Consider the following 113,122-nt stretch of genomic DNA (forward strand, 5'->3'; position numbering starts at 1 on the left):
CCATCACTACACCACCTCGCCGTTCTCGGAAAAGGTGCGGCTGATCCTCGGCGCGAAGAAGCTGCCGTGGAAGTCGGTCTTCATCCCGCCGATCATGCCCAAGCCCGACGTGGAAACGCTCACCGGCGGCTACCGCAAGACGCCGTTCCTGCAGATCGGCGCCGACATGTACTGCGACAGCGCGCTCATCGCCGACGTGCTCGAACATCTGCAGCCCGAGCCCACGCTCTACCCCGAGCCGGAGAAAGGCCTGTCGCGCATCCTCGCGCAGTGGGCCGACACCACGCTGTTCTGGGCCGCGATGGCCTGGAACCTGCAGCCCAGGGGCGCGGCAGAAGTGTTCGCCAAGGCGCCGCCCGAGGCCGCCAAGGCCTTCGGCGAAGACCGCGGCAAGATGAGCGCCGGCAACATGACCCGCCTGCGCCCGGCCGATGCCACCAGCGCCTACAAGTCGTACCTGCGCCGGCTGTCGGACATGCTCGACGACAAGCCGTTCCTGCTGGGCGAAGTGCCCAGCATTGCCGACTTCTCGGCCTACCACCCGCTCTGGTACACGCGCCGCGTCGAGTCGGTGCGAACCATCCTCGACCTCACGCCCGCGGTGGTCGACTGGATGGACCGCATGGCCGCCATCGGCCACGGCGCGCCGGAGAAGTTCACGAGCGACGAGGCCATTGCCACCGCCAAGGCCGCCACGCCGCACACGCTGCTGACCGACAGCACCTTCCAGGACGACCACGGCATTCCGCTGGGCAGCGCCGTGACCATCCGCGCCGAGAGCTTCGGCCTCGAAGAGACGCCTGGCACGCTGGTCGCGGCCACGCGCACGCACTACACGCTGGAGCGCACCGGCGAGCGTGTGGGAACGGTGCACGTGCACTTTCCGCGCATCGGCTATGTGCTGAAGAAGGCGGACGCCTGAGCCTGCATGGCGGGCACCTTCGTGACTGCGCCCACGCGCATTCCGTATTTCAATAACGCCTTCGACGTCAGAGACATTCAACAAAAGAAGGACACCGGCAAATGATTCAGGACTTCAAGGGCAAGACCGCCGTTCTCACCGGCGCGGGCTCGGGCTTCGGGCTGGAGTGCGCGCGCATCGGCGCGGCGCGCGGCATGAACCTCGTGCTGGTCGACGTGCAGCAGGACGCCCTCGACAAGGCCAAGGCCGAGATGGAAGCCGCCGGCGTGCAGGTGATGGCGCGCAAGGTCGACGTGTCCGACGCGGCGCAGATGGAAGCGCTGGCCGCCGCCGTGAAGGAACGCTTCGGCGCGCCGCACTTCGTGTTCAACAACGCGGGCGTGGGCGCCGGCGGCCTGGTGTGGGAGAACACCGTGGCCGACTGGGAATGGGTGCTGGGCGTCGACCTGTGGGGCGTGATCCACGGCGTGCGCCTGTTCACGCCGATGATGCTCGAGGCCGCCGCCAAGGACCCGTCCTACCGCGGCCACATCACCAACACCGCGAGCATGGCCGGCCTGCTCACGCCGCCCAACATGGGCATCTACAACGCCGCCAAGGCGGCCGTCGTGAGCCTCACGGAGACGATGTACCAGGACCTGAACCTCGTCACCGACCAGATCGGCGCGAGCCTGCTGTGCCCGTACTTCGTGCCCACCGGCATCACGAGCAGCGAACGCAACCGCCCCAACGCGCCGAAGGACAGCGAACTCACCAAGAGCCAGCTCATCGGCCAGGCCATGAGCAACAAGGCGGTGAGCAGCGGCAAGATCACGGCGGCCGAAGTGGCGGCCAGGGTTTTCGAGGCCATCAGCGACAACCAGTTCTACGTGTTCAGCCATCCGAAGGCGCTGGGCAACGTGCGCAGCCGCATGGAGAACATCGTGTCGGTGACGAACCCGGCCGACCCGTTCCTCGAACGGCCGGAAATCGGGCAGAAGCTGCGCGAGCAACTGCGCTCGGCCTGATTCTTCACGTCTCTTCAGGCCTCGTCACGCCTCTTCAGGCCGCCGCCTGCAGCTCGCGCACCAGCGTCTCGACGCGGGCGAGCGCGGCGGCGACGGACCGGTCGAGCAGGTCGCCGTGGTCTTCGGCGTGCTCTATACCCACGCTGTGCGTTTCGGTGAGCCCCAGGAGCGCCAGCGGGGCTGTGATGCCGGGCGTCAGCAAGTCCATTCCCGACTGGAACCCGCCGGGCCCGTAGCCGCTGCTGCCGCATGAGGTCAGCAGCACCGTGCGGCGACGGCGTTCGGCCAGCAGCGGCACGTAGGGGTTGTCGCGGCTGCGGTCGAAGTCGAAGGTGGCGCCGATGCGCACGATGTTGTCGATCCACGACTTCAGCGGCGCCGGCATTCCGAAGTTGTACATCGGCACGCCGATCACGAGCAGGTCGGCGCGGCGCACTTCGGCGATCAGCGTGTCGCTCTCCGCGAGTACTGCATGCATCCACGGCTCGCGCTCGGCGGCCGGGGTGTAGCCGGCGGCGATCCATTCGCCGGTGACGTGGCACGGCGGCGTGGCGCCGATGTCGCGGTAGATCACCTCATCGTGTGGCCGTGCCGCGCGCCAGGCCGATACGAAATGCCGGCTGAGCCGGCGCGAGTGCGAGCCGTGCGCATGCGTGCCAGAAAAACCGGGGCGGGCGCTGGCGTCGATGTGGAGCAGGGTGGTCATGGTCGGGTCCTCGTTGTTGCCTGGTGGGATGAAACTGGTTCAGCTGTCGGCTTGACAGGGTTCTCAATCTATCCAAGCATCCGAGGCCCAACAAACGATGATTTCTTTGCGCTGCTGAAAAATAAATTCATCCATGAGCAACCTGCGCCAACTCCCGCCGCTGGCGTCGCTGCGTGCCTTCGAGGCGGCAGCGCGGCATTGCAGCGCCAAGCTCGCAGCCAGCGAGTTGTCGGTCACGCCGACCGCCATCAGCCATCAGGTGCGTCAACTGGAAGACTCCCTCGGCGTCGCGCTCTTCATCCGTCAACCGAGGCAACTGGCGCTCACGCCGCAGGGGCGCGAACTGCAGGCGGTGCTGAGCGAATCGTTCAATGCAATTGCCACTGCAGTGGCACGGCTGCGGGCACCTCCGCAGCGCCAGGCCATCACGCTGTCGGCCACGCCGGCCGTTGCGGCTCGCTGGCTGCTGCCGAGAGTCGGCGCCCTGCGTGCGCTGCATCCGAAGCTGGACCTGCGCATCCACGCATCGCACGAAGCGGTGGCGCTCGACGGCGTTACCGCCGACATCGCCATCCGCTACGGACGCGGCCAGTGGCCGGGCATGGTGGCCGAGAAGCTGTTCGACAACGTGTTTGCGCCAGCGTGCAGCCCTGTGCTCAAGCTGAAGAAGCGGAGCGACCTGGTGCGGCACACGCTGCTGCACTTCGCGCTGCCCGGCAGCAGGAGCCAGCCGGGCACGTGGACGGAATGGCAGCAGGAGGCGCAGGTGGCCGGTCTCGACGTATCTGCGGGGCCGGTGTTCTCGGACGAAACGCACACCGTGTCGGCCGCGCTGCAGGGCCAGGGCGTGGCGCTGATGAGCCTGGCGCTGATCGCGGACGAACTGCGCGCAGGCAACCTGGTGAAGCCCTTCGGCCCGGAACTGCCGGGGCTGCCGTTCCATCTGGTGTGCCCCGAGGCGCGGCGATCGGAGCCCGCCGTGGCGGCGGTATTCGACTGGGTGAAGGGGCTGCAGCCGCTGGATGGAAGCGGGGCATGAGGAAAAGCACAAAACGCGACACATGGCGCGCGCACCTCGGAAGAATGCACACAGCATGGCTGGGCCAGCCAAAGAAAAACCCGCCTGAGCGGGTTGAAGGGTAGCCCTGGAGGAGGGAGGAAAGAGCGGGCTACCGGCGGTGATTGTTTCGGCCGAAACTTATGCGGCGCTTAAAGCGGCATACCCGAGCGAACAAGAGCTCACGGCGTCGCAAGCCGCAAAGCCCTACGCCCGGCGCAGGCGCTGTCGCGGAGCCCTTTCAAGGCAGGCGATTAGAATCGCCGCTCCCTTGGGGAGTAGCCGGCTTCCGGACTTCGGAAGCGTTCACGTCAACATACTCGGTTCGCACCTTGCGACCGTGGCGTGAGCAGCCGAAAGGTTGGCGAGACCAGCGGTGCATGGACGCGGCTTTGGCCGGCGGGTTCGTGCGCCGCGGCGTCTTGAACCGGCCTTGCTTGCTACTTCCAAAATGAACATTGCCTCCACGATCCTTCTTGCATTCGCCATGTCGACGGATGCTTTCGCCGCTGCTGTCGGCAAGGGCGCAGCACTGCGCAAACCCTCCTGGCGCGAAGCCTTGCGCACGGGTCTCATCTTCGGCGTCATCGAGGCGATAACGCCCGTCATCGGCTGGGCTGCCGGCCTGGCCGCCGCCAGTTACGTCGAACGTTGGGACCACTGGATCGCGGTCACGCTGCTCAGCGTGCTGGGCCTGCGAATGATCTGGGAGGGCTGCGGCACGCCCGACGCGGTGGACGACAAGCCCAGCCGCAACTCCTTCTGGACCCTGGCCATCACCGGTTTCGCGACCAGCATCGACGCGATGGCCGTGGGCGTCGGGCTGGCCTTCATCAACGTCAACATCGCCTGGACCGCGCTCGCCATCGGCCTCGCCACGCTGACCATGGTGACGCTTGGCGTGATGGTGGGGCGCGTGCTGGGCGCCGTCGTCGGCAAGCGCGCGGAGATCGTCGGCGGCGTGCTGCTGATCGGGATCGGCTTCTTCATCCTCTATGAGCATCTGAACGGGCTGGCCTGAAGCCGGGCATCGGTTGATACCGATGTAAACACACGACGGAGGTATTGCGTGAAAATGTGAATAAATCACGAATTCCGGCCATTTCGGATCACGTGTCCGAGCTGCTCAGGACAAGCCCCGAGCGAATCCTGAGTACCTTAAGACTACGATCCGGGGAATTAGACAAGGATCTCCATGGAGACGTACCCGACCCTTCGCCAGGCCACAGGCGTTGCCCGCATTCTCAGCAAGCGCTCGTCCTGCACCATCGTCGTCTACCGGCAAGCGGAAGGGAAATTCGTGGCAGCGCATTCGACCGATCGGGTGGAGGGGAGCATCGAAGGCGTGTACCGCGACGGGTATGTGGTTCCAACGCTCCTGAGCAAGCCCGAGCGTTGAAGGGCGCCAGCCTCGCTATCGCTGAGACGCCGATACGCCCTGCATCAGCAGCGACAGGGCTTTCCGCAGGTTGGTTGCCGATGCCGTCTCTCCCTTGTCAAAGCCAAGCCGAACGACAACGAGGTCGTGCGAAGGAATGATGAACACCAGCTGGCCGCCCGCCCCGAGCATGTAATAGGCAGAGGTCGGAACCGGCCAGGCGCCCGTGCCGTTGATCCAGAAGAAGCCGCCATAGATGGGGCGCTTGTCGGCCGCCCACGTCGAGGCGACGGTGCTCACGAACTTGACGAACCCCTCGGGCAGGAGGCGCTCGCCGTTCCATACCCCATCCTGCAGGTACAGATTGCCCAGGCGTGCCCAGTCGCGCGCCGACATGTAGTCGTAGCCCTGTGCCAGGAAGTTTCCGTAGGGGTCGGTCTCCAGTGTCATCGTGCGAATGCCGATCTTGTCGAACAAGGCTCTTTGCGGAAAAGAGAGGTACTGCTCGCCGCGCTTCTCCACTGCAAGTCGGATCAGGTAGTTGGCCAGCACCGGATCGGTGTTGCGATAGCGGCCGATGGTGTTTGGCGGCCATTGCTGGGGGCGGGTGGCTGCGTAGTTGAACGCGTTGATGCGCCCCGTGTAGAAATATTTGTGGTCGGTGTAAGTCCCGTTGGGATCGAAGTCCGGGTCGTCCGGAGCCTTGATGCGCAGTCCGCTCGACATGTGAAGGATGTCGGCGATCCGGATCTCCTGGCGCTTGTCCCCCGCGGACTGCCATTCCGGGATCGGGGCGGGTTGGTCGAGCCGGTATTCGCCCTGCTTGATCAGCATGCCGAGCAGGGTGGCCGTGACGCTCTTTCCCATCGACCACGACTCGAGCGGCGTCGTCGCCGTGATGCCCGGCATGTAGCGTTCGCCGATGATCTGCCCCTTGTGCGTGACCACGAAGCCTGCCGTGTAGGCCTCCGGCAGCTCGAAGGCCGCGTCGAGCGCCTGGTTGATCTTCGTCCTGTCCAGCCCGGCCTCCGGCGCTGCGTCACTCAGTGCGTTGCCCATGGGCCAGGGCTGGGTGCCCGGATCGGGCAGTGTGCTGGTGACGGTCACAGGCGTGAAGTAGACATCGTCCTTGCCGGGTGGCAGCGTGATGCAACCTTGCGAGCCGTAGTAGCGGGCCACCAGCGTCGGGCCATTGGGAATGGCGATGCGCACCTCTTTCTTGTCGCGGTCGACCAACGGCCTGCCGACCTTGCGCCGCTGGTCGTAGGGGCCGGTGAAGTAGCCCACGCTCTCCGCCGCCAGGTTGGGGTCGAGGCCGGTGATGAACACGGCGGAGCACATCGCCTTGGCATACCCGGAGGTGTTGTGCTCCAGCGGATCGCCCGGCGGCGGCACGTAGGGAGTGTCCAGTTCGTAGGCCCGGGCCCGGGCGATGAGCGCTGCGGGTGCCGGCAATTCGGGCGCCGTGCCCGTGGGGTTGCTCGTGCCTGCGGCGGGTGCCGATCCGATGAGCCCGATTCCGCCGCCTCCGCCTCCACCTCCACCACCGCCGCCCCCGCACGAGGTCAGCGCAAGCAGGAAAAAAGCGCCAGTCGCCATGGCGCCGGAGATGCGGGCGGTCCTCTTCATTGGCTCTCCTCACATTTTTGTTATATGAAAGTCTGCCCTAGAGTGGGGCGGATGGCAAATCCATGTTCGGCATTGCCTCGGCTTGCCAAGGAGCCTGGCCCGATGCCTGAATCGCGTCCGGAGAAACCACGGCCCGAAGTCTAAAATCTTCGACGCACGAGAAGTCGGGGAGAAATCGGGATATGGAAGGCCCCGATACTGTCGCCGGAGACTCCCGCTGCACACGCCTCGGCAGCTTGAACAAGACCAATAATGAATCCCTCGGGCCCTTCGAAACTGCGCTTCGGTTTGCACACACGCCTCAGCCTCGGGGTGGCGGCGGTGGTTCTCACCGCCACGTTCACCATCGCGACCTGCGCGCTGCATTTCGTCAAATCCAGCCTGCGCGCCTCCATCGCCGGCGAGCAGCTGGCCAGGGTGTCCGCCGTCGCGGACGCGATCGACCAGAAACTGAGCAGCCGCCGCATCCTGCTGCAGACTTTCGGCGACAGCGTGGTGGCCCAGGACTTCAAGGACGCCGAGCCGCTGCAGGCCTTTCTGGAGAAGCACGCGGCGCTCAAGCAGGCCTTCGACAACGTCGCCTTCATCGACATGGAAGGCAACCTGGTCGCCAACCAGAGCGGCGCGGTGCCCATCGGCAGCGTGAACATCAGGGACCGCGCCTATTTCCAGCAGACGGTGGCGTCCAAGGCCGGCATCATTTCGCAGCCCTACCGCAACCGGCTGAACGGCCTGGCGCAGGTGGCGATCACCGCGCCGGTGCTCGACGGTGCAGGGCAGGTGCGGTACGTCATTTCCGGGGCGATCAACCTCAAGGACCGCAACGTGCTGGGCGCGCTCGCCGAGGTCAAGATCGGCAAGACGGGCTACCTGTTCATCACGACCACCGACGGCATCGTGATCGACCATCCGCGCACGTCGCGCATCCTGAACCATGTGCAGGCCGAAGGCGGAGCCGGGCCGCAGGTGCTGCGCGCGATCGCTGGCTTCGAGGGCACGAGCGAAGGCGTCGACGAGCGCGGCGTGCCCGGCCTCTACGCCTTCGACCGCACCGAGCAGACGAACTGGATCGTCGGCTCGATGTACCCCAGCGCCGAGGCTTTCGCCCGTGTCGACGCCATCGAGCGTGCCGCGTGGATCGGTGCCGTGCTGCTGGCGCTGACCGCGGGCGCGCTGGCGCTGGGCGTGGTGCGCCGGCAACTGCGGCCTTTGGCCGAGCTGCACCATCACATGCAGGTGGCACAGCAGTCGCCCCACGAGATCGAGGCGCCGATGCAGTACGCGCACGACGAAATCGGTGATCTCGCCCGCACCTTCGACGAGCTGATGAAGCAGCGCCGCGCCACCGAGCAGAGCCTGGCGCACAGCGAGGCGCAGGTTCGCACCATTGCCGACAACATTCCCGCGATGGTCTCGCACATCGATGCGTCGCTGCGCTACACCTTCGTCAATGCGCACGTGCGCGCGCTTCACAACAACGCGCCGCTGGTCGGGCGCGCGATGCCCGAGGTACGTGGCCAGCGCGACTTCGCACTGGTGGAGCCGCACATCGCGCGCGCGCTGGCCGGCGAGGCCGTGATCATCGAGAAGCCGGGCGATCCAGCGCTGGGCATCGGCAATCGCACTTTCAAGGCGCACTACATTCCCGACATCGATGCCGACGGCGTGGTGCGCGGCGTGTTCTCCATGACCTTCGACATCACGGAGGAAGTGACCATCCACAAGGCGCTGACCGAGCAGGAAAAGCGGCTGCGCGACGTGACGGACAGCATCCCCGCGCTGGTCGGCTACTTCGACCGCAACCAGAACTGCCTGTTCGGCAACATCCGGGCGCGGCAGATGGCAGGCGTGGGCGACGGCTCGCTGGTGGGCACGACGCTGCGCACCGCGCTTGGCGACGCCATGTACGCGCAACACAAGCCCTACCTGCCGGTGATGTTCTCCGGCAAGAAGGTGCGCTTTTCGGTGCGTGCGCCCACGCGCGGCAAGGAAGGCTTCTTCCAGGTCAACCTCATTCCCGACAAGAACCTGCGCGGCGAGGTGGTGGGCTTCTATCTCATGAGCTTCAACATCACGGCGCTGAAGGAAGCCGAGCTGCGCCAGGCCGAGAGCGAACTGCGGCTGCGTGCCATCACCGACAGCATGCCGGCGCTGATCACCTACATCGACCGCGAGGAAAAAATCACCTTCGCCAACGCCACCAGCCGCGAGTGGCTCGGCCTCGACCCGACGCAGGTGCTGGGGCGCCACATGCAGGACATCTCCGGGCGCGAGGTGTATCTCTCGCGCAAGCCGATGATCGAGCGCGCGCTGGCGGGCGAGAAGGTGGAGTTCGAGGCGCGCACCCAGCGCAAGGGCTTCGAGCGCATCACCCAGGTGATCTATGTGCCCGACGTGCGGTCCGACGGCCTGACGCACGGCATCTTCTCGCTGGCGCTGGACATCACCGCGCTGAAGGTGGTGGAGCACAAGCTCATCGAGCTGGCGCGGCTCGACACGCTCACCAGCCTGCCGAACCGGCTGGCCTTCAACGAATACCTGCCGGACGCGGTGCTGCGCGGGCGCTTCACCGGCAACTCGCTCGCGCTGATGTTCCTCGACATCGACCACTTCAAGGCCATCAACGACACGCTCGGCCACGCAGTGGGCGACGCCGTGCTGGTCGAATATGCGCGGCGCCTGCAGGGCAGCGTGCGCGGCACCGACATGGTGGCCCGGCTCGCGGGGGACGAATTCGTGCTGGTGCTCGAGAACCTCGGCGGCCAGGAGGCGGTGGCCATCGTCGCGGCCAAGATCACGGATCGCATCGGCAAGCGGCCCTTCGAGGTGGACGGCCGGCAGATCGACGTCACGACCAGCATCGGCATCGCGTTCCACCGGGCCGCCGATTCACTGGTGACGGCAGAAGAGCTGCTGGCGCGCGCCGATGCGGCGCTCTACAACGCGAAGGCGGCGGGGCGCAACCGCTTCGAGTTCTTCATGTCCATCAAGAACTTGCCCGACACGACGGCCGAGGCCCACTGAGGCAAGAAGAGCGCAGCGCCGCGGGCCCAGGCATCAGGGCAGCGGCGGCGCCACCGCGCGGTTCCTGCCCAGCGACTTCGCGGCGTAGAGCGCCTTGTCCGCACGGCGCAGTGCGCTGGCCACGCTTTCCTCGTCGCGCAGCATCTGCGAGACACCGCAACTGATGGTGATGTGGCCCACCGGATCGATGAACGCATCGCCCACCAGCCGCACCAGCTCCGTGGCCGCCTGCATTGCCTCGGCCGCATTGGCGCCCGGCAGCATCAGCACGAACTCTTCGCCGCCCAGCCGCGCTGCTATATCTGACTTGCGCAGCCGGGTCTTCATGAGCCCGGCCACCGCCTTCAGCACGAGATCGCCGGTGGCGTGGCCGAAGCGGTCGTTGACCGACTTGAAGTGGTCGATGTCGATCATCACGATGCCGAGCGGCGCGGTGTCGGGGTTCGACACGGCCAGCACCTGCTGCAGCCGTTCTTCCATGCCGTGGCGGTTGAGCAGGCCGGTCAGGGCGTCGAAGCGCGCCTGCCGGTCGAGCTCGGCGTTGGCGGTTTCCAGCGCGGCGGTGCGCTCCTTCACGCGCTGCTCCAGTTCGGCGTTGGCGCTGACCAGCTTGGCCGTCATGCCCGCGAGCGCCAGCGATAGCTGCTTGACCTCCGAGCTGCCCGCATTGGTGGGGATGCCGGTGTCGAGCCGGCCGGCGCCGATGTCGCGTGCCACCGACGCGATCTGCCGCAACGGCCGAGTGAGCCGCTGCGCCAGCAACCAGCCAAGCACGAAGGCCAGGCCGGCACAGAGCAGGCCCAGCATCAGCGCCTTCCTGACGCCGTCGCGCGCCGCGGCGCGCGCCACGTCGGCGGGCTCGCGCGCCACGACGGTCCAGCCGAGGTCGATCTTGCCGTCGGTCGCCCCGACCGACGAGGTGGCCATCAGGAACTCGCCGCCCGTCGATTCGCGCGCGAACTTCACCCCGGAGCCCCCCGTGGCGGACGGCTGCACGCCGAGGTCGGCCGAGCGGTCGAAGCCGGCGTCCGACGCGTAGATCACATGGTCTTTCGCGTCCAGCACGAACACCTCGAGGCGGCGCGCCAGGGCGTCGTCCGGGAAGAGCGACTCCACCACGCTGCGGGTCCATTCCCAGCTGCCGTGCATGCCCAGCACGCCGATCAGCTGCCCGTCGCGCCGGATGGGCGCCGCGAAGTCGACGAAGCGCTGCGGACCGCCGTCGCTGCCCTTGGGCAGCAGCGCCGCAAGCAGCTTGGCGGCGTGCACGTCGCCCACGTGCGTGCCGAGCAGGCCTTCCTGGAACCACGGCCGCTCGGCCACGTTAGCGCCGAGCAGCAGCTTGCCGGTGGACGCCTGCACCACGCCGTCGGGCGACACCACGCCGATCCACGCGCTGTAGGGCGTGAGCGCCTGGGTGCGCGAGATGGTCTGGATCACGCGCTCGGCGCCCAGGCCGTCCTTCCAGAGCGTGCTCGAGTCGGCGAGCAATTCGATCTCGCGCGTGCGCGAGGTGAGGCCGTCCGCGAGCGCCTTGGATGCGTTCCGCGCGATGGTGCGCAGCACGGCCGATTCGTCGGCCTCGCTCTTGCGCGCGAACATCGATCCCAGCACCAGCGAGAGCGTGACGGCCAGCACCGCCGCGAGCCCGCCGAAGCCCAGCGCCACCTGCGTGCGAAAGCTGCGAAACCAGCTTTTGCGGCGTGCCGGGGAGGGCGTGTCGTGGTTGTCGTCGTTCGCGGAATGGGCTGTGTACATCGATGGATGGTGTGCGGTTGTGGCTGCCCGTGCTCAGGGCACGGCGAATACGTGGTTCTCGTGGCGGTCTTCGCCCAGGGCGAACCAGGTTCGTCCCTTGAGGCTGAAGCCGTGCTTTTCGTAGAAGCGGCAGGCACTCCGAGCCGTCCTGCCGGCCGCGTCCTGCGCCAAAGCGGCAAAGCCCGACGGCGTGAACGCGTCGAGCACATGGCGCCCCAGCAGGTCGTTCACGCCATCGGTGGCGTAGGTGTCGAGCCAGACCTGGATGGCCAAGGCCGCCAGCGCGTGCGCGTCGGTCGCAACGGCGGGGCGGACTTGGAGGGAAAAGGGCATTGCGCAGTAGATACGGGGCTTTGGTGTCCCTGGATTCTGCCTTTCCCGCGATTCCTGCGGATTCCCGCCAGTAGAAGGATCAGGCGGTTTGCGAAGCGCAATCGTGCAGTGTGTGGCGCGGTTCGCGCCGGTCCAGCGCGCGGCTCCACAGCGCGATGGCCAGGCCCGCGAGCGTGAGCAGCGCCGCCACCCAGCCCAGTGCTCGCAGCCCGGGGCCGTGCGCGATCACCACGCCGCCGACCCACGCGCCGAGCGCATTGCCCAGGTTGAAGGCCGCGATGTTCAGGCTCGACGCCAGGTTCTGGCCGGCACCCGAGGCCTTTTCGAGCACCCGCAACTGCATGGGCGCCACCGTGGCGAACGAAGCCACGCCCAGCAGGCCGACGAAGGCCACCGCCATCCATGGCGTGCCGATGACCCACTGCATGACGCCCAGCACCACCGCCAGCACCGCCAGCGTGCCCAGCACGGCCGGCATCGTCGCGCGGTCGGCCAGCTTGCCGCCCAGGATGTTGCCGACGGCCAGCCCGCCGCCGAACACCAGCAGCACCGGCGACACCGCCGATTCCGACAGCCCCGTGACCTGCGTCAGCAGCGGCTGGATATAGGTGAAGACGGCCAGCACGCCGGCGAAGCCCAGCACCGTCATCGCAAGGCCCAGCAGCACTTGCGGGCGCACCAGCACCGCCAGTTCCTCGCGCAGCGGGGCGATCGGCGCGTCGGTGCGGCTGCGCGGCACGAACACGGCGAGCACCGCGAAGGCCAGCACGCCCAGCGCGGCGACCGCCCAGAACGCGGCGCGCCAGCCCAGGTGCAGGCCCAGCCATGCACCAGCCGGCACGCCCAGCAGCGTGGCGGCGGTCAGGCCGGTGAACATGATCGCGATGGCCGACGCCCGGCGCTCGGGCGCCACCAGTCCGGTGGCCACCACCGAGCCGACGCCGAAGAAAGTGCCGTGCGCCAGCGAGGTGATCACGCGCGCGGCCATCAGCATTTCGTAGTTGGGCGCGAGCGCGCAGGCCAGGTTGCCGAGCGTGAAGATCGCCATCAGCGCGAGCAGCACCGTCTTGCGGGGCAGCTTGCGCGTGGCGATGGTGAGCACGGGAGCGCCGACCGCGACCCCGAGCGCGTAGCCCGAGATCAGCAGGCCGGCGGCCGTGATGGAAACATGCAGGTCCGTCGACACCTGCAGCAGCAGGCCCATGATGACGAACTCGGTGGTGCCTATTCCGAAGGCACCGGCGGTGAGGGCGAGCAGAGCGATTGGCATGACGCCCTGTACTGTGGAGACAAACAGGCTCGATGACTAGAATGCCGCGAGTACAAGCATTTATGATTTGAAGTCACAAAACGGAGCTCCGCCATGCCGCGCATCGACGTCAACCGCTCCGGCGAAATGGAAGCTTTCGTCCAGGTGGTGGAGTCGGGCGGTTTTTCGGCAGCGGCGCGCCTGCTGGGCATGACACCCTCCGCCGTGAGCAAGCTGATCTCGCGCATGGAGCTGCGCCTGGGCATACAGCTGGTGCACCGCTCCACCCGCAAGCTGCAGCTTACGCCAGAGGGCTCGGAGTTCTACGAGCGCAGCCTGCGCGTGCTGGCCGACATGGACGAGGCCGAACGCTGCGCCGCGGCCGGCGCCGCCCCGCGTGGACGGGTGAGCATCAATGCGAGCGTGTCATTCGGGCAGCACAAGCTGGTGCCGCTGGTGCCGCGCCTGTTGGAGATGCATCCGCAGATCTCGCTCGACATCGCGCTGACCGACCGCATCGTCGACCTGATGGACGAGCGCGCCGACATCGCCATCCGATGGGGGCAATTGCCGTCTTCAGACCTGGTGGCGCGGCGGCTCGGCGAGACCAGCCAGTCGATCGTGGCTGCGCCGTCGTATCTTGCGAAGTACGGCACACCACGCACGCCGCAGGAGCTGGAAGCGCACAACCGGCTGGGCTGGAGCTTCCGCCGCAACTCGCCCGATTGGCCGCTGCGCGTGGGCGGGCGAACGCAGTGGCTGCCGGTGGCCGGCCCGGTGCGCGCGGGCGACGGCGAGACCTTGCGGCAGTTGGCCATCGCAGGGGCGGGCGTGGCGCGGCTGTCGCTGTATCACATACAGCACGACATCGACGCGGGCCGGCTGGTGCCGCTGCTGGAGGAGTTCAATCCCTGCGAGGTGGAGCCGATCCACGCGGTGTACATCGGCAAGGCCGGCACGCTGCCGGCCCGGGTGCGCGCGGTGCTGGATTTTCTGGTCGCGTGCTCCGGCGTGGGCGGCGGGCGCTACACGCTCAAGCGGACCGCGCCGACGCCGGGGAATTCGGCCGACACCTGATCGCCGCGCCGGCAGGGCAGCACGCCGACCCACGAGCCCGTGGTGACGACCGTGCCGGCCGGCACGGTATGGCCGTGGCGCGTGAGGTGGCGCAGCCAGATGGGCAGCAGCCACGTGGGGTCGCCCAGCGGGTGCGTGCCGGTGCGCAGCACCGTGTCCGCATTGCCGACCCTGGTCTCGCAGCGCTGCGAAGACCAATCGAGCGCGGCATACGGCTTCCATTCGCCGATCACCAGCGCGCCGTGCACCTGCGAGTCGGCCAGGCGCAGCAGGGCGGGCGTGGAGGGCAGGTCTTGCCAGCGGGCATCGACGATCTCGACCGACACGGCCATGGCATCGACGACCGATGCGGCGTTGCCGTGGTCGAGCGCCGCCGCCTGCGCGGGCGTGACGTCCTGGCCGAGCCGCAGTGCGATCTCCGCCTCGATGCCGGGCGTGTGGAACACCAGGTCGCTGAAGTCCGCCGGGCTCGGGCGAACGCCGGCGGGCGTCAGCGGCGCATGCGTGAGCGTCGCGCTGCGCGAGCCGCCGCCCGACTTCCAGGTGCCGGGCACGGCAGCAGCGCCGAACCAGCCGAGCGCGGCGGCCACGGCGTCCTGCACTTCATAGGCCTGGTTGGCGGTTTCGAGCGTGTCGAGCCAGGGCGTGGCGTCGAGGGTGCGGTTGCCGCGGCGCGCGGCGACGAGGGCGTCGGTAAGGGCGGTCTGGGATGGGTTCATCTGCCCGATCTTCCCAGCTTCAGGTCTCGACATGGACATTGCCGTCCTTCACCACCTTGGCCCACTTCGCGATTTCCGTGCTGATGAACTGCTTGAATTTGTCCTGCGAGCCGCCGCCGTCTTCGGCGCCGTAGGTGTCCAGCCGTTCCTGCACGTCGGGCATCGCCAGCACGGTGTTGACGTCGCGGTTCACCTTCTGCGCGATGGAGGCCGGCAGCTTGCCCGGCCCCGCAAGCCCGTACCAGGTCGTCGCCTCGAAGCCCTGGAAGCCTTGCTCCTGCATGGTCGGGACGTTCAGGTGGCCCTTGGCGCGCTTGGTGCGGGTCTGCGCGACGGCGATCACGCGGCCGTTCTTCACGTGCGGCGTGGCGGCCGTCATGGTCTCGAAGCTGTACTGGATCTGCCCGCCCATCAGGTCCGCCAGCAGCGGGCCGCTGCCCTTGTACGGCACGTGCAGCGCATCGACGCCGCCCTGCAGCTTGAACATTTCCAGCGCCAGGTGCTGCGCCGAGCCCGCGCCGGCCGAGCCGAAGCTGAGGGTGCCCGGCGCGGCCCTGCAGGCGGCCACAATGTCCTTCACGCTCAGCGCCTTCTGCCCCGGGTTGGCGATCAGCAGGTTGGGCGTGACGCCCACCAGCACGATCGGCACGAAGTCGCGCTCCACGTTGTAGCGCAGCTTGGGCTGCAGGCTGGGCGCCAGCGCATGGCTGTTGATGTGCGCCATGAGCAGCGTGCTGCCGTCGGCCGGCTGCTGCGCCACGTAGTCGGCCGCCAGCACGCCGGCCACGCCGCCCTTGTTCTCCACGATGACCTGCTGGCCCCACATGATGGTGAGCTTCTGCGCGACCACGCGGGCGAGGGCGTCGGTGCCGCCGCCCGGCGGAAAGCCGACCACGATGCGCACCGGCCCCGAAGGCCACTCCTGCGCGAAGAGCCGGGGCACGCCGAGCGTGGCGGCGGCCGCACCGGCGGCCTGGATGAGGGAACGTCTTTGCATCTTCTTTGTCTCCGTCGTAGGTAGGAATCCGATGCGCGCCGGGGGGCGCTGTTGCCGGTGCAGCACCGGCAGTGCTGCGTGCCTATGCGGCTTTCTGCAGCGCGGCCGGTGCCGTGTGGTTCGCGAAGTGGTCCATGGCCGCGTGCACGCCGCTGCCGGCCAGCTTGATGCCCGCGAGCTTCATGCCCATCTCGACGCCCGCGACCATGGCCACCAGCGTCAGGTCGTTGCTGTCACCCAGGTGGCCCATGCGGAACATGCGGCCCTTGAGCTTGCCCAGGCCGGTGCCCAGCGAAAGGTCGAAGCGCTGGTGGATCAGCCGCCGCAGCGCGTCTGCATCGACGCCCTCGGGCGTGATCACGCCGGTGAGCACCGGCGAGTAGACGGCCGGGTCGGCGCACTGGATCGGCAGGCCCCATGCATTGACGGCAGCGCGCACGCCCGCGGCCCAGCGCTGGTGGCGCGCGAACACGTTGTCCAGGCCTTCGCCGAGGATCATGTCCAGCGACTCCGACAGCCCGTACAGCAGGTTGGTGTTGGGCGTGTAGGGCCAGTAGCCGTCCTTGTTCATCTCGACGATCTCGTCCCAGGCCCAGAAGGCCTTGGGCAGCTTCGCGGTCTTCGAGACCTCTAGCGCGCGCGGCGACAGCGCGTTGAAGCTGATGCCCGGCGGCAGCATCAGGCCCTTCTGCGAGCCGCTCACGCACACGTCCACGCCCCATTCGTCGTGGCGGTAGTCCGCGCTGGCCAGGCCCGAGATGCTGTCGACCATCAGCAATGCCGGATGGCCCGCCGCGTCGATGGCCTTGCGCACCGAGGCGATGTCGGAGGTGACACCGGTGGAGGTCTCGTTGTGCACCACGCACACGGCCTTGATCTTCTTCTCGGTGTCCTTGCGCAGGCGCGCCTCGATCAGCTCGGCCTGCACGCCGCGGCGCCAGCTCGGCGCGCTGGGCAGTTGCGCGTCGGTGCCCGACCACGCGAGGAACTCGGTCGACAGGCCCAGGCGCGTGGCCATCTTCTGCCACAGCGAGGCGAAGTGGCCGGTTTCGTACATTAGCACGTGGTCGCCCGGGCTCAGCGTGTTGGCGAGCGCGGCCTCCCATGCGCCGGTGCCGGAGGCGGGGTAGATGGCGACCGGGTGCTTCGTCTTGAAGACCTGCCTGATGCCACCCAGCACCTTCAGGCCGAGCGTGCCGAACTCCGGCCCGCGATGGTCGATGGTGGGCAGGCTCATGGCCCGCAGGATGCGGTCGGGCACGGGGCTGGGGCCGGGAATCTGGAGGAAGTGGCGGCCGGTGGGATGGATGTCGAGTTGCAGCATGGACTGTCCTTTCGTTTTTCAGTTTTGCATTCAAAATACATTTTTGTGCGATGGTTTACCCTGATGCATCTTGGTTGTTGGGGCAATTTTTTGCATTCAAAATGCATTCAAAGGGAAAAACCATGACAGCGGAAATCATCGAAATCTCGCGCCTGGCGTTGCACGACCAGGTGGCCTCGCGGCTGCGGACCATGCTGGTGGAGGGCTACATCGCGCCCGGCGCCAAGCTCAACGAACGCGAGCTGTGCCTGCAGCTGAACGTCTCGCGCACGCCGCTGCGCGAGGCCATCAAGCTGCTCGCGGCCGAAGGGCTGGTCGACCTGCTGCCCAACCGCGGCGCGGTGGCGGTGAAGCTCACCGAGGCCGACGTGCTCAACACCTTCGAGGTGCTGGCCATGCTCGAGGGCATGTCGGGCGAGCTGGCCGCCAAGCGAATCACCGACGACGAACTGGCCGAGGTGCGCGCGCTGCACTACGAAATGATGGCCTGCTTCGCGCGGCGCGACCTGTCGGGCTACTACCGCCTGAACGCGCGCATCCACACCGCCATCAACGACGCGGCGGCCAACCCGGTGCTGTCGAACACCTACCGCTCCATCAACGCCCGCGTGCAGTCGCTGCGCTTTCGCACCAACCAGAACGAGGCCAAGTGGAAGCACGCCGTGCAGGAGCACGAGCAGATGATCGACGCGCTGGCCGCGCGCGACGCCGCCGCCATGCGCCAAGTGCTCGTGTCGCATGTGCTGCGCAAGCGCGACACCGTGCTCGAGCTGCTGCGCGCCGGCGAAATCTATCCCTCGGCCAAGTCGAGCTGACCTGAGAACCACCATGCGCATCGATCCCGCCAGCCACATGCAGCCAGCCGGAACCGTTCTTCCGCCCAACGACACCTGCGAGCTGCTCGCGCGCCGGCTGCGTGCCGACACGCAGGGCGAGGTGCTGTTCGACGACGGCTCGCGCGGCCGCTACGCCACCGACGCGTCGATCTACCAGATCACGCCCGTGGGCGCCTTCGTGCCCACGAACGAACGCGACATCGCTACCGCCATCGACATCGCGCGCGACCTGAAGGTGCCGGTGCTCGCGCGCGGCGGCGGCACCAGCCAGTGCGGGCAGACCACGGGGGCGGCGCTGGTCATCGACAACAGCAAGCACTTCCGGCGCGTGCTCGACGTGAACGTGGAAGAGGGCACGGCCACGGTCGAGCCCGGCCTCGTGCTCGACCACCTGAATGCGCAGCTCAAGCCGCACGGCCTGTGGTACCCGGTGGACGTATCGACCAGCGCGCAGGCCACGCTGGGCGGCATGGCAGGCAACAACTCCTGCGGCTCGCGCTCCATCGCCTACGGCAACATGGTGCACAACGTGCTGGGCGCCAGCGCGTGGCTGTCGAACGGCGAACTGGTCGACTTCGGCCCCGTGGGTTCGCTGGGCGTGCGCGCGGCGGGCATCGCGCAGTTCGTGCGCGGGCTGGCCAGGCAGCAGCGCGAGCAGATCGCCGAGCACTGGCCCAAGGTGATGCGCCGCGTGGCGGGCTACAACCTCGACATCTTCGACAACCAGAGCGAGCGACCGTACACGGCGGACGGCAGCGTGAACCTGGCGCACCTGCTGATCGGCTCCGAGGGCACGCTGGCCTATACCCGCAGCCTGAAGCTCAAGCTCGCGCCGCTGCCGCGCGCCAAGGTGCTGGGCATCGTCAACTTCCCGACCTTCCACGCGGCGATGGATGCGGCGCAGCACATCGTGAAGCTGGGGCCGACGGCGGTGGAGCTGGTCGACCGAACCATGATCGAGCTGAGCCTGGGGAACCCGGCCTTCAAGCCCACGGTGGAAACCGCGCTCATCGGCAAGCCGGCGGCCATCCTGCTGGTGGAGTTCTCGGGTGCAGAAAAGGCCGCGCTGCTGGCGCAACTGAAGCGGCTGGTAGAACTGATGGGCGACCTCGGCCTGCCCGGCAGCGTGGTCGAGATGCCCGACGACGCGCGGCAGAAGAACCTGTGGGAGGTGCGCAAGGCAGGCCTCAACATCATGATGAGCCTCAAGGGCGACGGCAAGCCGGTGAGCTTCATCGAAGACTGCGCCGTGCCGCTGGAGCACCTGGCCGAATACACCGATGCGCTGACCGAAGTGTTCGCGAAGTACGGCAGCCGTGGCACCTGGTACGCGCACGCATCGGTCGGCACGCTGCATGTGCGGCCCATCCTGGATATGCGCGTGGACGGCGCCGCCAAGATGCGCGCCATTGCAGAAGAAGCGAGCGCGCTGGTGCGCAAGTACAAGGGCGCCTTCAGCGGCGAGCACGGCGACGGACTGTGCCGCGGCGAGTGGATCGAATGGCAGTTCGGCCCGGCCATCAACGAAGCCTTCCGCGCCATCAAGCGCAAGCTCGACCCGCTGGACCTGTTCAACCCCGGCAAGATCATCGACACGCCGCGCATGGACGACGGCTCGCTGTTCCGCTTTGCGCCGCCCACCGCACCCAAGCCGTACCGCCGCATCGAACTCAAGCCGGTGCTCGACTGGTCGGCATGGAACGTCAACGCCGACCCGGTGACCGAGGTGACCACTGCCCCCGGCACCGGCGGCGACAGCACCGGCGGCCTCGCCAAGGCCGTGGAGATGTGCAACAACAACGGCCACTGCCGGAAGTTCGACGCCGGCACCATGTGCCCGAGCTACCGTGCGACGCGCGACGAGCAGCACCTGACACGCGGCCGCGCCAACACGCTGCGCCTGGCGCTATCGGGCCAGCTCGGCCCCGATGCCTTCACCAGCGAGGCCATGCACGAGACCATGGACCTGTGCGTCGGCTGCAAGGGCTGCAGGCGCGACTGCCCCACGGGCGTGGACATGGCGAAGATGAAGATCGAGTTCCTCGATCACTACAAGAAGCGCCACGGCCACACGCTGAAAGACAAGCTCGTGGCCAGGTTGCCCGACTACGCCCACAAGGCCAGCCGCCTGCCGTGGCTGCTGAACCTGCGCAACAGCGTGCCCGGCGCCGCTTGGATCGGCGAGAAGCTTCTGGGCTTTTCAGCGAAGCGCTCGCTGCCCGCCTGGCGCAGCGACACCTTCTGGCGCGCGAAGGACAACGAGCCCGGCCTGTTCGCCGATCGCGACGCGGTGCTGGCCGTCGCACGGCGCGGCGGCAAGGCGGCGGTGCTGTTCGTCGACACCTTCAACGGCACCTTCGAGAGCGAGAACGCATTCGCGGCGGCGCGCGTGCTGCAGGCGGCCGGCTACCTGCTGCACACCGTCGAGAAGCACGGCGGCCACCATTGCTGCGGCCGCACCTTCCTGGCGAGCGGCATGGTCGAAGAGGCCAAGGCGAAGGCCGGGGCGCTGATCGATGCGCTGGTGCCGCTGGCGCGGGCTGGCGTGCCCATCGTCGGACTGGAACCATCGTGCCTGCTCACCCTGCGAGACGAAACGCTGGTGATGGGCTTCGGCGAGAAGGCCGAGCTGGTGGCAAAGCATGCGCTGCTGTTCGAGGAATTCATCGCGCGGGAAGTGAAGCTCGGCCGCTTCGAACTGGCCCTGCGACCGGCCGAGACGCCGATCCTGCTGCACGGCCACTGCCACCAGAAAGCCTTCGGCGCGGTGAGCCCGGTGATGGAGGTGCTGAAGCTGATTCCCGGCGCGCAGACCGAGCTGATCGAAAGCTCGTGCTGCGGCATGGCCGGCAGCTTCGGCTACGAGGCCAGCCACTTCGATGTCTCGATGCAGATGGCGGAAGCGAGCCTGCTGCCCGCCATCCGCGCCAGGCCCGACGCGGTCGTCGTGGCCGACGGCACCAGCTGCCGCCATCAGATAGAAGACGGCGCCCGGCGCGAGGCGGTGCACGTGGCCGTGCTGCTGGAGCGGCACCTGTTGCACAGCGACCCTGTCGCTGGCACGGCCTGAGGGGAGCCCCCGGCAGCAGGATCTGGCAGGCTGCCGCAAAATGCGCGGCACCCCCTTTGCTGCTGATGTCGACCTCGCTCACTTCCACCGCCGCCCCGGCACAACCCGCGCTCCGTCTTGCATTCGCGCTCTCGATGGGCGCGGCCGTGTCGCTGGGCATCACGCGCTTTTCCTACGGTCTTCTGCTGCCGCCGATGCGCGCGGATCTCGGCTGGAGCTATGCGCTGGCCGGCGGCATGAACACGGCGAACGCGGTGGGCTACCTGATCGGCGCGCTGATCACGCCGATGCTGATGCGCCGCTTCGGGGTGACCCGGTTGCTGGTGGTCGGCGCCGTGCTGGCAAGCGTCTTCATGGCGGGCAGCGGCTTCGTGACGGCGGCACCGGCGTTGCTGCTGCAGCGCCTGCTGGCCGGCATAGCGAGCGCGTGGGTGTTTGTGGCGGGCGGCCTGCTGGCCGCGCGGCTCGGCGAGGCCGGGTCTTCGCGAGGCGGACTGCTGCTCGGCATCTACTACGGCGGCACCGGCTTCGGCATTGCGCTGTCGGCGCTGCTGGTGCCGCAGGTGTTGCGCGCGGCTGCGGACGTGCCGCACGGCTGGGCGTGGGCCTGGTGGGCATTGGCCATCGCCAGCGCGGCGGCCACCTGCCTGCTCGCGTGGGCGGGCCGTGCGATGCCGGACAGTGCTCCCGCTGCGCACACCGCGCCGTCGTCCGCTGCAGCCGCCAGCGCACCGCCGGTCGCGCTGCGCCGATTCGGCTGGGCGCTGGCGGGCTATGCGCTGTTCGGCATGGGCTACATCGGCTACATGACGTTCGTGATCGCGCTGCTGCGGGAGCAGGGCGCGAGTGCCGGCTTCATCACGCTGTTCTATGCCTTGCTGGGTGTCGCCTGCGTGGCTTCCTCGCGGCTGTGGGCGGGCCTGCTCGACCGCTATCGCGGCGGCCAGCCGCAGGCGCTGCTGAACGGGCTGCTCGGCGTGGCCACGCTGCTGCCGGTGCTGAGCCCCTCGGCGCCGGTGGCGCTGGTGTCGGGCGTGCTGTTCGGCGGGGTGTTCCTGTCGGTGGTGGCGTCGACCACCGCGCTGGTGCGCCACAACCTGCCGCCCGCGCGCTGGGCGCAGGGCATCAGCATGTTCACCATCGTTTTCGCGGCGGGGCAGATCGTCGGGCCGACCGTCACCGGATGGATTTCCGACGGCGCCGGCGGCCTGGCGCGCGGCCTCGTGGCGTCGGCCATCACGCTGTGGGCTGCTGCCGTGCTTGCGTCGCGCCAGCATGCATTGCAGGAGACGCCATGAGCGGCTTTGCCCTGTTCGAGACTGCCATCGGCATGTGCGCGCTGGCGTGGGGTCCGCAGGGGCTGGTCGGCGTGCAGCTGCCTGCGGACGACGGCGAGCCGGCCACGCGGGCGCGCATGAGGCAGCGCTTTCCGGAACTGCGCGAAGGGCCGCCCGACCAGATGGCGCAGCGCGCCATTGCGGCCATCCAGGGCCTGCTGCAGGGCGTGCACGACGACCTGAGCCACATCGAACTCGACATGCGTGGCGTGTCCGAGTTTCACCAGCGCATCTACGCGATCGCGCGGCGCATTCCGCCGGGGCAGACGCGCACCTATGGAGAGATTGCCGAGGAGCTTGGCGACAAGAGCCTGTCGCGCGCGGTGGGGCAGGCCATGGGCCACAACCCCTTTGCGCCGGTGGTGCCGTGCCACCGCGTGCTGGCGGCGGGCAACAAGCCGGGCGGCTTCTCGGCCGGCGGTGGTGCGCTGACCAAGCTGCGCATGCTCGCCATCGAGGACGCGCGGCCCAACGGGATGGCTTCGCTGTTCTAGCAGCGCTCAGGTGGGCGCCAAGGCCGGCAGCCGCCGCAGCGTCGCGATGCGCGAGGCAAAAATGATCCCCGCCTGCAACACGAAGCCCGCGAGCGCCAGCAGCAGGCAGGCCGACTCGCCCTGCGTGGCGCCGACCAGTCCGCCGAGCGCCGCGCCTATCGGCCTCGCGCCGGTGTTGATCGTCAGGAACACCGCCGACACGCGCCCCAGCATTGCGGGCGGCGCAACGCTCTGGCGCAGCGTGGCCGATGTGATGACCCAGACCATCGGCCCCGCGCCGAAGAGAAAGAACGACAGCGAGGCCAGCGCCGCGCTGGGCACGACGAGCGTCGCCGCCATCAGCGCGCCGGCCACGACCGCCGCCGCCGGGCCTATCTGGATGGCGCGCCCGAACGGCATATGCGCCACCGCCCGCGCGGTCAGCAATGCGCCGAACACCATGCCCGCGCCGTACATGGCGAGCGTGAAGCCGACCGCCTGCGCGCCGAGCCCGAGCACCCGCACCGCATAGGGCACGTAGGCTGCCTGCAGCATGAACCACGAGATGTTGAAGACCGCGCCGGTCATCAGCATGGGCCGCAGCAGTTCGTGCCGCCAGACGAAGCGCGCGCCGTCCCTCACGTCGAGCAGCGGGTTGCGCCGCGATGCGGCTTGCACGCGCGGCGCCTCGCCGAGGCTCGACAGCAGGCCGACGGCCGAGACCGACAGCACGGCGGCGAGCACGAATGCAGCCGATGCGCCCGCCCAGGCGACGAGCGCGCCTGCCAGAGCCGGCCCGGCAGTGAAGGCTGCGCTGCGGGCCAGTTCCAGCCGCCCGTTGGCCACGGCCAGCGCGTCGCTCGGCACGAGGGCCGGCAGCAGCGCAGGCGCCGCGACGCTGAAGCCCACCGTGCCCACGGCACCAAGAAACCCGAGCACCGCAAGCCATGCAATGCCGAGCTTCGACCAGAGCACAAGCGCGAGCAGCATCAGCAGCGACGCCGCCCGCAACCCTTCGGCCCACACCATCAGCCGCCGCCGCGACATGCGATCTGCCAGCAGGCCCAGCGGCATGGAGACCAGCAGGAAAGGCAGTGTCTGGATGGCCGCGAGGAAGCCGATTTCTCCCGGCCCGGCCTTGAGCGCCAGCACGGCGACCAGCGGCACGGCCGCGAGGCTCAACTGTTCGGCGGACTGCGCGGCGAGGTTGGACCACGCGAGATTCCGGAAGGCGCGGGGGAGCGGTGTTGTCGTCGGCGTCGTGGTGGCGTTCATGCCGGCATCGTGCGGCCGGCCGGCCGAAGGTGCTGGCCGCTTCCGGACACGAGCATCAGCGCCGGGGCTTCGGCTTCGATGCGGGCGAGGCCACGGGCGAAGCAACCGGAGAGACGACCTCCATCACGAAATCGATGAACGCGCGCACCTTGGCGGCCGGCAGGTGGCGTGACGGATAGAGCGCATAGAGCGCAAGCCGCTCGTCGGGCCAGTCGGGAAACAGGTCGACCAGCTCGCCGCTGTCGAGCTGCGGCTGTATGCCCACGGCCTTGATTTGCGCCACGCAGATGCCGGCGAGCACGGTTTCCAGCACGGTGCCCGGATCGGTGAGCAGCAGCCGCCCGGTGGTGGGCACCTGCACGAGCTTGCGTCCGTGCTGGAACTCCCACGAATAGGGTTGCCCCGTGGCCGGATTGCGCACCTGCAGGCAGGCATGGCCTCCGAGATCAGCCGGCTTCGCGGGGCGACCATGCCGTGCCAGGTAGGCGGGCGTTGCGACGGTGACGACGCGCGAGTCCATCAGCTTGCGAGCCACCAGCGACGACGACGGCGGCTCGCCGAAGCGCACGGCGATGTCGAAGCCTTCGGCCACCAGGTCGCCGAGCTGTTCGCGCGCGACCAGTTCCAGCGTGAGTTCGGGGTATTGCGCAAGGAAGCGCGGCAGGTGGCGCGCCAGCAGAAGGCGTGAGGTGAATGCGTCGGTGTTGACGCGCAGGCGCCCGCGCACCGCGCCGGATGCACCCGACGCGATCGTCACCGCGTCCTCGATGCCGAGCACCAGCGGATTGATGTTCGCGTAGAGCAGCCGGCCTTCGTCGGTGAGGTTCAGCGAGCGCGTGGTGCGGTCGAAAAGCCGCACGCCGATGCGTGCCTCGAGCCGCGCGATGGAGCGGCTCACGCCGGAGGGGGTGAGGCCCAGCGCCGTGGCGGCGTTGGCGAAGCTGCCGCCTTCGACCACGGCGGCCAGCACGCTGACGTTGGAGAGGAGGCGTCCGTCGAGTGTCATTGCGCGCGTTTTTGATTGGTGATCAGATGTCATGAATGATATGCCGCTCAGTCGCTTTACTCAAATATGACCCGTTCCTACCATTCGACCCCATCGTGAATCCACGCATTCGAAAGGAAAGTTTCATGTACGCAATCACCGGTATCACAGGCAAGGTCGGCGGTGCCGTCGCGCGCAACTTGCTGGCCGCGGGCCAGCCTGTTCGAGCAGTCGTCCGCGACGCGGCCAAGGGCCGCTTCTGGGCCGACCAGGGCTGCGAGGTCGCCATCGCGGAAATGGAGGACGCGCAGGCGCTCACCCATGCCTTCACCGGCGCGACGGGTGTCTTCGTGCTGCCGCCTTCGCAGTTCGATCCGCAGCCCGGGTTTCCCGAGGCGAGGGCGGTGATCGGCGCGGTGCGCCAGGCGCTCGATGCCGCGCGGCCCGCCAGGGCGGTGTGCCTGTCGACCGTGGGCGCGCAGGCCGCGCAGCCCAACCTGCTGAGCCAGCGCACGCTGATGGAAGAAGCGCTGGCCACGCTGCCGCTGCCGGTGACCTTCCTGCGGCCCGCATGGTTCCTGGAGAACCTGGCCTGGGACATCGCGCAGGCGCGCGAACAGGGCGTGCTCTCCAGCTATCTGCAACCGTTGGAGCGCGCGGTGCCGATGGTCGCCACCGCCGACGTGGGCCGCGTCGCCGCCGAATTGCTGATGCAGCCGGGCGAGCCGCCGCGCATCGTCGAGCTCGAAGGCCCGCAGCGCCTGAGCCAGCACGACATCGCGGCTGCGTTGTCGGCGGTGCTGGGCCGCGCGGTGCAGGCGCATGCGGTGCCGCGCGAGACCTGGGGTGCGGTCTTTCTTGCGCAGGGCATGCGCGACCCGGTGCCGCGCATCCAGATGCTCGACGGCTTCAACGAGGGCTGGATCACCTTCGCGGGCGGCGATGCCGACGTGCGCAAGGGCACCGTCGGCGTGGCGGACGTGCTCCGCTCGCTGGCGGCGTCCTAAGTCGTCCTGATGGCCTCGGCCTGCATGCGCTCGAACCACTCCGCCACGTACGCCGCCTCCGGCGCGGCGTCGGGTGACAGGCCGTAGTAGTACCGGTCCAGCGTCATGCGCAGCGCGGGCAGCGGCGACTGCAGCCGACCGGAGGCCAGGTCGTGCGACACCAGGGATGTGGGCGCCAGCGCGATGCCCAGCCCGTCGACCGCGGCCTGCAGCACGAAGTGCAGGTGGTCGAACTGCAGCCGGCCGGCGGGCCTCGCGCGCGGCGCGCCGAACTGCTTCTTCCAGGCGTCCCAGTCGTCCTTGCGCGTCTTGGCCGACAGCAGCACATGAGACGCCAGCGAACGCAGGTCGTCCAGCGGATGGGTCTTGAAGAGAGAGGGCGCGCCAACGACCAGCACCTCGTCTTTCAGGAAGGGGCGCGCCTTGATGGACGGCGGCCAGCCTTCGCGCCCCCGCCGCACCGCGATGTCGAAGCTGTCGACCGCCTGCTCGGGCATCACGGTGCTGGTGACCACCTGCGGCTCGATGTCGGGATATTGCTCGACGAAGGACGGCAGGCGCGGAATGAGCCAGCGCACCGCGAAAGAAGGGCGCACGTTGATGCGCACCGCGCGCGCCGTGCCCTGTGCCTGCAGCGCCCGCGCCGCCGCGCCGATCTGCGCCAGCGCCGGCTCGACCTCGGCAAAGAACTGCTGCCCCTCGGCGGTCAGCGCCACCTGGCGGATGCGGCGCTCGAACAGCTCCACGCCCAGGAACTCTTCCAGGCTCTTGATCTGCCGGCTCACGGCGCTGTGCGTGACATGCAGCTCGAGCGCCGCGCGCGTGAAACTTAGGTGGCGGGCTGCGGCGGCAAAGGCGCGCACGGCGTTGAGGGGCGGCTCGCGAAACTGCATGCGTGCAATTTTCTCACGCATGGCCGGCGTTTAAGTCGTTTGTCAGGCACGCGTGGCGCGGCGCACCATCGGCGCTCGATGTCCAGCTCTCCACCCGCTCCCGCCCCGAATTCCACCGACCTGGATTCCCGCCACGCCGCAATGGCGCTCGGCCTCTCGCTGCCCGCCGACGTGGTGCTCTACCTGCTGCTGCCGATGTATGCCGACCAGTTCGGCGTGACGCTCGCCGAGGCCGGCATGCTGCTCGCCGCCAACCGGCTGGTGCGCATCGCGGGCTACGGCTTCGTCGCCCGCTTCTATGCGCGCAACGGCGACCGGCCCACCTGCACCCTGGCTGTCGTGGCGGCCGCGGTCTGCGGGCTCGGCTACGCCACGCTGTCGGGCTTCTGGGCGCTGCTGCCGCTGCGGCTGATGTGGGGCCTGTGCTTCGCGGCGCTGAACCTGTCGACGCAGGCGCTGGCCACGGCCGACCCGCTCGGCGCGGCGCGGCGCAACGGGCGCTCGCGTGCCGTCATCGCGATGGGGCCGGTGCTGGCGCTGCCGCTGGGCGCCTTGCTCGCGCACTGGGTCGGGCCGCGCGCGATCTTCGGCATCCTCGCGGTGTTCTCGCTGCTCGCCTGCCTGGTCACGCGGCGGCTGCCCTCGGCACCGCATCCCGTGGGCAAGCCTGCGCGGCGCTTCAAGCGGCCCAACAGCCTGGACGGCTGGTCGTTCATGGAAGGGCTGACGCTGGACGGGCTCTTCATCGTCGGCCTGTCCTACCTCGGCAAGGATCTGATGCCGGGGGGCGCGGTGATCGTCGCCGGCGTGCTGATGGCGCTGCGCTACCTGGCGGAGATCCTGCTGAGCCCGGTCGGCGGGCACATGGCGGAGCGCTTCGGCGCCGAGCGGCTGCTGGTGAGCCTGTCGCTCGTCACGGCCATTGCGCTGGTGGGCTTCGGCCTCGGCTGGCTGTGGAGCTGCGCGGCGCTGATCGTGGTGCTGCGCGCCCTGCAGCTGCCGCTGCTGCCGCCCATCGTGGCGCGGCGCACGCCCGGACCGGAGCGTGTGCAGGCGCTGGCCGCGCGATCCGTCTGGCGCGACATCGGCGCCGGCACCGGGCCGCTGATCGCGGGGTTGCTGCTGCCGGTGGCTTCGCCGCCGTGGATCTACGGCATCGCCGCGCTGCTGCTGGCGCTCACGGCGCTGGCCTGCGGCTGGAACTCGCCGCCCGTGGCCGCGGATGCGGATGCGGACGCGGCGGGCACCATGGGCTGAACACCAATCCCGTCTTTCCCCCTTCATCACCTGGAGCTCCCGCAATGACCACGCCGCACGCCATCGAAACCCTGGCGCAGCTCGAAGCCCTGTTCGGCCAGCCCGGCGAAGCCGCGCTGAAGAAAGAGGTGCCGTACCTGCACCCGGCCTACCGGGCGTTGATCGAGGCGTCTCCCTTTGCCGTGCTCTCGACCATCGGCCCCGGCGGCCTCGACGCCTCGCCGCGCGGCGACCCGCCGGGCTTCTTCATGGTGCAGGACGAAAACACGCTGCTGATGCCCGAGCGGCGCGGCAACAACCGCATCGACAGCCTGCGCAACATCGTGGCCGACCCGCGCGTGGCGCTGCTGTTCCTGATTCCCGGCGTGGGCGAGACGCTGCGCGTGAACGGCAGGGCGCGCATCACCGTCGAGCCGCAGCTGCTGGCCCGCCTCGCAATGGAAGGCAAGCCGCCGCAGTGCGTGATCGAGATCCACGTGGAGACGGTGTTCTTCCAGTGCGCGCGTGCCATCCAGCGCTCCAGGCTGTGGGAGCCGGTGCCGGCGGATGCGAAGCGCACGGTGCCGACGCCGGGAGCCATTCTTTCGGCGCTGACCGAAGCGGAATTCGATGGCGAGACCTACGACAGGGAGCTGCCTGCGAGGCAGAAGGCCACGCTCTACTGAGTGTGCCTGTCCGCCGCGCGAACGCCCGAGACGGAAGCCTTCGCTCAGGCCCGCCCGGGCGCCACCGCCTGCTCTGTGCGCGAGTCGTGCCCGATGATCAGCACCAGCACGAAGGCCACCACCGACAGCAGCGCGAGGAAGATCACCGCGTAGATGTCGTTGCCCATGCGGTCCTTCAGCGCGCCGAAGATCGTCGGGCCGATGTAGCCGCCGAGGTTGCCGATGGAATTGATCCACGCAATGCCTGCCGCCGCGGCGGTGCCGCTCAGGATGGCGGTGGGCAGCGTCCAGAAGGTGGGCAGTGCGCTGAAGATGCCGAAGGCGGCCAGCGTCACGGCGGCCATCTTGGGCACGGGCGAGCTGGTCTCCGCAGCCAGCACCAGGCCCACGAAGATGCACGCCAGCGGAATCAGCAGGAACCACTTGCGCTCCTTGCGCGCATCGGAAGCGCGCGTCCAGAACAGCATGGCGACGGCGCCGACCAGGTACGGGAACGCGTTGATGAAGCCGATCTGCACATTGCTCAGCCCGCCGAAGCCCTTGATGATCTGCGGCAGGAAGAAGCTCAGACCGTACAGCGGCACGGTGATGCCCATGTAGACGAAGCCCAGCCCGATCACGCGCGGGTTCAGCAGCGACTGCTTCCAGGAGATCTTGTTGATCGACTCGCGGTTCTGGCGCTCGGCGTCCAGCGTGCGCTGCAGCCAGGTGCGTTCTTCGTCGGTGAGCCACTTGGCGTCCTTCGGGCCGTCGGGCAGGTACATCAGCACGAAGAAGGTCAGGATGAGCGAAGGCACCGCCTCCAGGATGAACAGCCACTGCCAGCCGTGCATGCCGCCGATGCCGTCCATGTTCAGGATGTAGCCGGAGATGGGCGAGCCGATCACGGTCGAGATGGGAATCGCGAACATGAACCAGCCCACGATGCGCGCGCGGTACGCCGCCGGAAACCACAGCGTGATGTAGAAGATCACGCCGGGGAAGAAGCCGGCCTCGGCAATGCCCAGCAGGAAGCGCACCACGTTGAAGCTTGTCGCGCCGCCCACCCAGGCCTGCGCCGCCGACAGGATGCCCCAGCTGAACATGATGCGGGCAATCCAGCGGCGCGCGCCGAAGCGTTCGAGCGCCATGTTGCTGGGCACCTCGAACAGGAAGTACGCAAGAAAGAAGATGCCGGCCGCGCTGCCGAACACGGCGGCGGTGAAGCCCAGGTCCTTCGACATGGCCGCGCCGGCAAAGCCGAGGTTCACGCGGTCGAGGTAGGCGATGAAGTAGCTGATCATCAGCAGCGGCAGAAGCCGCCAGCTGATCTTCGAGATGGTTCTCTGTTCGACGGGGTTCATGGTTGTCTCCGGTGTTGTGTGGATTGGTTTTTGTGGAGGCTGTCGCTGCGGTGTCAGTGGTGGGGTGATGGCTCCCGCTGCTGCTGTTGCTGTTGTGCCCGCATGACCTGGTGCCGCTGCCAGTAGTGGCCGGCCGCGGCCTTGAAGTGTTCCTTCTGCTTGCCCAGGCCGCCCAGCTTGACCTTGGTGGTGCGCGCGCCGCCGAGTGTGCGCTTGTCGTGGTGGGTGACGATGAGGGTGTCGCCGAAGCTGCTGTCCTTGTAGGTCAGGCCCTTGACCTCGTCCCACGGAATCGGCGCGGCGCCGTCGGCGCTCGGGTGCAGGCCGCTGTAGCTCACGTCGATGCGGTTGCCGTTCTTCAGCGCAAAGCTGACCGGCGGAAAGTGGCGCAGCACCACGGCGCGCTCTTCTTCGGTTGCCGGCTCGTAGCGGTAGGCGAGGCTGAGCTCGTGGTTCTGGGCGAAGCGCTGCTCGTACTCGCTCCACATGCGCTGCTCGATGGCGCCGGCGGTCTCGATGAAGTCGGCCCACGAGGCCTGCGGCGCGGCGGCGACGATGGCGCCGTAGGCGGTCTCGGGCACGTGGTGGCCGACGTTGCGCATGCGCTCCAGCAGCGGCGGATGGCTGTCGTAGGGGTGCGGAACGCCGGCGGTCTTCATGGCCTCGATGAAGTCTTCCGAGCCGGCATACGGCGGCAGTCCGGCCGCCACGAAGCCGGCGATGCCCAGCGCGCCGTCGTGCCGGCGGTCATGCTCGAACAGCCTGCGCTCGACGTCGTTGCGGTAGCTGGCGTAGGCGGAAATCTTGATCAGCGACTGCACGATGGCACTGGGCGCCGTGAGGCCGGCGGCCACGCGGTCTGCCCTGTGCTCGCGCTCGCGGCTGTCGCGTGCAAGGGCGAACGCGAAGATCATGCGGTACAGCCGCAGCAGGTAGTGCGCCACGATGGTCAGGCCGGCGCCGCGCATCTTCCGGGTGTACTGGTCGAACTGCAGCAGCTTGGGGCCGAGCGCCGCGCTGCTGCGGGTGTCGCCGCCGCCCAGGTGGGCCAGCTCATGCGCCAGCACCGCGTCGGCTTCGGTCTGGTCGAGCACGCGCAGCAGCGGAATGCTCACGAACAGCGTGCGGCCTTGCAGCGCTTGGCCGCGCACTTCGCAGGGTGCCTCGGTCACGAAGAAGTTGGTGTCGATACCCGCCACGATCTGGTCGGGCGGCGCGGTCTGAACGCGGGCGGCCAGCTGGCGGATGCGCTCCCACAGGCGCGGTGCATCGGCCTCGGCGACCAGCTCGCCCTCGATCTCGTTGTCGGAGGGCAGCTTCTTGAACAGCGTGTAGACGGCATAGAACACGGCCGCCGCTGCCGCAATGCCCGCGATGGCGATCAGCTTGATGTAGTAGCTGTGCCAGAAATAGGCGGTGACCCAGAACGACAGCCACACCAGCATGGCGCCCTGCAGCACGACCTCGACGGCGCTCGACACCGTCATCAGCCGCCAGCCTGCGACGAAGCTGGCATAGCGCAGGCCGCGGTTGGCAAAGGCCAGCGCGCCCAGCACCAGCGCCGCCGCGAGCAGCGCGGCGCCGAGCCCGATGGTCCAGATGGCGGCGCGGTCGGCCCTGTGGAACTGCCACTGCATCGAATAGGGGCTGCAGACCTTGTCGTGGAAGTTCCTGTCTTCGGGCGACGTGGCGTCGCAGGCCTTGGAAAGCGGATGCGAGCGATAGAAGGCGGTGGCCTCGGCCTTGTCCTCGGGCGAAAGCCGGGCGTCGCCGGCGATGCGCTTTTCTATCGATTGAAGGAAGGCCGTGTCCTGCGAGCGCAGGGCGTATTCGGTGAAGACCAGCGTCGCGGCCGGAATGGCGAAGAGCGACACCAGCGTCAGCGCGAACACGCGCAAGAGATCGGTGCGGATCGTGCGGGCAAGAGCCATCGATAACTTCTCCTGGAAAGCGATTGCTGTGTTTCGTTATGGGGCGGTCCGGGGAAGCCGATAGCGTAGCGGGCGCGGCGCATGGAGTGAAGCGCCGCATGCGTCAAGCGGCCGCCGACACCGACCAGCTACCGAATAAGGTTATCGCTTTTGAATACTTCCGCGCTCCGGGGCGCAGGTATAGCCTTCGTGCTCGCCCATGGCTGTCACCTCCGTCACTCCCTCCGTTTCTTCGTCCCGCACCGGCCCGTCTCCGGTCGCATGGATCGCCGGTGTCGGCGCCAGCGCCGGCCTGGGTGCCGCACTGGCGCGGCGCTTCGCGGCCGAAGGTTTCATCGTCGCGCTGACCGGGCGCACGCAGGCCCAGCTCGATGCGGTGGCCGCGGAAATCGTGGCGTCCGGCGGGCGCGCGCATGCGTTCGCGGGCGACGTGGCGAGCGAGGCCGAGATCCACGGCATTGCGCAGAAGGCAAGGGCGCTGGGGCCGCTCACCGTGGCCATCTTCAATGCCGCGAGCGCGGTGCGCGCGCCGACGCTGGAGCTTTCCGTCGAGCAGTTCACGCAGGCCTGGCGCACCAGCGCGCTGGGCGGTTTCATCTTCGGGCACGAGGCCTTGCGCGGCCTGCTGGCCAACAGCTTCGAGGCTTCCGGCTCGCAAGGGCGCGGCACCTTGCTTTTCACCGGCGCCACCGCGGCGCTGCGCGGCAAGCCGCCGTTCGCGGCCTTCGCGGCAGCCAAGGCCGCCTTGCGTTCGCTGAGCCAGAGCCTGGCGCGCGAGTTCGGCCCGCAGGGCGTGCACGTGGCGCATGTGGTGATCGACGGCGGCATCGACGGCGAGCGGCTGCGCACCGGCGCGCCGCAGCGCGTGGCGCAGGCCGGCGGCGACGGCCTGCTGCAGCTCGAGGCCATCGCCGAAAGTTACTGGCAGCTGCATGTGCAGCACCGCAGTGCGTGGACGCAGGAACTCGACCTGCGCCCCTTCAAGGAGCCGTTTTGATCAAGGCAACAAACAGCAGGAGCCAGACCGAATGAGCGCCGGATCGAACAGCCAGTTGCTGGTCGCCACGCTGCCGTCGGTGGAGGCGGAAGTCAATTACTTGAAGGCGGGCGAGGGCCGCCCGGTCAGCTACACCTTCGAGCCGCCGCCCGGCACGCCGTGGGTCACGGGCAAGCTGGAGCCGCGCCGCGTGGCCATCCGCGACGGCCGGCCGCTGGTGGCGCTGAACGAACTGTCGCTCGACCGCAGCGGCTTCACGCAGATCTCGCACCGCAGCGCGGTGGCCGACTTCTCGCATGACGCCACCATCCGCGACATCTACTACCGCGAGTCCGAGGCGCTGCTGCGCGACATCACGGGCGCCGAGAAGATCGTGGTGTTCGACCACACGCTGCGCGACAGCGCCCAGGGCTCGCGCCGCACGGCCGACCTGCGCGAGCCGGTGCGCCGCGTGCACAACGACCAGACTTTCGTCTCCGCGCCGCGCCGCGTGCGCGACCACCTGCCGCCCGAAGAAGCGGCGGAGCGCCTGAAGCACCGCTTCGCCATCGTCAACCTCTGGCGCCCGCTGGCCACGGTGGAGCGGCTGCCGCTCGCGCTGTGCGACGCGCGCTCCATCGCCTTGGAAGACATGGTGCCCGGCGACCTCGTCTATCCCGACAAGGTCGGCGAGATCTATTCGTTCACCTACAACCCCGCCCACCGCTGGTACTGGTTTCCGCGGCTTCGGCCCGACGAGGCGCTGGTGCTGAAAATCTACGACTCGCGCGAGGACGGCACCGCGCGCTTCACCGCGCACACCGCCTTCGAAGACCCCGGCAGCGCGCCCGAAGCGCCGCCGCGCCGCAGCATCGAGCTGCGCGCGCTGGTGTTCTGGCCCGCCGCCAAATGAGCGCGGGCAGGCAACTGCGGCTGGGTGCGTTCATGCGCCCGGTGAGCATCCACACCGGCGCGTGGCGCTACCCGGGCGCATGGCCCGATGCCAACTTCAACTTCGCGCGCATCAGGCAACTGGCGCAGACGCTGGAGCGCGGCCGCTTCGACGCCTTCTTCATGGCCGACCACCTGGCCGTGCTGAACATGCCGATCGAGGCGCTGCAGCGCAGCCACACGGTGACTTCGTTCGAGCCGTTCACGCTGCTGTCGGCGCTGGCGCAGCACACGCAGCACATCGGGCTGGTGGCCACCGCTTCGACCACCTTCGACGAGCCTTTTCACATCGCGCGCCGCTTCGCCTCGCTCGACCACCTGAGCGAAGGGCGCGCGGGCTGGAACATCGTCACCACCTCCAACCCGGACGCCGCGCTGAACTTCGGCCGCGAAGACCACATAGAACACGACGAGCGCTATGCCCGCGCCCGCGAGTTCTACGACGTGGTCACGGGCCTTTGGGACAGCTGGGCCGACGACGCTTTCGAGCGCGACGTGGAGAGCGGCCGCTTCTTCGACCCCGCGCGGATGCACGTGCTGAACCACAAGGGCAAGTACCTGTCCGTGCGTGGGCCGCTGCACATCGCGCGGCCGGTGCAGGGCTGGCCGGTGATCGTGCAGGCCGGCGCGTCGGAGCCCGGCCGGCAACTTGCCGCCGAGACCGCCGAGGTGGTGTTCTCCGCGCCAGGCACGCTGGAGAACGCCAGGCGCTTCTATGCGGACGTGAAGGGCCGCATGCAGAAGATCGGCCGCGAGCGCGACCATCTCAAGATCCTGCCGGGCGCCTTAGTGGTGGTCGGCGACACGGTGGAGGAGGCCAGGGCCATCCGTGCCCGGCTCGACAGCCTGGTGCACTACGACAGCGCCATCGCCTCGCTCTCCATCGCGCTCGGCCACGATGCCTCCGGGTTCGACCCCGACGCGCCCTTGCCCGAAGTGCCCGAGACCAACGCGAGCCAGAGCGGGCGCGAGCGCGTGATCGACCTGGCTCGGCGCGAGAACCTCACGGTGCGGCAGCTGGCCCAGCGCCTGGGCGGCTACGGCGGCCTGGCTTTCGTCGGCACGCCGCAAAGCATTGCCGACGAGATGCAGGAATGGCTGGAGGCCGAAGGCTGCGACGGCTTCAACGTGATGTTCCCGTGGCTGCCCGGCGGCCTCGATGCCTTCGTCGACAAGGTGGTGCCCGAACTGCAGCGCCGCGGCATCTTCCGGCGCGAGTACGAAGGTCGTACCTTGCGCGAGAACCTCGGCCTGCCGCGCCCGGCCAACCGATTCTTTGCCCAGAATTAGCGCCGCCTGAGCGCAGACCCCACGGCTGCAGCGATTGCCGCGCTTGGCGACAATCGGGTCAATGCGTTCTTCTCCTTTCTTCAAGATGGCCCTGTTGCTGGGCCTGCTCTCGGCCATCGGGCCATTCGCCATCGACATGTACCTGCCGGCGCTGCCCGCCATCGGACAGAGCCTGCATGCCGACATCGGCGCGGTGCAGATGAGCCTCACGGCGTTCTTCCTGTCGCTCGGCGCGGGCCAGCTTCTCTACGGGCCGATCTCCGACATGGTCGGGCGCAAGCCGCCGCTGTACGCCGGGCTGGTGCTGTTCGCGCTGGCGAGCGTGGGCTGTGCCATGGCCACCGACATCCAGACGCTGATCGTGCTGCGCTTCGTCCAGGGCCTGGGCGCCGCCGCCGGCATGGCGATTCCGCGCGCGGTGGTGCGCGACCTGCACACCGGCACCGACGCGGCGCGGCTGATGTCGCTGCTGATGCTGGTGTTCAGCGTGTCGCCGATCCTTGCGCCGCTCGCGGGCAGCGCGGTCATCGCCTTCGCCGGCTGGCGCGGCGTGTTCTGGGCCGTGACCATCGCGGCGGTGGCGGGCCTGGCCATGATGGTCAAGCTGCTCGACGAGACGCGCCCGGCCTCCGAGCGCGTGGAAAGCAGCCTGGGCGGCGCGCTTTCGGCCTACTGGCTGCTGCTGCGCGACCGGCACTACCTTGGGCTGGTGTTCATCGGCAGCTTCGCGATGGCGGGCTTCTTCACCTACCTGGCCAATTCGTCGTTCGTGATGATCGACCACTACGGTCTGTCGCCCGCGCTGTACAGCGTGGCCTTCGGCGTTAACGCCGCTGCCTTCATCGCGGCGTCGCAGTTCACGGGGGCGCTGGGCGAGCGCTACGGGCTGGTCAACCTGGTGAAGTTCGGCGTGGTCTGCTGCGGCGTGGCGATGGTCGCGATGTTCGTGTACTTCGCGGCGGGCGGCGACAGCATCTGGGTGCTCATCGTCCTGTATTTCATCGCCTCGGGTTTCATGGGGCTGGTGATTCCTACCACCGGCGTGCTGGCGCTCGAAATGCACGGTGCCATCGCGGGCACCGCCTCGGCGCTGCTCGGCACGCTGCAGATGCTGACGGGCGCGCTGGCGATGGCGCTGGTGGGCCTCTTCACCGACGGCCGCCCGCTGCCGATGGTGGCCGGCATGGCCGCCGGCGCCCTGATCGCGCTGGTGCTGACCTGGCTCACGCTGGGCGGCGTGCGCTCCGAACCCGCCGCGCGGGCGCAGCAGGCCTGAGCGATGAACACCGTGCGCGCAGGCACTGCGCTTCCGGCGAACGAAGGCACACCGGGCCCGGTGCCCATCGACGGGCTGGCCCCGCGCGAGCGCCGCTGGGCGATGCTGGTGATCGTGCTCGGGCTGATCGTGTCGGTGCTCGACGGCACCATCGTCAACCTGGCGCTGCCGGGCATTGCGCGCGAGCTTCAGGCCAGCCCGTCCCAGGCGATCTGGGTGGTCAACGCGTACCAGATCGCCACGCTGGTCATGCTGCTTCCGCTGGCGTCGCTGGGCGACCTGGTCGGCTACCGGCGGGTGTACCTCGTGGGGCTGGCGGTGTTCACGCTGTCGTCGCTGGCCGCCACCTTCGCCAATTCGCTCGCCACGCTGACCGCCGCGCGTGCATTCCAGGGGCTGGGCGCGGCCGGCATCATGAGCGTGAACGCGGCGCTGGTGCGGCTGACGTACCCCTCGTCGCAGCTGGGCAAGGGCATGGCGCTGAATTCGCTGGTGGTGGCCACCTCGTCGGTGGCCGGGCCCTCGGTGGCGGCGGCGATTCTTTCGGTGGCTTCGTGGCCGTGGCTCTTTGCCATCAATGTGCCGCTGGGCATCGTGACCTTCGCGCTGGGCATGCGGGCGCTGCCGTTCAACCGGGTGGCGCCGGCCGCCGGGCTGCGCTTTTCGCCGGTGGACGTGGCGCTCAACGTGCTGATGTTCTCGCTGGTGTTCCTGGGTGTCGACCGGCTGGGCGTGCGTGAGGGCGGGGTGCAGGGCGCCGGCGGCTCGCAGGCCTCGGCCTGGGGCATCCTGCTGGCCGGGCTTGCGGTGGGTTTCGTCTACCTGCGGCGGCAGCGCAGGCAGGCGGTGCCGCTTTTCCCCATCGACCTGCTGCGCATTCCGGTGTTCGCGCTGTCCATGGGCACTTCGGTGGCGGCGTTCTGCGCTCAGATGCTGGCGTACATCGCGCTGCCGTTCCTGCTGCTCGACGCCTACGGCCGCAGCCACATCGAGGCCGGCCTGCTCATCACCGCGTGGCCGCTGGGCATCGTGGTCATGGCGCCCATTGCGGGGCGGCTGATCGGGCGCTACCCCGACGGGCTGCTGGGCGGCATCGGCCTGGCTTTGCTGGCCGGCGGCCTGGCGCTGCTGGCGGCGCTGCCGGCACACCCGGGCAATGCCGACATCGCCTGGCGCATGGCGTTGTGCGGCCTGGGCTTCGGGCTGTTCCAGTCGCCCAACAACCACACCATCGTGACTTCGCCGCCGGCGCACCGCAGCGGTGCGGCCAGCGGCATGCTGGGCACGGCCCGGCTGACCGGGCAGACGCTGGGCGCCGTGGTGCTGGCGGCGGTCTTCAGCCTCTGGAGTCCGCACGGCGGGCACGGCCCGGTGGTCGCGCTGGTGCTGGCGGCGTGCTGCGCGGCGGTGGCGGCGGTCTTCAGCAGCTTGCGCCTCAAGACGACAAAACCGGGCGGCTGAATGAGTTAGGGTGCTGACCTATGAAGGAAGTACCTGACACGGTGGTCTGCCCCGGCTGCGACGCGATCTACAGCCGCGCGCCGCTGCAGCCGCGCGACGTGGCGCATTGCCCGCGCTGCGGCACCGAGCTGGCGCGGCACCCCGGCCAGCAGCAGCGCCGCATCCTTCCGCTGACGGTGGCCTGCCTGATCATGTTCGCCATCGCCAACCTGTTTCCCATCGTCGAGATCGAGCTGCAGGGCCTGCGCAGCCAGACCACGCTGGCCGGCGCGGTGGTGGCGCTGACCGCCGAGGGCATGTCGGTGGTGGCGCTGCTGGTGCTGGCCACGACCATTCTTTTTCCGTTCCTGCAGCTGTGCATCCTGGCCTACCTGCTGGTGCCGCTGAGCCGCGAGCGCCGGCCCGCAGGCTTCGCGCTGCTGGTGCGGGCGATGCAGTCGCTGCGGCCCTGGGGAATGATCGAAGTGTTCCTGCTGGGCGTGCTGGTGGCCATCGTCAAGCTGTCGAGCATGGCCACCGTGGTGCCGGGGCCGGCGCTCTGGGCCTTCATGGCGCTCACGGTCATGCTGACGGCGGTGCTCTCGTTCAACCCCGGCGCGTTCTGGGAAATGACCTTCCGGCCGAAGGCGCCCGATGCCGGCACGGACGAGGGCGGGGCCTCCGCATGAAGTTTTTTCCCTTTCGCAGGGCCGCCCGGGAAGAGCACGCCCATGACGGCCACGAGGACGATGACGCCCCGGTCGCCACCGCCGCGTCCCTCGGCCTGATGGCCTGCCGGCACTGCGGCGCGGTATGGAAGGACGCGCAAGAGGGCGAGGCCTGCGGCCGGTGCGGCACCCGTCTGCACACGCGCAAGCCGCAGAGCCTGAACCGCACCTGGGCCTTCCTGATCGCGGCCTGCATGATGTACATACCGGCCAACCTGCTGCCGGTGATGATCACGCGCACGCTGTTCGGCGCGCAGTACGACACCATCCTGAGCGGCGTGATCTATTTCTGGGTGTCGGGCGCCTACGGGCTCGCGGCCATCGTCTTCATCGCCAGCTTCCTGGTGCCGCTGTTCAAGCTCGCGGTCCTGCTGCTGCTCGTGGTGCTGGCGCAGCGGGGCAGCACCTGGCGCCAGCGCGAGCGGGCAAGGCTTTATCACATCATCGAGGTCATCGGCCGCTGGTCGATGCTCGACGTGTTCGTGGTGTCGCTGCTGACCGGGCTGGTGCAGATCCAGGGTTTCGCGGTCATCACCGCGGGCGTGGGCATCGCGGCCTTCGGGTCGGTGGTGGTGCTCACGATGCTGGCTTCGCTGAGCTTCGATCCGAAGCTCACCTGGGACAGCAAGGAAGAGCAGGCCCTCGCCGAGGGCCGGGACGTTCCGCAGGAACATGGCAAAAGGGACGAGAAACCAGCATGAGTGAACCAGAGCAACCGCAAGACGACAAACCGGCGCCACCCGCGCTCCCCAGGCCGCGCGTGGCGCGACGGCGCGAGTGGCTGCCATCGCTGATCTGGCTGATTCCCATCGTCGCGGCGCTGGTCGGCATCACGCTGGTGGCGCGCATCCTGATGGAGCGCGGCCCCGAGGTGGTGCTGACCTTCAAGACCGCCGAAGGCCTGGAGGCCGGCAAGACCGCCGTCAAGTACAAGGACGTGCAGATCGGCCTCGTCACGCGCCTGCGGCTGGCACGCGACCGCTCGCACGTGCGCGTGCTGGTGCAGTTCAACAAGGATGCCGAGAGCTTCACCGCATCGGACTCGCGCTTCTGGGTGGTGCGCCCCCGGCTGGACACCTCGGGCATCTCGGGGCTGAACACCTTGCTCTCGGGGGCCTACATCGGCGCCGACGCGGGCGTGTCGAAGGAAACCTCGGGCGAATTCACCGGGCTCGAAACCCCGCCCATCGTCACGCGCGACGACTCGGGCCAGCAGTTCCTGCTGCGCGCCAACGACATCGGCTCGCTGGACGTGGGCTCTCCGGTGTATTTCAGGCGCGTCAAGGTCGGGCAGGTGGCCGCCTACGAACTCGACGGCGACGGGCGCGGCGTGACCATTCGCGTGTTCATCAACGCGCCCTACGACAAGTTCGTCGGCATGAACACGCGCTTCTGGCAGGCCAGCGGCATCGACGCGCAGCTCAGCGCCAGCGGCTTCACGCTGCGCACGCAGTCGCTCGCAACCATCTTGCTGGGCGGCATCGCGTTCCAGGCACCGGACGACGCGATGGGTCCGTTGGCCAAGGCCAACGCATCGTTCACGCTGGCGCAGGACGAGGCCACGGCCATGAAGGAACCCGACGGCCCCTCGCAGACGCTGCTGATGTACTTCAACCAGTCGCTGCGCGGCCTGACGCCGGGCGCGCCGGTCGACTTCCGCGGCGTGGTGATCGGCGAGGTCAAGTCGATCGGCGTGGAGTTCGACCGCGCCGAGCGCGAGTTCCGCATGCCGGTGCTGGTGCAGGTCTACCCCGACCGGCTGCGCCGCAGGGAGAACCACGGCAACGCCGAAGCCACCGAGTCGCGCTCCACGCAGCAGGAGCGGTTGCGCTTCCTGGCGGAGAAGGGCCTGCGCGCCCAGCTGCGCAACGGCAACCTGCTGACCGGGCAGGTCTACGTGGCGCTCGACTTCTTCCCGAAGGCGCCGGCGGCCAGGATCGACGTGACGAAGAACCCGATCGAGCTGCCCACGGTGCCCAACAGCCTCGACGAGATCCAGTCGCAGGTGCAGGAAATCGCGACCAAGCTCAACAAGGTGCCCTACGAGCAGATCGCGGGCGACCTGCGCACCACGCTCGCCACGCTCAACAAGACGCTGACCGCCGCCGAGCAGACGGTGAACCGCATCAACAGCGACGTGACGCCTGAACTGGCCGCGGCCATGAAGGACGTGCGCAAGACCGTCAACACCGCGGAGCGCACGCTGGCCGACGACTCTCCGCTGCAGCAGGACATGCGCCAGACGCTGCGCGAACTGACGCGCGCGGCCGGCTCGGTGCGCGTGCTGACCGACTACCTGGAGCGCCACCCTGAATCGCTGCTGCGCGGCAAACCGGACGACAAGAAATGAAGCTGAAACTTGCATTCCTCGCACTGGCGGCCGTGCTCGCGGGCTGCGCCAGCAAGCCCGACAACTACTACACGCTCGCCAGCCCGGTGGCCGCGGCCGACGCGGCGCCCTCCACATTGGGCGGCGCGGCGCCGCTGTACATCGAGCTGGCGCCGGTGGCCGTGCCCGAACGCCTGGCCCGTCCGCAGATGGTGGTGCGCCAGCCCAACGGCAGCGTGCAGGTCGAGGTGCTGGAGCAGCACCGCTGGGCCTCGTCGTTCGAGAACGAACTGCGCGACGCACTGGCCAGCGGCATCGCCGGGCGGCTCGGTGCGCTCGACGTGACCAAGGGCGGCCGGCAGACGTCGCAGCCGGTGTGGCGCATCGCGGTGCAGCTGCAGCAGTTCGACGCGGTCGACGGCGGGCGTGTGGACGCCGGCTTCAGCTGGACGCTGCGGCGTTCCGACGAAGCGCGCACGCTGGTGTGCCAGCTGAACCTCGGCGAAGCCGTGGGCAGCGGCATGGACGCGGTGGCGCGCGGTGCGCAGCGCGTGACCGCCGCGGCGGCAGCGGCCATGGCGCGCAGCGTGGACGCCGCGCGCGCGAATCCGTCGGCCACCACCTGCGCGAGCTGACCCTGCCTTTCTCCCTCCCCCTCCGGGGGAGGGCAGGGGTGGGGGCATCACGGCGTCTGCAAGAACATGGCGTATCGTGCCGGGGCAGCCCCCATCCCGACCTTCCCCCGGAGGGGGAAGGAGCAAGAAAGGAGATCCCATGGCACAGATCGGCAAGGCGCCCTGCGACGACACGCTGATCCTGCACGGAGCCAGGCCGCAGGATGGCACCTGCCCCGAAGCCTCCAAGCCCTGGGTGCTGGCCGCCGCCATCGTCGGCTCCAGCATGGCCTTCATCGACGGCACCGTGGTCAACGTCGCGCTGCCGGCCATCCAGTCCGACCTGCATGCCACCGCGTTCCAGGCGCAGTGGGTGGTCGAGTCCTATGCCTTGCTGCTCGCCGCGCTGCTGCTGGTGGGCAGCGCGCTGGGTGACCTCTACGGGCGGCGCCGCATCTTCGCGATCGGCGTGGGCCTCTTCGCCTTGTCTTCGGTGGCGTGCGCGCTGGCGGGCAGCGTGCAGCAGCTCATTGCGGCGCGGGCGGTGCAGGGCATCGGCGGCGCGCTGCTGGTTCCGGGCAGCCTCGCGCTCATCAGCGCCGCCTTTCCCGAGAAGGAACGCGGCAAGGCCATCGGCACCTGGTCGGGCTTCAGCGGCATCACGGCGGCGGTGGGGCCGGTGCTCGGCGGTTTCCTGGTCGACCACTTCTCATGGACCTGGGCCTTCCTCATCAACCTGCCGATGGCGCTGCTGGTGCTGTGGATCGTGTGGCGCCACGTGCCGGAAAGCCGCGGCGCCTCGGCCGGCGGAGGGCTCGACATCTGGGGCGCGCTGCTCGCCACTGCCGGGCTGGGCGGCATCGTCTATGCCTTCATCGAGGCGCCGACGCAGGGCTGGCATGCACCGGCAGTGCTGGCTGCGCTGGCCGTCGGCGTGCTGGGCAGCGCGGGCTTCTTCTTCGCCGAGCGCAAGGTGCGCGCGCCCATGCTGCCGCTCGGGCTGCTGCGCATAGGCAATTTCAGCGGCGCCAACCTGCTGACGCTGCTGCTCTATGCGGCGCTGGGCGGCAGCCTGTATTTCTTTCCGCTCAACCTGATCCAGGTGCAGGGCTACTCGGCCACGGTGGCCGGCGCGGCGCTGCTGCCGTTCATCTTCATCATGTTCGCGCTCTCGGGCTGGGCGGGGCAACTCGTCGACCGGTTCGGGCCGCGCATTCCGCTGGTCGTCGGGCCATCGATCGCCGCCGTGGGCTTCGCGCTGTTCGCGCTGCCGGGCGTGGGCGCGAGCTACTGGAGCGGCTTCCTGCCGGCCGTGGTGGTGCTGGGGCTGGGCATGGCGGTGACGGTGGCACCGCTCACGACCACGGTCATGAACGCGGTCGGCCCCGACCTGGCGGGCGTGGCCTCGGGGGTGAACAACGCGGTGTCGCGGGCGGCGGCGGTGCTGGCGATCGCGGTGTTCGGCGCGGTCATGGCGGGCGTGTTCGATGTGGCGCTGGCGGATCGGCTGCGCGAGATGGGAGCGTCGGCGCAGGTGTCGGCGTTCCTCGAAGGCGAGCGCAGCAAGCTGGCCGGCGCGGCGCTGCCGCCGGGTGTCGATGCGGCCACGGCGGCGGCGCTCAAGCGGGCCGTGGCCGAGTCTTTCGTGGCCGGGTTCCGGTGGGTGATGCTGCTGGGTGCGGGGCTGGCGGTGTTGAGCGCGGCCAGTGCCTGGGTGATGATCCGGCGCACGGAACCTTGAGCAAGGAGACAGTCCGGTGCAGGAAGAACAACACGTCGACGTATTGATCGTCGGCGCCGGCCTCTCGGGCATCGGCGCCGGCTATCACCTGCAGGCCAACTGCCCGGGGCGCAGCTACGCGATCCTCGAAGGGCGCGAGCGCAGCGGCGGCACCTGGGACCTGTTCCGCTACCCGGGCATCCGCTCGGACTCCGACATGTACACGCTCGGCTATTCGTTCCGGCCGTGGACGCAGGCCAAGTCCATTGCCGATGGCCCGTCGATCCTGAAGTACGTGCGCGAGACGGCGCAGGCACATGGCATCGACCGGAAAATCCGCTTCGAACATCGCGTGGTGCGCGCCTCCTGGTCGACGCCTGAAGCACGGTGGCAAGTCGACGTCGAGCGCGGCCCCGGGCGCGAGCGGCTTCGCATGAGCTGCAACTTCCTCTTCATGTGCAGCGGCTACTACAACTACACGGCCGGCTACACGCCGGAGTTCGCGGGCGCCGCCGACTACACCGGCCGCATCGTCCATCCGCAGCACTGGCCCGACGGCCTGGAGTACGCCGGCAAGCGCGTGGTCGTGATCGGCAGTGGCGCCACCGCCATGACGCTGGTGCCCGCGCTGGCGAAGACTGCCGCGCACGTCACGCTGCTGCAGCGCTCGCCGACCTACGTGGTGTCTCGCCCGGCCGAAGATCCGCTGGCCAACCGGTTGCGGCGCCTCTTGCCGGCACGCATGGCGTATGGCATCACGCGATGGAAGAACGTGCTGCTGAGCATGCTGTTCTTTCGTCTTGCAAAGCGCAAGCCGCAGAGCATCAAGCGGATGATCCTGGGCGGCGTTCGCCAGGCGCTGGGGCCGGACTACGACATCGCCACGCACTTCACGCCGCGCTACAACCCGTGGGACCAGCGGCTGTGCCTCGTGCCGGATGGCGACCTGTTCGCGGCGCTGAAGGCGGGCCGGGCGTCGATGGTGACGGACCACATCGACCGCTTCACGCCGGGCGGCATACGGCTGGAATCGGGCAGGGAGCTCGAGGCCGACCTGATCGTCACCGCCACAGGGCTCGACCTGCAGGTGCTCGGCGGCGTCGCGCTCGATGTCGACGGCGTTCCTGTCGATCCGGCCGCGACCTTCAACTACAAGGGAATGATGTACAGCGACGTGCCCAACCTCGCGTCGTCGTTCGGCTACACGAATGCCTCGTGGACCCTGAAGTGCGACCTGACCTGCGAATACGTCTGCCGGCTGCTCAACCACATGGAGAGACACGGTTGGCGGCAATGCACGCCGCGCAATACAGACCCCGCGCTGGTGGCCGAGCCGTGGCTCGATTTTTCTTCGGGGTATGTGCAGCGCTCGATCGGCAAATTCCCGAAGCAGGGTTCGCGCGCGCCGTGGCGGCTGTACCAGAACTACGCGCGCGATCTGATGAGCCTGCGCTTCGGGTCGGTGGTGGATGGGGTGATGGAGTTTTCGAACCCGCGCAGGGGCGTCTAGGCCGCGGGCATGTGCGCGGGCGAGAGCAGTGTGTCGAGCTCCGCCCACAGCGGATCGCATTGCCCCGCCCTGAACGCTGCCGCCTTGAAGGTGGGATGTTCGCCGTGATACGTCTCCCACAGCGTCCGGTGCCCGTCCGCCACGCAGGCCCGCACATTGGCGAGCCGGTCGGCCGCCTTCACCACCAGCGCCAGTTCTTCGTCGCCGGTCACTTTGGCCAGCGCCGCATAGGTCCTGGCCTTGCGCTCCTTGCGATTGGCGCCGGGCGCGTCGGTCAACAGCGCCACGCATCGGGCGACGAGGTCGCCGAAGCGCGATTGCACGTCGGCCACGGTGGCTTCGGTGTCTTCCACCACGTCATGCAGGAAGCCGACGACGCGTGCCTGCTCGCCGTACGGCAAGAGCAGGGCGGCGACGGCGTCGAGGTGGTGCACGTACGGGTGCACGCCGTATTTCTGGTCGCCGTGCATCTCGACGGCATAGGCTCGGGCGGCTTCGGGTGTCGACGGGTTGGTCGTGGTCATGGGCGTCCTTTGGTTTTCCATTCTGCCTTCGCGCGCGGGCCGGCAGGCGTTGGCCGGGTTGACAGGGCGCACGCACCGCGTCGATATTGAACTCTCCGGTTCATCGTTGAAGCAAAGGAGACCCGCATGCAAAAGATCGTTCCCTGCCTATGGTTCGACCGCAACGGCGAAGACGCGCTGAAGTTCTACACCGGCATATTTCCAAACTCGCGCGTGACCGACAAACTGCTCTGGGGCGACACCAACCCCGCCCTGAAGGGGCAACTGCTCACCGCGACCTTCGAACTCGAAGGCCAGGAGTTCATGGTGATCAACGGCGGGCCGCAATACAAGTTCACCCCGGCCATCTCGATGTACCTGCGGTGCAAGACCCAGGCCGAGGTCGACAACTACTGGAACAGGCTGCTCGAAGGCGGCGGCGAGCCGGTGCAGTGCGGCTGGCTCACCGACCGCTACGGCGTGTCCTGGCAGATCGTGCCCGACGGCCTGGTCCAGATGTTCCAGGACAAGGATGCGGCCAAGGCCGCGCGTGCGATGCAGGCGATGATGAAGATGGTCAAGCTCGACATCGCCGAGGTGCGCAAGGCCTACGACGGGGCGTGATCCGCCGCCGCCGTGGCCCTGCCGGCGGCTACACCAGCCGGTGGATCGCCTTCTTGCGCCAGACCAGCTGGTAGTACGCGGTCTGCAGCAGCAGCATCGCGCCGAAGGTCACGGGGTAGGCGATCCAGATGCCGTCCAGCCCGATGCGGTGGCTCATGGCATACGCCACCGGCACCTCCACGCCCAGGATGCAGACGATGGAGATCAGCGTCGGCACCAGCACCGAGCCGCTGGCGCGCATGATCCCCGACAGCGCCGAAGCCATGCCGAAGATCACCAGGCTCCACAGCATGATGTGCAGCAGCGTCTGCGCGATCTCGAGCACCGGCTCGCTCGTGATGAAGAACGCCATTAAATGGCGCGAGAACAGGTAGCCCAGCACCACCAGGCTGCCGGTCAGCACGACGTTCATCAGCAGCGCAGTCTTGGCGATGTCGCCGAGCCGGTTGGCGCGGCCGGCGCCGATCGCCTGCGCGCCGAGGATCGACGCGGTGATGGCGATCGAGATGGCCGGGAACTGCACGTACGCCACCACCTGGTTCACCGCGCCGTAGGCGGCCGTGGCGCTGGAGCCGTAGCTGTTGACCATCGACAGCAGCACCACTTCGGCCAGCGCGACCACGATCATCTGCACGCCCGTGGGCACGCCGATCTTGAGCACCGCCTTCAGCAGCTGCGGCTGGATGCGCAGGTGGCGCAGGAACTCCGCGTCGGGCGCCAGCGGGCTCTTGCGCTGGCGCAGCCGGAAGCCGAGCCAGGTGGTCGCCACCGCGAACGAGAGCACCGAGGCCCAGGCGCCGCTCGCCACGCCCAGCTGCGGCAGGCCGCCCCAGCCGCGGATGAGCGCGGGCGTGACCACAAGCCCGATCAGCGTCGAGATCATCAGCGTGAGCAGCGGCGTGACGGTGTCGCCCACCCCGCGCAGCATGGCGGTGGCCAGCAGGAACACGAACACGCCCGGCATCGCGATCAGCATGATGCGGGCGTAGCGCGTGGAGTCGGCCAGCACGTCGGGCGGCGTGCCGAGCGAAGCCAGCATCGGCGTGGTGAAGGCGCCGCCGAACACGGCGATGACGAGACCCGCCAGCACGCCCACGGTGAGCGTGGTGCCGGCCACGGCCTTGGCCTTGGCGGCGTCGCGCGCGCCCCAGGCCTGGCCGATCAGCACCGAGGCGCCGGCGCCCAGGCCGATGATGAAGGCGATGAAGAAGAACATCACCGGGAAGAAGCTCGACACGGCCGCCAGCGCGCTCACGCCGAGCATCTGCCCGACGTAGATGTTGTTGAGCGTGCCCGAAAGCGATTGCAGGATGTTGCTGAGCAACATCGGCGCGAGGAAGAAAAGAAAGACCTTCCACAAAGGCCGCGCGGCGCCGGCGGGCGCGACCGGCACGCCCTTCATGCCGCTGGGGCCCGTGGTGCCGGGGGCTTCAGTGGGTGCTCTCATTCATGGCTCCAGCCGGGCGCGGACAGTTCCTGCAAGTAGGCGCGCAGGTCGGCGGGCCAGGGTTCGATCAGGTGGCCGAAGCGTTGCTCCTCGCCGGCGAACAGGGCGCGCGTGGCTTCCTCGAAGCCGGGCAGGTTGCCTGCGATGGCGGTCATGACGCGGTAGGTGGTTTCGCGCGTGGCGCGCACGACGTCCCGGTCGGCGTGCACGCGGCGCGCTTCGTCGACCAGCTTGCGCAGCGCGACCGAGGCGCCGCCGGGCTGGCGGCCGAGCCAGTCCCAGTGGCGCGGCAGCAGCGTGACTTCGCGCGCGACCACGCCGAGCTTGGGGCGGCCGACGCCGCGCGGCGCTTCGTCGCGGTGTTCGGCTTCGGGGTCAGGCAGCTCGCGCAGGTCAAGGTCGAGCTGCGCACCGGTCTGGTCGTCGAACACGAGATAGGGTCCGGGGTCGTCGCGGCGACGAAGCTGGTCGAGCACTTCGGCTCGGGTGCCGCGTGCGATGCGCCGGAAATCGAAGAACACCGTGAGGATGGTGGGAGGGGTGTCTGGTGACATGCGGATGTTGTGTTTCCTGATTCCTGTCGAAAGAGGAGGCCGGGAGAAACGAGTTGCGTAATCTACCCGCTGCGGCGCCCACGTGTGCGCCGCGCTGTCCCTCCGGCATCTCTCATATCGCCCGCAGCACGGCGTGGGCGTCGGACAACTGCCGCTGATCGACGGCGCGGAGCGCCTGCCTGCAGTGCGCTTCGACTGTGACGACCGCATCGCGCACCAGCTGCCGACCGCCGGAGCGAAGTGCGGCATGGCGGCGCTGGTCGGTGCCGGCACCGGTCACGCGTTCGGCCAGGCCCGTTTTTTCGAGCAGCAGCATCTTGCGGATCAGCGCCGACATCGGCAGCCCGAGCGTGCGCGCCAGGTCTGCCATCGGCATGCGGCCTTGCTCCGCGCGCAACAACAGATAGAGGAGGGTGAAGTCGGCGAAATTCAAGCCGTGGAAAGCACCGAGGTCGTCGTCCAGCTTCAGCGCCAGACGGGCGTGGGCATGGCCGAGGTCCAGGCAGAAGGAGAGGGCGTCGGTGCTCATGGCTTGTTGTAGCCCTTCTCGCCGAAGCACTGAAGTTCCTCCTGCCAGAGCGCCAGCAGCTTTTCGAGCTCGGCCTTGCGATCGAAGGTGGGGTCGTCCTCGCGCTCCTTGACCCGGTCCATCACCTCGAAGCTGAAATGCGCCGCGCCCTGCGCGGCCCAATCCTGCCCCAGGGGCTTGCAGCGGTGGGAGCCCAAGCCGAGTTCGAAGCGCGCACGGTTCATGGCGCCCTCGACGTCGAGGCTGCCGGCCACGTAGACACGGCCGTTCACCGTGTTGCGCACGACGAAGACGCCTGCCGGGCGCACGGATTCCTTGTATTGGCGGCTCAGCGCACGCCTGCTTTCGGATGACAGGTTCATGTGCCAAATATTACCCGGATTAAATTAAGTCGGCAATACACCCGGGTAAAACTAGATCAACCCTCCCTGAAGCGCCGCCATCCCCGCGCGATGCGTCCCTTGAGCGCGCGCACGATCCGCCACGGCCGGCTCTGCCGAACGACCGCGAGCACACGGTCTTTCCAGGCTTTCCAGCGCGGATACCAGCGCGCGAACCACGGAATGCGCATCAGCGGCCGCTCGACCAGCTGGAAGATCCGCGCCACGATGGCCGTGCCCACCAGCTTGGCGAGCACCAGCACGGTGAGGGCGGTGGCGGCATGGCCGCGGCTGAAAAGGAAGAGCGCGAGCACCTTCACCGGCAGCAGCAACAGCACCGGCACGAAGAAGGCCAGCAGCGCGCCCCAGGGTGGCAGTTGGCGCAGCTGGTTTTCGAGGCGCGCCCAGAGGGGAAGCCGCGCGAGCCGAGCCATGAGCGCGGCCAGCGGCTCCCAGCCCCATTCCTCGAAAAGCAGCAGCGGAACGAGGAGCGCGGTGCCCAGCGCCCGAACAAGGGCACGGAGAACGCGCAGAAGGCTCGCGAAATGTGTCATCCGCGAAGGTTAAGGCAAGGCGCGGCTCGCGCGGCGCCTGCCGCCGACCCTACTTGCGCGTCGGCAGGAAGAACAGATATTCGCCGCGGCCCAGCTCCGGCGTCACCTCGTAGCCGGGGCACACGTCGCCTTCGCACTGGATGATGACGACGCGCGGCCAGATGGTCGCCGCCGTCGGGTAGCCGGGCATGTACTGCGGCACATGCCACACGCCCAGGTCGCCCACCGGCTGGGCCCTGTCGGTGCCGGGCGCGTTCTGCAGGCCGCTGCCCATGTTCATGCGCTGGATACGCAGCGTGTCCAAGGGCGGCGGTGCGGCCGCCGCGGCTGTTGCCAGGCAACAGGCCGCCGTCCATAGAAATACGGTCCGGGTCATCATGGACTCCGCGCGCTCACTGCGGGTACGCCGCTGATTGCGGCGCGGCGGCGATGTCGCCGACCGGCTCCGCCGACAGGATGCGCTGCGCGCGCAGGGCGGCCGCCACCTCATTGGCGTCGATGGCCGTCACCGTCGCGCTGGAGACCGGCATGGAGACCACGGCCGCAGGTTCGGCCGCAACCACCGGCTGTGCGGCAGGTTGCACGGCCGCGACGGGTGCGGGTGGCGGGGCAGGCACGGGCGCCGGCGGAGCCATCGCCACAGGGGGCGTGGGCGCGGAAGCGACGGGAGCCGCAGGGGCTGCGGGGCGCGTAGAGGAAACCGTGGGCGCACCCGCCGACGAGGCTTGCGGGCCGTAGGCGCTCACGCGTTCGTCCGCTGTCATCGATTGCGGGCACTTGGTGCCGGTCATCTCCAGCGCCGCCTGGGCCGCCGGGTCCATGCAGTCCATCGCCAGCGATGCGGCCTTCATGCCCTTGTTCCAGAGCTCGCGGCTCATCTTCAGGCGCTTGCAGTGCTCGTCCGTCCAGGTGGTGCCGAAACTGAGGCCGACACCGGGGCCGTTGGCGCTCGCGCTGGTGCTGCCCATGCAGGTGTCGTTGCTGGTGGTGAGGTTGGGGCCGTTGACCGACGGCACGTTCTTGATCGTGTAACTGCCACCGTACTCGACGCCCGTCGTGCCGCTGCTGTTGACGTTCTGGGTGCTCGTCACGCTCGATGTGGTGTTCGCGGGGCCGGAGAACGTCACGGCCTGGTTGTTGCCCTGGGCAGAGGTGGTGGCCGAGCTGCTCGAGCCGTTGTTCGCGCCGCCTGCCGTCGTCTGACCCATTGCCGCCGCCGAGACCGCCAGCAATGCGAGGAAAAGCAATTTTTTCATTTTCTCAACTCCTTTGAAGGCCGGGGGAGGGGCCGAAGCCCCTCCCCATTTCCGAGTCCAGCAAACGCTACATCTGAAGTTCAGGGTGCCGATGCGGTCGCGGTGGAGCCGGCCAGGCCGCCGGTGCCGCCACCGTTGCTGAAGGTGCCGGCGTTGCCGAGGTGGATGTTCGTCACGCCGAAGGAGCCGCCGGTCGAGCCTGCGGTGGCCGAAGTGGTGGTGCCGTTGACGAAGCCGTTGACGGCGCCGGAGGAAGCGCTGTAGCCCGAGGTCGTGCCCGAAGTGCGGGTCACGATGGCCAGGCCGCCGCCAGGACCGGCAGCTGTCGCGGCCGTGTTGTTGGTGACCGAACTGGCGCTGCCGCCTGCACTGCCGCTGATGGGGTTCGAGCCGCCAGCGCTGTAGTTGGCGTTGGAAGCCGCGCCGGCATTGGCCGAAGCGTTGGCGCCGCCGATTGCGAGGCCGTTGCCCGTCGTCACGGCCATGCTGGTGACCGAGCCTTGCGTGGTTGCCGTGCCGCCGGCCGTTGCACCGCCGAGGCGGATGCCGGGGAAGCTGACTGCGCCGCCTGCTGCGTTGGCGCTGGCCGACGAGCTGGAATTGGCTGCGTTGTAGCTCAATGCACTGCCCGTGCCGGAACTGGCTGCCGTCGATCCAGCGGAGCTGGACGAGCCGGTGGACGTGCTTGTGGCGGCCAGTGCGGTCGTGCTGGTTGCCGAGGCAACGCTTCCAACCAGAACCACTGCGATGGCAATGAGAGTCTTCTTCATGATGCTTCCTCGAAAGTGTGTGAAACGAACCTGATCGCCGGACCATCCGGCTATCAACTAGCGGTCTGTGAACGCGGAATGAAATGTTTCCGTGGCGACCGGAAGGCAGTTTCAGCGTCGAGGAGGGATAGAAAAATGCCTCAGGCTGGGTAATGCGAGGCTATAGCGAAAGGAGTGGATGAGGCCTTGCGGAACAGGTGCCTGAAACCGCTTCCACTTGCGACGGAAAACCCGAAAAATACAACTTTCGTTGGACACCGAAGCAGACTCGCAACAGAATGCAACCAAAGTAAACAAAAAAACTTAGTTCGAGATTTTGAGTAGAAATGAATTAACTTTTGGTCACGAACACGGTAGTCCATTTGTCACAAAGGGGTTGGAATGGAAAGCGAACTCGACATTTCATTGACAGACATCGGAACTGGGGCTAGGAAATATGCCACCCCCGGACAGTTCGGCGGGCTGCTCGCACCGTCCGCCGACACACTTCCATGGCCTGACTTTCTGACCGGTCAGGAGACCAAGCCGGTGCGGGTTCTTCTGGTCGACGACGACCCCTTCGTGAGACGCGTCATCGCACAGGAATTGCTGAGCGACCTGCGCATCCAGCTCGAAGGCCAGGCCGGCACCCTGCGCGAAGGACGGCGCCTGCTGATGCAGCATGAATTCGACGTGCTGATGGTGGACATCCGCCTCGGTGACGGCAGCGGATTCGAGCTGATCGAAGAGGCCAAGAAACACCGCAGCGCGGCCGAGATCATCGTCATCTCGGCGCTCGAGGACGAACCCCAGGTGCTGCACGCCTTCGAGCTCGGCGCATCGGGCTACCTGGTCAAGAACGCATGGTTCCAGAGCTATGCCCAGGCCGTGCTGCAGGTGGTCAACGGGGGCGCCGCCATCACCCCCCGGCTGGCCCGCCGGCTGCTCGTGCACCTCGATCACAAGCGCTCGAACGTCAACCCTGTGCGCCCGCCGGACAGCAAGGCGACGTTATCGGCACGGGAGCGCGAAGTGTTGCGACTTGTTGCGACAGGGTATGTCACCGAAGAGATCGCACTGCAGCTCACCATCAGTGCCCAGACGGTTAACGCCCACGTCAAGAACATCTACCGCAAGCTGCACGCGCACACCCGGGCCCAGGCGGTGAGCTTCGCGTCCCACCGGGGCCTGCTCTAGGGGGCGCAATGCTCACGCCGCAGGTCTTTCACCTACCGCACTTCCTGGAAGACCAGTATGTGTGGCTGTCGATAGCCTCGTGGTGCACGCTGCTGACCTGGCTGTGGCCGCGCATTCCCCGCCGCCGGGTGCTCATGTGGGCCGGGCTGGCCGCGGCGATGCATCTCACACCGGTGACGGCGCAGGTGCTGCGGGCCACCTCCACCATCACCGTGATGGCGCACGACATGCCCGCCGCCTTCTGGGCGCTGCAGGCGCTCAACGTGGCGGTGCTGGGCGCGATCGTGAGCATCTGGTACTTCTCCCAGCGCCGCGTGGCGCGCGGCCGGCTGATGGACGCGGTGCTGGCCGAGCGCCGGCGCATCGCCAACGACCTGCATGACGGCGTCGGCTCCCGGCTGGTGGCGCTGCTGGCCAGCCAGGACCCGAAGGCCGCCACGGCCCCCGACAGCCTGTCGATGGCGCTGCAGGCCTGCCTGCTCGAACTCCAGATGACGGTGGACGACCTGGACGACCAGACCACCGCCACCGCCGTCGAGCGGCTGGCCCACCTGCGCTACCGGCTGCGGCCCGCCTTCGACAGGCTGGGTGTCGCCCTGGTATGGGACATCGCCGATGCGGCGCATGACCAGCCTCTGCCGCCTGAAGCCACGATGCAGATCTGCCGGGTGGCACAGGAGGCGCTTTCGAACGCGCTGCGCCACTCGCGAGCGACACGCGTCGAGCTGCATTTCGGGCTGCAAGTCACTCCCCGGCGCCTGGTGCTCGAGGTGCGCGACAACGGACGCGGCATCGGCGCCGTGGCCGGCGAGCAGCCGGAGCACCTCGGCAAGGGCCTGCGCAGCATGCATGCGCGCGCCGAAGCCATCGGAGGCGAACTGGTCGTGACCGATGTCGCCCCGCATGGGCTCAGCGTGCGCCTGCTGGTGCCCTGCGGGCCCGGCAAGGAACCCACGGAGGCCGGGAACCGGCCCGAGTCCGAAAGCATGCTGTAACACCCCCGCCGGGCCGGGCGGGCGGGCCGCATTCGCGCCTATGGCAAACTCCCGCGCTTTGCCAGGGACGCGCTCAAGACATGCAGAAAATCATTCGCCAGCTCGCCGCCGAAATCAAGGTCGGCGAGAACCAGGTGAAGGCCGCCGTCGAACTGCTCGACGGAGGCGCCACGGTTCCGTTCATCGCCCGCTACCGCAAGGAAGCCACCGACGGCCTCGACGACACGCAGCTGCGTGAGCTTGAAGCCCGCCTTTCCTACCTGCGCGAACTCGAAGACCGCCGCGTGGCGGTGCTCAAGGCCATCGATGAACAAGGCAAGCTGACCCCCGAGCTGCGTGCCGCGATCGAATTCGCGCCGACCAAGCAGGAGCTGGAAGACCTCTACCTGCCGTTCAAGCAGAAGCGACGCACCAAGGGCCAGATCGCCCGCGAATTCGGCATCGAGCCCCTAGCCGACAAGCTGCTGGCCGACCCCACGCTCGACCCCGCGGTGGAAGCCAAGGCCTTCCTGCAGCCCGCCACCACGCTGGACGACGGCAAGCCGGGCCCCGATTTCTCCACCGTGCCGCTCGTGCTCGACGGCGTGCGCGACATTCTTTCCGAGCGCTGGGCCGAAGACGCCGCCCTGGTGCAGGGCCTGCGCGAATGGCTCTGGGCCGAAGGCCTGCTCAAGTCCAGCCTGATGTCCGGCAAGGACGAGAACAACGCCGACGTCGCCAAGTTCCGCGACTACTTCGAGTACGACGAGCCCATCGGCCGCGTGCCGTCGCACCGTGCGCTGGCCGTGTTCCGCGGCCGCGCGCTCGACATCCTCGATGCCAAGCTGGTGCTGCCGGTCGAGCCCGAGCCGGGCAAGCCCAGCATCGCCGAAGGCCGCATCGCGCTGCACCTGGGCTGGAGCCATGCCGGCCGCCCGGCGGACGACCTGCTGCGCAAGTGCGTGGCCTGGACCTGGCGCGTCAAGCTGGCGCTGTCGACCGAGCGCGACCTGTTCACCCGCCTGCGCGAAGAGGCCGAGAAGGTCGCCATCAAGGTGTTCGCCGACAACCTGCGCGACCTGCTGCTGGCCGCGCCCGCCGGCCCGCGCGTCGTGATGGGCCTGGACCCCGGCATCCGCACCGGCGTGAAGGTGGCCGTGGTCGATTCCACCGGCAAGCTGGTCGAGACCGCCACCGTGTTCCCGCACGAGCCGCGCAAGGACTGGGAAGGCTCGCTGCACACGCTGGGCAAGCTGTGCGCCAAGCACGGCGTGAACCTGATCGCCATCGGCAACGGAACCGCCAGCCGCGAGACCGACAAGCTGGCCGCCGACCTCATCAAGCTGCTGGCCAAGATGGCCGCGCAGGCCGGCGCGCCCGAGATCAAGGTCGACAAGGTGGTGGTGAGCGAGGCCGGCGCCTCGGTGTATTCGGCCAGCGAATTCGCCTCGCAGGAAATGCCCGACGTCGACGTGAGCCTGCGCGGCGCCGCCTCCATCGCGCGACGCCTGCAAGACCCCCTGGCCGAGCTCGTGAAGATCGACCCCAAGAGCATCGGCGTGGGCCAGTACCAGCACGACGTGAACCAGAGCGAACTCGCCCGCACCCTGCAGGCCGTGGTCGAAGACTGCGTGAACTCGGTGGGCGTGGACCTGAACACCGCGAGCGTGCCGCTGCTCAGCCGCGTGTCGGGCCTGTCGGCCAGCGTGGCCAAGGCGGTGGTGCGCTGGCGCGAGGCGAACGGTGCCTTCGCCACCCGCAAGCAACTGCTGGACGTGACCGGCTTCGGCCCCAAGGCCTTCGAGCAGAGCGCGGGCTTCCTGCGCATCCGCGGCGGCACCGATCCGCTGGACGTGACCGGCGTGCACCCCGAAACCTATCCGCTGGTCGAGCAGATCATCGTGAAGACCGGCAAGCCCATCGCCGAGCTGATGGGCCGCGCCGAGATGCTCAAGACGCTGAAGCCCGAGCTGTTCGCCAACGAGAAGTTCGGCGTCATCACGGTCAAGGACATCCTGGGCGAACTGGAGAAGCCCGGCCGCGACCCGCGCCCCGACTTCAAGGTGGCGCGCTTCAACGACGGCGTGGACGACATCGCCGACTTGAAGGAGGGCATGATCCTCGAGGGCACCGTGAGCAACGTGGCCCAGTTCGGCGCCTTCGTCGACCTCGGCGTGCACCAGGACGGCCTGGTCCACGTGAGCCAGCTGAGCCACAAGTTCGTGAACGACGCGCGCGAAGTCGTCAAGACCGGCGACATCGTCAAGGTCAAGGTGATGGAAGTGGACGTGGCGCGCAAGCGCATCGGCCTGTCGATGAAGCTCGATGCGGCGCCCGCGCGCCGCGACGGCCCGCGCGACAACCGCTTCGAAGGCGCGGGACGCGGCCAGCAGCAGCAAGGCCGCCGCGACAACTCGCCGCAGCCGGCAGGGCAGATGGCCAGCGCTTTCGCCAAGCTGCAGGGGCTGCGCAAGTAAGCAGAAGCCGAGTGATATGCGCCTGTTAAACTAGTCATCTAACTAGTTTGATGGGTGGTTGTCATGAAAACCTGGGCTGTGCAGGATGCCAAGGCGCGATTCAGCGAGTTCCTCGAGGCTTCCCTGGTCGAGGGGCCGCAAATGGTGACGAAGCGCGGCGCCGAGGTGGCTGTGCTCGTTCCGGCAGCGGAATGGCGGCGTTTGCATGCGACTGCCAAGCCGTCGCTCAAGGAGCTGCTTCTTTCGGCGGACGCACGCACCGAGTTCCTGGTCCCGCAGCGGGGCGCCGCGCGCAGGCGCAGCGTCACGCCCATGCGCTGAGGCCGGCATGTACCTGCTGGACACGAACGTGATTTCCGAGCTTCGCAGGCCTCGTCCGCATGGGGCGGTCCTCGAGTGGCTCACGCCTGTTGCAGACAGCGACCTTCATCTGTCGGCGGTGACGCTCGGAGAGATCCAGGCCGGCATCGAACTCACGCGCGAACAGGACGCTGCGAAGGCCAGCGAGATCGAACAATGGGCCTCGCTGGTCGCTGCGTCGTACAACGTGCTTCCCATGGACGCGGAAACCTTCAGGCTCTGGGCGAAACTGATGCATCGCAGCTCGAACACGCTGTATGAGGACGCGATGATTGCCGCCACGGCAAAGCAGCACGCGCTCACCGTGGTAACCCGCAACGTGAATGACTTCGCGGGGTTCGGTGTCGAAATACTCAATCCCTTCGAATACACGCGGGCATGAAAGCACTGCGCATCTACGCCGGCCCCGCGGCCCGCAAGCACATCGAGCAACACGGCCTGCGCCCGCAGGACGTGCGCACCATCCCCGGCGCGGCGGGTGGGCCCAAGGGCCTGATCCTCGGGCCGCTCGACCGCTTCATCTTCGGCCGCTGGCTCACGCGGAGCAGCCAGCAGGTGCACCTGGTGGGCGCCTCCATCGGCGCGTGGCGGCTGTCGACGGCCTGCCTGACGGACCCCGAGGCGGCGTTCCAGCGATTCGAGCACGACTACGTGCGCCAGCAGTTCGAGGTGCCGCCGGGGCAGAAGCGGCTCAGCCCGCAGCAGCTCAGCGAGCGCTTTGCCGAGAGCCTCGACGATTTCTACGGCGGACGCATCGCGGAGGTGCTGAACCATCCGCGCTACCGCCTGCACGTGGTGACGTCACGCGGGCGCCACATCCTCGGGCGCGAGGGCATGGCGCGTACGCCGGTGGGCTACCTGGGGGCCTTTGCCACCAACAGCCTGCACCGCAAGGGGCTGGGCGCGTGGCTGGAGCGCTGCGTGTTTTCCACGCCGGGCGCGGCGCTGCCTTTCGGCACGCGGGACTTCCGCACGCGCCAGCATGCGCTGAGCGAAGCCAACTTCAACATGGTGCTTCAGGCCTCTTGCTCCATTCCGTTCCTGCTGGCGGCGGTGCACGACATTCCGGGCGCGCCGCGCGGCGCCTACTGGGACGGCGGCATCACCGACTACCACCTGCACCTGGACTACCAATCTGCACATGACGGGGCCGACGACGGCCTGGTGCTCTACCCGCATTTCCAGCAGGCGGTGGTGCCGGGCTGGCTCGACAAGGGGCTGCGCTGGCGCCACAAGGCCAGCGGCTTCCTCGACCGCATGGTGGTGCTCGCGCCCGACCCTGAATGGGTGAAGAAGCTGCCCAACGGCAAGCTGCCCGACCGCAAGGATTTCATCCGCTTCGCCAGCGACGCGCCGGCGCGCATCGCGGCCTGGAGCCAGGCCACGCGCGAGGCGCAGCGGCTGTCCGACGAGTTCGAGGACTGGCTTCAGCGCGACGGCGTGCCCGGGACGCTGCCGCTCTGATCCGCCGGCCCTGCCTGCCCGGCGAACGCCAGCGGCGCCGCGCAGTCGAGGATGTTCACTTCCACCCTGTCGCCTACCTTGGGCACCGGCCCGGCGGGCAGCCTTCCGGTGCCCAGCGAGCGCGAACGCACGCCGCCGTTGCGGTAGCGCACGACGGCATACGGCGCATCGGGCCCGCCGCCGGTGCCGCAGTCGCGGTCGACCGTGCCCGCCAGATCGGCCGCGCGGCCCACGTCGACGACCTGCGCGGCGCGCCAGCCTGAAGCGTGCGCCGCGTGGTCCAGAGAGTGGGCATCGAATGCGGTGCAGCCGCCGAGCGAGAGTGCGCACAGCACCACGGCGCGCGCAGCGGACGTCACGGTGCCGCCCCCGCAGCGGCGCCGATGGCCGCGGTGGCCTGGATCTCGACGCGGTATTCGGAGTCGATCAGCCTGGCCCCGACCGTGGCGCGCGCCGGCGTGTGGCCCGCGGGCACCCATTCGTCCCACACCGAGTTCATGGCCTCGTAGTCGCCCACGGTGCGCAGGTAGATGGTGACGCTCACCAGGTCCTTGCGGGTGGCGCCCTGCGTGGCGAGCATGTCGTCGATGTGGTGCAGGATCTCGCGCATCTGGCCCGTGATGTCGAGCGACGGGTTTTCCGCCACCTGGCCCGACAGATAGATCAGGCGGGCGGTGCCCAGGTCGACGGTCACCATCTCGCTGAAGCGGGGACCCATCTCATGGCGAATGATGTTCATGGCAATGCGGATTTCGATGCGGGGAGGGGAGCGGAGGACGAAGAAGAATCGGCAAGCCGCGCAGGCGGTGCGTTCCACCAGCCACCGCCCAGCGCCTGGAAGAGCGCCGCCGCATCCGTCAGCCGGAGCGCGCGCGCCTGCACGAGGTTGAGCTGCGCCTGTTGCTCGGCCTGCTGGGCGATGCGCAGCGCCAGCGGGCTGGCGTCGCCCAGCCGCACCTGCGTGCGCGTGCGCGCCAGGCTCTGCGATGCGGTGCGCTCGGCCTTCAGGGCCGCCTGCAGCGCGCGGGTGTCCGCGTCGATGGCTTCGAGCGCATTGGCCACGTCCTGGAAGGCGCTCAGCACCGTGGCGCGGTATTGCGCTGCCGCCTGGTCGAACGAAGCGCGGGCGGCCGCTTCGCGGTGCTTGAGCGCACCGCCGTCGAACACCGTCTGCGTCACGTTGCCCGCCAGGCTCCAGAACAGCGACGACGACTTGAAGAGCTGCGACAGCGTGTAGGCCGACGAGCCGTAGCTCGCGCCCAGCGTCACGTTGGGCAGCCGCGCGGCCACCGCCACGCCGATGGCGGCGCTGGCGGCCTGCAGCTGCGCCTCGGCGGCACGCACGTCGGGTCGGTGCTCGACCAGCGTGGACGGCAGCGTTTGCGGCAGTTCTCCGGGCAGCTGCAGCGCGTCGAGCTCGAAATGCGACGCCACGCCTTCGCCGGGATAGCGGCCGGCCAGCGTGGCCAGCAGGTTGCGCTGCTGCGCCAGTTGCTTGTCGAGCGGGGGCAGGGTGGCCTCGGTGGCGGCCAGCGAGGCTTCCTGTGCGTCCACGTCGGCCACCGCGACCTGGCCCAGGCCCAGTTGCTTGCGGTAGGCCTGAAGCACTTCCTTCTGGTCCGCGATGATCGCCAGCGTGGCGCGCTGCTGGGCGCGCAGCGAGGCCTCGGTGACTGCCGCCGCCACCACGTTGCTGCTCAGCGAGAGCCTGGCGGCCAGCGTCTGGAAGCGCTGCTGCTCGGTCTGCGCCTGCGCACCTTCGACCTGCCGGCGCGTGGCGCCGAACACGTCGGGCGTATAGGACACGGTCACCTGCGCCGTGTGCAGCGTGTAGAGGTTCGCGTTCGACGACACCGGGCTCGCCACCGCGCCGGCCACGCGCTGCCGCGTGGGCGAGTAGCCCAGCGCCACGCTCGGCCAGAAGGCGGCGCGGTCGGCGGCCTCGTTCTCCTGCGCTACGCGCAGCGCGGCATCGGCAGCCTCGATGGTCGGGTTGCCGGCCAGGCTCTGCGCCACCAGCGCATTCAGCGGCTCCGAGCGAAAGGCCTGCCACCACTGGGCCGGCACGTCGAGGTCGGGCGAGAAGCGGGGCAGCGGCACGCCCTCGGCTTCGGTGCTGCCGGCGGGCGCGGATGTGTACTGCGCCGGCAGGTCCAGCGGCGGACGCGCATAGTCGGGCCCGGCCGCGCAGCCGGCCAGCAGCAGCGCGATGCCGGCCGCCACCGGCGTTGCAAGGCTTGTCTTCTTGGTCATGATTTTTTTCCTCGCCTTGCTCAACGGTCGCGGCGCGAGCGCAGGCCCCAGCCCTTGCGCTCGAACAGGCGCTCCAGCGCGAAGAACAGCGTCGGCAGAATGAACAGCGTCAGCAGCGTCGACACCACCAGCCCGCCGACCACCACCGTGGCCAGGCCGCGCTGCACGTCGGTGCCCACGCCCGTGGCCAGCGCCGCCGGCAGCATGCCGATGGACGCCACCGTGGCCGTCATGAGCACCGGCCGCAGCCGCTCGGTCGCGCCTTCGAGCACCGAGGCTTCCAGCGCCAGCCCTTCGCCGCGCACGCGCCGGAAGTTCGCGACCATGATGATCCCGTTCTGTATCGACACGCCGAACAGCGCGATGAAGCCCACCGCGGTGGCCACGTTGAGCGTTTCTCCCGCCACGTGCACCGCGATCAGCCCGCCCAGCGTGGCCATCGGCACCACGCCCAGGATCAGCGCCACGTGCCGGATCTTGCCGAACTGGAAGAACAGCAGCACCGCCATGATCGACACCACGATCAGCAGCGACACCGCCAGCCGGGCCTGCGCCCGCTGCTGGTTCTCGAACTGGCCGGCCCATTGCAGCCGGACCTTGGCGTGGTCGAACTTCACGTCCTTGGCGATGCGCTCCTGCGCTTCCACCAGGTAGGAGGCGAGGTCGCGGCCGCGGTTGTCGATGCGCACCGTGATCTGGCGCGAATTGAGCTCGTGCGAAATGGTGCTCTCGCCGGTCTGCAGCTTCACGCTGGCCACCTGCGACAGCGGTACCTTGGCGCCGCCCGCGCCGTTGAGCAGCAGCGAGCCGATGGCCTCGGTGCCGCTCTTGGCCGACTTCGGCAGCTTGACGGTCACGTTGTAGGTGCGGTCGCCGCTGTACACGGTGATGACGGGCGCGCCGCCCATGCCGGTCTGCACCAGGCTGGCCACGTCGTTCGCGTTCACGCCCAGCCGGGCCGCGGCTTCGCGGTCGAGCTTGATGACCACCTGCGGAATCGGCGGCTCCTGGAACAGCGACGCCGACGCGGTGCCGCGCACGGTGTGCAGCAGGTCGACGATCTCGTTGCCGATGCGCCGGCTTTCCTTCAGGTCGTCGCCGTAGATGCGCAGCACCAGCGGGCTGTGCGCGCCGCCCACGGCGTCGTTCACGCCGTCGATGATCGGCTGGCTGATGCCCACGTCGAAGCCCGGCATCTTCGAGAAGCGCTCGTTCAGCGTTCGCACGAAGGCGGCCTTGTTCACGCCCGCAGGCCACTCGCTGTAGGGCTTCAGGCCCACGGGCACTTCCACGTGCGAAGGCGTCCAGGGGTCGGTGCCGTCGTCGTTGCGGCCCAGCTGCGTCACCACGTAGGAAACCTCGGGGTACTCGAGCAGGACGTGGCGCAGCTCCGCGGTCATTTCGCTGGCCTTGTCCAGCGACAGGCCCGACGGCAGCTGCACCTGCAGCCACAGCGCGCCTTCGTCGATGTCGGGCAGGAACTCGCGCCCGGCTGTGGCGCCCAGGATCGCCACCGCGGCCAGCGCGGCGATGCTCAGCGCATAGGCGATGGCCGGCACCCGCAGCAGGTGGCCCAGCACGCGCCGGTAGGCGCCCGTGAGCCACACCAGCGGCTTGTTGACGAAGGGCTTCATCGGCTTGCGCAGCGCCACGTAGGCCAGGCTGGGAATCAGCGTGATCGCGCACAGCAGCGCGCCCACCAGCGCGTAGCCCACGGTGAAGGCCATCGGCTTGAACAGCTTGCCCTCGGCGCGCTCGAAGGCGAACAGCGGAAAGTAGGCCGTGATGATGATCAGCGTGGCGAAGAAGATCGGCCCCGACACATGGCTCACCGTCTCGAGGATGTTGCCCTCGGTCAGCGTGGCGTGGGGCTCTTCCTCGCGCCGCCGCAGGATGGCTTCCATCACCACGATGGCGCCGTCCACGATGATGCCGAAGTCGATCGCGCCCAGCGAGAACAGGTTGGCCGGCATGCGGGTGAAGTGCATCACGATGAACACCGTGACCAGCGACATCGGAATCGCCACCGCCGCCACCACCGCGCTGCGCGGGCTGCCCAGGAAAAGGATGAGCACGAAGCACACAAGCGCCATGCCTTCGAGCACCGTGTGCGTCACCTTGTCGACCGTGAGCTTCACCAGGTCGTCGCGGTCGATGTAGGGCACGATCTTCACGCCCATGGGCGCAAGCTGCGCCTGCAGTTCGTCGATCTTCTTGTGCACGCCCTCGAGCACCCGCGACGGGTTCTCGTACTTGAGCATCAGCACGATGCCTTCGATGGTGTCGGGGTTCCTGTCCTTGCCCAGGATGCCGCCGCGCTCCTGGTGGCCGAACTGCAGGCGCCCCAGGTCGCGCACCAGCACCGGCGAGCCGCCGGACTGCGACACCACCACCGCGCCCAGGTCGTCCAGCGAGGTGATGAGGCCGATGCCGCGCACCACGTAGCTCTGCTCGCCGCGCGCGATGCGCCCGCCGCCGGCGTTGGCGCTGTTGTTGTTGATGGCCGTCACCACGTCGCTCAGCGCCAGGCCGTATTTCTGCAGCGCCGCCGGGTCCAGCTCGAGCTGGAACTCCTTGGTGAAGCCGCCGAAGTTGGTGATGTTGACCACCCCGGCCACCTGGCGCAGCCCCGGAATGACGATCCAGCGCTGGATCTCGGACAGCTCCATCAGGTTCCTGGTGTCCGACTCCAGCGTGTAGCGGTAGATCTCGCCCGCCGGGCCCGCCACCGGGTCCAGCCCCGGTTGCGCGCCCGAGGGCAGCGAGACCTGGCCGATGCGCTCGGTCACGCGCTGGCGCGCGAAGTAGTCGTCGGTGCCGTCCTTGAAGGTCAGCGTGATCAGCGAGAGCCCGAAGGTGCTGCTCGAGCGGATCGAGGCCAGCCCCGGCGTGTTGCTCAGCGCCCGCTCCAGCGGCGTGGTGATCTGCTGCTCGATTTCTTCCGAAGCCAGGCCGTTGACCTGGGTCGTGACCTGCACCGTCACGTCGCCCAGGTCGGGGTAGGCCTCGACCGTCATCTGCGTCCACGACCAGGCACCGAACAGCACCAAGGCGATGGACATCGCCCAGACCAGGTGCCTGCGGCGAAAGAACTGGGTGATGATGAGATTAATCATTCAGCAGCACACCACCACGCACCACCACACGCTCGCCGGCATTCAGGCCGCTGCGAATGCGCACCTGGTCGCCGTCTTCTCGGCCCAGCTCGACCACGCGCCGCACGAAGGTCCAGGGCTCGGCCTCGACGAACACGCTCACGGCGTCGTTGTTCATCAGCAGCGCCGAGGCCGGCACCTGCGGCTGCGCCGCCTGCGGCACGCCCAGCACCGCTGTCGCATACATGTTGGGCTTGAACAGCCCATCGGGGTTGGGAAACACGATGCGCGCCTTGGCGCGGCGCGTGTCGGCATCGAGCACCGAACTCACGAAGCCGATCTTGCCGGTGAACCGGCGGCCCGGGTAGGCGGCCAGCGTGACCGTCACGTTCTGGCCCGGCGCCACCGCGCCCACCACGTTCTCGGGCACGTTCACCGTCACCCAGACCGAGTCGAGGTTGGCCACCGTCATCAGCGCGGCCGTGGCGTCGTTCAGGTTGGCGCCGGCGCCGGCGTTCAGCGCGGTGACCGTGCCCGAGATGGGCGCGACGATCTTCAGCAGCTGGCCGGCCTGCGCGCCGCTGCCGTCCGCGCCCAGGCTGCGCAGGCGCGTCTCGCTGCGGCGCAGTTCGGCCGTCTGCTGCGCGACGGCGCTCTGGGCCGCTTCCACGTCCTTGGTTGCATTGGAGCCGGCCTCGTTCACGCCGCGCGCGCGCACCAGCGCATGCTGCGCCAGGTCGAGCGCATCGCGGGCCTTCTGCGCGTCGGACACGGCCTGCGCCAGGTCGGGCGAGGTCATCGTGGCCAGCACCTGGCCGCGCTTGACCGTGTCGCCCAGGCGCACCTTCAGCTCGACCAGCTTGCCGGTCAGCGGCGGCAGCACGTTGACGGTGCTGGCTGGATTGGCTTCCACCGTGGCGGGCAGGCTCACGTCGTGCGGCGAGGCCTGCTCGCCGACGGTGGCCACGCGCAGCCGGTCGCGCAGCGGCGAGCCGTCGGGCACGCTCAGCCGGTTGCCCTGGCGAACAAGCATCGGCGCCGGGGCGGCGGCCACGGTGGCCGCGTGGGCGGTATTGTCGAAGGAGTCGACGCACAGCGCCGCGCAGGTCAGCACGCCGAAGAAAATGCGTGCCGGCGTGATCTGGTAGAGGGATTTTTTCTTCATCTCAGGACATCCGTTGGGGCCGGACGCGCTGCGCACGGAATCCCTTTCCGTGCCCTTGATCCGCCCCCGTCGCCCCAAGGGAGGTTAAGAAAGCGCGACTGAAGAAGCTCCCAAGAAATCCTGAAGTTTTCTTCAGAATCGGGGGCACGGCGCCCGCCGGGCGCGGCATGATCCACCCCGATGAGAATTCTGTTGATCGAAGACGACCGCAAGGCCGCCCGCCTTTTGGCCCGCGGGCTGCAGGAAGAGGGCTTCGTGGTCGATGTGGTGCACACGGCCGAGGAGGGCGACGAGGAAGCCTTCGTCATCGCCTACGACCTGATCGTGCTCGACTGGATGCTGCCCGGCAAGGACGGCCTGACCCTGTGCCGCGACCTGCGCCAGCGCGGCTGCAAGACCCCGGTGCTGATGCTCACCGCCCGCGACGCCCTGAGCGACCGGGTCGCCGGGCTGAACACCGGCGCTGACGACTACCTGACCAAGCCATTCGCCTTCGACGAACTGCTGGCGCGCGTGCGCGCCTTGCTGCGGCGCTCCGAGATCATGCGGCCCGTGGTGCTCGCGCTGGCCGACCTGAGCCTCGATCCGCTGAGCCAGCGCGTGATGCGCGGCGGCATGGTGCTCGACCTGACCCACAAGGAGTTCGCCATCCTGCAGATCCTGCTGCGCCATGCCGGCGAGGTGGTGAGCCGCTCCCGTCTGGCCGAACAGGTGTGGAAGGACGACCTGATCGCCATCGACAACCTGATCGACGTGCACATCGGCAACCTGCGCCGCAAGGTCGACGCACCGCCGGCGCCGCCGCTGATCCAGACCGTGCGCGGGCGCGGCTTCAGGCTCGCGCTGGCCGAAGAAAACCCCGGCGGCAGCCATGCTGCTTAGCTTCCGCAGGCGGCTGGCGCTGGCGCATGTCAGCGTGATCGTGGTGGTGATGACGATCGCCGCCCTCGGCTCGTACTTCGTGTTCTCGCGCAACGTGCACGGCGAACTCGACGCGGCGCTGCTCGCGCTGGCCGAGACCGAGCTCGGCATGCTGCTGTCGGCGAATGCCGGCGACGCGGTCATCGTGCACGAGGTGCCGCCCGGCCCGGCCGCGCCTTCGTTCGTGCGGCTCGACCGGCTGGTGCAGATCGTAGACACCGAAGGCCGCGTGCTGGCGCGCAGCAGCAACCTCGGCGAAGCGCAACTGCCCATTCCGCCCGTGCTGCGCGAGCGCCTGGCCGCCGGCGAGACCGTGTTCGAGACGCTGGACGGCTTCGGCGAGGAGCCGACACGCATGGTGTCGGTGCCCGTGCCGGGACATCGCAAGCTGCTGGCGGTGCAGGTCGCGGGCTCGCTCGACGACGTGAACCGCACCGTGGGCATGGCGAGCGTGCTGTTCCTGATCCTGGGCGTTTCCCTGCTGCTGGCGCTGGCCGCGGCGGGCGCGCTCATCACGCGGCGCGCCTTCGGCGCCATTGCCGACGTGGTGCAGCAGGCAAGGCACATCGGCGACGCCAATCTCGCCGAACGGCTGCCGCACCCGGGCACGCGCGACGAGATCGGCCGGCTGGTCGACACCCTCAACGACATGCTGAGCCGCATCGAGAACGGCATGGAAGCGCAGCGCCGCTTCACCTCCGACGCCTCGCACGAGCTGCGCTCGCCGCTGTCGCGCCTGCGCACTGAGCTCGAACTCGCGTTGCGCCGGCCGCGCGAGCCGGCGGCGTATGTCGAAACGCTGCAATCGTCGCTGGAGGAGGTCGAGTCGCTCACGCTGCTGGTCGAGGAACTGTTGGTGCTCGCCCGCATCGACGCCGGCCAGGAGCGCGACGCGGCCGAGAAGGTGTCGCTCAACATGCTGGCCGAGGACGCCGTGCGCCGCCTGGAGCCGATGGCCCGGGAGCGCCGCCTGTCGCTGGTGCTGGAGCCCGCGCCGCCGGTGGCCGCGCGGGTGGCGCGCGGCGCGGCCAGCCTGGCGCTGGCCAACCTGCTGGACAACGCGCTCAAGTTCTCGCCGCCCGGCACGGTGGTGAGCGTGAGCGTGCGCGCCGACCTGGAGGCCGACGAAGCCATCATCAGCGTGTCGGACCACGGGCCCGGCATCCGCGGCGACGAACTGCCGCACCTGTTCGAGCGCTTCTATCGCGGCGCCACCGCGCGCTCGGACGAGAAGACGCCCGGGCTCGGCCTGGGCCTGGCGCTGTCGCAGGCGGTGGTGCATGCGCACGGCGGGCGCATCGAGGCGGCGAACGAAGCGGGGGGCGGGGCGCGCTTCGACATGCGGTTGCGGCTCGCGCGCTGAGCAGCGGGCGGGCCCGGCGGGCAAACCCTGACCGCGCGAAAGACCGCCGCTTCGAGAATGGCCCGATCCATTCCGGACCAACGAAGAGGGCCCCCGCCACCATGCTCTACGCCACGCTGTCACGCCGCCGCTTCACTTTTGCCACGGCCGCCGCGAGCCTTGCCCTGCCGGCATTCGCGCAGCAGCAGGGCACATGGCCGAACAAGCCGATCCGCATCGTGGTGCCCTACACGCCTGGCGGCTTCACCGACCAGATGGCGCGGCTGGTGCAGGTGGGCTTGCAGACCAGGCTCGGCCAGCCGGTGCTGATCGACAACAAGCCCGGCGCCAACAGCCTGATTGGCGTGGACGCGATCGCCAAGGCGCCGCCCGACGGCAGCACCTTCGGTGTCGTCATCGCGGCCTATGCGGCCAACACCACGCTGTACCCGAAGCTGCCCTACGACCCGCGAAAAGACCTGGCCGGGGTGTCGCTGATGGGCGTGTCGCCGCTGCTGGCGGCGGTCAACATCGACTCGCCGTTCAAGACGGCGCGCGAGCTGATTGACTACGCCCGTGCCAACCCGGGCAAGGTGAGCTTCGGCTCTTCAGGCAACGGCTCGGCCGCGCACCTCACCACCGAGCTGTGGAAGTCGCTGACGCAGACCTACATGATCCACATCCCGTACCGCGGCGCGGTGCCGGCGCTGACCGACCTCATGGGCGGGCAGATACAGCTTTTCTTCGATGCGCCCACGGGCCTCATCAACCAGGCGAAAGCCGGCAAGGTGCGGCTGATCGGCGTGGCGGGCGACAAGCGGCTGGCGGCCGCTCCCGAGGTGCCGACCTTCATCGAGCAAGGCTTCGCAGGCTTCACCGGGAGCACCTGGGCGGGCATGCTGGCGCCGGCCGCCACGCCGCGCGACATCGTCAGGCGCATGTCGGACGAAGTGGCGCGCATCATCCGCAGCGACGACACGCGGGCCAGGCTCGACGCGATGGGCACCATTCCGGCCGGCGGCACGCCCGAGGAGTTCGATGCGTTCATCGCGTCGGAGACCACCAAGTGGGGCAAGGTCATTCGCACGGCGGGGGTGAAGGCGGAGTAGGGCGCGACAGCAGCATCTCGATGTGCGGGATGCCGTCTTCGTCATAGGGCTCGCCGACCTCGACGAACCCGAACGACGCGTAGAACTTCCGAAGATAGAGCTGCGCGCCGATGCGGAGCGCGGCGCCGGGCCACAGCGCCCCGGCGCAGGCAAGGCCGCGTGTCAGCAGTTCCTGGCCCAGCCCCTGTCCGCGATGCGCCGCACCCGTCAGCACGCGCCCGATCGATGCTTCCCGGTACGACACACCCGGCGGCAGCAGGCGCAGATAGGCCGCAAGCTGCCCGCCGTCGAGCGCGTAGAGGTGATGGGCCTGCATGTCCTTGCCGTCCGGGTCGAGGTAGATGCAGCGCTGCTCCGCAACGAACACCTCGCTGCGCGCCGACAGGATCAGGTACAGGTCACGCGTACTCAATGCGTCGAAGTTTTTTTGATGCCATTCCATGGTGAGGTCCTTCGCGCCGAACATAACAGGCACGGTCGCTGCTACGCCTCTCGGTACTCAGACCCGCATGCCCCCTCATGAAGCACTTCATCGTCGAAATCAACTACCTCGTTCCGCTCGAAAGAGTCCAGCAATCCGTGGCGCCGCACCGCGCCTATCTGCAACTCGGCTACGACGCCGGCCTGCTGCTTTGCTCCGGCCCGAAGGTGCCGGCGACCGGCGGGTTCATGCTGGCCCGCGCGGAATCTCTCGCGGCGCTCCAGGAGTTCTTCGCGCAAGACCCGTTCCACACCGAGGAACTCGCGAGCTTCACTTTCAGCGAGTTCAATCCCGTGAAGCGGCAGGGCTGGGCCGAGGCGTGGTTCGCCGAACCCCCGGCGGCTTGACGACTACCGCGGCGCGGTTGCGGCGCTAGCCACGGGCGCCGGCGCATCTTCCCAGCCGCCGCCCAGCGCCTTGTAGAGGCTCACGGTGTTCACGGCCTGCTTGAGCTGCAGCTCGATCCACTGCCGCTGCTCGATGTACAGCTCGCGCTGCGCGTCGGCCCCGGCGAAGTAGTCTTCCAGCCCGTTGCGAAAGCGCGTGCGCGAGATCGCCGCCACCCGCTGCAGCGACTGCACGCGCGCCTGCTGGGCTTCGAGCTGCGGGCGCAGGTGGCTGTCGGCAATCAGCGCATTGGCGGTTTCGCGCAACGCCTGCTGCACCGAGTATTCATAACTCGCCATTGCGGCGGCCAGTCGCTCTTCGTTCGCGCTCAGGTTGGCCGAGCGGCGGCCCCAGTCGAAGATGGGCAGCGACACGCCGAGCACCGTGGCCCAACTGCGGTTGCCCGAGTTCAGCAGGCTCGAGAACTCGCCGCTCAGGCCGCCGCCCACGGCGGTCAATGAAAAGCTCGGATAGAACGCCGCCTTGGCCGCGCCGATGCCCGAGTTCGCGGCCTCCACGCGCGCATACGCCGCCAGCAGGTCGGGCCGGCGCTGCAGCAGGCTCGCGGGCAGGCCCACGGGCACCTCGGCCACCGAGCGCTCCGGCCACGGGCGCTGCGCGCCTGTGGTGGCCGGCACCGGCTGGCCGACCAGTACCGTGAGCCATTGCAGGTCCTGCCCCACGCGCATGCGAAATTCCTCGCGCTGAACGGCCGCGCGCTGCACCAGCGACTGCGAGCGCAGCAGGTCGAGATCCGACGTGCCGCCCGCCTTGCGGGCACGCTGCATCACGCCCGTGCTGTCGGTCTGGATGGCCAGGTCCGACTCGGCCAGCGACAGCAGTGCGCGGTCTGCGCGCAGCGTGAGGTAGGCGTTCGACACCTCGCCCACCAGGTTCATGCGTGCCGCGGCGAAGTCGCGCTCGCTGGCCGTGGCCTGCGAGCCCGCCTGCTGCACGCCCGCATCGACGCGGCCGAAGAAGTCGAGTTCATAGGCCATGATGCCGGCCTGCACGGCATAGGTGTTGCCCACGCGGCCCACCGCCTGGCTGTTGGTGACCACGCCGGTCGAGCTGAGCGACGTGACCTGGTTGCCGCGCCCGGCCGAGCCCACGAGGCCGATCTCCGGGAGCAGGCTGGAGCGCGTGCCGGCGTACACGGCGCGGGCTTCCCGGGCCTTGGCGGCATACACGCGCAGATCGCGGTTGCGCGACAGCGCGGTGCCGATCAGGTCGCGCAGCTCGTCGTCGCGCACGAAGGCCTGCCATGCCATGGGGGCGACGTCGGTGCCGGCCTTGCCGTCGGCCCATTGTGCGGGCACCTCGACATCGGCCGGCTTCAGCGGCGGCGTGAGGTTGCAGCCGGACAGCACCAGCACGGCGACCAGCAGCACCGCCAGCATCGGCGCCGTGCTCGCGAACATGCGCGGCATCCTCGGCAGGCGGGGCCAGCGCCAGCCAGCGCTGTCCATGAAGGCCAGCACGGCGCGCGCCGGCTTCACCTGCGTGGCGACATGGCTGGGCGGCAGGCTGAAGACGTGGCGCACCAGCCGGTCGTGAACCGCGTCGTCGTGCACGAAGGCCAGTTCGGTGCCGGCGCCGGAGCGGCCCGTCACCGTGGCCGAAACCCAGCCCACATGATCGACGTGGATGTCCAGCGGTTGCCCGATGCCGATGCGGCCCAGCGCGGTGCTGTTGAGCAGCCGCGCGCCGTCGCCCGCGATCTCGGCGAAGCGTGCCGCACCCACGCCGGCGGCGCTGCGCACGGTGGTCGCGGCGTCGTACGGAAAGCGCTCGTCATGCTCGGGGCGCGGGCGGTCGATGCAGGCGATCAACGCGGCCAGGCAGTACACGGTGGCGATGAAGGTCCACACCACGTTGAGCACGTCGCCTGTTGTCATGGCGCTGCCGATGGCGCCCAGCGCGCCCATCTCCATCGCGGCGATCAACGCGCCGAACACCGCGACCAGGTTCCAGTGCACCACCGTCCTGCTGCGGTCCTGCCCCTTGGCCGTGACCTTGAAGGGCCGGCCGAAGGGCCTTATCAGCGCCGAGACGATGGTGCGCGTGACGGCCATCGCGGCCACGATCTGCGTCACCTCGGTGAACACCGGCAGGCAGCGGCGCTGGCTGATCCAGTAGGTGTAGCCCCAGAACATGACGAGCGGCGGCAGGCCGTACATGGCAAAGGCCCGGGGCGTGGCATGGAAAGCCGAGGCGCCCGTGTACCAGTAGAGCGCAGGCGCCGCCAGGATCAGCAGGATGAACGGCTTGGTGAGCCAGTGCAGCAGGCCGTGCACGTAATGCAGGCGCGCCGTGAAGCTGTAGCCCTTGCCGCGCAGCGGGCCGTCGCGCAGCAGCGCCACCTGGATCGTGCCCAGGCACCAGCGGCTGCGCTGGTTGATGTAGTCGATGATGCTGTCGGCCGAAAGCCCGTTCGACAGCCGCTCGTTGAGCCAGCGCGTGACCCAGCCGGAGCGCATCAGCGTGTAGGTGGTGTAGATGTCTTCGCACACGCTGCCGGTGGGAAAGCCGCCGGCAGCGGTGATGGCGTCGCGCCGCACGATGAAAGAAGTGCCCACGCAGAACGCCACGTCGGCCGCGTCCTTGGCCGGCTGCAGCACGTCGAAGAACACGCGCTGCTCGTCGACCCAGCTGTCGGTGGCGCGCAGGTTGTGCTGTATCGGGTCGGCGTTGTAATAGAACTGCGGCGTCTGCACCAGCCCCACCTTCGACTTCGGGTCGTCGAACAGGCCGAGCACGCGGTAGACGATGTTGCGATGCGGCGCGAAGTCGGCATCGAGCACCAGGATGTAGGGCGCGTTGGTGAGACCGGCCGATTGCCGCAGGCCGTTGTTGAGGTTGCCCGCCTTGGCGTGCGCGTTGTCCGGCCTGCGCGCGTAGTGCACGCCTTTTCGCGCGCAGTAGTCGCGCAGCCAGTCGCGCCGCGTGTCGTCCAGCACCCAGACATTCACATGCGGATAGTCGATGGCCTGCGCGGCGAGGATGGTCTTCTCGAGCACGCCGATCTCTTCGTTGTACGTGCAGATGAAGACGTCGACGGCGGGCACGCCGGTGCCGCGCTTGCGCAGCATGGCCTCGCCCGCGTCCGCCTGGGCGTGGTTGTCGCGGCGGCGCGAGAGCATCTGAATCGACAGCAGGGTGTAGACGATCGACACCATCTCGAACACCAGGAAGACCCAGCCCATCAGCGTGCCGAAGCCCAGGTCGGCCGGCGGCAGCGTTTCGGCCAGCCGCCACGCCACGTAGCGCACAAGCACCAGCGCGGTGAGAAAGCCGAACAGCACGCGGTGCGACGCACGGTCGGCGCGCGCATGGAAGACCATGATCAGGGCCAGGCCCACGACCATCAGATTGACCCTGAATTCGGGCGTATCGATCAGTTCGAACATGGCTTTGCTCCTGCGACGGTGGTTGTTCCGGTGAACGGGTTCCAGCCCTTGGCGGCCAGTGCGATCCAGGCCGTGGCGCCCAGGTGGGGCCAGCGGTAGTAGAAGAAGTCGGGGCTCTTGGAGTCCGGCCCTATGGCCAGCCCGGTCGATATGCGCGGGCTGGGCGTGGCGTAGTACAGGCCGTTGGGCGCGCGCTGAGAGGCCAGCAGTTGCCACAGCGCCTCGGGCGCCGCGCCCTTGACGGCCACCAGCGTGGCGGCGGCCTGCGCGCTGCCCTCGGTCCAGATGCCGTCGGGCTGGCGCGGGAAGCCGTAGCCGGCGCCGACGCGATGGTTCGCATCGACCCATGCGAGGCCGGCCTGCCATGCGCAGCGGCCCTGCGACGCGGCCAGCAGGGGCCACAGTTGCGCGTCGAGGCCCGAGGCCGTGGTGGAAACGGTGGCGCCGTCGGCCTGCGTGCCGATGTGGAAGCGCCGCTCGGCCTTGTTCCACATGCGTTCGACGAAAGCCAGCGCGGTGGCGGCCTGGCGCTTCTGCTCCGGATGTCCACCGGAGCGGGCGGCCCATGCGGCGGCCATGGCGATGTCGATGTTGTGCTCGGTCGACTTCCAGGTCTGCGCAGCCTGCCGGTCGTCCCAGCCGTACCAGCCGCCGATGTAGCCGTCGGGCGCGACGCTTGAGCGCGTGCGTTGCTCGATCCATGCCAGCAGCCTGGCGATGGCATCGGCATAGCGCGGCGAGGGCGCCGCCTGGTCGACGTTCAGCAGCAGCAGCGCGGCCCACGCCACGTTGCCGGTCGCGGTGCTGACCTGGTAGGCGTCGGCGATCCACTGGTTCCTGTCCGCGTCCCAATAGCCGGAGAGCACCGGCTTCGCATCGGCCAGCAGGCCCGCGCGGTAGGCGTTGCGGATGCGGCCGTCCGGGTAGTGCGGGTCATGCGCCACGGCCAGCACCATCGCGTCGGCGATGCGCGTTGCCGATGCGGTGTCGCCGCATGCCAGCAGCGCGATGCCGGCCAGCGCGTTGTCGTACACGAAGGCCACGTTCGCCAGGCTCGGCGCGAGTTCGGGCACGCCGTCGATCTGCGCCTCGGTGCGGTAGCTCGGCAGGAAGAGCGGGGCCGAGGAATCCCCCCGGCTGCTGAACGCGACGGCGCGGCGCAGGCCATCGCAGCTTTGCCGCGCGAGCATCTGTTGCGCGGGGCTTTCGGCTGCCGGTGCTTGCGGTGCATGAAGGCACAGCACGGTGGCCATTGCCATCGCCAGCGCGCATCGTTGAGCAAGGTTCGCGTGATCCATCGTCTGCCTCCATCGGCTTCGAGGATTCATGCTGCGTGCTAGGAAGCCAGCCTCGCCGATACCACCTTGCCGGGCGCGCACAGCCCGCGCTGCGCCATCCACGCCGGGTTGTCCGATTCGACGCGCGCCACCGCGTAGACCGAGCCTTGTTCCGCATACGGGAAGGGCACCGCGTAGCGGCTCTGGAAATCGTCTGGAGCAACCGGCAGCAACTGGGTAACGCGTGCCGACACTTCCGCGCCGCCGTCATCGGTTTTCACGGCAATGGTCGAGCCCATGTTGAGCTTCCTGGCCACCCGCGGGGCAAAGACCGCGACCACTTCGATGCGGCTGCAGTCGGTCATCCGCACCAAGGTGGCACCCTGCGGCACGAAACTGCCCTGCGGCATCAGCACCGAGTTCACCTGGCCCGGCTGCATCGCACGCACCTCGAAGGCGGCCATGCGGTCGATGCGGCTGCGCTCCTCGGCTTCCAGCGCGGTCACCTCGCGCAGCTGCTGGCGCAAGGCTTCGGTGTCGTGCTGCGCGCGCTCGATGGCGCCGCTCAGCGTTTCGCGCCGGCTTGCAAGAGTCTGGTAGACGCTGGCGCCACCGCCGCCCACGAACACGCCGCGGCTCGCACTCGCCATGCTCTGGCCGAGTCCCGAATAGGCCTGCTCGGCAACGGCGGCGTTTGCGCGCGAGATGCTCAGCTGCGCCTGCGCGGCGTCCATGGCCTGCGGGCTCACGGCGCCTTCGTCGAGCATGGCGGCGGTGCGGCGCACCTTCTGCTCCTGCTCGGCCACGCTGGACTGCGCCACTTCGCGCTGGCGTTGCGCGATCTGCCACGCATCGCGTGTCTGCGCCATCGAGGCCGTGCGGTACAGCTTGACTTGCTGCTCGACGAACTGCAGTTCTTCGCTCGATGCATTGAGCTGGTTCGTCAGCTGCGCCACCTGGCTTTGCAGCGCGAGACGCTGCGTGGTGAGCGTGGTGAGGATGTCGCGGTTGATGGTGGGGTTCTGCACCGTGGCCACCACCGCGCCGGCCTCGACCTTGTCGAGCGCGCGTAGCGTCATGTGCGTGACCACGCCGCTGATGGGCGAGGTGACCAGCGTCACCGGGGCCTGCAGCACGGAGCGCGTGGCCTGCCTGGAAACCAGCGGCTGGATCAGCGTGGTGACGATGAGCCACAGCACGAAAGCAAGAAGCGCATAACCCGCGATGCGAGGCACCAGCGACTCCGTGGTGCCGCCGCGCCATCGTCTCAGGCGTTCATGCCATGCAGATGCTTCCGCGTTCGCAATGAGGTGCGATTCCTGGACAGTGCTTGCATTCATTCGTGCCTCGCAATCGATGACGTGGTGACTTCTCAGGACCAGCGTCTCCTCTGTCGTGGCACATCATTGGGGCATGCCATCTGCTTTGCTGCAATGCAGCAATACACATGCCAAAAGTGAATTATTTTTGCTTACAAAGGCAACCGAATGTGCATTCAGGGTGCGAGCACCAGCACCTTGAACTGGCTCGGCACGATGCGCATGCCGACGATGTTGCTGCGGTTCTGCACCGTGAGGCTGGTCATGCGCGTGCAGGGCGAGCCCTTCAGCAGCACGGTGAAAGCGCCGGTGATGTGGCGCGACGGCCCCATCACCGTTTGCGACACCACGCCCATCAGCACGCCCGCGTTGTCGCCGTTGGTGATGGGCGTGGTCGTCGCCAGGTTGTGCGCGGGCGTGCCGCCGTAGAGGATGTTCCAGGCGTTGGGAATGGCCGTGGGCCCGAGCGCGAAGTTGGGGTAGGGAATGGGAACGGCCGGCGGCGTCTTGCAGACATCGGGAAAGGCCAGGTCCATGCCCATCATCTGTGCGTTGGCGAACATGCGTGAAGCTCCTTCAAGAGGTTGTGGGTGGTTCAGCCCATGTGGATCTGCTCGGCGTCTACCTTCACCAGCTCCTTGCTGGTGACCAGCGTGTTCTTCGCATGCAGGCGCAGCGTGCGCGAGGCCTGCATGTCGATCTGCCCCGCGCGCACCTGCTCGACTTCCTCGGTGATGCGAAAGCTGGAGCGCGTGAGCAGGTGCAGCCTGTCGAGCACCACCTCGCAAGCCCGGCCGACGACGCGCGACACCAGCACGCTGAAGCGCACTTCTGCGCCCTGGTAGTCCAGCTCGGACACGGTGCACTGGGCGCGCTCGGCAGCGAGCGTCCATTGCGGCGAGCGGGTGGCGACGGCGGTGTCCGATTGCAGCTCGATCGCGCCCGCGCCCTGTATGGCGATGCCGCCCCGGCGCGACTGCAGGCGCAGGTCGCCGTCCACCGCGAGCGTCGCCTGGCTGCTGTCGGCCTGCGCGACGACGGCGATGAGGTAGAGCGCTTCGTCGTGAGGGCCGGCGACCATCACCGTGTCGCCCGGCGCGGGCAGCAGCAGGCAACTGGCGGCGCGGCGGCAGCGCAGCGTGCGGTGGCCGTCCATCGGCGTGACTTCGCAGAAGCCGTCTTCGGCTTCTGCAGCGTTGACCGTGGCCATGACGATGCCGCCTGGTTGCTGCCCAGGTTGCTGTTTCGCGGCCGCCGCCTTGCGCAGCAGCGGTGCGAGTTCGCTTTCGTCGCCGGCGTCCGAGGGCACGGCCGGCGCGCGGGAAGTTGTCCTCGATGCCATCGTCATGCGGAGTCCTTCATGTGGGAGGAGGGGAGGTCTTGCGCGCGCATCAGCCCGTGCGCGTCGCGGTCGAGGCGCACGGCGCGGAGGGGGCGCTGCCACGCGACGCGCTCGGCCTCGAAAAGCTCGGGGTCGGCATCGAGCACGCCGATGCGGTCGCTCCAGCGCGTGCCCGTCTGCAGGCTGCGGTGCATCTGGGTGCGCTGGAAGAGGGCTTTCTCGAAATTGGCGGCGCGCAGGTCGGCGTACGAAAAGTCGGCATACACCAGCCGGCTGCGCGCGAAGGACGCACGCTCGCAGCGTGCGCGGTGGAACACGCACTGCTCGAGCCGCGCGTCGGAAAAGTCGGCGTCGGTGAGCTGCGCATCGATCCACAGCGACTGGTCGAACACGCCCGCGCGGCAATCCGCGCTGCGCATGTCGGCCTGCGGAAACAGCGACTGCGGTGCGTGCACGCGCCGCATGCGGGCACCGTCGAGCGCCGCGCCCTTGAAGTTGCACTGCACGAGCCGGGCGTCGTCGAACACGCAGTCCGACAGCCGCGCGTCGATGAACTGGCAGCGCTCGAACGACTGGCCTGCGAACGACTGGCCGCGCAGGTCGGCCTCCGTGAAGATCGCGTTGTCGAAGCTGGCGCCGCGAAAGCTTGCCTGCCTCAGGTCGGAGCGGAAGAACACGCCGGTCGTGAAGACGGCTTCGCCGAAGTCGGCATTGCCCATGCGGCTGTCGTTGAAGATCGTCCTGGCGACCGATGCGCGCAAGAAGCGCGCGCCGCCGAAGTCGCAGTCGTGGAAGGCGGCCTTCTGCAGCACCGATTCTTCGGCCTGCATGCCATGCAGGTCGGACTCGGCAACGACAGTGCCTTCCCACCGGGCCGCATGCATGCGCGCGTCGCGCAAACTGCTGCGCAGGAAAGAGGTCTTGCCCAGCTGCGCGCGGTCCATCACCGCGCCGTCGAACACGCAGCGCTCGAACACGGAGTCCGCCAGCTGAACGCCCGCCATGTTGGAGCGCGTGAAGCGGCATTCGCTGAACAATCCGCCGGACAGGTCGAGGCCGTCGAGCGCCATTTCGCTGAAGTCCTCTCCCTGCAATGCTTCGCCGCTGCGGACTTTGGCAACCAGCGCCTGCGGGCTCATTCGACGGCGGCGGCCCGGGCGGCCGGCACGGTCTTGGTGTGCACGATGTAGGCGCCGCGCGTCTCGGTGACGTCGTCGATCACGATCTGCGACATGTCGGCGCGAAAGAGGCTGGCTTCGCGCAGGTCGGCCGACAGCAGCCGGGCCTTGTTGAAGTTGGCGTTCATGAGGTTGGCGGCGCGCAGCGAAGCCCGGCTCAGGTTGCTGCGGATGAAAAGGCACTCGGGCGTCTGCGCCGCGCTCAGGTCGGCGGCGGTGAGGTTGCACGAGGAAAGGTCGCAGGTGTCGAGGGTCGCACGCACGAAGCGCACGCCCTCCATCGGAATTTCGCGCAGGCTGCATTGCACGAGCGTGGCTTCTTCGAAGTCGGCACCGCGCAGGCTGCTGTTGCCCGCGAAGCAGGTGGTGCGCAGCAGGGCGCGCGCGAAGACCATGCGGTCGTCGCAGTTCATGTGGGTCCAGGCGCAGGCTTCGAGCTCGGCGCCGGTGAAGTCGAGCCCGGCAACGCGGCAGCCCAGGAAGCCCGCCTTCATGAGTCGCGCGCCGCGGAAGCTGCAGTCTTCGATGGCCGCGTCGGAAAGAAAGCCGATGCTGGCCGCATCGACCGCGTCGAAGTTGCAATGCAGCAACTGCGATTCGATGACGTGCAGGTGATGCATGCGGGCCGACGAGAAGTCGCAGCGCACGAACTTCAGCTTCTCGAAGGTCGTGCCTTCGAAGAGGGCCCGCGAGAAGCCGGCCTGCTCGCAATGAATGCCGGCGAGGTTGGTGTCGCGGAACACGGCGCGCTTGAAATCGCCGGTCGAGAGGCGTGCGCGCACCAGCACGGCTTCGCTGAAGTCCGCGCCTTCGCAGCGGGCGCGGCGCAGGTCGGCGCCTTCGAGCAGCGCGCGGCGAAAGCAAGCGCCTTGAAGGTCCATGTCCGAAAGGTCGGCGCCCGTCAGGTCCATGCCGGTGAAATCGCGGCTGCCCCGGAGGATCGACAAGACCTTTTCGCGCAGCGCGGCCTGCCGTTCGGCGCTCAGTTCATCGACCGGCGACTGGTGCTGCGCCGAGCCGCGGTACAGCGCGAGCAGGCCGCGCTCGGCGTCCTGCGCCAGCTTGCGCATCGACTCGACCTGCTGCGCGGGCAGCGGTGCGGTGCCGGTCGCGGCGGGAATGCCTTCGAAGCCGCGCAGCAGTCCGGCGCTGTCGACCTGCGGCGGGCCCTTGGGGCGCGTGGTGTCGTGCTCGCGCACCAGCTTGCCGGTGTCGAAGCCGACCTTCATCGATTCCTTGGCGTTGGCATCGGCCTCGCGCTGCAGGCGTTCGCGCTCGACGGCGCCCTGTTCGCGCTGGGCGCGCGCATGGCGGTCGGCCTGGTCGACGAAGTCCGGGAGCTCGCGCAGCGTGGGCATGCGCGTGAAGGGCTCGGGCAGGCGGCGTTCGTTGAAGTGCCGCGCCTTGTGGCCGGCGGCCATCGCCTTCTGCTTCAGGTCTTCGCGGGCCTGCGCGCCGCGCTCGCGCATGTTCCGCACCAGTGCCGAGTCGCCGGTGCCGGGCTGGTCGAGCCAGGGGCCGATGGCTTCGTCGGGCACGAGGTCGTCGTCGCGGAACATGTAGAGCGCGCCCTTTTCCGGATCGCAGCGCTGGTGCAGCACGGTGGCGTAGTGGGCCAGGCCGCGCGGCTGGCCGACGGTTTCCAGTGCCGGCATCACGTGCGAGATGTCGGATGCGTCGTCTTCGTCGATGCGCGTTTCGCCATGAAATACCAGCACCACGCGCTCCAGATGCGGAAAGAACCATGCGGTCGTCAGGCGCTGCGGCACTTCTTCTATCTGGCCGGGCAGGCGGTGCCGTGCGATGACGGCCAGGGCGCGCCAGTTCGGCAGCCGGCCTTGCTGGAACGGCGTTCCGGGGTGCATGTTCCAGACCGCGAAGGGCGTGCCCGGTGCGATCTCGGCCGCGTCCTCGAAGCGCTGGTCGGCAGGCGCGGCGTTGAAGAGCTGCCAGTCCATGTCCTCGGCGAAACCCGGGAACAGGTTCTCGCGCCAATGACCGTCGTACTGCTTGCCGATGAGCCTCAGGCGACGCGGCCATGCGATGTCGAGCGGCCCGAAGCCCGCCGGCTCCGGCCGGTCGCCGGGATGGTGCAGGCGGTGCGCCGGGTCTTCGATGTTCGGCAGGCGCTGCACTTCATGGCCGTTGACGGTCTCCATGCCATGGCCCCGGCCCAGCGGGTTGTCCGCGAAATGGGGGCCGCCGTAGGCGCGCGTCCAGTCGATGCGCATGGCCTGGAAGGGCTGGGGCGGGGAGGGGCGTGCGCCGATCCAGAAGCGGTCGCCGAACACCGCAAGGTCTTTTTCAAGATTGCCGACCTGCAGCCGCGCGGCGCAGAGCGTCTTCTCTTCCTGGTGCGCGGTGTAGGCGTAGCCGGTCGCGAGGATCTCGGCGCGAACCTTGGGAATGCCGAGGTCGATGGCCGTGGCCGGCCCCAGCTCTTCGGACAGCGTCTTCCAGAAATCGGGCTCGGGCGTGAGCACCGGCTGGCCGTTCATGGAGACCATGCACAGCGTGGTGACGGCCAGGCGCTGCTCGGCCTGGCGCAAAAATGGACGCGTGATCACGCTCAGCCGCAGCGGCTTGACGGTTTTCATTGGCAGGAAAAGGAATGCTCAGTCGGCACGCGGCAGCTCCAGCGGCGTGCGGGTGCGGTCGATGGCCACCGAGGCCGGGTCGCTAGGGTCATAGCGCAAGTGAACGATGCGCCCGGGCGCGAGGAACTGCGGCACCAGCGCGTCTTCGACGAAGGTGGGAATCGAGGCCGTGCTCGCCGTGCCGGTGGCGTCCGTGTACGCCACGTCGAGCACCAGCGCGCAGACCGTCTGGCCGCGCGAGCCGCCGCGCGTCATGTTGTTCGGGTGCATGCGCACATTGCGGACCACGGCTTCAGCGGGCTGACCCGACTGACCGAGCACCGCCCAGCGCCTGGCCTCGGCCGTGTAGCGGCCGTTCTCCTTGCGCATGTAGCCCACGGCGCCGATGCCGCCGAGCACCACCACGGCCATCACCACGCCAAAGAATCCCCAGAGAAGCGTCTCCCACTCCATGCCGGGCGTCACATGACGAGGTGCATGGCCTGCGCATAGGCCGCCATGCCGTCCATGTAGAAGCGGACCGCGGTCCTGCCGACTTCCATGGCCTGGTTGGTGATGTCGATGCCCTTGTTCGCGATCTTGTAGGTCAGGAAGTCGACCTTGAGCACTGCGTACTGCGAGTTGATGCCGTAGAACTGCTGGCGCACGCCCCAGAAGTCGAGCGACATGCCCACCGCGCCGAAGCGGAAACCCGCGCCGCCGGAGCGCGTCAGCCGCCAGTCGCTGCTCTTGGCGTAGTTGTTGGTATAGCTGACCGAGTTGTTGGTGTAGCTCACCGCCAGGTTGTTGTACGTGTTCGACGTCGTGTTGTAGACGGTGGTGTTGATGACGTGCTGCGTCGTGTTGTGGATGTGGTTGGTGGTGTTGAAGGTCACGTCCGGCGAGGTGTGCACTGTCGGGCCGGTGACGGTGGTGGTCGAGGGGCCGTTGACCAGCACCGTGTTCGATGTGTCGATGGTGTCCTGCCGGCCCGCGCTCACGAACCGCACTTCCTGCCCGTTGATGGTGCCGTGGTAGCCGCCGGTGATGGCGGAGTTGACGCCACCCGTGATGGTGTCCTGCAGGCCGCCGCTGAGCATGCGCGTCTTGCCGCCCGAGATGGTCTGGTTCACGCCGCCGGTCACGGTCTCGGTGAAGCCGCCGGTCACGCTGCGGGTGTCGCCGCCGGTGATGGTTTCCCTGGCCCCGGCGGTGATGTCACGCGTCTCGCCGTCCTGGTAGGTGGCCGACTCGTGGCCCTTGATGAGCGTGGTGCGGGTGCCGTCGGTGGTGTGGGTCTCGTCGGCCTCCACTTCCACGTCGAGGTTGCGCTCGGCGTGCAGCCAGATCTGCTCTGCGCCCGTGCGGTCCTCGAAGCGCAGCATGTTGGCCTGGTTGGCCGCGCCGCCGCTGCTGGAGCGGGTGAGGATGCCGCTGGCCGTGGCGTTGGCGGGCAGCTCCCAGGGCGGCATCTGGTCGCTGTTGTAGACGCGGCCTGTGATGATGGGGCGGTCGGGCTCGCCGCCGATGAAATCGACGATGACTTCCTGGCCCACGCGCGGCATGTGCATGGTGCCGAAGTTGGCGCCGGCCCAGCTGCTCGACACGCGCACCCAGCAGGAGCTGTTCTCGTCGGACTGGCCGTAGCGGTCCCAGCGGAATTGCAGCTTCACGCGGCCGAAGCGGTCGGTCCAGATTTCTTCGGGGCCGACCACGGTGGCGGTCTGCGGGCCGTTGGTGCGCGGGCGCGGCGTCTTGCGCGCGGGGCGGTAGGCCACGCTCGAAGGCAGCACGGTGAAGTCGAATTCGCACACCGATTCGCTGCTGCCGCCGCTGGAGTACTCGGGCTCCTGCAGGTCGTAGCGGGTCTCGGTGACGAGGTACTCGCGGTTGTCGGCCTCGCGCGGGCAGTGCGTCATCTGGAACAGGTAGCCGGGCGCCATGCCCACGACATTGGTGTGGCCCCTCGCCAGTTCGTGCGAGCACTGGAGTTCCTGCAGGCGGACCCTGGCGTAGGCGTCGCCTTGCTCGTGTTCGCTGTAGCCGCCGAGCCATTCGTACACCTCGTAGGTCGAATGGTCGTGGCCCTTCGGGTCCTGCTGCACGCTCTGCAGCGAGGCGCGAGATTTCCTGAAGTCGAAGTCGTCGAGCATCACGCGGCCCGAGGTGATCTGCTCGGACACGCGCCACTGGTCGATGCAGGGCTCCATCGCGTTGAGCACGCGGTCGCGCGGGCGGTAGGGAATGGTGGCGTGGCCGGGCAGGGGCGTGTAGCCGCCGGCGTCGTCGCACAGCACCAGCAGGTGGGTGCCGTTGCCGTGCTCGAAGTGGTAGGCGATGCCTTCGTGCTCCATGAGCCGGCTCACGAACGCGAAGTCGCTCTCCTGGTACTGCACGCAGTTTTCCCACGGGCGGTAGCTGGCCGTGAGGCGCTTCTCGAACTCGAAGCCGTACTTGCCCAGCACTTCGTCGAGCACCTCGGGCACGCTCTTGTTCTGGAAGATGCGGCTGTCGGTGGTGCGCGTGAGGTACCAGAGCCACGGCTGCACCAGCGCACGGTAGACGTAGTGGCGGCCGGTTTCGTTGGCGCGGCCCACCAGCTCGAAGCGCACCACGGTGCCATTGAGAAAACGCGGGCCGCCGTCGTCGGCCAGCTCCAGCGTGAGCGAGGTGCCCAGCAGCTGCTTGAGCTCGATGTTGAAGCTGGTGCCGACCATGTCCACCTCGAACTCGAAGAGCTGCGAGAGGCCCTCGTGCCCGCGCATTGCGCGGAACTTGAGCTGCTCGGCGCCGAGCACGGTGTGGACTTGGACGGTACGCGGCATTCGGAACTTCCCTGACTCTGCGGGTGTGCACAAATGCAAACCCTTTGTGACCAGTCTAGGAATCCCTCATGTCACATGCATGACGCACAAGCCGCCGATGCGCGCCTGTTTCCCTCTGAAACAGGCGTAGAAAAAGCCATTACATCGAGGCTTCGAGCATCGCTTTGTAGTCGTCTCGCGTGGCCAGGCGCGGGTTGGTCTTGTGGCAGTGGTCGGCCATGGCGCCGTCGATGATCTGCTCGAACATCGCGGGCGTCACGCCCACCTCGGCCAGGCCCTTGGGCAGGCCCAGGCGCGCGTTCATGTCGCGGATGGCGTCGCCCAGGTCGCCGGCCGAATCGAGGTGCATGGCCTGCGCCATGCGCTGCAGGCGCTGTTCCTTGCGCACCGAATCGGCGCCCGCGTTGAAGTGGATCACCGCCGGCAGGAAGAGGGCGTTGAGCGTGCCGTGATGCAGGCGCGGATCGACGCCGCCCAGGCTGTGGCTCAGCGAATGCACGCAGCCCAGCCCTTTCTGGAAAGCCATTGCGCCCTGCATCGACGCGCTCATGAGGTTCAGCCGCGCCTCGCGGTCGCTGCCGTCCCTGGTGGCGCGCTCGATGTGGCCCCAGGCGCGCTCCAGCCCGTCGAGCCCGATGCCGTCGGCCGGCGGGTTGAAGGCGGCCGACATGAAGGTCTCCATGCAATGCGCGATGGCGTCCATGCCTGTGGCGGCGGTGAGCTTGGGCGGCAGGCCGAGCGTGAGTTCGGGGTCGCAGATGGCGGCCTTGGGCATCAGGAACCAGCTGTGGAAGCCGAGCTTGCGGTGGTCGTCGACGATGACGATGGCGCCGCGCGCCACCTCGCTGCCCGTGCCGCTGGTGGTGGGCACGGCAATGAGCGGCACCACGCGCTCGGTGATGCGCGGCGAGCCGCCCTCGATGGTCGCGTAGGTCTTGAGCGGGCCTTCGTGCGTGGCCGCGATGGCCACGCCCTTGGCGCAGTCGATGGCCGAGCCGCCGCCCACTGCGATCAGGCCGTCGCAGCGGCCGCTGCGGTACAGCTCGACGGCGGCGCGCACGGCGGCCTCGGTCGGGTTGGAAGGCGTCTGGTCGAACACCGACACTTCCAGGTCCGAGATGGCGTCCAGCGCCTTCTGCAGCACGCCCGCGGCGCGCACGCCGGCGTCGGTCACGATCAGCGGGCGGTTGATGCCGATGCGCGCGCATTCGCTGGACAGCAGCTTGATCGCGCCGAATTCGAACTGGATCTGGGTGAGGTATTGAATGAGTGCCATGGGGGTGGTGATGCGCAGGGCGGTACGATTGCGGACTGTGCAAATCTACCAACAGGGGCATGTCTTGCCCACGCAAGAAACCCTTGCCGCTGTCGCGCACGGCACACCGCACGCAACGGCCGCTTTCCTACAGACATGACGACGATTCCCCCGACGACACAGGCGCAAAAGCAGCAACAGCAACACCCGCTCACCGCCAAGATGGCCAGCGTGGTCGACCGCATGGCGCGCGCCGGCCACCCCACGCTCGACCAGCTCACGCCAGACCAAGCCAAGGCCTCGTACGAAAAAGGCGCCGGCGTGCTCGAGGTGCCCAAGCCCGAAATCGCGCGCCTCGAAGACTTCAGCATCGCGGCGCGCGACGGCCATGCAGTGCCAGCCCGGCTGTATGCGCCGTCGGCCGAGGTGCTGCCGGTGCTGCTGTACTTTCATGGCGGCGGTTTCACCGTGGGCAACATCCGCACGCACGACACGCTGTGCCGCGTGCTGAGCCTGAAGAGCGGCTGCGCGGTGGTCTCGGTCGACTACCGGCTCGCACCCGCGCACAAGTTCCCGACCGCGTCGAACGACGCCTGGGACGCCTTCGAATTCATTGCCACGCAGGGCGCGAGCCTGGGCCTCGACCCGTCGCGCATGGCCGTGGCCGGCGACAGCGCTGGCGGCACGCTGGCCGCGGTGTGCGCCATCATGGCGCGCGACGCAGGCCTGCCGCTGGCGCTGCAGCTGCTGATCTACCCCGGCACCACGGCCCACCAGGACACCGCCTCGCACCAGCGCCACGCGCACGGCCCGCTGCTGACCAAGGCGATGATCGACTTCTTCTTCGCGCAGTACGTCCGCACGCCGGCCGACCGCGACGACTGGCGCTTCGCGCCGCTGCTGGCCGACGACGTCGACGGCGTCGCGCCCGCATGGATCGGGCTGGCTGAGTGCGACGCCGTGGTCGACGAAGGCATCGCCTATGCCGACAAGCTGCGCGCCGCCGGCGTGCCGGTAGACCTGGAAATCTACCGGGGCGTGATACACGAATTCATCAAGATGGGCCGCGCGATCCCGGAAGCGCTGAAGGCGCAGGACGACGCGGCCCGGGCCATCAAGGAAGCACTGCAACCATGAGCGAGACAGCCACAAGACGCGAGAGTTTCCGTTTCTTCCACCGCCTGCGCGTGCGCTGGGCGGAAGTCGACATGCAGAAGATCGTGTTCAACGCGCACTACCTGATGTACTTCGACACCGCCATCTCCGACTACTGGCGTGCGCTGGCGCTGCCGTACGAAGAGTCCATGCACTCGCTGGCCGGCGACCTCTACGTGCGCAAGGCGACGATCGACTTCCGCGGCTCTGCGCGCATGGACGACATGCTCGACGTGGGCATGCGCTGCGCGCGCATCGGCAATTCGTCGATGGTGTTCGAGGGCGGGCTGTTCCGGCAGGACCAGTTCCTGGTCGGCTGCGAGCTGGTCTATGTGTTCGCGGATCCGGCCACGCAAACCTCCAAGCCGGTGCCCGAGAAGCTGCGCAGCCTGCTGACCGGCTACGAGGCAGGCGAGCCGATGCGCACCGTGGAAACCGGCGACTGGGCCACGCTGGGCGAATCGGCCGGAGCCCTGCGGCGCGCGGTGTTCGTCGAGGAACAGAACATTCCCGAATCGCTGGAATGGGACGAGCACGACGCGACGGTGCTTCACGCGGTGGCGCGCAACCGGCTGGGGCAGGTCATCGCCACGGGCCGGCTGCTGCACGCGGAAGACGGTGTCTCGCACATCGGCCGCATGGCGGTCCACCGCAACCTGCGCAGCGGCGGACACGGCGCGGCCGTGATGCAGGTGCTCGAAGATGCGGCCAGGGAACGCGGCGACCGCGTGGTGGCGCTGAATGCGCAACGCAGCGCCGAGCGCTTCTATGCGCGGCTCGGCTATGTGGCGCATGGCGAGGTCTTCGAGGAAGTCGGCATTCCGCACATCGAGATGCGCCGCGCGCTGCGCTGAGCGGCGCGCAGCCCATTGCTTTCAGTAGCGCGGCGGCGGGTCGGGCACGTAGCCGTTGTCGGACCCCGGGAACGCCGAGGGCCCGGCCGGACGCGGCCACTGCCGCGGCTGCGGGATCACGCCGGCGGCAATGAGGTTTTCACGGCTGTCGTAGCGGATCCGGATCACCTCGTCGGGCGACGACTGCGCGCGCTCGAAGGTCGTCTTGCCGACGTAGGAAGTCTCGCGGCGGCCGTGGGCGGTGCCCAGGCTAGGGCTCGGCACAGACTGGCGGGTCATGCTGCCGGCCGGGGCCTCGGCTGAAGCCGCAACGTCCGCGCTCGGGGCCGGAGCGGCCTTGGCCAAGGAAGAATCGCTGCGCCGCTCGCGCTCCCCGTATTCGTCGCGGCGCGGGGAAGGCATGACGGGCGGCGGCGGCGGCTCCGGCATGCGCTCGCGGAACAGGGCGACGCCGATCACGCCCACGTCGTCGGGGCGGCCGGTGCGGCTCGCGTAGGAGTTGCCGGCCGCGGCGAACTGGAACGCCGCGATCTGCGAGTCGCTCTTGCGCCAGCCAGCGATGTCGCTGCGCTCGCGCGGGCCGAAGACATAGCCGTTCTGCCCCACGCTCGCGGTCTCGCCGGTGACGACGTTCACGCCGTCGACCGACATCACCGCCATGATGCGTTCACCCATCGCATTGCGCACCCGGATGGCGTAGCGCGCGCCGGGGCGGCCGGCCACCCAGTACTCGCCGCGATGGCGGTAGACCGTCAGCTCGGCGCCGGTGCTGCGGTCGACCAAGCCGACCTGCATCAGCGAGCCGACGAGGCTGGGCGGGATCGGAATGTGGGGCCGCTCCTGGCTGTGTGCGCCGCTCGCGAAAGCAGCCATGGCACCCAGGGCCAGGGTGGTGGAGAAAAGTCTGCGCTGCATGGTGTCTTCCTTGCCGGGAGTTGATCGGTGCAGGCTTCTACGGCGCAGCTTCGGCAACGGGGTTGGACGACGCGCAAAAAAATGGCGCTGCCTGTTCGACAGCGCCAAACGCCCGTTCGCGGGCGTTGGGGGTCCGATAGATCAGATGTCTTCGAGCAGGGGGTAGGGCAGTGGCTCGACCTTGAGCGCGGGCCCGTCGGCGGCGCCGGCACGCAGGCCGCCGGCCTCCAGCGCGGCGATCTGCATCGACACCAGCGCCGCCCAGCCGCCGCCCGGCGCGGGCGCGGCCTGCGCCACGGTGCCCACGGGCTGCTCGGCGTCGTTGGCCGCGAACACTTCCTGGCCGACGCTCACCGGCGCATCTGCCTGCACGAGGTAGGTGCGCCGCTTGAGCGTGCCGCGGAACTGGCTGCGCGCCACCACTTCCTGGCCGGGGTAGCAGCCCTTCTTGAAGTTGACGCCGCCGACCGACTCGTAATTGATCATCTGCGGCACGAAGGCGTCGATGACCGGGGTGGTCAGGGTCACGATGCCGCTGCGCACCTCGCTCCACTGCCACAGGCTGTCATCGAGCGCCGGGCCCACCGGGGCGGGACGGCCGGCCGGGGCGATCCACAGCGCGCGCGGTACGCCATCGGCCGGGTAGAGCGAGACGACGCTCACATCGTCGCCCACGGCAATGCGCTTGCCGGGGGGCAGCGCGGCGTCGAGGCCATTGTCCGCCAGCGCGGTGCCGGCCAGGCCGTAGAGTGCGAACTGGTCGGTGGCGTCGGTCAGCTTCACCTTGGCGCGCAGCACGAACATCGACAGGCGCTTGAGGGTGGCGGCGAGGATGTCGCGGCTGCACACCAGCAGGATCAGCTCCGGTTGCGGCTTGATGCCGATGAAACTTGCGATCACACGGCCCTTGGCGGTGCACAGGGCGGCCAGCCGGGCGTCGCCGGAGCCGAGCAGCGAGAAGTCCTGTGTCAGCTGGCCGTGCAGGAAGCTGGCGGCGTCGGGGCCCTCGGCGCGGATCACACCGAGGTGGCCGGCGGGGGAAAGGGCGGTCACGCCATTGAGAACGACAGTGGTCATCGCTGAATTATCATGGCCGGGCCTGTTCCTTCGGAGCGGCAGGGGTTCCCGCCCTGCGGCTCGCGGGACCACCTCTTTTTCTTCTTTCTTCCGTCTTCCCCATATCGGATCCGTGCGCAGCTTCTTCCTCACGCTCTTCCTGCTCGCCGCCCTGGCCGTGCTCGCGCTCGGTGGGGCCGGTCTCTGGTGGGTGCACCAGCCGCTCAAGCTGCCCGCACCCAGTGTCGACCTGTCGGTCGAGCCCGGCACCACGCCGCGCGGCATCGCCCAGGCGGTGGCCGACACCGGCGTCGATGTGCAGCCGCAGCTGCTCTACCTCTGGTTCCGCGTGTCGGGACAAGACCGCCAGATGCGCGCCGGCAGCTACGAGCTGGAGCGAGGCGTCACGCCCAAGCTGCTGCTCAACATCCTGGTGCGCGGCGAGGAAGCCACGCGCAGCCTGGTGCTGGTCGAGGGCTGGAACATCCGCCAGGTCCGTGCCGCCCTGGCCAAGGCCGACCAATTGAAGCCCGAGAGCGTCGGCCTGACCGACGAGGCGCTCATGGCCAGGCTCGGCAAGCCCGGCCTGCACCCCGAGGGGCGCTTCTTTCCGGACACCTACACCTACTCGAAGGGCTCGACCGACATCGCCCTGCTGCAGCGCGCGATGCGGGCCATGGACAAGAAACTGGAAGCCGCCTGGGCCGCCCGCGCCTCCGACCTGCCGCTCAAGTCGGCTGACGAGGCTTTGATTCTGGCCAGCATTGTCGAAAAGGAGACAGGCAAGGCCAACGATCGCGCCGAGATCGCGGCGGTCTTCACCAACCGCCTGCGCATCGGCATGCCGCTGCAGACCGACCCGACCGTCATCTACGGCATGGGCACCGCCTTCGACGGCAACCTGCGCAAGAAAGACCTGCAGACCGACACGCCCTGGAACACCTACACCCGCGGCGGCCTGCCGCCCACGCCGATCTCCATGCCCGGCAAGGCCGCGCTGCTGGCTGCCGTGCAGCCGGCGCAAAGCAAATCGCTGTACTTCGTCTCGCGCGGCGACGGCACCAGCCAGTTCAGCAGCTCGCTCGACGACCACAACCGCGCGGTCAATCGCTACCAGCGCGGGGGCGGCGACCCCAAACCCAAGGCAAACCAATGAGCGACCAAGGTCTGTTTCTGACGCTGGAAGGCATCGACGGCGCGGGCAAGTCGAGCCACCTGGACGCGCTGGAGGCGCTGTTCAAGGCCCAGGGCCGCGCGGTCGTGCGCACGCGCGAGCCCGGCGGCACGCCGCTGGCCGAAACGCTGCGCGGGCTGATCCTGGAGCAGCCGATGGACCCGCTGACCGAGTCGCTGCTGGTGTTCGCGGCGCGCCGCGACCATGTCGCGCAGGTCATCGAGCCGGCGCTGGCACGCGGCGACGTGGTGCTGTGCGACCGCTTCACCGATGCCACCTTCGCCTACCAGGGCGCGGGCCGCGGCTTCGACGCGGCCGTGCTGTCGACGCTCGAACAATGGGTGCAGGCGGGGAGGGCGGCGCTGCCCGCGTCCACGCTGCTGCAGCCGCAGGTCACGCTGTGGTTCGACCTGGCTCCCGAAATTGCCGCGCAGCGGCTGGCCGGGGCGCGCGTGCCGGACAAGTTCGAAGCCCAGCCGGTCGAATTCTTCCGCCGCGTGGCGCAGGGCTACGCGGACCGTGCCGCCGCCGATGCCAAGCGCTTCGTGCGCATCGACGCCAGCCAGGCGCGCGACCAGGTCTGGCAGCAGGTCGAAACCGCACTGCTGGCGCGCGGCGTTCTGCTGCCACTGGGCGGAACCGCACGATGAGTACGCAGATGCTGTCTCCCTGGCTCGGCCGGCCGCTGGCCGAGTTGCTGCGCCAGCGCGGCCATGCGTGGCTGCTCCAGGGCCCGTCCGGCATCGGCCAGTACGAACTGGCCCTGGCGCTGGCTTCCGCCTGGCTGTGCGAGCAGCCGACGGACGAAGGCACCGCCTGCGGCCACTGCGCGAGCTGCCATGCCATCGAGGTGCGCACCCATGCCGACTTGTGCGTGCTTATGCCCGAGGTCGCGATGCAGGAGCTCGGCTGGCCGCTCGACGAAAAAGCCCAGTCCGACATCGACGACAAGAAGCGCAAGGCCAGCCGCGAGATCCGCGTCGAGGCGATGCGCGACGCGGTCGGCTTTGCCCAGCGCACCAGCGCGCGGGGCCGCGGCAAGGTGGTGCTGGTGTATCCGGCCGAGCGCATGAACAACATCACCGCCAACGCGCTGCTGAAGACGCTCGAGGAGCCCGTGGGCGACGTGCGCTTCGTGCTCGCCAGCGAAGCCGCGTGGCAACTGCTGCCGACCATTCGCAGCCGCTGCCTGGGTTTTACGCTGCCGTGGCCGGAAACCGCAGAGGCCGAAGCGTGGCTGGCGGCGCAGGGCGTGCCCGCCTCCGATGCCGCGGCGTTGCTGCGCGCGGCCGGCGGCCGGCCCAGCGATGCCTTGAAGCTGGCCCGCTCCGGCCAGTCGCCCAAGGCCTGGTCGCTGCTGCCCAAGGCCATGACGCGCGGCGACGTGGGCGCGCTGGCCGACCACGCACCGGCCCAGGCCGTGGGCGCGCTGCAGAAGCTCTGCCACGACCTGATGGCGGTCGGCAATGGTGCTGAACCCCGGTTTTTCGACGCGGCCGACCTGCCGGCGGCGCCTTCGCGGCTGGCGCTGGCGCGCTGGTCGAAGTCCCTGGCCAGTGCCGCAAGGACCGCGGAACATCCGTTCAACGCGGGCCTCATGCTCGAAGCGCTTGTGAGCGAAGCGCGAACGACCCTAAACTCTGCCGCTCGTCGAACATGAACCAACCCGCCGCCTCCGCTGCGCCCGCAGCAGCCCCATCACCGGCCCGGCCGAGCGTCATCCAGCTCGCCATCAAGGAGAAGGGCGCGCTGTATGCGGCCTACATCCCGTTGTTCGCGGAGGGCGGCATCTTCATTCCGACCTCGCGCGAATACCGGCTGGGCGACGACGTCTACGTGCTGCTGACGCTGCCCGAAGACCCGCAGCGCTACCCCGTCGCCGGCAAGGTGGCCTGGATCACGCCACCGCGCGCCGCCGGCAACCGGGCGCCGGGCGTGGGCATCCGTTTTCCTTCCGACGAGAAGTCGCGCCAGCTCAAGGCGCGCATCGAAGCGGCGCTGGGCGGCTCCATGGCTTCCGACCGCCCGACACAGACCATTTGAGTTCCCCGCCGTCCTCGTGACGCGGAACTCCGTACACGGCACCGTCTCCCACAACCCGGGCCGGTGCCGCGCACCTTCCTATTTCCGATGTTCACAGACTCCCACTGCCACCTCACCTTTCCCGAATTCGCGGACCAGATGCCGCAGATCCGCGCAGCCATGGCCGCCGCGCAGGTCGACCGGGCCCTGTGCATCTGCACCAAGCTCGAGGAATTCGACGACGTCCAGGCCCTGGCCGCCAGCTACGACAACTTCTGGGCCAGCGTGGGCGTGCACCCCGACAACGAGGACATCGCCGAGCCCACGGTCGAAGACCTGGTGCGCCTGTCGGCCCGCCCGCGCGTGGTGGCCATCGGTGAAACCGGCCTCGACTACTACCAGATGGAAGAGCGCAAGGGCGGCCGCAGCATTTCCGACATGGAATGGCAGCGCGAACGCTTTCGTGTGCACATCCGTGCCGCGCAGCAAACGCGCAAGCCACTGGTGATCCACACGCGCGAAGCCTCGGCCGATACGCTGGCGATCCTCAAGGAGGAGGGCGAGGATGGCGCCGGCAAGGCGGCCGGCGGCGTTTTTCATTGCTTCACCGAGACCGCCGAAGTGGCGCGCGCCGCGCTCGACCTGGGTTTCTACATCTCGTTTTCCGGCATCCTGACCTTCAAGAAGGCGCAGGACCTGCGCGACGTGGCTGCCTTCGTGCCGCTCGACCGCATGCTGATAGAGACCGACAGCCCCTACCTGGCGCCGGTGCCGTACCGGGGCAAGACCAACAACCCGTCGTACGTGCCCTACGTGGCGCAGCAGATCGCCGAGCTGCGCAAGCTGCCGGTGGAAGCCGTAGCCAAGGCCACGAGCGACAACTTCGAAACATTGTTCAGGGAAGTCAAATCATGAAAAACTACTTCAAGAAATCGATTTATCTCATTGTCATTGCTGCATCTTTTGCGGCACATGCCGGTTCTTTCGAAGATTTCTTCCGGGCCGTGCGCGGCGACAACGCCAGCGGCGTGCGCAACCTGCTTCAGCGCGGTTTCGACCCCAACACGCTGGACGAGCATGGCCAGACGGGCCTGCTGATCGCTCTGCGCGAGCCTTCGCCGAAGGTCATCAAGGTGCTGATCGACGCGCCGCAGACCAACGTCGACATCGCCAGCCCCAAGGACGAAACCCCGCTGATGCTGGCCGCGATCAAGGGCCAGCAGGACGTGGTGGCGCAACTGCTCAAGCGTGACGCAGCCGTCAACAAGACCGGCTGGACGCCGCTGCACTACGCGGCCAGCAGCGGCCAGATCGCCATCATGAAGCTGCTGCTCGAGAACTACGCGTTCATCGACGCACAGTCGCCCAATGGCACCACGCCGCTGATGATGGCGGCCATGTATGGCTCCAACGATGCCGTGAAGCTGCTGCTGGACGAGGGCGCGGACATCACCATGAAGAACCAACTGGGCATGACGGCGGTCGACTTCGCGAACAAGGCGAGCCGCTCGGAGGCCGCTTCGATGATCACCGCGGCAGCCAGCGCCCGAGCCAATGCACCCAAGGCCGTGCCGAAGGACGGCAAGTGGTGAGCGCCTGAGGGCTTATCTGATCGGCCGCGGGGGCAGGGGAGGCGGCACCGGCCTTGGCGGCACCGGCGGGCGATATCCGCCGATCGAAACCACCGCGTTGCTTCGCGGGCGGCCGACCGGCACGGCGGGGTTCGACGAACTCACCAGCGTCGGCTGCGAGATCTCCAGTGCGTCGTGTTGTCCGAGGGCCAGTGCATAGGCGACCAGGTTGGCGAGCTGGGTCATGCCGCCTTCGGACCCTGACAACGGCTTGAGCATCGGCCGGGCGACGTACTCGTAAGGCTTGCCCTTGGCGGACATGCCCGACAAGGCCTGTCTGCCATCGGCGCGGGCCGAGTGGTAGGCGTTCAGCACCACGTCTCTGGCGACGTCGACCATGCGCGCCGCGATCTGGTCGGAGTCCTTGTGCATCAGCTCCGCGACGCGCTCGGCGCGCATCTGCATGCCTTCCACGAAGGTGGTGATCTTGATCAGCTGCTGGCGCAGGTCCGAAGCGGAGATGCGCACTTTGGCCGCAACGCCTGGGTACAGCACCGCGTCGTTGAGGTCGGTGATCTGGTCCGGCATGGAGTTGATCAGGTTGGCGATGTGCTTGTACTGCTTCATCGCAGCTTCGGCGGCTTCCATGGCCTCTCGGTCGTCTCGGAAGAGCGCGGCGGTTTCCTGGTTGCCGCGGTTGGTGAGCACGGTGTCGGCTTCGCTGATGCTCTTGCCGTGCAGATAGCCGTCGATCCCGCCTTCTACGCCGCTGACCGCGGAGACGCCAGCGCCGACGCTCTTGGTCACCAGCGTCTTGAGGATCGAGGCGCCTGGAATCGGAATCTTGCCCAATCCGGCCCTGGCCAGGACCGCCACGCCCTTGACCACCAGGCGCTGCACATCGGCGGTGTTGCCGCAGTACTCGCTGAGCAGCACGGTCAGCTTTTTCTTGTACGGGACGCTGAAGCTCTCGTTGGACTTGGCGCGGAACGAATCCCAGGTGCGCTCGACCATGTCGGATTTCTGGGCGAAGGCCGCGCTCACCACGCCCCAGTCCTTGGTGCGCATGCGGTCCAACAGGACACGGGCGCCAGCCGCCATTTCTTTTTCGTAGTACTGGGACAGGTTCTTGCCCACTTCATCGAACGCGGTCTGTGGAATGTCGAGCATCAAAAAGTTCCAAGGGTCTGGGGGATGTTCGATGCTAGGTGGGATGCGCGGGGATCGCATGAGACGAAAGTCCCATGTTCATGTGGGTTGTTGTGCTGGAACGTCGCGATATCGTTTATCCACACAATGTGCATTATGTTAAATAAAATGGACGAGCGGTTTCCCGCTTGTGGCAGGTTCAGCCTGCCCTGACCCGAAGTCCCGAATCCTGATCCCATTGCTTGTCCTGCTCTGAGCCTTCTGCGCCATCCACCTGCCTGCGCAACGCCGCCTCCAGCGACGCGGCAACCGCGCTCCAGTCGTAGAAAACATGCACTTTCCGCGCATGGTTCCATTGACCGCCGAATGCCTTGAACACGGTGGCGAACTGAAAGCATCCGCCCTTGATTGCCGGCATCGGTGGGCCGTTGGCAAACGAAACCTCGAGGACCTTGCAGCCTTCCAGGCTCGAGGCGAGTTCTTCCGCGCGCGCTTGTGCGGGGAAAGAAAGTACGGTGGGCATCGAAAGACTCTACCGAAAATCCGGTGAAGGGTGAAACCTTTTTTCTACGCTTGCCGGGCGTGTGCTTCACTCACCCGTGCACGCCTTCGATCGAGCGCGCATACATCACGATCTCCGCCGGCGTCATTGCATCTTCCAGCGCGGCCAGTTCAAGCCGTTCGAAGTCGTGCGAGATCCATTCGAACATGTGCGACAGCGGCATGTTCGTGATGTCTTCCCCGTCGCTCCAAGGTTGCAGGCGCTTGTTGGCGCTGCCGAGCAGCATGCGCAGGTACAGCGCGCGCGCCAGGCGTATGGCGGCCACCTTGTCCTTGTTGTCGAGCGTCTGCTGAAACTCGTCCAGGCGCTGTTCGCAGGCCGCCAGTCGTTCCTGCGCCGTCACCAACCCGTGGCTGCAGATATCGGACGCCTGACAACGCAGGTCCTGAATGCGATGGAACTCGCACAACACACGGGCATATGCCAGTTGCTGAAGAAGTTGTAGCGCGCGATTCAGAAAGCCTTGCATAAGTGCCATCTGAATTTCTGCCGCCTCTGCCATGCGTAGGACGGCGCGCAAAAAAAGCGCGCGGCGGCACCGCCATCTATGGCGCACGCCAGGCGACTAGCCCCGCAAACATTGTCAACGAGATGTCACCTGGCAATCGCAATATCGGTGGCATTCCTTGTGTTTGTGGCAATTTATGCAAACCACCATTTCACGCCCAAGCACGAGCAAACGCACTTCAGGTCGCGGACGAATTTCAACTTTTTGAGGGAACGACATGATCAGAGGAACGACCGCAAGCAGCGGGCTTGCGGCTTTGGGGGCCGCCACTGTCTTTTTGCTTTCCGGCTGCGGCGGGGGCGGCGCAGGCAGTGGGAGCGCATTCATTCCGCCGGTCTCCGGCAGCACGCCGGCTCCCTCGGCCAACCAGGGCAAGAGCGGCCCGAAGGCGCTGGTGGTGGAGATCGACGGCCTTACCCATGCGGCGCTGCGCGATGCAGTCGCACAGGGCAAGGCGCCCGCGCTGCAGTCGCTTCGCATCGCTCCCGCATGGACCGGCGGCATGGTGGGCACGCTCAGCGAGCAACCCACCTTTGACAGCCAGGGGTGGGCCACGCTGCTGACGGGCACCTGGGCCAATCGCCACGGCGTGCGCGGCAACGGCGGCGCCCAGCGCATCGACGCCAAGCTCGCGCCTTCGATCTTCGCCGTCGCCAAGCAGAACGCCTCGGCTGGCTACAAGACCGGCGCGGTCACCGCGAATGCGCTCTACCCTGCTCTGCTGGGCAACGAGCCCGGGGCAATCGACGCCGCCGTCGACTGCGCGGGCGCCGATGCCTGCGTGACGGAGCGCACCTCTCAACTCATCGACGCCGGCTACGACCTGCTGGTGGCGCAATACGGCGCGCCGGCCGCCGTGGTTGCAAACAGCGGCCTGAAGGGCGTGGACTATCAACGCGCCATCTCCGACACCTCCGCCGCCGTCGGCAAGCTGCTCGCGCGCATCTCTCAACGCACCGCGAACGACTCCAAGGAAGACTGGCTGGTGATCCTCACCACGGGCCACGGGCTCGATGCATTCGGCACCAGCGCCGGTCTGCAGGGCATTGCCGACAAGACCGTGTTCATTGCCAGCAACAAGACCCTTCCGGCGTTGCCCGCGGTCGACACGGCCGCGCCCACCGACGGCACATTGCTGCGCCTGGCCGCCGCCACCGACATCGCACCGACCGTGCTGCGCCACCTGGGCGTCACGCCGGCACCGGCGAACTACGCGTGGAGCGGCATCGCGCTGCAAGGCGCCACGAGCATCCGCGAGCTTTCCGCCGGCATCGGTGCCGACAGGGACAGCGTCGAGCTCTCGTGGAAGCTGGCCGGCACCACCAATGTGCCGGTGCAGATCCTGCGCGACGGCAAGCCGGTCGCCACCCTGCCCGCAGCCAGCACGACGTTCACCGACACCCTCCAGGGCGTGAAGGACAGCAACTTCAGCTATCTCTATACGGTGGTCGCGGGCGACACCTCGCTTGCCATCACCGCCGTCAAGCCTGTGCCGCTGCCGCCGTCGCTGCTCAACGGCCTGGTCAATTACTACCCGCTCGACGCGCTGCCCGCACTGGACGTCAAGACCGGCGCATCGACGCTCGCGCCCTGGGCCGTGGACGCCGCCGCGGGTTCGCTGGTGGACGACGATGGCTTCAAGCCCAGCTTCAAGGCCAAGGCACTGCGCGTGGACAACCGCATCGTGAATGCGGCCGGCATGTCGGGCTATCGACTGATGCAGACCAACGACGTGACGACGGATCCCGCGGTCACCGCTTTCACCATCGGCTTCTGGATGCGCACCGACGCCACCTGCAGCCAGGGGGTGGGCTACGGCGCATCGGTCATCGCCAACAAGAACTACGACAGCGGCAGCAACGAGGGCATCGCCATCGGCATGTTCGGCAACTGCGAGCTGCGGTTCAACACAGGCCTGGGCGGTTCGCGCGGAGAAATCAGCGGCGCCCATTTCCTGAGCGCCGGCCAATGGGCCTACGTGGCGATGGTCATCGACAAGTCGGGACTCGCGATGAAGGGCTACGCCATCGATCCCGCGAAGGGCGTGCAGACCGGCGGCGTGGCCCTGTCGGCCGCGCTGGTCGCCAAGCTCGGCGGCCTCAAGAACGGCATTGGCCTGAACGAGGACGGCACCGGCCTCTATTACAAGCGCGCAGGCACCAGCGCACCGCGCGGCGCCATGGACTTCAACGACTTCGCGATCTGGAACCGCGCGCTCACCGCGGACGAGATCAAGAGCATCTACCAGGCCGCCCGTCCCCTGTCGACGCTGGCGCCCTGACCCATCCCGCCTCACTCACTCCACACACGACACAAGAGAGCATTCCCATGCAACTTCTTTCACTGGCCCCACGGCTGATCCCGGCGCTGGCCCTGGCCTGCGTGCTTTCCGCCTGCGGTGGCGGCAACAACGGAGGCGGCGGTAGTGGCGTGCCCATCGCCGTGACGCCCACGCCGCCGGCTGCGCAGCCTGACACCAGCGTCAAGCCCGAGATGCGCTGCGCGCCCTGAACGCAACCAAACCACAGAACAACACATGACGAATTCACGCCGCAACTTCCTCAAGGGCACCGCCTCGTCGGGCCTCGCCGCCGTCGCGCTGACCGCCTTTCCGCCCAGCATTCGCCGAGCGCTGGCCATTCCGGCCAACAACAAGACCGGCACGATCATGGACGTCGAGCACGTCGTGATCCTGATGCAGGAGAACCGCTCGTTCGACCACTACTTCGGCACGCTGATGGGCGTGCGCGGTTTCGGCGACCGCTTCACCATTCCGCTGCCCAAGGGCATGAATGTCTGGCAGCAGAGCGATGCCAACGGCAAGCCCGTGCTGCCTTACCACCTCGACCAGAGCAAGGGCAACGCGCAGCGCGTGAGCGGCACGCCGCACAGCTGGGGCGATGCGCAGAACGCCTGGGACGGCGGACGCATGTACCAGTGGCCGCGCTACAAGAACACCGCGTCGATGGGCTACTTCATGGAAGCCGAGCTCCCTTTCCAGTACGCGCTGGCCAGCGCCTTCACGATCTGCGACGCCTATCACTGCGGCATGCACACGGGCACCAACTCGAACCGTCTTTTCCACTGGACCGGCACCAACGGCCCCTCCGGCCAGGTCGGCACCGGCCTTGCGGGCACGGCCTCGATCGACAACACCTGGGAGAACCTCAGGGAGCCGTGGGACCCGACGAGCAATCCCAATGTCGATTCCACCAAGTTCGGCTGCAACTGGAAGACCTATCCCGAGCGCCTGGAAGAAGCCAAGGTCAGCTGGATCGTCTACCAGAACCTGCCCGACAACTACACCGACAACCCGCTGCACGGCTTCCAGCAGTACCGCGTGGCCAACAAGCTCTCCGGCAAGAACGACATGCGCTATGACGGCGACGCCAGTCCGCCCGCCGGCCAGACCGTGCCTGCCTACGACCCCGCCAGCGACGACGCGGGCAACCCGCTCTACAAGGGTGTAGCCAACACCATGCCGGACGGCGGCTTCCTCGGCACCTTCAAGCAGGACGTGGCCAACGGCAAGCTCCGGCAGGTGTCGTGGATCGTCGCGCCTGCCACTTACTCCGAACACCCCGGCCCTTCGAGCCCTGTGCAGGGCGCCTGGTACATCCAGGAGGTGCTGGACGCGCTCACCGCATACCCCGACGTCTGGAGCAAGACGGTGTTCATCGTCAACTTCGACGAGAACGACGGCTACTTCGACCACATGCCCTCGCCGTCGGCACCTTCGCTGATCGACCCCACCAACCCCAAGGGCGCCGTCGCCGGCAAGACCACGCTGTCCGATGCCGACGTGGCCTTCGAGCGCCATACGTACCCGCTGGTCGGCAGCACCACCGTGCCTTCGGACGGTCGCGTCTACGGTCCCGGACCGCGCGTGCCGATGTATGTCATCTCGCCGTGGAGCCGCGGCGGCTGGGTCAATTCGCAGGTGTTCGACCACACCTCGGTGCTGCGCTTCCTCGAGGCGCGCTTCGGGGTCAAGGAGATGAACATTTCGCCGTATCGCCGCGCGATCGCCGGCGATCTGACCAGCGCCTTCAACTTCGTCTCGCCCAACAACGATGCGTTGCCGGTACTGGCCGGACGCAAGACCAAGGACCAGGCCAACCAGCTGCGTGCCGACCAGCAGGCCCTGCCGCAGATCGCGGTACCGCTCGATCCGCAACTGCCCCGCCAGGCGACGGGCACGCGCCCTTCGCGCGCCCTGCCCTACGAGCTTCACACCAGCGCGCGCAGCGACGTCGTCAACGGCAAGCTGCAGCTGCTGTTCGCCAATACCGGCAAGGCGGCCGCCGTGTTCCATGTGTACGACAAGCTCAACCTCGGGTTGCTGCCGCGCCGCTACATGGTCGAAGCCGGCAAGACCCTCGACGACACCTGGAACCCGGTGGCCGACAACAGCGGCTTCTACGACCTCTGGGTGCTCGGCCCCAACGGCTACCACCGCCACTTCAAGGGCAACCTCAACACGCTGCGCGCGCGCGACGTGGCGGTGCCCGAGGTTCGCGTGTGCTACGACATCGCCAACGGCAACGTCTACCTGAAGATGCTCAACGGCGGCAAGAACGCCTGCAAGTTCACCATCCGTGCCAAGGCCTACCGCGACGACGGCCCGTGGACCGCCACGGTGAATGGCGGCACCGTCGCCGAGCAGCACTGGGACCTGTCGGGCAGCGGCTGCTGGTACGACTTTGCGGTCACGTGCGACGCCGATGCCAGCTACTACCGCCGCTTCGCGGGCCGCGTGGAAACCGGCAAGCACTCGGTGAGCGATCCTGCGATGGGCATGGCCGACCTCTGATGCCGACGGCGGCTTCGCCCCGCGGGGCCGCTTGTCTTCCCGTCGGCAACGCACCGGTGGTAGGCACAATGGCGCCGCTCCTTCTTTTCACCACAGCGTTTCAATGCTTCAAGAAGAACGATTCCTGCGCATCCGCAGCCTGCTGGCCACTTTCTCCCGACTCAGCGTCGACCGCATCGTGCAGGACCTTGCGGTGTCTCGCGAGACCGTGCGCCGTGACCTGCTCGAGCTGGAGGGACTGGGCGAACTGCGGCGCGTGCACGGTGGCGCCATAGCCACCGGCGTGGAGCCCGAGCCGCCCCTGGCCGTGCGGCTGGTGGCGCGGCAGCGCGAGAAGCGCGCCATCGCCAAGGCTGCGGTCACGCTGCTGGCACCGGGGCAGACGGTGTTCCTCGACGCGGGCAGCACCATGTCGATCCTGGCGGAAGAAATTGCCGCGCTGAGCGGCATGACGGTCATCACCAACTCGCTGAGCATCGCGCTCAAGCTCGAAGGTTCCAGCGAGGGCCGGCTGACCGGCAACAAGACCATCCTGCTGGGCGGAGAGATCGACGTGAAGACGCAGGCCACCTGCGGCGACATCACGGTGGAGGCCATCCGCCGCTACCGCGCCGACGTGGCGATGCTGTCGCCCGTGGCACTGCACGCCAGGCACGGCGCCATGAGCTTCGAGCACCACGAGGCGGCGGTGGCCCGCGCCATGGCCGAACAGGCCCAGCAACTGGTGCTGCTGGCCGACCACGCCAAGATCGGCCAGGCCAGCCGCGTGACCTATGCAAGCACGGAAGACATCGACGCGATCGTCACCGACGCCAAGGCGCGCACGCTGCCCGCCCTGGTGCCGTTGCGCAAAGCCTGCGAGCGGCTGCTGATCGCCTGAGCGCGAAAAAGCGGCGCTCTACGGAATGCTCCGCGCCACCACGCCAAGGTCGCGCCAGGCCTCCGGGTGGCAGCTGAACACCAGTATCTGGTGGCGCGTCGCCGCGTCGTACAGCACGCGCTTCATCTGCTTCAGGCGCTCTTCGTCGGTGTTGACCAGCGCGTCGTCGAGGATCAGCAGGGTCGGCTTGCGCGCTTCCTTCAGCAGGTCGGCATAGGCCAGCCGGGCGACCACGCCCATCTGCTCGCGCGCGCCGACGCTCAGCTCTTCGAACTCGCCGCTCTGTGCGCCGCGCAGGCCCTGGCGGGTGATGCGGCCCGGCGACAGGTCTTCGCCGACTTCCACCTGCGCCCCCGGAAACAGGATCTGCAGGTAGTGATCGAGGTGCTTCTGCAGCGGCGCCCGAAGACGGCGCGCCAGGGCCGATCGCTTTTCGCGCAGCAGCCTGAGCAGATGGTCGAGCGCCTTCGAGCGGCGCTCGAATTCCGCGCACCGGCGCGTGGCGTGGTCGAGTTCGCGCTGCTTCTCGGACGCGGCTTCTTCCAGGCCCGCCGCGCCCTTCACCTGAAGCTCCACCTCGAGGCGGGTGATGTCGTTCGCACGCTGGCTGTGCGCAGCCTCGGCCTGCTTCACGCTGCGTTCGAGCCGCTCCACGTCCTGCGACAGCACGGGCAGGTTGACGGTCTGCAGTTGCTGCGCAAGTTCGCCGACCTTGTCCTGGATGGCCGAATGCTGCGCCAGCGCGTCGGTCAGCGCCGCGCCGGCATCGGCCTTGCGGCCGGCGCGCTGCGGATCGCTCAAGGTGGCCTTCACGGCGGCAAGCTCGGCCTCGGCGGCGTTTACCTGCTCACGCGCGTTGCCGGCCGCGACCTTGGCGTCGTTCAGCGCGGCGGAGGCATCCGACAGCGCGGCGCGGGCGGCGCCCTCCTCCGACTCTGCCTGCGCAATCGGGGTTGCCGGCGCATCGGTCGATGCCGGCATCGCCTGCAGCACCTGCCGGGCTTCCACGAGCCGTGCTTCGCGCAATGCGATGTCGGCGGCCAATGCGCTCAGGCCCTTGGGCGCCAACGCAGCCAATACAGCCACCGCCGCCGCGGCTTCGCTCTTGCGCGATGCCTGCAGGCGTTCACGCTCTTCGACGGCCGCCACGCTTTCGGCGCGCAAGGCCTGCAGCCGCTCGGCCAGTTCGTCACGCGCGCGATCGCGCTCGATGGCCAGTCCTTCCAGGTCGGCGCCGCCCGGCAGCACCGTGATGCGGCCGACACCCGCGATGTCGATGCCGGTGCGCGCGATGACGGTCTGGCGCGTCGACCCTGACACCGCCGCGCCCGCCACGCGCACATCGGCGCCGGGCAACAGGTCGAATTCCAGTGCCGTGGCCACCGCATCCAGCTTGGCCTGCGCGGTGCGCAGCGTGTCCGCGCAGCGCTGCAGGCGCTTGAGTTCGCCATCCGGCACAGCGAGCGACTGCGCTTCGGCTTGCAGCCGCGTGACCTTGTCCTGCTCACCCTTCGCCTTCGCGTGGCTTTGCGTGAGGGCCGCGAGTTGTTCTGCCACGCCTTCGACGGCTCTTTCCTGTGCGGTGCGTGCCGCCGCCTGGCGCGCAAGCCGCAGGGCTTCCCGTGCAGCCGAGTCGGCCTGCGCCGCCGCTGCGTGGCGCGGCTCCCAGGCCTGCAGTTCTTCCAGGGCCTTGGCGAGGCCTTCCCTCACCGTCTGCAGATTCTTTTCGCGCTGCACGACGGTCGATTCTTCCCGCTCCATTGCCTGCAACTGGGTGCGCAAGGCGTTGACCTGCACCGTGGCCTGGCGCAGCGCGGCGTCCTGCGCGGCCTTGCGGTCCGCCAGCCCCTTGGCCTCGTCCAGGCGCTGCTGCGCACCGGCGAGTTGCTCGCGCAACGCGGCCCAGGGGCGCGCTGACTCGTCGCGCTGATGGTCGCGGCGCAGGCTTGAAAGGCGGTCGACGCCCGATTGGTAGGCCTCGATGTCGACACGCAGCCGCTTCAGTTCGCTGTCGAGCTCATCCCTGAGCCTGATCGCATCCGCATACGCGCCACGCGGCGTGCCCGCGGCGGGCGTGAGCAGCTCGTTGCGCTCGCTTTCCACCGCTTTCAGCACCGCATCGCCATTGCTCGACGCCAGCTCGCCCAGCGATTCGCCCAGCGCATTGCGCAGATGGTCGCTCGCGAAGCCCACCGCGCTCGAGATGTCGTGCGAGGTGCCCTGCCGGATCCACAGCAGCCCCGGAATGCCCATGTGCTCCGGCGTGCTCGCGCCCTTGCCCGGAAACTTGAACCCCAGCAGCGCCGCCAGATGGTCTTCGGCCACCGCGCCGTCCATCGCCTTGCCGTCGATGCTGAGTTCGCAGCGCTTCTTGCCGAGAAAGGCCTTGGTCAGGCGGCAGGGCTTGCCGTCGAGCTCGAAATCGAGTTCGACCGTGGGCGTCGCCGAGCTTTCGCCCCACGGCCGCAGATGCTCCACCGCGCTGGAGCGGTGCCGCTCGAAGAACGCGGCGCGAATCGCTTCGGCCACGGTGGACTTGCCCGACTCGTTGGGCGCCGCGAACAGGTTCAGCCCGTCGGTGAGGCCATCGATTTCCAGCGGCGCCCGAAACAGCTTGAAGTTCTCGATGCGAAGGCGTTGCAGCTTCATGCTCATGCGGCGGCTCCCGCGCGCGGTGCCTGCGCGTCGAGGATGCGGGCCAGCGTCAGCAGCGCGTCGCGCGCCAGTTCGGCATCGGCGCCGTCCTGCTGTGAGCGCAGGTCTTGCAGGGCCTCGCCAACGAAACCGTCGGCATGCAGGGCCTGGATGTCTTCCTCGGTCGGTTCGAGGCGCAGCGCCTCGCCGTCCCACACCAGCGCGCGGGCCCGGGCGCGTGCTGCGTCGAGCGCGGCGCCGAGCCTGTGGTGGCCGCCGAGGTCGCAGCTGCCTTGCGCGCGCAACTGAAGCACATCGTTGGCGCCCACGAGGTTCAGCTTTTCCACCAGCTCGTCGATGTCGGAAGCCACGGACAGGCGCGGCTCCCATTGCTGCCATGCATATTGGCCGGTGCGCACCGGCTCGACCTCGGGCAACGCGCCGGCGCCGGCGATGGTCACCAGCAGCGCCTGCCCGGAGTCGTTGGCGCGAAAGCGGTCGGTCTCGGGCGTGCCCGCGTACCAGGTCCGTTCGTCGGTCTGGCGCGTGCCGTGCCAGTCGCCCAGCGCGAGGTAGTCGAGCCGGGCCTGCGCCGCGCGGTCCGCCGCGATGGGGTTGGCCGAGTCGATGTCTTCCGAAAGAATGCCCTGCACGCAGCCGTGCGCCAGCCCGATGCGCGGCAGGCCTTCTTCTTCGACCGAGGCCGACGCAAACCAGTCGGTCAGGTCGCCATAGGTATGGCGCTGCGTGAGCGGTGCGGGCAGCAGCGTGAACTTGCCGGCCACGGTGCGCGGCACCGGCTCCAGGCAGCAGACCACGTTTGATGGCACCGCGCCGAGCCGGGCGGCGCGGCTCCAGACCGATTCGCCGAGCGCGGAGTCGTGGTTCCCGGGAATCAGCAGCCACGGCCCCGCAAAGCCCTGCATCGCGTTGAACATGCGGCGGATGGTCTTGTCGGAAACCGTCTGCAGGTCGAACACGTCGCCCGCCACCAGCACCGCATCGACGGCACGTTCGCTGGCAATGGCGGCCAGCCGCTCGACCACCTTGAAGCGGGCCTCGAACAGCGCCGCGGCGTCGTCGGGCTCGAACTGCGAGAACACGCGGCCGATCTGCCAGTCCGCGGTATGGAGCAAAGAAATCATGCGTGGCCCTCCCTTTGCCTCTCGCGTCTTCCGGTCGTCTCAAAAACATCGAGCATCTTAGATGCCCGCGATACGCGGCGACACGGGGGATGGGGCCTCCTGGCGAAGGCGCGCGCTTTCAGAAGGAGATGGTGGGCCTGTCGAACGGCCCCGCGCATTCATCGGCCAGCGCCACGGAACGCGCGACCTGCTCTGCGATCTGCTCGCGCAAGGGCTGCCAGCCGAGGCTGAACGGAACCAGCAAAAACCATTCAGCGGGAAGCAGCGCCAGCAACGTGCCGACGAGCAACCAGTACGTGAGATCCATGTAGTACCCCCTAAACGAATGAGGGCGCGAGTCTGCGCCCTCCGGGGCACCGGGAACATCCCCAATCCGTGGGATAACTTTCGGTCGAAATGCCCTGCCCGCCTACCGCGCCGGCAGGTACTGCCGGGGGTCGACGGCCTTGCCGCGGTAGCGGATCTCGAAGTGCAGCTTGGGGTGGCCGGCATCGGCAGTGCCGATCTCGGCGATCTTCTGGCCCCGCTGCACGCGCTGGCCCTGCTTCACCAGCACCGAACGCACATTGGTATAGACCGACATGTAGGAGCCGCCGTGGTCGACCATGAGCACGCTGCCGTAGCCGCGCAGCGTCTCTGTGACGGCCACCGAGCCGTTGCCGATGGACACCACCGGGTCGCCTGTGTTGCCGCCGATGTCGATGCCCTTGTTGCTGGAGCCGTTGAAGCCCGCCACGACCTGGCCCTGCGCGGGCCAGCCCCAGTCGCTGCGCCGGGCGGCTGGCGGAACGACAGGGTCGGGCTCGCGCGCGGCGGGACGCGGCGGCGGCCTCTGGCGGTCGGCACCGCCGGCCCTCGGCAGTGGCGGCGGCGCGGATGCATCCGGCGAAGGCGCCGAGGCACCGCCCGGCGGTGCCACGCGCAGCACCTGCCCTGCTTCGAGGCGGTCGGGGTCCTGGAGATTGCTCCAGCGGGCGATGTCGCCGGGCGAGCGGCCGATCCTGGAGGCGATGCGGTAGAGCGTGTCGCCGGGCTGGACCACATATTCGCCGGGGCCCGCCACCGGGGCTTTCGTCGTGGAGCACGCCGCGAGCGTCAATGCCGCGATCAGCGCGATGACCGCGCACCAGTTCCTGCCTGTCACAACCACTAGCCGTTCCTTTTTTCCTGAAGACGTTCGAGCCTACCAGCAGTGGCTGAAGGCCCGTCGCGCCCGGGGCTGGACGGCGGCGGCTGCGCGCTGTCAGTTCATGCTGCGCCTGGCGATGCACATCAGGGACAGCGCGCTGTCGGGCGCGCGCGGGTCGCGGCCCGACAGCCGGTTGCCCATGCGGTATTTCCATTGCGCCGGGCCGACCTCGCCTTCCAGGGCCTGGGCGCCGATCTGGTGGTTGTGGGGATGGATGCGGACCTCGAACCCCAGCGGCTCCAGCGTTCGCCTGAACAGTTCGTGTGTCACGCCGTCCCCGGGGCGGTGGTGCAGTTCGGTCTGCAGCCCGCAGGACTGCTGGCTGCCGGTCTTGTGAAAGCCGTGCCGCGTTACCCGGTAGATCCACAGGCGCGCGTCCCACATCCATTTCGCCAGGCCCTTGTAATCCCATGCGGTCAATTGCGGGTCGTGGTCGGTAATGAGCAGGCCATTGGGTTTCACCAGCCGCGCGCCTTCGCTCAATACCGCCGTCATGTCGTCGCAATGGTGCAGCGAAGCATTGATGGCCACGATGTCCGCCACGCGCGAACGGAACGGCGTATGCGCGGCATCGGCCAGCACCGCCGTGTAACCCAGGCGCGAAGCCATTTCCAGCGAGCCGCCGGCCACGTCGACGCCGACCAGCATCCTGGGCTTGCCGCCGAGCGTGGCAAAGACATTGCCGGGGCCGCAACCGAGGTCGATGACCACCTTGTCCGTCCAGTCGCCGCCCGCTGCGAGCCAACGGCTCCTGAAATGCGCATCGCGATGGCAGAAGTCCAGATATTCCCTGGCCCAAGCCTCATTGCCGAAATAAATGGCATTGGCGGTCAATCCAGGCGAATTGTTCGGAATAACCGACTCGTAATAGAGACCGCGGCGCTGGAGAACTACATCGGGTAATAAGATGTCGTTGAGCATTGGAGGCTTTCAAATATTGCTTCCGCGCATGTGCGTATGCCCCATTGAGTTTTGTTCGTTTTTCTGTGTTGTACAGCGGTTTTTTATTCGGTTACACGCTCCACCAATTAATAACAGCCTGCTTTTAGGGCGGGGTTTCATTTTGCGAGCGTGCGTGCGGTGCGTTTTCCGCATCTCTCCCTCTGTGGGCGGTGCCTTGCGCTGGTCTCCCTGACGCTCTCGCCGCTGCGGCCGATCCGGCGCCCTCTCCCTCTCGGCATCCCCATGAGTACCCCGCTTCGGAGCGCGCCTGCCGGCGCCCGGAGGGGTGCCCCATCACCTGCTTTTGCCCTAAACGGCGCATCAGTTACCCAGGACTGGACAGTTGCGGTAGTACGTTTCAGAAATAACTATGTCAATCTGTAACGTAGATCGAAAGTACCCACATCGGCTTGGGGAAACACCCTAGGATCGAGACACGAAAAAACACAGGGTGCAAATTCAAAGCCTCAATTGAGTCACTGGCCATTCGGCCTATTCAATTGGTTCCATCGTATTTCTTTTCGGGTAATTACATGGAAATTCAATCTGTTTCGACGTCACGGCGCAGCGCTCCAGACACGCTTCTGGAAGATCTGTTCGTGCCGCGGGCGAACCCGGAAACGCCGGGCGGGCGGCACGCCGTCTCCATGCCCCTCGCACCCGAATTCATGCAACGCCGGGCACAGGCGTCCGCAACCGGTGGCCAGTTGCCCGACACCCTGTTTGCCGGCGCGTGGCTGCTGCTGCAGTCGCGGTGGCTCGGCGTGCTCTGGCCGGTGCTGCACGAACTGGCAGGCGCCAAGGCGTTGCACACGTCCACGACCGTGGCCTTCGACGCCACCCGCCCCGCGGGCGCCTGGATCGCGGAACTCGATGCCGCCCGTCGCGCGGCGAGTGCTGCCGCCACCGGCGCGCAGCCGCCCGTCTCGCTGTGGCTGCGCGATGCCGCCGACACGGCCGAACCCGACGCCCGCCTGCGCCTCTGGCTGGACGAAGCCTCCGGCTCCCTGCATATGGATGTGGCGGCGGCCTTGATGGACATGGCCTGCGCCGAGCGCCTGCTGGCCGCACTCGCCGACACCGCCGCCGATCTGCTGGCCCGCCCCGATGCCGCGCTGGACGACATCCGCACCCTGCCCGTCGCCGACAGCCACGACCAGCTCGTCCGCTGGAACACGCCACCGTCGGCGCTCGACCGCACGCTCACCGTCACCGGCATGTTCCGCCGCCAGGCCGCCGCCGCCCCCGAGGCCATCGCGGTCGCCGAAGGCGACGTGCGGATGAGCTACGCCGAACTCGACCGCCGCTCCGACCAGCTCGCGCGCCACCTGCAGCAGCTGGGCGTGCGAAGCGGCGACGGCGTCGGCCTGCTGCTCGACCGCTCGCTGGGCGCCGTCGTGGCGCTGATCGGCATCCTTAAGGCGGGCGGCGCCTACGTTCCCGTGCCGACCGACTTTCCGCCCGAGCGGATCGCCTACATGTTCGCGGAGGCGCAGGCCCGCCACGTGATCACGGCGCAAGCCTTTCGCCACCTCGTGCCGGCCGAACAACGCGCTCTGCTGCTCGACGATGCCTTGGACAACGAAGATCGCAGTTCATGGAATGAGCCGGCCATCGACGGCGAGTCGGTTGCGTACGTCATGTACACCTCGGGCTCGACCGGCACGCCCAAGGGCATCGAGATCTGCCACCGCTCGATCCTGCGGCTGGTGGTCGGCGTCGACTATGTCGAGCTCGCGCCCGGCCGCGCCATGCTGCATGCCGCGCCGCTGGGCTTCGACGCGGCCACCCTTGAAATCTGGGGTCCGCTGCTCAACGGCGGCTGCTGCGTGGTGCACGACGAGCGCGTGCCCACCGGTGCCGGCCTGGCCCGCACCATCGCGCGCCACGACGTGCATACCGCCTGGCTCACGGCCGCTCTGTTCAACGCGGTGATCGACGATGACCCGGCCCACCTCGCGGGCCTGCGCCACCTGTTCACCGGCGGCGAGGCGCTCTCGGTGCCCCACGTGCGGCGCGCGCTCGCCGCCCTGCCCGGCCTGGCCCTGAGCAACGGCTACGGCCCGACCGAGTGCACCACCTTCGCGACCACCCACCGCATCGCGCCGACGCTGCCCGCAGACACCCGCTCCGTGCCGCTCGGCCGCCCGATCAAGGACACCGTGCTGCGCGTGCTGAGCCCCTCGATGGCGCTGCTGCCCTCCGGCCTGGTCGGGGAGCTGTGCATCGGCGGCCACGGGCTGGCGCGCGGCTACCTGCGCCAGCCCGAACTCAGCGCCGACCGCTTCGTGCCCGATCCCTTCGGCGGTCCGGCCGACCGGCTCTACCGCACCGGCGACCTCGCGCGCTGGCTGCCCGACGGCACCATCGAATTCATCGGCCGCCGCGACGGCCAGGTCAAGATCCACGGCCACCGCATCGAGACCGGCGAGATCGAAGCCGCCGTCCTCGCCCACTCCGGGGTGCAGTCTTGCGCGGTGGTTGCCCGGCCCGATGCCGATGGCCAGCTGCGCCTGGTGGCGTACCTCGTGGCCCGCGGCCCGAAGCTGTCGTGGCAGGCGCTGCGCACGCACCTCGCGGCCCGACTGCCCGCGGCGCTGGTGCCTTCGGCGCAGGTCTGGCTCGATCAATTGCCCGTCACGCCCAACGGCAAGCTCGACCGCCGCGCGCTGCCCGAGCCCGCCGCCGGCCGCCCCGAGCTTTCGCAGCCTTACGAGGAGCCGCATGACGCCGTCGAGCAGCAGGTGTGCGAAGCCTTCGCGCGCGCGCTGTGCATCGACAAGGTCGGGCGCAACGACAACTTCTTCGACCTCGGCGGCGATTCGCTGCTGGTGCTGCAGGTGCTGGGCGAGCTGAAGCGCGACACCGCGCTGCCGCTGTCGACCAACCTGTTCTTCCGCGACCCGACGCCGAAGGCAATGGCCGCACGGCTGCGTCCCCCGGCGGAGGCATCCGTGCAGGCGGCATCGCAGCCGTCCGCCCCGCACGCCGCCGCGCCGGCTTCCGACGCGGTCGCGCTCATCGCCACCGCGGGCCGCTTTCCCGGTGCCGCCGACGTGGAGCAGTTCTGGGACAACCTCGTTGCCGGCCGCGACACCATCACCTTCTTCGACGACGCCACGCTCGACGCCGGCGTGAGCCAGGCGCTGCGCAGCGATCCGTCCTATGTTCGCGCACGCGGCGTGATCGACGGCATCGAGAACTTCGACGCCGCCTTCTTCGGCATCGGCCCCAAGGAAGCCCAGCTCATGGACCCGCAGCAGCGGGTGTTCCTCGAGATCTGCTGGGAATGCCTGGAGCGCGCCGGCTACGTGCCCGACGCCGCGCCCGGCCCGGTCGGCGTGTATGCCGGCATGTACAACGCCACCTACTTCCAGCGCCATGTAAGCACCCGGCCCGACCTGGTGGAACCGGTCGGCGAATTCCAGGTGATGCTGGCCAACGAGAAGGACTACATCACCACGCGGGTGGCGAACCGGCTCAACCTCACCGGCCCGGCCGTCAGCGTGCACACCGCCTGCTCGACCTCGCTGGTGGCCGTGGCCCACGCCTTCCACGCGCTGCGCACCGGCCAGTGCTACATGGCGCTGGCGGGCGGCGCATCGGTCACCTGCCCGCCGCGCAGCGGCTACCTCTACAACGAGGGCTCGATGCTCTCGCCCGACGGCCACACGCGCAGCTTCGACGCGAAGGCCCAGGGCACCGTCTTCAGCGACGGCGCGGCCGTGGTGCTGCTCAAGCGCCTGGCCGACGCGCAGGCCGACGGCGACACCATCTACGCCGTGCTGCGCAGCGCCAGCGTGAACAACGACGGCGGCGCCAAGGCCAGCTTCACCGCGCCCAGCGTGGACGGCCAGGCGGCGGTGATCCGCGCCGCGCTGGCGGCGGCCGAGGTCGATGCGCGCAGCATTTCCTACGTGGAGGCGCACGGCACCGCCACGCCGATGGGCGACCCGATCGAGGTCGAGGCACTGGCCGTGGCCTACGCCGAGCACACCGACGCGCTCGGCTACTGCACGCTGGGCTCGCTCAAGAGCAACGTGGGCCACATGGTCACGGCCGCCGGCGCGGCGGGGCTCATCAAGACGGCGTTGGCGCTGCACCACGGGCAGATCCCGCCGACGGTGCACTTCGAGACGCCCAACCCGGCGATCGACTTCGCACGCACGCCCTTCCAAGTGACCGCCAGCCTGCAGCCGTGGCCGCGCGTCGACCTGCCGCGCCGCGCGGGCGTGAGCTCCTTCGGCGTGGGCGGCACCAATGCGCACGTCATCGTCGAGGAAGCGCCGCCGCGGCCGGCATCGCCCATCGCCACCGGCGAACAGGTGCTGCCGCTGTCGGCACGCTCGGAGGCTGCGCTGGCCGTTGCCGCCGAGCAGCTCGCGGCGCACCTGCAGGCGCATGCCGAACAGCCGCTGGCCGACGTGGCCCACACGCTGGCGGTCGGCCGCAAGGCCCACGCCTTCCGCCGCGTGGTGGTGGCGGCCGACACGGTGCAGGCCATCGAGGCGCTGCGTGCCGCCGATTCGCCCTGGCGCGCCAGCGGCCGGCTTGCCTCGCGCGCGCCGCAGCCGGTGCTGATGTTCCCGGGCCAGGGGGCGCAGTACGCCGGCATGGGCAGGCTGCTGCACGCGGCCGACCCGGTGTTCGCAGCCGCCTTCGACGATTGCATCGATGCCATGGCTGGCGCCACCGGCTTCGACCTGCGCGAGCGCATGTTCTCGGACGACCCGAAGGCGCTGTCGCCCACCGCCGTCACCCAGCCCGCGCTCTTCACCATCGAATACGCCCTCGCGCGGCGGCTGCTGGCCACCGGCGTGCGGCCCCATGCGCTGATGGGCCACAGCGTGGGCGAGTTCGTCGCCGCGGTGCTCGCGGGCGTCATGCGGCTCGAAGATGCGGCCCGGCTCGTCGCCCGGCGCGGCGCGCTCATGCAGGCGCTGCCGGCGGGCGCGATGCTGTCGGTGCGCATCGGCGCGGCCGAGCTGGAGCAAAGGCTGGGCGCCTCGCTCTCGCTCGCCGCCGAGAACGGCCCCACGGCCTGCGTCGCCGCCGGCTCCTTCGAGGCCATCGCCGCATTGCAGGCCACGCTGGAAGCCGAAGGCATCGCATGCCGCGCGCTGCAGACATCGCACGCCTTCCACTCCGCCATGATGGACGGCGCCGTCGCGCCCTTCGAGGCGCTGGTGGGCCAGGTGGCGCTGAATGCGCCACAGACGCCGATCTTCTCGACCCTCACCGGCCGGCTGCTGGAGGCGCAAGAAGCCACCAGCCCCGCCTACTGGGCACGGCACCTGCGCGGCACCGTTCGCTTCTCGCCGGCCGTGCGCGCCGCGATGGAACACGCCGCGCAGCCGCTCTTCATCGAAGCCGGTCCGCGCAACACCCTCTCCACGCTGGTCCGCCAGCACGGCGCGAGTGCTGCCGTGCCGCTGCTGCACGGCGAGCCCGCCGACGAACACCGCACGCTGTGCCTGGCCGTCGGCCGGCTGTGGACCTGCGGCGCGGAAGTCGAGCTGTCGCGCCTGTCCAGCCGCACCGGCGCCCAGCGGGTGCGCCTGCCGACCAGCCCGTTCGAACGCAAGCGCTTCTGGGTCGACATCGCCGCCGCTCCCGAAGCCGCCGGGATCGCCGCGACCGCCGCGATCCCCGCCGCACCTCTTTCAGTCTCGCCCGCCCCTTCCGCCACACCCACACCTTTGGAGCCGATCGTGACAGCTGCAGCGACCTCGCCTCTCCCTTCCTCCGCGTCCTCCCCTCCCGTCGATGCGCGCCTGCGCGCCTTGTTCGAGGACATCTCCGGCATCGACATGGCGCAGGCGGAAGGCCATGCGCCCTTCGGCGAGCTCGGCCTGGATTCGCTCACGCTGACGCAGGCGGCCACCCAGATCAAGAAGCACTTCAAGGTCAACCTGAGCTTCAGGCAGCTGATGGAGAACTACCGCTGCTTCGACGCGCTCTCCGCGTTCCTGCGCGAGAGCCTGCCGCCCGAAGCCGCGCCGGTCGTGGCGCCCGTTGCAGCGGCTGAAGCGCCCGTGGTGCAGCAGCCCGTTCAAGCCCTGGCGCCCGCACCGGTGGCGTACGCACCTATGCACGGCAACGCGGCCTCCAGCCCGATCTCCCAGCTGATTGCGCAGCAAATGGAATTGATGCGCCAGCAGCTCGCCCTGCTCTCGGGCACGGCGCCCGCCGCGCCGGTCATGCCGCAGGCAGTGCAGGCGCCGGCCGTCGCCGCACCGGTCGCGGCGGCACCCGCCGCCGAAGAGCCCGCGCCGTCGAAGGAGCCGCTGCGCTACGACGTCGCCAAGGCCTTCGGCGCCATCGCCCGCATCCACACCCAGCGCACGGCCGAGCCCAGCGGCCGCCAGAAGGCCCGGCTCGCGGCGTTCATGCGCCGCTACATCGAGCGCACCATCAAGAGCAAGCAGTTCACCGAGGCCAACCGCTCGCACATGGCTGACCCG

97 protein-coding genes and 1 riboswitch (2 of these 98 running past the window's edge) are annotated in these 113,122 nt (G+C 68.5%); of the genes, 49 read left to right on the forward strand and 48 right to left on the reverse strand.

Translation table 11 applies throughout. From position 1 onward, the window contains the following. Together C4F17_RS04625 and C4F17_RS04630 are read left to right on the forward strand one after the other, a co-directional pair. A protein-coding gene (locus C4F17_RS04625) for a glutathione S-transferase family protein (RefSeq protein ID WP_106934428.1) crosses the window boundary here: on the forward strand, positions 1-922 show its 3' portion. It extends 17 nt beyond the left edge of the window; 922 of the gene's 939 nt are visible here — the last part of the coding sequence; its start codon lies off the left edge, out of view; its stop codon occupies positions 920-922. A gap of 101 nt (positions 923-1,023) precedes the next feature. Continuing rightward, positions 1,024-1,929, forward strand: a complete 906-nt coding sequence (locus C4F17_RS04630) for an SDR family oxidoreductase (protein ID WP_106934429.1) — start codon at positions 1,024-1,026, stop codon at positions 1,927-1,929. A gap of 34 nt (positions 1,930-1,963) precedes the next feature. On the opposite strand, the gene C4F17_RS04635 is transcribed toward C4F17_RS04630, so the two are convergent. Continuing rightward, complete coding sequence (locus tag C4F17_RS04635; RefSeq protein WP_106934430.1) at positions 1,964-2,635, reverse strand: FMN-dependent NADH-azoreductase; 672 nt, start codon at positions 2,633-2,635, stop codon at positions 1,964-1,966. A gap of 133 nt (positions 2,636-2,768) precedes the next feature. Between C4F17_RS04635 and C4F17_RS04640 the strand changes: the two genes are divergently transcribed. From C4F17_RS04640 to C4F17_RS32670, 3 genes are all read left to right on the forward strand, one after another. Beyond that, positions 2,769-3,674, forward strand: coding sequence for a LysR substrate-binding domain-containing protein (locus C4F17_RS04640; RefSeq protein ID WP_106934431.1), 906 nt, complete (start codon positions 2,769-2,771; stop codon positions 3,672-3,674). Between the two features lie 284 nt (positions 3,675-3,958). Continuing rightward, positions 3,959-4,129, forward strand: a riboswitch (yybP-ykoY riboswitch). A 14-nt stretch (positions 4,130-4,143) separates the two neighbouring features. After that, positions 4,144-4,713 (forward strand): manganese efflux pump MntP, encoded by a 570-nt coding sequence (mntP, locus tag C4F17_RS04645; protein WP_081269462.1) that lies wholly within the window; start codon positions 4,144-4,146, stop codon positions 4,711-4,713. A 174-nt stretch (positions 4,714-4,887) separates the two neighbouring features. Further along, positions 4,888-5,091 (forward strand): hypothetical protein, encoded by a 204-nt coding sequence (locus tag C4F17_RS32670; RefSeq protein WP_081269463.1) that lies wholly within the window; start codon positions 4,888-4,890, stop codon positions 5,089-5,091. A 15-nt stretch (positions 5,092-5,106) separates the two neighbouring features. On the opposite strand, the gene C4F17_RS04650 is transcribed toward C4F17_RS32670, so the two are convergent. Then, positions 5,107-6,699 carry a serine hydrolase domain-containing protein gene (locus C4F17_RS04650; RefSeq protein WP_106934432.1) on the reverse strand — a complete coding sequence of 531 codons (1,593 nt, stop codon included), beginning with the start codon at positions 6,697-6,699 and terminating at the stop codon, positions 5,107-5,109. Between the two features lie 288 nt (positions 6,700-6,987). Between C4F17_RS04650 and C4F17_RS04655 the strand changes: the two genes are divergently transcribed. Continuing rightward, positions 6,988-9,723 carry a sensor domain-containing diguanylate cyclase gene (locus C4F17_RS04655; protein ID WP_234382572.1) on the forward strand — a complete coding sequence of 912 codons (2,736 nt, stop codon included), beginning with the start codon at positions 6,988-6,990 and terminating at the stop codon, positions 9,721-9,723. 33 nt (positions 9,724-9,756) lie between these two features. Here the strand turns inward: C4F17_RS04655 and C4F17_RS04660 are convergent, their stop codons facing one another. The 3 genes from C4F17_RS04660 to C4F17_RS04670 form a co-directional block, all read right to left on the reverse strand. Continuing rightward, positions 9,757-11,481 carry a sensor domain-containing diguanylate cyclase gene (locus tag C4F17_RS04660; RefSeq protein ID WP_106934434.1) on the reverse strand — a complete coding sequence of 575 codons (1,725 nt, stop codon included), beginning with the start codon at positions 11,479-11,481 and terminating at the stop codon, positions 9,757-9,759. Positions 11,482-11,514: 33 nt separating this feature from the next. Further along, complete coding sequence (locus tag C4F17_RS04665; protein WP_106934435.1) at positions 11,515-11,814, reverse strand: hypothetical protein; 300 nt, start codon at positions 11,812-11,814, stop codon at positions 11,515-11,517. Between the two features lie 79 nt (positions 11,815-11,893). Beyond that, complete coding sequence (locus tag C4F17_RS04670; RefSeq protein ID WP_106934436.1) at positions 11,894-13,084, reverse strand: MFS transporter; 1,191 nt, start codon at positions 13,082-13,084, stop codon at positions 11,894-11,896. Between the two features lie 93 nt (positions 13,085-13,177). Between C4F17_RS04670 and C4F17_RS04675 the strand changes: the two genes are divergently transcribed. Further along, the gene (locus C4F17_RS04675) at positions 13,178-14,140 is read left to right on the forward strand and encodes a LysR substrate-binding domain-containing protein (protein ID WP_106934437.1); all 963 of its coding nucleotides are present in this window, start codon (positions 13,178-13,180) and stop codon (positions 14,138-14,140) included. Here C4F17_RS04675 and C4F17_RS04680 read toward each other — a convergent pair. The 3 genes from C4F17_RS04680 to C4F17_RS04690 form a co-directional block, all read right to left on the reverse strand. Next, entirely contained in the window at positions 14,089-14,859 is a 771-nt protein-coding gene (locus C4F17_RS04680; protein ID WP_106934438.1) for a fumarylacetoacetate hydrolase family protein, read from the reverse strand. The genes C4F17_RS04675 and C4F17_RS04680 overlap by 52 nt on opposite strands. Before the next feature lie 19 nt (positions 14,860-14,878). Next, a complete protein-coding gene (locus C4F17_RS04685) occupies positions 14,879-15,856 on the reverse strand; it encodes a tripartite tricarboxylate transporter substrate binding protein (RefSeq protein ID WP_106934439.1) in 978 nt (325 codons plus the stop codon). A gap of 82 nt (positions 15,857-15,938) precedes the next feature. Then, positions 15,939-17,180 (reverse strand): pyridoxal-phosphate-dependent aminotransferase family protein, encoded by a 1,242-nt coding sequence (locus C4F17_RS04690; protein ID WP_106934440.1) that lies wholly within the window; start codon positions 17,178-17,180, stop codon positions 15,939-15,941. Between the two features lie 122 nt (positions 17,181-17,302). Between C4F17_RS04690 and C4F17_RS04695 the strand changes: the two genes are divergently transcribed. The 4 genes from C4F17_RS04695 (at position 17,303) to C4F17_RS04710 (ending at position 22,917) form a co-directional block, all read left to right on the forward strand. Further along, the gene (locus tag C4F17_RS04695) at positions 17,303-17,995 is read left to right on the forward strand and encodes a GntR family transcriptional regulator (RefSeq protein WP_081269471.1); all 693 of its coding nucleotides are present in this window, start codon (positions 17,303-17,305) and stop codon (positions 17,993-17,995) included. 13 nt (positions 17,996-18,008) lie between these two features. Further along, positions 18,009-21,086 carry an FAD-binding and (Fe-S)-binding domain-containing protein gene (locus C4F17_RS04700; protein WP_106934441.1) on the forward strand — a complete coding sequence of 1,026 codons (3,078 nt, stop codon included), beginning with the start codon at positions 18,009-18,011 and terminating at the stop codon, positions 21,084-21,086. Positions 21,087-21,151: 65 nt separating this feature from the next. Next, positions 21,152-22,384 carry a YbfB/YjiJ family MFS transporter gene (locus C4F17_RS04705; RefSeq protein ID WP_106937437.1) on the forward strand — a complete coding sequence of 411 codons (1,233 nt, stop codon included), beginning with the start codon at positions 21,152-21,154 and terminating at the stop codon, positions 22,382-22,384. Next, a complete protein-coding gene (locus tag C4F17_RS04710; RefSeq protein WP_106934442.1) occupies positions 22,381-22,917 on the forward strand; it encodes a methylated-DNA--[protein]-cysteine S-methyltransferase in 537 nt (178 codons plus the stop codon). The genes C4F17_RS04705 and C4F17_RS04710 overlap by 4 nt, the downstream gene beginning before the upstream one ends. 6 nt (positions 22,918-22,923) lie before the next feature. Here C4F17_RS04710 and C4F17_RS04715 read toward each other — a convergent pair whose 3' ends face one another. Together C4F17_RS04715 and C4F17_RS04720 are read right to left on the reverse strand one after the other, a co-directional pair. After that, positions 22,924-24,171, reverse strand: coding sequence for an MFS transporter (locus tag C4F17_RS04715; RefSeq protein WP_106934443.1), 1,248 nt, complete (start codon positions 24,169-24,171; stop codon positions 22,924-22,926). A 55-nt stretch (positions 24,172-24,226) separates the two neighbouring features. Next, positions 24,227-25,177, reverse strand: coding sequence for a LysR family transcriptional regulator (locus C4F17_RS04720; RefSeq protein ID WP_106934444.1), 951 nt, complete (start codon positions 25,175-25,177; stop codon positions 24,227-24,229). A gap of 125 nt (positions 25,178-25,302) precedes the next feature. Here C4F17_RS04720 and C4F17_RS04725 point away from each other — a divergent pair, with 125 nt between their 5' ends. After that, the gene (locus C4F17_RS04725) at positions 25,303-26,163 is read left to right on the forward strand and encodes an NmrA family NAD(P)-binding protein (protein WP_106934445.1); all 861 of its coding nucleotides are present in this window, start codon (positions 25,303-25,305) and stop codon (positions 26,161-26,163) included. Here the strand turns inward: C4F17_RS04725 and gcvA are convergent. Then, a complete protein-coding gene (gcvA, locus tag C4F17_RS04730; RefSeq protein ID WP_106934446.1) occupies positions 26,160-27,056 on the reverse strand; it encodes a transcriptional regulator GcvA in 897 nt (298 codons plus the stop codon). The two genes, C4F17_RS04725 and gcvA, sit on opposite strands and share 4 nt — an antisense overlap. Before the next feature lie 78 nt (positions 27,057-27,134). Here gcvA and C4F17_RS04735 point away from each other — a divergent pair, with 78 nt between their 5' ends. Continuing rightward, positions 27,135-28,313: an MFS transporter gene (locus C4F17_RS04735; RefSeq protein WP_106934447.1), complete on the forward strand. Its 1,179-nt coding sequence runs from the start codon at positions 27,135-27,137 to the stop codon at positions 28,311-28,313. Positions 28,314-28,357: 44 nt separating this feature from the next. Beyond that, on the forward strand, positions 28,358-28,978 hold the full coding sequence (locus C4F17_RS04740) for a pyridoxamine 5'-phosphate oxidase family protein (protein WP_106934448.1): 621 nt from the start codon (positions 28,358-28,360) through the stop codon (positions 28,976-28,978). A gap of 44 nt (positions 28,979-29,022) precedes the next feature. Here C4F17_RS04740 and C4F17_RS04745 read toward each other — a convergent pair whose 3' ends face one another. Continuing rightward, positions 29,023-30,321 (reverse strand): MFS transporter, encoded by a 1,299-nt coding sequence (locus tag C4F17_RS04745; protein ID WP_106934449.1) that lies wholly within the window; start codon positions 30,319-30,321, stop codon positions 29,023-29,025. Positions 30,322-30,374: 53 nt separating this feature from the next. After that, positions 30,375-32,252, reverse strand: coding sequence for a M48 family metallopeptidase (locus tag C4F17_RS04750; protein WP_106934450.1), 1,878 nt, complete (start codon positions 32,250-32,252; stop codon positions 30,375-30,377). A 199-nt stretch (positions 32,253-32,451) separates the two neighbouring features. On the opposite strand from C4F17_RS04750, the gene C4F17_RS04755 reads away from it, so the two are divergent. From C4F17_RS04755 to C4F17_RS04805, 11 genes are all read left to right on the forward strand, one after another. Next, positions 32,452-33,249: an SDR family NAD(P)-dependent oxidoreductase gene (locus C4F17_RS04755; protein WP_081269483.1), complete on the forward strand. Its 798-nt coding sequence runs from the start codon at positions 32,452-32,454 to the stop codon at positions 33,247-33,249. A gap of 31 nt (positions 33,250-33,280) precedes the next feature. Further along, positions 33,281-34,141 (forward strand): CmcJ/NvfI family oxidoreductase, encoded by an 861-nt coding sequence (locus C4F17_RS04760; protein ID WP_106934451.1) that lies wholly within the window; start codon positions 33,281-33,283, stop codon positions 34,139-34,141. After that, entirely contained in the window at positions 34,138-35,469 is a 1,332-nt protein-coding gene (locus tag C4F17_RS04765) for an LLM class flavin-dependent oxidoreductase (protein ID WP_106934452.1), read from the forward strand. Before C4F17_RS04760 ends, C4F17_RS04765 begins: the two co-directional genes overlap by 4 nt. Before the next feature lie 61 nt (positions 35,470-35,530). Continuing rightward, entirely contained in the window at positions 35,531-36,745 is a 1,215-nt protein-coding gene (locus C4F17_RS04770) for a multidrug effflux MFS transporter (protein WP_199851914.1), read from the forward strand. Positions 36,746-36,748: 3 nt separating this feature from the next. Further along, positions 36,749-38,206: an MFS transporter gene (locus C4F17_RS04775; protein ID WP_106934453.1), complete on the forward strand. Its 1,458-nt coding sequence runs from the start codon at positions 36,749-36,751 to the stop codon at positions 38,204-38,206. A gap of 20 nt (positions 38,207-38,226) precedes the next feature. Further along, positions 38,227-38,874, forward strand: coding sequence for a paraquat-inducible protein A (locus tag C4F17_RS04780; RefSeq protein WP_106934454.1), 648 nt, complete (start codon positions 38,227-38,229; stop codon positions 38,872-38,874). Further along, positions 38,871-39,614 (forward strand): paraquat-inducible protein A, encoded by a 744-nt coding sequence (locus C4F17_RS04785; RefSeq protein WP_106934455.1) that lies wholly within the window; start codon positions 38,871-38,873, stop codon positions 39,612-39,614. The genes C4F17_RS04780 and C4F17_RS04785 overlap by 4 nt, the downstream gene beginning before the upstream one ends. Beyond that, positions 39,611-41,263 carry a PqiB family protein gene (locus C4F17_RS04790; protein WP_081269488.1) on the forward strand — a complete coding sequence of 551 codons (1,653 nt, stop codon included), beginning with the start codon at positions 39,611-39,613 and terminating at the stop codon, positions 41,261-41,263. Before C4F17_RS04785 ends, C4F17_RS04790 begins: the two co-directional genes overlap by 4 nt. After that, positions 41,260-41,877 carry a PqiC family protein gene (locus C4F17_RS04795; RefSeq protein WP_106934456.1) on the forward strand — a complete coding sequence of 206 codons (618 nt, stop codon included), beginning with the start codon at positions 41,260-41,262 and terminating at the stop codon, positions 41,875-41,877. Before C4F17_RS04790 ends, C4F17_RS04795 begins: the two co-directional genes overlap by 4 nt. A 139-nt stretch (positions 41,878-42,016) precedes the next feature. Then, positions 42,017-43,597: an MFS transporter gene (locus C4F17_RS04800; protein WP_106934457.1), complete on the forward strand. Its 1,581-nt coding sequence runs from the start codon at positions 42,017-42,019 to the stop codon at positions 43,595-43,597. A 16-nt stretch (positions 43,598-43,613) separates the two neighbouring features. Then, positions 43,614-45,086 carry a flavin-containing monooxygenase gene (locus C4F17_RS04805; protein WP_106934458.1) on the forward strand — a complete coding sequence of 491 codons (1,473 nt, stop codon included), beginning with the start codon at positions 43,614-43,616 and terminating at the stop codon, positions 45,084-45,086. Here C4F17_RS04805 and C4F17_RS04810 read toward each other — a convergent pair. Next, positions 45,083-45,610 carry an HD domain-containing protein gene (locus C4F17_RS04810; protein WP_106934459.1) on the reverse strand — a complete coding sequence of 176 codons (528 nt, stop codon included), beginning with the start codon at positions 45,608-45,610 and terminating at the stop codon, positions 45,083-45,085. The two genes, C4F17_RS04805 and C4F17_RS04810, sit on opposite strands and share 4 nt — an antisense overlap. Positions 45,611-45,736: 126 nt before the next feature. Here C4F17_RS04810 and C4F17_RS04815 point away from each other — a divergent pair, with 126 nt between their 5' ends. Then, positions 45,737-46,213, forward strand: coding sequence for a VOC family protein (locus tag C4F17_RS04815; protein WP_106934460.1), 477 nt, complete (start codon positions 45,737-45,739; stop codon positions 46,211-46,213). Positions 46,214-46,241: 28 nt separating this feature from the next. Here C4F17_RS04815 and C4F17_RS04820 read toward each other — a convergent pair whose 3' ends face one another. The 8 genes from C4F17_RS04820 to C4F17_RS04855 form a co-directional block, all read right to left on the reverse strand. Further along, entirely contained in the window at positions 46,242-47,615 is a 1,374-nt protein-coding gene (locus C4F17_RS04820) for an MATE family efflux transporter (RefSeq protein WP_172839892.1), read from the reverse strand. A 41-nt stretch (positions 47,616-47,656) separates the two neighbouring features. Further along, positions 47,657-48,214, reverse strand: a complete 558-nt coding sequence (locus C4F17_RS04825) for a DUF2239 family protein (protein ID WP_106934462.1) — start codon at positions 48,212-48,214, stop codon at positions 47,657-47,659. Positions 48,215-48,326: 112 nt separating this feature from the next. Then, entirely contained in the window at positions 48,327-48,743 is a 417-nt protein-coding gene (locus C4F17_RS04830; protein ID WP_106934463.1) for a MarR family transcriptional regulator, read from the reverse strand. Then, on the reverse strand, positions 48,740-49,105 hold the full coding sequence (locus C4F17_RS04835) for a GIY-YIG nuclease family protein (protein WP_106934464.1): 366 nt from the start codon (positions 49,103-49,105) through the stop codon (positions 48,740-48,742). The genes C4F17_RS04830 and C4F17_RS04835 overlap by 4 nt, the downstream gene beginning before the upstream one ends. A gap of 56 nt (positions 49,106-49,161) precedes the next feature. Then, the gene (locus tag C4F17_RS04840; protein WP_106934465.1) at positions 49,162-49,677 is read right to left on the reverse strand and encodes a hypothetical protein; all 516 of its coding nucleotides are present in this window, start codon (positions 49,675-49,677) and stop codon (positions 49,162-49,164) included. A gap of 49 nt (positions 49,678-49,726) precedes the next feature. Then, a complete protein-coding gene (locus tag C4F17_RS04845; protein ID WP_234382573.1) occupies positions 49,727-49,981 on the reverse strand; it encodes a hypothetical protein in 255 nt (84 codons plus the stop codon). 88 nt (positions 49,982-50,069) lie between these two features. Then, on the reverse strand, positions 50,070-50,933 hold the full coding sequence (locus C4F17_RS04850; protein WP_106934466.1) for a hypothetical protein: 864 nt from the start codon (positions 50,931-50,933) through the stop codon (positions 50,070-50,072). 80 nt (positions 50,934-51,013) lie between these two features. Continuing rightward, entirely contained in the window at positions 51,014-51,703 is a 690-nt protein-coding gene (locus C4F17_RS04855; RefSeq protein WP_081269500.1) for a hypothetical protein, read from the reverse strand. Positions 51,704-52,084: 381 nt separating this feature from the next. Between C4F17_RS04855 and C4F17_RS04860 the strand changes: the two genes are divergently transcribed. From C4F17_RS04860 to C4F17_RS04885, 6 genes are all read left to right on the forward strand, one after another. Continuing rightward, positions 52,085-52,879, forward strand: a complete 795-nt coding sequence (locus C4F17_RS04860) for a LuxR C-terminal-related transcriptional regulator (RefSeq protein WP_081269501.1) — start codon at positions 52,085-52,087, stop codon at positions 52,877-52,879. Between the two features lie 8 nt (positions 52,880-52,887). Continuing rightward, positions 52,888-53,874 (forward strand): sensor histidine kinase, encoded by a 987-nt coding sequence (locus C4F17_RS04865; RefSeq protein WP_106934467.1) that lies wholly within the window; start codon positions 52,888-52,890, stop codon positions 53,872-53,874. Positions 53,875-53,954: 80 nt separating this feature from the next. Next, positions 53,955-56,330 carry a Tex family protein gene (locus tag C4F17_RS04870; RefSeq protein ID WP_081269503.1) on the forward strand — a complete coding sequence of 792 codons (2,376 nt, stop codon included), beginning with the start codon at positions 53,955-53,957 and terminating at the stop codon, positions 56,328-56,330. A 63-nt stretch (positions 56,331-56,393) separates the two neighbouring features. Further along, positions 56,394-56,651 (forward strand): type II toxin-antitoxin system Phd/YefM family antitoxin, encoded by a 258-nt coding sequence (locus C4F17_RS04875; RefSeq protein ID WP_106934468.1) that lies wholly within the window; start codon positions 56,394-56,396, stop codon positions 56,649-56,651. A 7-nt stretch (positions 56,652-56,658) separates the two neighbouring features. After that, positions 56,659-57,072 carry a type II toxin-antitoxin system VapC family toxin gene (locus tag C4F17_RS04880; RefSeq protein ID WP_081269505.1) on the forward strand — a complete coding sequence of 138 codons (414 nt, stop codon included), beginning with the start codon at positions 56,659-56,661 and terminating at the stop codon, positions 57,070-57,072. Continuing rightward, a complete protein-coding gene (locus tag C4F17_RS04885; protein WP_106934469.1) occupies positions 57,069-58,154 on the forward strand; it encodes a patatin-like phospholipase family protein in 1,086 nt (361 codons plus the stop codon). Before C4F17_RS04880 ends, C4F17_RS04885 begins: the two co-directional genes overlap by 4 nt. Here the strand turns inward: C4F17_RS04885 and C4F17_RS04890 are convergent. The 5 genes from C4F17_RS04890 to C4F17_RS04910 are packed head-to-tail and all read right to left on the reverse strand — an operon-like array spanning position 58,118 to position 64,667. Beyond that, positions 58,118-58,513: a hypothetical protein gene (locus C4F17_RS04890; RefSeq protein ID WP_106934470.1), complete on the reverse strand. Its 396-nt coding sequence runs from the start codon at positions 58,511-58,513 to the stop codon at positions 58,118-58,120. The two genes, C4F17_RS04885 and C4F17_RS04890, sit on opposite strands and share 37 nt — an antisense overlap. After that, on the reverse strand, positions 58,510-58,893 hold the full coding sequence (locus C4F17_RS04895) for a RidA family protein (RefSeq protein WP_106934471.1): 384 nt from the start codon (positions 58,891-58,893) through the stop codon (positions 58,510-58,512). The genes C4F17_RS04890 and C4F17_RS04895 overlap by 4 nt, the downstream gene beginning before the upstream one ends. Further along, the gene (locus C4F17_RS04900; protein ID WP_106934472.1) at positions 58,890-60,407 is read right to left on the reverse strand and encodes an efflux transporter outer membrane subunit; all 1,518 of its coding nucleotides are present in this window, start codon (positions 60,405-60,407) and stop codon (positions 58,890-58,892) included. The genes C4F17_RS04895 and C4F17_RS04900 overlap by 4 nt, the downstream gene beginning before the upstream one ends. Before the next feature lie 20 nt (positions 60,408-60,427). Next, positions 60,428-63,523, reverse strand: a complete 3,096-nt coding sequence (locus tag C4F17_RS04905) for an efflux RND transporter permease subunit (RefSeq protein WP_106934473.1) — start codon at positions 63,521-63,523, stop codon at positions 60,428-60,430. After that, a complete protein-coding gene (locus C4F17_RS04910; RefSeq protein ID WP_106934474.1) occupies positions 63,516-64,667 on the reverse strand; it encodes an efflux RND transporter periplasmic adaptor subunit in 1,152 nt (383 codons plus the stop codon). Before C4F17_RS04910 ends, C4F17_RS04905 begins: the two co-directional genes overlap by 8 nt. A gap of 180 nt (positions 64,668-64,847) precedes the next feature. Here C4F17_RS04910 and C4F17_RS04915 point away from each other — a divergent pair, with 180 nt between their 5' ends. From C4F17_RS04915 to C4F17_RS04925, 3 genes are all read left to right on the forward strand, one after another. Further along, positions 64,848-65,549, forward strand: coding sequence for a response regulator transcription factor (locus tag C4F17_RS04915; RefSeq protein WP_106934475.1), 702 nt, complete (start codon positions 64,848-64,850; stop codon positions 65,547-65,549). Next, positions 65,542-66,951 carry a sensor histidine kinase gene (locus C4F17_RS04920; RefSeq protein WP_199851955.1) on the forward strand — a complete coding sequence of 470 codons (1,410 nt, stop codon included), beginning with the start codon at positions 65,542-65,544 and terminating at the stop codon, positions 66,949-66,951. Before C4F17_RS04915 ends, C4F17_RS04920 begins: the two co-directional genes overlap by 8 nt. Before the next feature lie 101 nt (positions 66,952-67,052). Further along, positions 67,053-68,039, forward strand: coding sequence for a Bug family tripartite tricarboxylate transporter substrate binding protein (locus C4F17_RS04925; protein WP_106934477.1), 987 nt, complete (start codon positions 67,053-67,055; stop codon positions 68,037-68,039). Here the strand turns inward: C4F17_RS04925 and C4F17_RS04930 are convergent. Continuing rightward, positions 68,008-68,481, reverse strand: coding sequence for a GNAT family N-acetyltransferase (locus tag C4F17_RS04930; RefSeq protein ID WP_106937439.1), 474 nt, complete (start codon positions 68,479-68,481; stop codon positions 68,008-68,010). The genes C4F17_RS04925 and C4F17_RS04930 overlap by 32 nt on opposite strands. A 77-nt stretch (positions 68,482-68,558) precedes the next feature. Here C4F17_RS04930 and C4F17_RS04935 point away from each other — a divergent pair, with 77 nt between their 5' ends. After that, positions 68,559-68,867 carry a YciI family protein gene (locus tag C4F17_RS04935; RefSeq protein ID WP_106934478.1) on the forward strand — a complete coding sequence of 103 codons (309 nt, stop codon included), beginning with the start codon at positions 68,559-68,561 and terminating at the stop codon, positions 68,865-68,867. A gap of 3 nt (positions 68,868-68,870) precedes the next feature. Here C4F17_RS04935 and C4F17_RS04940 read toward each other — a convergent pair whose 3' ends face one another. The 10 genes from C4F17_RS04940 to C4F17_RS04985 all read right to left on the reverse strand — a co-directional run bounded on the left by C4F17_RS04940 (position 68,871) and on the right by C4F17_RS04985 (position 84,110). Beyond that, positions 68,871-72,317, reverse strand: coding sequence for an efflux transporter outer membrane subunit (locus C4F17_RS04940; protein ID WP_106934479.1), 3,447 nt, complete (start codon positions 72,315-72,317; stop codon positions 68,871-68,873). Continuing rightward, positions 72,305-73,615 (reverse strand): hypothetical protein, encoded by a 1,311-nt coding sequence (locus C4F17_RS04945; protein ID WP_106934480.1) that lies wholly within the window; start codon positions 73,613-73,615, stop codon positions 72,305-72,307. Before C4F17_RS04945 ends, C4F17_RS04940 begins: the two co-directional genes overlap by 13 nt. A 38-nt stretch (positions 73,616-73,653) precedes the next feature. Then, on the reverse strand, positions 73,654-74,934 hold the full coding sequence (locus tag C4F17_RS04950) for an HlyD family secretion protein (RefSeq protein ID WP_106934481.1): 1,281 nt from the start codon (positions 74,932-74,934) through the stop codon (positions 73,654-73,656). A gap of 155 nt (positions 74,935-75,089) precedes the next feature. Beyond that, positions 75,090-75,476, reverse strand: a complete 387-nt coding sequence (locus C4F17_RS04955; RefSeq protein WP_019652627.1) for a DUF4150 domain-containing protein — start codon at positions 75,474-75,476, stop codon at positions 75,090-75,092. A gap of 32 nt (positions 75,477-75,508) precedes the next feature. Continuing rightward, positions 75,509-76,261 (reverse strand): DUF3540 domain-containing protein, encoded by a 753-nt coding sequence (locus tag C4F17_RS04960; protein ID WP_106934482.1) that lies wholly within the window; start codon positions 76,259-76,261, stop codon positions 75,509-75,511. Further along, a complete protein-coding gene (locus C4F17_RS04965; protein ID WP_106934483.1) occupies positions 76,258-77,394 on the reverse strand; it encodes a pentapeptide repeat-containing protein in 1,137 nt (378 codons plus the stop codon). Before C4F17_RS04965 ends, C4F17_RS04960 begins: the two co-directional genes overlap by 4 nt. Continuing rightward, positions 77,391-80,030, reverse strand: coding sequence for a DUF2169 family type VI secretion system accessory protein (locus C4F17_RS04970; RefSeq protein ID WP_106934484.1), 2,640 nt, complete (start codon positions 80,028-80,030; stop codon positions 77,391-77,393). The genes C4F17_RS04965 and C4F17_RS04970 overlap by 4 nt, the downstream gene beginning before the upstream one ends. An 18-nt stretch (positions 80,031-80,048) precedes the next feature. After that, positions 80,049-80,495 carry a DUF3592 domain-containing protein gene (locus C4F17_RS04975; protein WP_106934485.1) on the reverse strand — a complete coding sequence of 149 codons (447 nt, stop codon included), beginning with the start codon at positions 80,493-80,495 and terminating at the stop codon, positions 80,049-80,051. Beyond that, positions 80,492-82,834, reverse strand: a complete 2,343-nt coding sequence (locus tag C4F17_RS04980; protein ID WP_106934486.1) for a type VI secretion system Vgr family protein — start codon at positions 82,832-82,834, stop codon at positions 80,492-80,494. Before C4F17_RS04980 ends, C4F17_RS04975 begins: the two co-directional genes overlap by 4 nt. A gap of 139 nt (positions 82,835-82,973) precedes the next feature. Continuing rightward, positions 82,974-84,110: an iron-containing alcohol dehydrogenase gene (locus C4F17_RS04985; RefSeq protein WP_106934487.1), complete on the reverse strand. Its 1,137-nt coding sequence runs from the start codon at positions 84,108-84,110 to the stop codon at positions 82,974-82,976. A gap of 135 nt (positions 84,111-84,245) precedes the next feature. Between C4F17_RS04985 and C4F17_RS04990 the strand changes: the two genes are divergently transcribed. Continuing rightward, entirely contained in the window at positions 84,246-85,226 is a 981-nt protein-coding gene (locus C4F17_RS04990) for an alpha/beta hydrolase (protein WP_106934488.1), read from the forward strand. Beyond that, positions 85,223-86,098, forward strand: a complete 876-nt coding sequence (locus tag C4F17_RS04995; RefSeq protein ID WP_106934489.1) for a YbgC/FadM family acyl-CoA thioesterase — start codon at positions 85,223-85,225, stop codon at positions 86,096-86,098. The genes C4F17_RS04990 and C4F17_RS04995 overlap by 4 nt, the downstream gene beginning before the upstream one ends. A 21-nt stretch (positions 86,099-86,119) precedes the next feature. On the opposite strand, the gene C4F17_RS05000 is transcribed toward C4F17_RS04995, so the two are convergent. Next, positions 86,120-87,013: a hypothetical protein gene (locus C4F17_RS05000; protein ID WP_106934490.1), complete on the reverse strand. Its 894-nt coding sequence runs from the start codon at positions 87,011-87,013 to the stop codon at positions 86,120-86,122. Between the two features lie 141 nt (positions 87,014-87,154). After that, positions 87,155-88,090, reverse strand: coding sequence for a CAF17-like 4Fe-4S cluster assembly/insertion protein YgfZ (ygfZ, locus tag C4F17_RS05005; RefSeq protein WP_106934491.1), 936 nt, complete (start codon positions 88,088-88,090; stop codon positions 87,155-87,157). A 112-nt stretch (positions 88,091-88,202) separates the two neighbouring features. Between ygfZ and mltG the strand changes: the two genes are divergently transcribed. From mltG to C4F17_RS05035, 6 genes are all read left to right on the forward strand, one after another. After that, complete coding sequence (gene mltG / locus C4F17_RS05010; protein ID WP_081269529.1) at positions 88,203-89,225, forward strand: endolytic transglycosylase MltG; 1,023 nt, start codon at positions 88,203-88,205, stop codon at positions 89,223-89,225. Next, positions 89,222-89,893: a dTMP kinase gene (tmk, locus tag C4F17_RS05015; protein ID WP_106934492.1), complete on the forward strand. Its 672-nt coding sequence runs from the start codon at positions 89,222-89,224 to the stop codon at positions 89,891-89,893. The genes mltG and tmk overlap by 4 nt, the downstream gene beginning before the upstream one ends. After that, on the forward strand, positions 89,890-90,903 hold the full coding sequence (locus C4F17_RS05020) for a DNA polymerase III subunit delta' (RefSeq protein ID WP_106934493.1): 1,014 nt from the start codon (positions 89,890-89,892) through the stop codon (positions 90,901-90,903). The genes tmk and C4F17_RS05020 overlap by 4 nt, the downstream gene beginning before the upstream one ends. Further along, a complete protein-coding gene (locus tag C4F17_RS05025) occupies positions 90,900-91,286 on the forward strand; it encodes a PilZ domain-containing protein (protein WP_081269532.1) in 387 nt (128 codons plus the stop codon). The genes C4F17_RS05020 and C4F17_RS05025 overlap by 4 nt, the downstream gene beginning before the upstream one ends. Before the next feature lie 87 nt (positions 91,287-91,373). Next, positions 91,374-92,180, forward strand: coding sequence for a TatD family hydrolase (locus C4F17_RS05030; protein WP_106934494.1), 807 nt, complete (start codon positions 91,374-91,376; stop codon positions 92,178-92,180). Beyond that, positions 92,177-92,857 carry an ankyrin repeat domain-containing protein gene (locus C4F17_RS05035; protein ID WP_106934495.1) on the forward strand — a complete coding sequence of 227 codons (681 nt, stop codon included), beginning with the start codon at positions 92,177-92,179 and terminating at the stop codon, positions 92,855-92,857. Before C4F17_RS05030 ends, C4F17_RS05035 begins: the two co-directional genes overlap by 4 nt. Positions 92,858-92,869: 12 nt before the next feature. Here C4F17_RS05035 and C4F17_RS05040 read toward each other — a convergent pair whose 3' ends face one another. The 3 genes from C4F17_RS05040 to C4F17_RS05050 form a co-directional block, all read right to left on the reverse strand. Further along, positions 92,870-94,006 carry a hypothetical protein gene (locus C4F17_RS05040; protein WP_106934496.1) on the reverse strand — a complete coding sequence of 379 codons (1,137 nt, stop codon included), beginning with the start codon at positions 94,004-94,006 and terminating at the stop codon, positions 92,870-92,872. Positions 94,007-94,184: 178 nt separating this feature from the next. Then, positions 94,185-94,508, reverse strand: coding sequence for a hypothetical protein (locus tag C4F17_RS05045; RefSeq protein ID WP_081269536.1), 324 nt, complete (start codon positions 94,506-94,508; stop codon positions 94,185-94,187). 70 nt (positions 94,509-94,578) lie between these two features. Further along, positions 94,579-95,049, reverse strand: coding sequence for a hypothetical protein (locus C4F17_RS05050; RefSeq protein WP_159053602.1), 471 nt, complete (start codon positions 95,047-95,049; stop codon positions 94,579-94,581). Between the two features lie 223 nt (positions 95,050-95,272). On the opposite strand from C4F17_RS05050, the gene C4F17_RS05055 reads away from it, so the two are divergent. From C4F17_RS05055 to C4F17_RS05070, 4 genes are all read left to right on the forward strand, one after another. Continuing rightward, complete coding sequence (locus C4F17_RS05055; protein WP_106934497.1) at positions 95,273-97,336, forward strand: LamG-like jellyroll fold domain-containing protein; 2,064 nt, start codon at positions 95,273-95,275, stop codon at positions 97,334-97,336. A gap of 47 nt (positions 97,337-97,383) precedes the next feature. Beyond that, positions 97,384-97,566, forward strand: coding sequence for a hypothetical protein (locus tag C4F17_RS05060; protein ID WP_081269539.1), 183 nt, complete (start codon positions 97,384-97,386; stop codon positions 97,564-97,566). Between the two features lie 25 nt (positions 97,567-97,591). Beyond that, complete coding sequence (locus tag C4F17_RS05065; protein ID WP_106934498.1) at positions 97,592-99,868, forward strand: phosphocholine-specific phospholipase C; 2,277 nt, start codon at positions 97,592-97,594, stop codon at positions 99,866-99,868. A gap of 103 nt (positions 99,869-99,971) precedes the next feature. Continuing rightward, complete coding sequence (locus tag C4F17_RS05070; RefSeq protein WP_081269541.1) at positions 99,972-100,748, forward strand: DeoR/GlpR family DNA-binding transcription regulator; 777 nt, start codon at positions 99,972-99,974, stop codon at positions 100,746-100,748. Between the two features lie 18 nt (positions 100,749-100,766). Here the strand turns inward: C4F17_RS05070 and C4F17_RS05075 are convergent, their stop codons facing one another. The 5 genes from C4F17_RS05075 to C4F17_RS05095 all read right to left on the reverse strand — a co-directional run bounded on the left by C4F17_RS05075 (position 100,767) and on the right by C4F17_RS05095 (position 106,637). Further along, positions 100,767-103,403, reverse strand: a complete 2,637-nt coding sequence (locus C4F17_RS05075; protein ID WP_234382576.1) for an AAA family ATPase — start codon at positions 103,401-103,403, stop codon at positions 100,767-100,769. Further along, on the reverse strand, positions 103,400-104,527 hold the full coding sequence (locus tag C4F17_RS05080; protein ID WP_106934499.1) for a metallophosphoesterase family protein: 1,128 nt from the start codon (positions 104,525-104,527) through the stop codon (positions 103,400-103,402). Before C4F17_RS05080 ends, C4F17_RS05075 begins: the two co-directional genes overlap by 4 nt. A gap of 118 nt (positions 104,528-104,645) precedes the next feature. Continuing rightward, positions 104,646-104,834: a hypothetical protein gene (locus C4F17_RS05085; protein ID WP_081269543.1), complete on the reverse strand. Its 189-nt coding sequence runs from the start codon at positions 104,832-104,834 to the stop codon at positions 104,646-104,648. Between the two features lie 102 nt (positions 104,835-104,936). Next, a complete protein-coding gene (locus C4F17_RS05090; RefSeq protein ID WP_234382579.1) occupies positions 104,937-105,671 on the reverse strand; it encodes a peptidoglycan DD-metalloendopeptidase family protein in 735 nt (244 codons plus the stop codon). Between the two features lie 99 nt (positions 105,672-105,770). After that, the gene (locus C4F17_RS05095) at positions 105,771-106,637 is read right to left on the reverse strand and encodes a class I SAM-dependent methyltransferase (protein WP_106934501.1); all 867 of its coding nucleotides are present in this window, start codon (positions 106,635-106,637) and stop codon (positions 105,771-105,773) included. A 554-nt stretch (positions 106,638-107,191) separates the two neighbouring features. Between C4F17_RS05095 and C4F17_RS05100 the strand changes: the two genes are divergently transcribed. Beyond that, positions 107,192-113,122, forward strand: partial view of a type I polyketide synthase gene (locus tag C4F17_RS05100; RefSeq protein ID WP_106934502.1) — the 5' portion only. It continues 1,380 nt past the right edge of the window; only the first 5,931 of its 7,311 coding nucleotides appear in the window; its start codon is at positions 107,192-107,194; its stop codon lies beyond the right edge, outside the window.

Source organism: Variovorax sp. PMC12, assembly GCF_003019815.1.
Classification (GTDB): Bacteria; Pseudomonadota; Gammaproteobacteria; order Burkholderiales; family Burkholderiaceae_C; genus Variovorax.

Excerpts from the sequence above, each read along its gene's own strand:
- C4F17_RS04660 (WP_106934434.1), bottom strand. The coding sequence starts at position 11,481 with ATGTACACAGCCCATTCCGCGAACGACGACAACCACGACACGCCCTCC.
- C4F17_RS32670 (WP_081269463.1), top strand. The coding sequence starts at position 4,888 with ATGGAGACGTACCCGACCCTTCGCCAGGCCACAGGCGTTGCCCGCATT.
- C4F17_RS04700 (WP_106934441.1), top strand. The coding sequence starts at position 18,009 with ATGCGCATCGATCCCGCCAGCCACATGCAGCCAGCCGGAACCGTTCTT.
- C4F17_RS04690 (WP_106934440.1), bottom strand. The coding sequence starts at position 17,180 with ATGCTGCAACTCGACATCCATCCCACCGGCCGCCACTTCCTCCAGATT.
- C4F17_RS05030 (WP_106934494.1), top strand. The coding sequence starts at position 91,374 with ATGTTCACAGACTCCCACTGCCACCTCACCTTTCCCGAATTCGCGGAC.
- C4F17_RS04935 (WP_106934478.1), top strand. The coding sequence starts at position 68,559 with ATGAAGCACTTCATCGTCGAAATCAACTACCTCGTTCCGCTCGAAAGA.
- C4F17_RS04835 (WP_106934464.1), bottom strand. The coding sequence starts at position 49,105 with ATGAACCTGTCATCCGAAAGCAGGCGTGCGCTGAGCCGCCAATACAAG.
- C4F17_RS04630 (WP_106934429.1), top strand. The coding sequence starts at position 1,024 with ATGATTCAGGACTTCAAGGGCAAGACCGCCGTTCTCACCGGCGCGGGC.
- C4F17_RS04985 (WP_106934487.1), bottom strand. The coding sequence starts at position 84,110 with ATGGCACTCATTCAATACCTCACCCAGATCCAGTTCGAATTCGGCGCG.
- ygfZ (WP_106934491.1), bottom strand. The coding sequence starts at position 88,090 with ATGACCACTGTCGTTCTCAATGGCGTGACCGCCCTTTCCCCCGCCGGC.
- C4F17_RS04800 (WP_106934457.1), top strand. The coding sequence starts at position 42,017 with ATGGCACAGATCGGCAAGGCGCCCTGCGACGACACGCTGATCCTGCAC.
- tmk (WP_106934492.1), top strand. The coding sequence starts at position 89,222 with ATGAGCGACCAAGGTCTGTTTCTGACGCTGGAAGGCATCGACGGCGCG.
- C4F17_RS04745 (WP_106934449.1), bottom strand. The coding sequence starts at position 30,321 with ATGAACCCCGTCGAACAGAGAACCATCTCGAAGATCAGCTGGCGGCTT.
- C4F17_RS04715 (WP_106934443.1), bottom strand. The coding sequence starts at position 24,171 with ATGAACGCCACCACGACGCCGACGACAACACCGCTCCCCCGCGCCTTC.
- C4F17_RS05060 (WP_081269539.1), top strand. The coding sequence starts at position 97,384 with ATGCAACTTCTTTCACTGGCCCCACGGCTGATCCCGGCGCTGGCCCTG.
- C4F17_RS04825 (WP_106934462.1), bottom strand. The coding sequence starts at position 48,214 with ATGTCACCAGACACCCCTCCCACCATCCTCACGGTGTTCTTCGATTTC.
- C4F17_RS04810 (WP_106934459.1), bottom strand. The coding sequence starts at position 45,610 with ATGACCACGACCAACCCGTCGACACCCGAAGCCGCCCGAGCCTATGCC.
- C4F17_RS04650 (WP_106934432.1), bottom strand. The coding sequence starts at position 6,699 with ATGAAGAGGACCGCCCGCATCTCCGGCGCCATGGCGACTGGCGCTTTT.
- C4F17_RS04915 (WP_106934475.1), top strand. The coding sequence starts at position 64,848 with ATGAGAATTCTGTTGATCGAAGACGACCGCAAGGCCGCCCGCCTTTTG.
- C4F17_RS04755 (WP_081269483.1), top strand. The coding sequence starts at position 32,452 with ATGGCTGTCACCTCCGTCACTCCCTCCGTTTCTTCGTCCCGCACCGGC.
- C4F17_RS04955 (WP_019652627.1), bottom strand. The coding sequence starts at position 75,476 with ATGTTCGCCAACGCACAGATGATGGGCATGGACCTGGCCTTTCCCGAT.
- C4F17_RS04860 (WP_081269501.1), top strand. The coding sequence starts at position 52,085 with ATGGAAAGCGAACTCGACATTTCATTGACAGACATCGGAACTGGGGCT.
- C4F17_RS04885 (WP_106934469.1), top strand. The coding sequence starts at position 57,069 with ATGAAAGCACTGCGCATCTACGCCGGCCCCGCGGCCCGCAAGCACATC.
- C4F17_RS04815 (WP_106934460.1), top strand. The coding sequence starts at position 45,737 with ATGCAAAAGATCGTTCCCTGCCTATGGTTCGACCGCAACGGCGAAGAC.
- C4F17_RS04970 (WP_106934484.1), bottom strand. The coding sequence starts at position 80,030 with ATGAAAACCGTCAAGCCGCTGCGGCTGAGCGTGATCACGCGTCCATTT.
- C4F17_RS04750 (WP_106934450.1), bottom strand. The coding sequence starts at position 32,252 with ATGGCTCTTGCCCGCACGATCCGCACCGATCTCTTGCGCGTGTTCGCG.
- C4F17_RS04855 (WP_081269500.1), bottom strand. The coding sequence starts at position 51,703 with ATGAAGAAGACTCTCATTGCCATCGCAGTGGTTCTGGTTGGAAGCGTT.
- C4F17_RS05070 (WP_081269541.1), top strand. The coding sequence starts at position 99,972 with ATGCTTCAAGAAGAACGATTCCTGCGCATCCGCAGCCTGCTGGCCACT.
- C4F17_RS04895 (WP_106934471.1), bottom strand. The coding sequence starts at position 58,893 with ATGAACATCATTCGCCATGAGATGGGTCCCCGCTTCAGCGAGATGGTG.
- C4F17_RS05055 (WP_106934497.1), top strand. The coding sequence starts at position 95,273 with ATGATCAGAGGAACGACCGCAAGCAGCGGGCTTGCGGCTTTGGGGGCC.
- C4F17_RS04785 (WP_106934455.1), top strand. The coding sequence starts at position 38,871 with ATGAAGTTTTTTCCCTTTCGCAGGGCCGCCCGGGAAGAGCACGCCCAT.
- C4F17_RS05095 (WP_106934501.1), bottom strand. The coding sequence starts at position 106,637 with ATGCTCAACGACATCTTATTACCCGATGTAGTTCTCCAGCGCCGCGGT.
- C4F17_RS04870 (WP_081269503.1), top strand. The coding sequence starts at position 53,955 with ATGCAGAAAATCATTCGCCAGCTCGCCGCCGAAATCAAGGTCGGCGAG.
- C4F17_RS04980 (WP_106934486.1), bottom strand. The coding sequence starts at position 82,834 with ATGCCGCGTACCGTCCAAGTCCACACCGTGCTCGGCGCCGAGCAGCTC.
- C4F17_RS05045 (WP_081269536.1), bottom strand. The coding sequence starts at position 94,508 with ATGCCCACCGTACTTTCTTTCCCCGCACAAGCGCGCGCGGAAGAACTC.
- C4F17_RS04705 (WP_106937437.1), top strand. The coding sequence starts at position 21,152 with ATGTCGACCTCGCTCACTTCCACCGCCGCCCCGGCACAACCCGCGCTC.
- C4F17_RS04740 (WP_106934448.1), top strand. The coding sequence starts at position 28,358 with ATGACCACGCCGCACGCCATCGAAACCCTGGCGCAGCTCGAAGCCCTG.
- C4F17_RS04930 (WP_106937439.1), bottom strand. The coding sequence starts at position 68,481 with ATGGAATGGCATCAAAAAAACTTCGACGCATTGAGTACGCGTGACCTG.
- C4F17_RS04635 (WP_106934430.1), bottom strand. The coding sequence starts at position 2,635 with ATGACCACCCTGCTCCACATCGACGCCAGCGCCCGCCCCGGTTTTTCT.
- C4F17_RS05050 (WP_159053602.1), bottom strand. The coding sequence starts at position 95,049 with ATGGCAGAGGCGGCAGAAATTCAGATGGCACTTATGCAAGGCTTTCTG.
- C4F17_RS05040 (WP_106934496.1), bottom strand. The coding sequence starts at position 94,006 with ATGCTCGACATTCCACAGACCGCGTTCGATGAAGTGGGCAAGAACCTG.
- C4F17_RS04665 (WP_106934435.1), bottom strand. The coding sequence starts at position 11,814 with ATGCCCTTTTCCCTCCAAGTCCGCCCCGCCGTTGCGACCGACGCGCAC.
- C4F17_RS05065 (WP_106934498.1), top strand. The coding sequence starts at position 97,592 with ATGACGAATTCACGCCGCAACTTCCTCAAGGGCACCGCCTCGTCGGGC.
- C4F17_RS04925 (WP_106934477.1), top strand. The coding sequence starts at position 67,053 with ATGCTCTACGCCACGCTGTCACGCCGCCGCTTCACTTTTGCCACGGCC.
- C4F17_RS04900 (WP_106934472.1), bottom strand. The coding sequence starts at position 60,407 with ATGACCAAGAAGACAAGCCTTGCAACGCCGGTGGCGGCCGGCATCGCG.
- C4F17_RS04770 (WP_199851914.1), top strand. The coding sequence starts at position 35,531 with ATGCGTTCTTCTCCTTTCTTCAAGATGGCCCTGTTGCTGGGCCTGCTC.
- C4F17_RS04765 (WP_106934452.1), top strand. The coding sequence starts at position 34,138 with ATGAGCGCGGGCAGGCAACTGCGGCTGGGTGCGTTCATGCGCCCGGTG.
- C4F17_RS04950 (WP_106934481.1), bottom strand. The coding sequence starts at position 74,934 with ATGAATGCAAGCACTGTCCAGGAATCGCACCTCATTGCGAACGCGGAA.
- C4F17_RS04685 (WP_106934439.1), bottom strand. The coding sequence starts at position 15,856 with ATGCAAAGACGTTCCCTCATCCAGGCCGCCGGTGCGGCCGCCGCCACG.
- C4F17_RS04965 (WP_106934483.1), bottom strand. The coding sequence starts at position 77,394 with ATGAGCCCGCAGGCGCTGGTTGCCAAAGTCCGCAGCGGCGAAGCATTG.
- C4F17_RS04960 (WP_106934482.1), bottom strand. The coding sequence starts at position 76,261 with ATGACGATGGCATCGAGGACAACTTCCCGCGCGCCGGCCGTGCCCTCG.
- C4F17_RS04945 (WP_106934480.1), bottom strand. The coding sequence starts at position 73,615 with ATGGATCACGCGAACCTTGCTCAACGATGCGCGCTGGCGATGGCAATG.
- mntP (WP_081269462.1), top strand. The coding sequence starts at position 4,144 with ATGAACATTGCCTCCACGATCCTTCTTGCATTCGCCATGTCGACGGAT.
- C4F17_RS04720 (WP_106934444.1), bottom strand. The coding sequence starts at position 25,177 with ATGACACTCGACGGACGCCTCCTCTCCAACGTCAGCGTGCTGGCCGCC.
- C4F17_RS05085 (WP_081269543.1), bottom strand. The coding sequence starts at position 104,834 with ATGGATCTCACGTACTGGTTGCTCGTCGGCACGTTGCTGGCGCTGCTT.
- C4F17_RS04840 (WP_106934465.1), bottom strand. The coding sequence starts at position 49,677 with ATGACACATTTCGCGAGCCTTCTGCGCGTTCTCCGTGCCCTTGTTCGG.
- gcvA (WP_106934446.1), bottom strand. The coding sequence starts at position 27,056 with ATGCAGTTTCGCGAGCCGCCCCTCAACGCCGTGCGCGCCTTTGCCGCC.
- C4F17_RS05025 (WP_081269532.1), top strand. The coding sequence starts at position 90,900 with ATGAACCAACCCGCCGCCTCCGCTGCGCCCGCAGCAGCCCCATCACCG.
- C4F17_RS05020 (WP_106934493.1), top strand. The coding sequence starts at position 89,890 with ATGAGTACGCAGATGCTGTCTCCCTGGCTCGGCCGGCCGCTGGCCGAG.
- C4F17_RS04725 (WP_106934445.1), top strand. The coding sequence starts at position 25,303 with ATGTACGCAATCACCGGTATCACAGGCAAGGTCGGCGGTGCCGTCGCG.
- C4F17_RS05075 (WP_234382576.1), bottom strand. The coding sequence starts at position 103,403 with ATGAGCATGAAGCTGCAACGCCTTCGCATCGAGAACTTCAAGCTGTTT.
- C4F17_RS04995 (WP_106934489.1), top strand. The coding sequence starts at position 85,223 with ATGAGCGAGACAGCCACAAGACGCGAGAGTTTCCGTTTCTTCCACCGC.
- C4F17_RS04760 (WP_106934451.1), top strand. The coding sequence starts at position 33,281 with ATGAGCGCCGGATCGAACAGCCAGTTGCTGGTCGCCACGCTGCCGTCG.
- C4F17_RS04640 (WP_106934431.1), top strand. The coding sequence starts at position 2,769 with ATGAGCAACCTGCGCCAACTCCCGCCGCTGGCGTCGCTGCGTGCCTTC.
- C4F17_RS04790 (WP_081269488.1), top strand. The coding sequence starts at position 39,611 with ATGAGTGAACCAGAGCAACCGCAAGACGACAAACCGGCGCCACCCGCG.
- C4F17_RS04910 (WP_106934474.1), bottom strand. The coding sequence starts at position 64,667 with ATGAAGAAAAAATCCCTCTACCAGATCACGCCGGCACGCATTTTCTTC.
- C4F17_RS04675 (WP_106934437.1), top strand. The coding sequence starts at position 13,178 with ATGCCGCGCATCGACGTCAACCGCTCCGGCGAAATGGAAGCTTTCGTC.
- C4F17_RS04735 (WP_106934447.1), top strand. The coding sequence starts at position 27,135 with ATGTCCAGCTCTCCACCCGCTCCCGCCCCGAATTCCACCGACCTGGAT.
- C4F17_RS04880 (WP_081269505.1), top strand. The coding sequence starts at position 56,659 with ATGTACCTGCTGGACACGAACGTGATTTCCGAGCTTCGCAGGCCTCGT.
- C4F17_RS04875 (WP_106934468.1), top strand. The coding sequence starts at position 56,394 with ATGAAAACCTGGGCTGTGCAGGATGCCAAGGCGCGATTCAGCGAGTTC.
- C4F17_RS05035 (WP_106934495.1), top strand. The coding sequence starts at position 92,177 with ATGAAAAACTACTTCAAGAAATCGATTTATCTCATTGTCATTGCTGCA.
- C4F17_RS04820 (WP_172839892.1), bottom strand. The coding sequence starts at position 47,615 with ATGAAGGGCGTGCCGGTCGCGCCCGCCGGCGCCGCGCGGCCTTTGTGG.
- C4F17_RS04795 (WP_106934456.1), top strand. The coding sequence starts at position 41,260 with ATGAAGCTGAAACTTGCATTCCTCGCACTGGCGGCCGTGCTCGCGGGC.
- C4F17_RS04850 (WP_106934466.1), bottom strand. The coding sequence starts at position 50,933 with ATGAAAAAATTGCTTTTCCTCGCATTGCTGGCGGTCTCGGCGGCGGCA.
- C4F17_RS05000 (WP_106934490.1), bottom strand. The coding sequence starts at position 87,013 with ATGCAGCGCAGACTTTTCTCCACCACCCTGGCCCTGGGTGCCATGGCT.
- C4F17_RS04865 (WP_106934467.1), top strand. The coding sequence starts at position 52,888 with ATGCTCACGCCGCAGGTCTTTCACCTACCGCACTTCCTGGAAGACCAG.
- C4F17_RS04680 (WP_106934438.1), bottom strand. The coding sequence starts at position 14,859 with ATGAACCCATCCCAGACCGCCCTTACCGACGCCCTCGTCGCCGCGCGC.
- C4F17_RS04905 (WP_106934473.1), bottom strand. The coding sequence starts at position 63,523 with ATGATTAATCTCATCATCACCCAGTTCTTTCGCCGCAGGCACCTGGTC.
- C4F17_RS04670 (WP_106934436.1), bottom strand. The coding sequence starts at position 13,084 with ATGCCAATCGCTCTGCTCGCCCTCACCGCCGGTGCCTTCGGAATAGGC.
- C4F17_RS05080 (WP_106934499.1), bottom strand. The coding sequence starts at position 104,527 with ATGATTTCTTTGCTCCATACCGCGGACTGGCAGATCGGCCGCGTGTTC.
- C4F17_RS04830 (WP_106934463.1), bottom strand. The coding sequence starts at position 48,743 with ATGAGCACCGACGCCCTCTCCTTCTGCCTGGACCTCGGCCATGCCCAC.
- C4F17_RS04710 (WP_106934442.1), top strand. The coding sequence starts at position 22,381 with ATGAGCGGCTTTGCCCTGTTCGAGACTGCCATCGGCATGTGCGCGCTG.
- C4F17_RS04775 (WP_106934453.1), top strand. The coding sequence starts at position 36,749 with ATGAACACCGTGCGCGCAGGCACTGCGCTTCCGGCGAACGAAGGCACA.
- C4F17_RS04990 (WP_106934488.1), top strand. The coding sequence starts at position 84,246 with ATGACGACGATTCCCCCGACGACACAGGCGCAAAAGCAGCAACAGCAA.
- C4F17_RS04780 (WP_106934454.1), top strand. The coding sequence starts at position 38,227 with ATGAAGGAAGTACCTGACACGGTGGTCTGCCCCGGCTGCGACGCGATC.
- C4F17_RS04940 (WP_106934479.1), bottom strand. The coding sequence starts at position 72,317 with ATGTTCGAACTGATCGATACGCCCGAATTCAGGGTCAATCTGATGGTC.
- C4F17_RS04695 (WP_081269471.1), top strand. The coding sequence starts at position 17,303 with ATGACAGCGGAAATCATCGAAATCTCGCGCCTGGCGTTGCACGACCAG.